At 58.0% G+C, this 113,384-nt stretch carries 119 protein-coding genes and 2 pseudogenes (2 of these 121 cut by a window edge); 51 read left to right on the forward strand and 70 right to left on the reverse strand.

The genetic code is table 11. The features are described 5' to 3' along the window. The 3 genes and pseudogenes from GH975_RS00265 to GH975_RS00275 form a co-directional block, all read right to left on the reverse strand. Positions 1–259: the beginning of an IS3 family transposase gene (locus tag GH975_RS00265; RefSeq protein ID WP_153712576.1), read on the reverse strand. It extends 563 nt beyond the left edge of the window; only the first 259 of its 822 coding nucleotides appear in the window; its start codon is at positions 257–259; the stop codon falls past the left edge of the window. After that, entirely contained in the window at positions 259–567 is a 309-nt protein-coding gene (locus GH975_RS00270; RefSeq protein ID WP_153712577.1) for a transposase, read from the reverse strand. Before GH975_RS00270 ends, GH975_RS00265 begins: the two co-directional genes overlap by 1 nt. A gap of 58 nt (positions 568–625) precedes the next feature. Continuing rightward, positions 626–802 (reverse strand): annotated as a pseudogene (locus GH975_RS00275) (integrase core domain-containing protein); the annotation flags it as partial. Between the two features lie 147 nt (positions 803–949). Between GH975_RS00275 and GH975_RS00280 the strand changes: the two are divergent. From GH975_RS00280 to GH975_RS11985, 3 genes are all read left to right on the forward strand, one after another. Beyond that, entirely contained in the window at positions 950–1,204 is a 255-nt protein-coding gene (locus tag GH975_RS00280; RefSeq protein ID WP_153712578.1) for a type II toxin-antitoxin system Phd/YefM family antitoxin, read from the forward strand. Further along, complete coding sequence (locus tag GH975_RS00285) at positions 1,200–1,466, forward strand: Txe/YoeB family addiction module toxin (protein WP_407657259.1); 267 nt, start codon at positions 1,200–1,202, stop codon at positions 1,464–1,466. Before GH975_RS00280 ends, GH975_RS00285 begins: the two co-directional genes overlap by 5 nt. A 156-nt stretch (positions 1,467–1,622) precedes the next feature. Continuing rightward, a complete protein-coding gene (locus GH975_RS11985; RefSeq protein ID WP_170272491.1) occupies positions 1,623–1,823 on the forward strand; it encodes an integrase core domain-containing protein in 201 nt (66 codons plus the stop codon). 74 nt (positions 1,824–1,897) lie between these two features. On the opposite strand, the gene GH975_RS00295 is transcribed toward GH975_RS11985, so the two are convergent. The 8 genes and pseudogenes from GH975_RS00295 to abiEi all read right to left on the reverse strand — a co-directional run bounded on the left by GH975_RS00295 (position 1,898) and on the right by abiEi (position 7,727). Then, a complete protein-coding gene (locus GH975_RS00295; protein WP_153712581.1) occupies positions 1,898–2,851 on the reverse strand; it encodes a UDP-glucose 4-epimerase family protein in 954 nt (317 codons plus the stop codon). Beyond that, positions 2,851–4,032: a glycosyltransferase family 4 protein gene (locus GH975_RS00300; RefSeq protein WP_153712582.1), complete on the reverse strand. Its 1,182-nt coding sequence runs from the start codon at positions 4,030–4,032 to the stop codon at positions 2,851–2,853. The genes GH975_RS00295 and GH975_RS00300 overlap by 1 nt, the downstream gene beginning before the upstream one ends. Then, positions 4,029–4,343, reverse strand: coding sequence for a heparinase II/III domain-containing protein (locus GH975_RS12310; protein ID WP_170272492.1), 315 nt, complete (start codon positions 4,341–4,343; stop codon positions 4,029–4,031). The genes GH975_RS00300 and GH975_RS12310 overlap by 4 nt, the downstream gene beginning before the upstream one ends. After that, positions 4,315–4,698, reverse strand: coding sequence for a hypothetical protein (locus GH975_RS11990; protein ID WP_170272493.1), 384 nt, complete (start codon positions 4,696–4,698; stop codon positions 4,315–4,317). Before GH975_RS11990 ends, GH975_RS12310 begins: the two co-directional genes overlap by 29 nt. A 146-nt stretch (positions 4,699–4,844) precedes the next feature. Further along, on the reverse strand, positions 4,845–5,408 hold the full coding sequence (locus tag GH975_RS00310) for a Gfo/Idh/MocA family protein (protein ID WP_246164733.1): 564 nt from the start codon (positions 5,406–5,408) through the stop codon (positions 4,845–4,847). A gap of 55 nt (positions 5,409–5,463) precedes the next feature. Then, positions 5,464–5,730, reverse strand: a pseudogene (locus GH975_RS00315) (UDP-N-acetylglucosamine 2-epimerase); the annotation flags it as partial. A 559-nt stretch (positions 5,731–6,289) separates the two neighbouring features. Continuing rightward, positions 6,290–7,216 carry a nucleotidyl transferase AbiEii/AbiGii toxin family protein gene (locus tag GH975_RS00320; protein ID WP_153712584.1) on the reverse strand — a complete coding sequence of 309 codons (927 nt, stop codon included), beginning with the start codon at positions 7,214–7,216 and terminating at the stop codon, positions 6,290–6,292. After that, complete coding sequence (gene abiEi / locus GH975_RS12315) at positions 7,191–7,727, reverse strand: type IV toxin-antitoxin system AbiEi family antitoxin (RefSeq protein WP_407657233.1); 537 nt, start codon at positions 7,725–7,727, stop codon at positions 7,191–7,193. Before abiEi ends, GH975_RS00320 begins: the two co-directional genes overlap by 26 nt. A 314-nt stretch (positions 7,728–8,041) precedes the next feature. Between abiEi and GH975_RS00325 the strand changes: the two genes are divergently transcribed. Further along, a complete protein-coding gene (locus GH975_RS00325; RefSeq protein ID WP_153712585.1) occupies positions 8,042–8,911 on the forward strand; it encodes a tyrosine-type recombinase/integrase in 870 nt (289 codons plus the stop codon). Positions 8,912–8,925: 14 nt separating this feature from the next. On the opposite strand, the gene GH975_RS00330 is transcribed toward GH975_RS00325, so the two are convergent. From GH975_RS00330 to GH975_RS00340, 3 genes are all read right to left on the reverse strand, one after another. Next, positions 8,926–10,245, reverse strand: a complete 1,320-nt coding sequence (locus GH975_RS00330) for a UDP-glucose dehydrogenase family protein (RefSeq protein WP_153712586.1) — start codon at positions 10,243–10,245, stop codon at positions 8,926–8,928. 127 nt (positions 10,246–10,372) lie between these two features. Then, positions 10,373–10,705 (reverse strand): MarR family EPS-associated transcriptional regulator, encoded by a 333-nt coding sequence (locus tag GH975_RS00335; RefSeq protein WP_153712587.1) that lies wholly within the window; start codon positions 10,703–10,705, stop codon positions 10,373–10,375. 232 nt (positions 10,706–10,937) lie between these two features. Continuing rightward, positions 10,938–12,161 (reverse strand): 3-deoxy-D-manno-octulosonic acid transferase, encoded by a 1,224-nt coding sequence (locus tag GH975_RS00340; protein WP_170272494.1) that lies wholly within the window; start codon positions 12,159–12,161, stop codon positions 10,938–10,940. Between the two features lie 13 nt (positions 12,162–12,174). On the opposite strand from GH975_RS00340, the gene GH975_RS00345 reads away from it, so the two are divergent. Genes GH975_RS00345 through GH975_RS00355 form a run of 3 tightly spaced genes read left to right on the forward strand, consistent with a single transcriptional unit; the run spans position 12,175 to position 14,556 of the window. Then, positions 12,175–13,236, forward strand: a complete 1,062-nt coding sequence (locus GH975_RS00345) for an FAD-dependent oxidoreductase (RefSeq protein ID WP_272482796.1) — start codon at positions 12,175–12,177, stop codon at positions 13,234–13,236. Beyond that, the gene (locus tag GH975_RS00350; protein ID WP_153712590.1) at positions 13,233–14,000 is read left to right on the forward strand and encodes an aldo/keto reductase; all 768 of its coding nucleotides are present in this window, start codon (positions 13,233–13,235) and stop codon (positions 13,998–14,000) included. Before GH975_RS00345 ends, GH975_RS00350 begins: the two co-directional genes overlap by 4 nt. Continuing rightward, complete coding sequence (locus tag GH975_RS00355; protein WP_170272496.1) at positions 13,993–14,556, forward strand: D-sedoheptulose-7-phosphate isomerase; 564 nt, start codon at positions 13,993–13,995, stop codon at positions 14,554–14,556. Before GH975_RS00350 ends, GH975_RS00355 begins: the two co-directional genes overlap by 8 nt. Here GH975_RS00355 and hldE read toward each other — a convergent pair. Beyond that, positions 14,553–15,950, reverse strand: coding sequence for a bifunctional D-glycero-beta-D-manno-heptose-7-phosphate kinase/D-glycero-beta-D-manno-heptose 1-phosphate adenylyltransferase HldE (gene hldE, locus GH975_RS00360; RefSeq protein WP_153712591.1), 1,398 nt, complete (start codon positions 15,948–15,950; stop codon positions 14,553–14,555). The genes GH975_RS00355 and hldE overlap by 4 nt on opposite strands. 135 nt (positions 15,951–16,085) lie before the next feature. Here hldE and GH975_RS00365 point away from each other — a divergent pair, with 135 nt between their 5' ends. Beyond that, positions 16,086–16,925 carry a lysophospholipid acyltransferase family protein gene (locus GH975_RS00365; RefSeq protein ID WP_246164734.1) on the forward strand — a complete coding sequence of 280 codons (840 nt, stop codon included), beginning with the start codon at positions 16,086–16,088 and terminating at the stop codon, positions 16,923–16,925. Here the strand turns inward: GH975_RS00365 and GH975_RS00370 are convergent. After that, positions 16,888–18,129: an O-antigen ligase family protein gene (locus tag GH975_RS00370; RefSeq protein ID WP_153712593.1), complete on the reverse strand. Its 1,242-nt coding sequence runs from the start codon at positions 18,127–18,129 to the stop codon at positions 16,888–16,890. The two genes, GH975_RS00365 and GH975_RS00370, sit on opposite strands and share 38 nt — an antisense overlap. Positions 18,130–18,205: 76 nt before the next feature. Between GH975_RS00370 and GH975_RS00375 the strand changes: the two genes are divergently transcribed. After that, positions 18,206–19,165, forward strand: coding sequence for a glycosyltransferase (locus GH975_RS00375; protein ID WP_153712594.1), 960 nt, complete (start codon positions 18,206–18,208; stop codon positions 19,163–19,165). On the opposite strand, the gene GH975_RS00380 is transcribed toward GH975_RS00375, so the two are convergent. From GH975_RS00380 to GH975_RS00420, 9 genes are read right to left on the reverse strand one after another with little or no spacing between them, the layout of a single operon-like run. Then, entirely contained in the window at positions 19,132–20,193 is a 1,062-nt protein-coding gene (locus GH975_RS00380; RefSeq protein ID WP_153712595.1) for a glycosyltransferase family 4 protein, read from the reverse strand. The genes GH975_RS00375 and GH975_RS00380 overlap by 34 nt on opposite strands. Positions 20,194–20,195: 2 nt before the next feature. Continuing rightward, on the reverse strand, positions 20,196–21,071 hold the full coding sequence (locus GH975_RS00385) for a glycosyltransferase family protein (RefSeq protein WP_153712596.1): 876 nt from the start codon (positions 21,069–21,071) through the stop codon (positions 20,196–20,198). Further along, positions 21,071–21,820, reverse strand: coding sequence for a glycosyltransferase family 2 protein (locus tag GH975_RS00390; RefSeq protein WP_153712597.1), 750 nt, complete (start codon positions 21,818–21,820; stop codon positions 21,071–21,073). Before GH975_RS00390 ends, GH975_RS00385 begins: the two co-directional genes overlap by 1 nt. Further along, positions 21,813–22,739 carry a lipopolysaccharide heptosyltransferase I gene (gene waaC, locus GH975_RS00395; protein WP_153712598.1) on the reverse strand — a complete coding sequence of 309 codons (927 nt, stop codon included), beginning with the start codon at positions 22,737–22,739 and terminating at the stop codon, positions 21,813–21,815. The genes GH975_RS00390 and waaC overlap by 8 nt, the downstream gene beginning before the upstream one ends. Then, positions 22,739–23,716 (reverse strand): lipopolysaccharide heptosyltransferase II, encoded by a 978-nt coding sequence (gene waaF, locus GH975_RS00400; protein ID WP_153712599.1) that lies wholly within the window; start codon positions 23,714–23,716, stop codon positions 22,739–22,741. The genes waaC and waaF overlap by 1 nt, the downstream gene beginning before the upstream one ends. A 4-nt stretch (positions 23,717–23,720) precedes the next feature. Continuing rightward, positions 23,721–24,650, reverse strand: coding sequence for a branched-chain amino acid transaminase (locus GH975_RS00405; protein ID WP_153712600.1), 930 nt, complete (start codon positions 24,648–24,650; stop codon positions 23,721–23,723). A gap of 1 nt (position 24,651) precedes the next feature. Next, positions 24,652–27,249, reverse strand: coding sequence for a bifunctional [glutamate--ammonia ligase]-adenylyl-L-tyrosine phosphorylase/[glutamate--ammonia-ligase] adenylyltransferase (glnE, locus tag GH975_RS00410; protein WP_153712601.1), 2,598 nt, complete (start codon positions 27,247–27,249; stop codon positions 24,652–24,654). A 22-nt stretch (positions 27,250–27,271) separates the two neighbouring features. Further along, the gene (locus GH975_RS00415) at positions 27,272–29,005 is read right to left on the reverse strand and encodes a GspE/PulE family protein (protein WP_153712602.1); all 1,734 of its coding nucleotides are present in this window, start codon (positions 29,003–29,005) and stop codon (positions 27,272–27,274) included. Between the two features lie 43 nt (positions 29,006–29,048). Then, the gene (locus GH975_RS00420; RefSeq protein WP_153712603.1) at positions 29,049–29,771 is read right to left on the reverse strand and encodes a CYTH domain-containing protein; all 723 of its coding nucleotides are present in this window, start codon (positions 29,769–29,771) and stop codon (positions 29,049–29,051) included. A gap of 131 nt (positions 29,772–29,902) precedes the next feature. On the opposite strand from GH975_RS00420, the gene argE reads away from it, so the two are divergent. The 4 genes from argE to GH975_RS00440 all read left to right on the forward strand — a co-directional run bounded on the left by argE (position 29,903) and on the right by GH975_RS00440 (position 34,784). Then, on the forward strand, positions 29,903–31,042 hold the full coding sequence (gene argE / locus GH975_RS00425) for an acetylornithine deacetylase (protein WP_153712604.1): 1,140 nt from the start codon (positions 29,903–29,905) through the stop codon (positions 31,040–31,042). Next, positions 31,039–32,319 carry an amino-acid N-acetyltransferase gene (gene argA / locus GH975_RS00430; RefSeq protein ID WP_153712605.1) on the forward strand — a complete coding sequence of 427 codons (1,281 nt, stop codon included), beginning with the start codon at positions 31,039–31,041 and terminating at the stop codon, positions 32,317–32,319. Before argE ends, argA begins: the two co-directional genes overlap by 4 nt. A 7-nt stretch (positions 32,320–32,326) precedes the next feature. Further along, a complete protein-coding gene (ilvD, locus tag GH975_RS00435; protein WP_153712606.1) occupies positions 32,327–33,997 on the forward strand; it encodes a dihydroxy-acid dehydratase in 1,671 nt (556 codons plus the stop codon). Positions 33,998–34,349: 352 nt separating this feature from the next. Then, entirely contained in the window at positions 34,350–34,784 is a 435-nt protein-coding gene (locus GH975_RS00440) for a YccF domain-containing protein (RefSeq protein WP_153712607.1), read from the forward strand. A gap of 249 nt (positions 34,785–35,033) precedes the next feature. Here GH975_RS00440 and GH975_RS00445 read toward each other — a convergent pair whose 3' ends face one another. From GH975_RS00445 to GH975_RS00465, 5 genes are all read right to left on the reverse strand, one after another. Further along, on the reverse strand, positions 35,034–35,531 hold the full coding sequence (locus tag GH975_RS00445) for a dihydrofolate reductase (RefSeq protein ID WP_153712608.1): 498 nt from the start codon (positions 35,529–35,531) through the stop codon (positions 35,034–35,036). After that, positions 35,528–35,974 carry a response regulator gene (locus GH975_RS00450; protein ID WP_153712609.1) on the reverse strand — a complete coding sequence of 149 codons (447 nt, stop codon included), beginning with the start codon at positions 35,972–35,974 and terminating at the stop codon, positions 35,528–35,530. Before GH975_RS00450 ends, GH975_RS00445 begins: the two co-directional genes overlap by 4 nt. A 64-nt stretch (positions 35,975–36,038) precedes the next feature. Further along, entirely contained in the window at positions 36,039–36,935 is an 897-nt protein-coding gene (thyA, locus tag GH975_RS00455) for a thymidylate synthase (RefSeq protein WP_153712610.1), read from the reverse strand. Positions 36,936–36,938: 3 nt separating this feature from the next. Beyond that, entirely contained in the window at positions 36,939–37,745 is an 807-nt protein-coding gene (gene lgt / locus GH975_RS00460; protein WP_153712611.1) for a prolipoprotein diacylglyceryl transferase, read from the reverse strand. Beyond that, complete coding sequence (locus GH975_RS00465) at positions 37,745–38,533, reverse strand: sulfite exporter TauE/SafE family protein (RefSeq protein WP_153712612.1); 789 nt, start codon at positions 38,531–38,533, stop codon at positions 37,745–37,747. Before GH975_RS00465 ends, lgt begins: the two co-directional genes overlap by 1 nt. 34 nt (positions 38,534–38,567) lie before the next feature. Here GH975_RS00465 and GH975_RS00470 point away from each other — a divergent pair, with 34 nt between their 5' ends. Continuing rightward, positions 38,568–39,272, forward strand: coding sequence for an NRDE family protein (locus tag GH975_RS00470; protein ID WP_153712613.1), 705 nt, complete (start codon positions 38,568–38,570; stop codon positions 39,270–39,272). Here GH975_RS00470 and ptsP read toward each other — a convergent pair. Both ptsP and GH975_RS00480 read right to left on the reverse strand, forming a co-directional pair. Further along, complete coding sequence (gene ptsP / locus GH975_RS00475; protein WP_246164735.1) at positions 39,258–41,543, reverse strand: phosphoenolpyruvate--protein phosphotransferase; 2,286 nt, start codon at positions 41,541–41,543, stop codon at positions 39,258–39,260. The two genes, GH975_RS00470 and ptsP, sit on opposite strands and share 15 nt — an antisense overlap. Next, on the reverse strand, positions 41,530–42,018 hold the full coding sequence (locus GH975_RS00480; protein WP_153712614.1) for an RNA pyrophosphohydrolase: 489 nt from the start codon (positions 42,016–42,018) through the stop codon (positions 41,530–41,532). Before GH975_RS00480 ends, ptsP begins: the two co-directional genes overlap by 14 nt. A gap of 63 nt (positions 42,019–42,081) precedes the next feature. On the opposite strand from GH975_RS00480, the gene GH975_RS00485 reads away from it, so the two are divergent. From GH975_RS00485 to GH975_RS00500, 4 genes are read left to right on the forward strand one after another with little or no spacing between them, the layout of a single operon-like run. Further along, on the forward strand, positions 42,082–42,735 hold the full coding sequence (locus GH975_RS00485) for an HAD family hydrolase (RefSeq protein ID WP_153712615.1): 654 nt from the start codon (positions 42,082–42,084) through the stop codon (positions 42,733–42,735). Between the two features lie 18 nt (positions 42,736–42,753). Continuing rightward, positions 42,754–43,956: an acetylornithine/succinyldiaminopimelate transaminase gene (locus GH975_RS00490; protein WP_322788854.1), complete on the forward strand. Its 1,203-nt coding sequence runs from the start codon at positions 42,754–42,756 to the stop codon at positions 43,954–43,956. Beyond that, positions 43,957–44,286 (forward strand): DUF5658 family protein, encoded by a 330-nt coding sequence (locus GH975_RS00495; protein WP_153712617.1) that lies wholly within the window; start codon positions 43,957–43,959, stop codon positions 44,284–44,286. After that, positions 44,283–44,741, forward strand: a complete 459-nt coding sequence (locus GH975_RS00500; RefSeq protein WP_153712618.1) for a hypothetical protein — start codon at positions 44,283–44,285, stop codon at positions 44,739–44,741. The genes GH975_RS00495 and GH975_RS00500 overlap by 4 nt, the downstream gene beginning before the upstream one ends. Positions 44,742–44,745: 4 nt before the next feature. Here the strand turns inward: GH975_RS00500 and GH975_RS00505 are convergent, their stop codons facing one another. After that, positions 44,746–45,342, reverse strand: a complete 597-nt coding sequence (locus tag GH975_RS00505; RefSeq protein WP_153712619.1) for a YhgN family NAAT transporter — start codon at positions 45,340–45,342, stop codon at positions 44,746–44,748. Positions 45,343–45,458: 116 nt separating this feature from the next. Here GH975_RS00505 and GH975_RS00510 point away from each other — a divergent pair, with 116 nt between their 5' ends. Beyond that, entirely contained in the window at positions 45,459–48,101 is a 2,643-nt protein-coding gene (locus tag GH975_RS00510) for a class I adenylate cyclase (protein WP_153712620.1), read from the forward strand. A 225-nt stretch (positions 48,102–48,326) separates the two neighbouring features. Here the strand turns inward: GH975_RS00510 and GH975_RS00515 are convergent, their stop codons facing one another. Continuing rightward, positions 48,327–49,406 carry a TRAP transporter substrate-binding protein gene (locus GH975_RS00515; RefSeq protein ID WP_153712621.1) on the reverse strand — a complete coding sequence of 360 codons (1,080 nt, stop codon included), beginning with the start codon at positions 49,404–49,406 and terminating at the stop codon, positions 48,327–48,329. 308 nt (positions 49,407–49,714) lie between these two features. On the opposite strand from GH975_RS00515, the gene GH975_RS00520 reads away from it, so the two are divergent. The 3 genes from GH975_RS00520 to GH975_RS00530 all read left to right on the forward strand — a co-directional run bounded on the left by GH975_RS00520 (position 49,715) and on the right by GH975_RS00530 (position 52,254). After that, positions 49,715–50,296, forward strand: coding sequence for a TRAP transporter small permease subunit (locus GH975_RS00520; RefSeq protein WP_170272498.1), 582 nt, complete (start codon positions 49,715–49,717; stop codon positions 50,294–50,296). Beyond that, positions 50,296–51,798: a TRAP transporter large permease gene (locus GH975_RS00525; RefSeq protein WP_153712623.1), complete on the forward strand. Its 1,503-nt coding sequence runs from the start codon at positions 50,296–50,298 to the stop codon at positions 51,796–51,798. The genes GH975_RS00520 and GH975_RS00525 overlap by 1 nt, the downstream gene beginning before the upstream one ends. Before the next feature lie 66 nt (positions 51,799–51,864). After that, a complete protein-coding gene (locus GH975_RS00530) occupies positions 51,865–52,254 on the forward strand; it encodes an acyl-CoA thioesterase (protein ID WP_153712624.1) in 390 nt (129 codons plus the stop codon). Here GH975_RS00530 and uvrD read toward each other — a convergent pair. Continuing rightward, the gene (gene uvrD, locus GH975_RS00535) at positions 52,251–54,440 is read right to left on the reverse strand and encodes a DNA helicase II (protein ID WP_153712625.1); all 2,190 of its coding nucleotides are present in this window, start codon (positions 54,438–54,440) and stop codon (positions 52,251–52,253) included. The genes GH975_RS00530 and uvrD overlap by 4 nt on opposite strands. 247 nt (positions 54,441–54,687) lie before the next feature. Here uvrD and GH975_RS00540 point away from each other — a divergent pair, with 247 nt between their 5' ends. After that, positions 54,688–55,143, forward strand: a complete 456-nt coding sequence (locus tag GH975_RS00540) for a hypothetical protein (RefSeq protein WP_153712626.1) — start codon at positions 54,688–54,690, stop codon at positions 55,141–55,143. Here the strand turns inward: GH975_RS00540 and GH975_RS00545 are convergent. Both GH975_RS00545 and GH975_RS00550 read right to left on the reverse strand, forming a co-directional pair. Continuing rightward, positions 55,140–56,273, reverse strand: coding sequence for a benzoate/H(+) symporter BenE family transporter (locus tag GH975_RS00545; protein ID WP_211365820.1), 1,134 nt, complete (start codon positions 56,271–56,273; stop codon positions 55,140–55,142). The genes GH975_RS00540 and GH975_RS00545 overlap by 4 nt on opposite strands. A gap of 11 nt (positions 56,274–56,284) precedes the next feature. Continuing rightward, positions 56,285–56,698, reverse strand: a complete 414-nt coding sequence (locus GH975_RS00550; protein WP_153712628.1) for a GNAT family acetyltransferase — start codon at positions 56,696–56,698, stop codon at positions 56,285–56,287. A gap of 26 nt (positions 56,699–56,724) precedes the next feature. Here GH975_RS00550 and GH975_RS00555 point away from each other — a divergent pair, with 26 nt between their 5' ends. After that, complete coding sequence (locus GH975_RS00555) at positions 56,725–57,060, forward strand: ArsC/Spx/MgsR family protein (RefSeq protein WP_170272499.1); 336 nt, start codon at positions 56,725–56,727, stop codon at positions 57,058–57,060. Between the two features lie 15 nt (positions 57,061–57,075). On the opposite strand, the gene glmS is transcribed toward GH975_RS00555, so the two are convergent. The 16 genes from glmS to mnmG form a co-directional block, all read right to left on the reverse strand. Beyond that, positions 57,076–58,899: a glutamine--fructose-6-phosphate transaminase (isomerizing) gene (gene glmS, locus GH975_RS00560; RefSeq protein WP_153712630.1), complete on the reverse strand. Its 1,824-nt coding sequence runs from the start codon at positions 58,897–58,899 to the stop codon at positions 57,076–57,078. 3 nt (positions 58,900–58,902) lie between these two features. Further along, complete coding sequence (gene glmU / locus GH975_RS00565) at positions 58,903–60,252, reverse strand: bifunctional UDP-N-acetylglucosamine diphosphorylase/glucosamine-1-phosphate N-acetyltransferase GlmU (RefSeq protein WP_153712631.1); 1,350 nt, start codon at positions 60,250–60,252, stop codon at positions 58,903–58,905. Between the two features lie 97 nt (positions 60,253–60,349). Next, a complete protein-coding gene (locus GH975_RS00570) occupies positions 60,350–60,652 on the reverse strand; it encodes a DUF1905 domain-containing protein (protein ID WP_153714747.1) in 303 nt (100 codons plus the stop codon). Between the two features lie 72 nt (positions 60,653–60,724). Continuing rightward, on the reverse strand, positions 60,725–61,147 hold the full coding sequence (locus GH975_RS00575) for a F0F1 ATP synthase subunit epsilon (protein ID WP_153712632.1): 423 nt from the start codon (positions 61,145–61,147) through the stop codon (positions 60,725–60,727). 12 nt (positions 61,148–61,159) lie between these two features. Beyond that, positions 61,160–62,536, reverse strand: a complete 1,377-nt coding sequence (gene atpD / locus GH975_RS00580; RefSeq protein ID WP_153712633.1) for a F0F1 ATP synthase subunit beta — start codon at positions 62,534–62,536, stop codon at positions 61,160–61,162. 27 nt (positions 62,537–62,563) lie between these two features. Next, entirely contained in the window at positions 62,564–63,430 is an 867-nt protein-coding gene (atpG, locus tag GH975_RS00585; RefSeq protein WP_153712634.1) for a F0F1 ATP synthase subunit gamma, read from the reverse strand. A gap of 38 nt (positions 63,431–63,468) precedes the next feature. After that, positions 63,469–65,013 carry a F0F1 ATP synthase subunit alpha gene (gene atpA / locus GH975_RS00590; RefSeq protein WP_153712635.1) on the reverse strand — a complete coding sequence of 515 codons (1,545 nt, stop codon included), beginning with the start codon at positions 65,011–65,013 and terminating at the stop codon, positions 63,469–63,471. Between the two features lie 16 nt (positions 65,014–65,029). After that, a complete protein-coding gene (locus GH975_RS00595) occupies positions 65,030–65,566 on the reverse strand; it encodes a F0F1 ATP synthase subunit delta (RefSeq protein WP_153712636.1) in 537 nt (178 codons plus the stop codon). A 12-nt stretch (positions 65,567–65,578) separates the two neighbouring features. Beyond that, positions 65,579–66,049: a F0F1 ATP synthase subunit B gene (locus GH975_RS00600; RefSeq protein WP_153712637.1), complete on the reverse strand. Its 471-nt coding sequence runs from the start codon at positions 66,047–66,049 to the stop codon at positions 65,579–65,581. A gap of 52 nt (positions 66,050–66,101) precedes the next feature. Next, a complete protein-coding gene (gene atpE / locus GH975_RS00605) occupies positions 66,102–66,356 on the reverse strand; it encodes a F0F1 ATP synthase subunit C (RefSeq protein WP_153712638.1) in 255 nt (84 codons plus the stop codon). A 50-nt stretch (positions 66,357–66,406) separates the two neighbouring features. After that, a complete protein-coding gene (gene atpB / locus GH975_RS00610; protein ID WP_153712639.1) occupies positions 66,407–67,261 on the reverse strand; it encodes a F0F1 ATP synthase subunit A in 855 nt (284 codons plus the stop codon). Beyond that, the gene (locus GH975_RS00615) at positions 67,262–67,639 is read right to left on the reverse strand and encodes an ATP synthase subunit I (RefSeq protein WP_170272500.1); all 378 of its coding nucleotides are present in this window, start codon (positions 67,637–67,639) and stop codon (positions 67,262–67,264) included. 84 nt (positions 67,640–67,723) lie between these two features. Beyond that, positions 67,724–68,587: a ParB/RepB/Spo0J family partition protein gene (locus GH975_RS00620; protein ID WP_153712641.1), complete on the reverse strand. Its 864-nt coding sequence runs from the start codon at positions 68,585–68,587 to the stop codon at positions 67,724–67,726. Next, the gene (locus tag GH975_RS00625; protein WP_153712642.1) at positions 68,584–69,345 is read right to left on the reverse strand and encodes a ParA family protein; all 762 of its coding nucleotides are present in this window, start codon (positions 69,343–69,345) and stop codon (positions 68,584–68,586) included. The genes GH975_RS00620 and GH975_RS00625 overlap by 4 nt, the downstream gene beginning before the upstream one ends. 8 nt (positions 69,346–69,353) lie before the next feature. Next, positions 69,354–69,968, reverse strand: coding sequence for a 16S rRNA (guanine(527)-N(7))-methyltransferase RsmG (gene rsmG / locus GH975_RS00630; protein ID WP_153712643.1), 615 nt, complete (start codon positions 69,966–69,968; stop codon positions 69,354–69,356). Continuing rightward, positions 69,968–71,854 carry a tRNA uridine-5-carboxymethylaminomethyl(34) synthesis enzyme MnmG gene (mnmG, locus tag GH975_RS00635; protein ID WP_153712644.1) on the reverse strand — a complete coding sequence of 629 codons (1,887 nt, stop codon included), beginning with the start codon at positions 71,852–71,854 and terminating at the stop codon, positions 69,968–69,970. The genes rsmG and mnmG overlap by 1 nt, the downstream gene beginning before the upstream one ends. 419 nt (positions 71,855–72,273) lie before the next feature. Here mnmG and GH975_RS00640 point away from each other — a divergent pair, with 419 nt between their 5' ends. Further along, a complete protein-coding gene (locus GH975_RS00640) occupies positions 72,274–72,525 on the forward strand; it encodes a TIGR03643 family protein (protein WP_153712645.1) in 252 nt (83 codons plus the stop codon). A 1-nt stretch (position 72,526) separates the two neighbouring features. On the opposite strand, the gene mnmE is transcribed toward GH975_RS00640, so the two are convergent. The 5 genes from mnmE to rpmH are packed head-to-tail and all read right to left on the reverse strand — an operon-like array spanning position 72,527 to position 76,259. Continuing rightward, complete coding sequence (gene mnmE, locus GH975_RS00645; protein ID WP_153712646.1) at positions 72,527–73,852, reverse strand: tRNA uridine-5-carboxymethylaminomethyl(34) synthesis GTPase MnmE; 1,326 nt, start codon at positions 73,850–73,852, stop codon at positions 72,527–72,529. Beyond that, positions 73,852–75,534, reverse strand: a complete 1,683-nt coding sequence (gene yidC, locus GH975_RS00650) for a membrane protein insertase YidC (RefSeq protein WP_153712647.1) — start codon at positions 75,532–75,534, stop codon at positions 73,852–73,854. The genes mnmE and yidC overlap by 1 nt, the downstream gene beginning before the upstream one ends. 3 nt (positions 75,535–75,537) lie before the next feature. Beyond that, a complete protein-coding gene (yidD, locus tag GH975_RS00655) occupies positions 75,538–75,771 on the reverse strand; it encodes a membrane protein insertion efficiency factor YidD (protein WP_153712648.1) in 234 nt (77 codons plus the stop codon). Beyond that, complete coding sequence (rnpA, locus tag GH975_RS00660; RefSeq protein ID WP_153712649.1) at positions 75,768–76,124, reverse strand: ribonuclease P protein component; 357 nt, start codon at positions 76,122–76,124, stop codon at positions 75,768–75,770. The genes yidD and rnpA overlap by 4 nt, the downstream gene beginning before the upstream one ends. Beyond that, positions 76,125–76,259, reverse strand: coding sequence for a 50S ribosomal protein L34 (gene rpmH, locus GH975_RS00665; RefSeq protein WP_153712650.1), 135 nt, complete (start codon positions 76,257–76,259; stop codon positions 76,125–76,127). A gap of 379 nt (positions 76,260–76,638) precedes the next feature. Here rpmH and dnaA point away from each other — a divergent pair, with 379 nt between their 5' ends. From dnaA to gyrB, 4 genes are read left to right on the forward strand one after another with little or no spacing between them, the layout of a single operon-like run. Next, complete coding sequence (gene dnaA, locus GH975_RS00670; RefSeq protein ID WP_153712651.1) at positions 76,639–77,979, forward strand: chromosomal replication initiator protein DnaA; 1,341 nt, start codon at positions 76,639–76,641, stop codon at positions 77,977–77,979. Between the two features lie 6 nt (positions 77,980–77,985). Further along, entirely contained in the window at positions 77,986–79,092 is a 1,107-nt protein-coding gene (dnaN, locus tag GH975_RS00675; RefSeq protein ID WP_153712652.1) for a DNA polymerase III subunit beta, read from the forward strand. A 7-nt stretch (positions 79,093–79,099) separates the two neighbouring features. After that, positions 79,100–80,191, forward strand: a complete 1,092-nt coding sequence (gene recF, locus GH975_RS00680) for a DNA replication/repair protein RecF (protein WP_153712653.1) — start codon at positions 79,100–79,102, stop codon at positions 80,189–80,191. A gap of 10 nt (positions 80,192–80,201) precedes the next feature. Beyond that, complete coding sequence (gene gyrB / locus GH975_RS00685) at positions 80,202–82,616, forward strand: DNA topoisomerase (ATP-hydrolyzing) subunit B (RefSeq protein WP_153712654.1); 2,415 nt, start codon at positions 80,202–80,204, stop codon at positions 82,614–82,616. 5 nt (positions 82,617–82,621) lie between these two features. Here gyrB and gmhB read toward each other — a convergent pair whose 3' ends face one another. From gmhB to glyQ, 3 genes are read right to left on the reverse strand one after another with little or no spacing between them, the layout of a single operon-like run. Next, positions 82,622–83,158, reverse strand: coding sequence for a D-glycero-beta-D-manno-heptose 1,7-bisphosphate 7-phosphatase (gene gmhB / locus GH975_RS00690; protein WP_153712655.1), 537 nt, complete (start codon positions 83,156–83,158; stop codon positions 82,622–82,624). After that, a complete protein-coding gene (gene glyS, locus GH975_RS00695; protein WP_153712656.1) occupies positions 83,159–85,231 on the reverse strand; it encodes a glycine--tRNA ligase subunit beta in 2,073 nt (690 codons plus the stop codon). Then, a complete protein-coding gene (glyQ, locus tag GH975_RS00700; protein ID WP_153712657.1) occupies positions 85,228–86,151 on the reverse strand; it encodes a glycine--tRNA ligase subunit alpha in 924 nt (307 codons plus the stop codon). The genes glyS and glyQ overlap by 4 nt, the downstream gene beginning before the upstream one ends. Before the next feature lie 82 nt (positions 86,152–86,233). Between glyQ and GH975_RS00705 the strand changes: the two genes are divergently transcribed. Next, positions 86,234–87,100: a lysophospholipid acyltransferase family protein gene (locus GH975_RS00705; protein WP_170272501.1), complete on the forward strand. Its 867-nt coding sequence runs from the start codon at positions 86,234–86,236 to the stop codon at positions 87,098–87,100. Here GH975_RS00705 and GH975_RS00710 read toward each other — a convergent pair. Genes GH975_RS00710 through def form a run of 5 tightly spaced genes read right to left on the reverse strand, consistent with a single transcriptional unit; the run spans position 87,097 to position 92,753 of the window. Further along, complete coding sequence (locus GH975_RS00710) at positions 87,097–88,593, reverse strand: TrkH family potassium uptake protein (RefSeq protein ID WP_153712659.1); 1,497 nt, start codon at positions 88,591–88,593, stop codon at positions 87,097–87,099. The genes GH975_RS00705 and GH975_RS00710 overlap by 4 nt on opposite strands. 2 nt (positions 88,594–88,595) lie before the next feature. After that, entirely contained in the window at positions 88,596–90,020 is a 1,425-nt protein-coding gene (gene trkA, locus GH975_RS00715) for a Trk system potassium transporter TrkA (RefSeq protein WP_153712660.1), read from the reverse strand. Then, on the reverse strand, positions 90,017–91,327 hold the full coding sequence (rsmB, locus tag GH975_RS00720) for a 16S rRNA (cytosine(967)-C(5))-methyltransferase RsmB (RefSeq protein ID WP_153712661.1): 1,311 nt from the start codon (positions 91,325–91,327) through the stop codon (positions 90,017–90,019). Before rsmB ends, trkA begins: the two co-directional genes overlap by 4 nt. Further along, complete coding sequence (fmt, locus tag GH975_RS00725) at positions 91,324–92,241, reverse strand: methionyl-tRNA formyltransferase (protein ID WP_153712662.1); 918 nt, start codon at positions 92,239–92,241, stop codon at positions 91,324–91,326. Before fmt ends, rsmB begins: the two co-directional genes overlap by 4 nt. Further along, positions 92,241–92,753 (reverse strand): peptide deformylase, encoded by a 513-nt coding sequence (gene def, locus GH975_RS00730; RefSeq protein ID WP_153712663.1) that lies wholly within the window; start codon positions 92,751–92,753, stop codon positions 92,241–92,243. Before def ends, fmt begins: the two co-directional genes overlap by 1 nt. A gap of 90 nt (positions 92,754–92,843) precedes the next feature. Between def and GH975_RS00735 the strand changes: the two genes are divergently transcribed. From GH975_RS00735 to GH975_RS00770, 8 genes are read left to right on the forward strand one after another with little or no spacing between them, the layout of a single operon-like run. Beyond that, complete coding sequence (locus GH975_RS00735; protein ID WP_153712664.1) at positions 92,844–93,857, forward strand: LysM peptidoglycan-binding domain-containing protein; 1,014 nt, start codon at positions 92,844–92,846, stop codon at positions 93,855–93,857. Positions 93,858–93,900: 43 nt separating this feature from the next. Further along, entirely contained in the window at positions 93,901–94,962 is a 1,062-nt protein-coding gene (locus tag GH975_RS00740) for a DNA-processing protein DprA (protein WP_153712665.1), read from the forward strand. A gap of 18 nt (positions 94,963–94,980) precedes the next feature. Further along, entirely contained in the window at positions 94,981–95,559 is a 579-nt protein-coding gene (locus tag GH975_RS00745) for an L-threonylcarbamoyladenylate synthase (RefSeq protein WP_153712666.1), read from the forward strand. Further along, a complete protein-coding gene (hemF, locus tag GH975_RS00750; RefSeq protein WP_153712667.1) occupies positions 95,559–96,464 on the forward strand; it encodes an oxygen-dependent coproporphyrinogen oxidase in 906 nt (301 codons plus the stop codon). The genes GH975_RS00745 and hemF overlap by 1 nt, the downstream gene beginning before the upstream one ends. After that, positions 96,461–97,255 carry a shikimate dehydrogenase gene (aroE, locus tag GH975_RS00755; RefSeq protein WP_153712668.1) on the forward strand — a complete coding sequence of 265 codons (795 nt, stop codon included), beginning with the start codon at positions 96,461–96,463 and terminating at the stop codon, positions 97,253–97,255. Before hemF ends, aroE begins: the two co-directional genes overlap by 4 nt. A gap of 54 nt (positions 97,256–97,309) precedes the next feature. Further along, positions 97,310–98,446 carry a 5-(carboxyamino)imidazole ribonucleotide synthase gene (locus tag GH975_RS00760; RefSeq protein WP_153712669.1) on the forward strand — a complete coding sequence of 379 codons (1,137 nt, stop codon included), beginning with the start codon at positions 97,310–97,312 and terminating at the stop codon, positions 98,444–98,446. Beyond that, complete coding sequence (gene purE, locus GH975_RS00765; RefSeq protein WP_153712670.1) at positions 98,443–98,946, forward strand: 5-(carboxyamino)imidazole ribonucleotide mutase; 504 nt, start codon at positions 98,443–98,445, stop codon at positions 98,944–98,946. Before GH975_RS00760 ends, purE begins: the two co-directional genes overlap by 4 nt. Next, complete coding sequence (locus GH975_RS00770) at positions 98,933–99,826, forward strand: ATP-binding protein (protein WP_246164736.1); 894 nt, start codon at positions 98,933–98,935, stop codon at positions 99,824–99,826. The genes purE and GH975_RS00770 overlap by 14 nt, the downstream gene beginning before the upstream one ends. Here the strand turns inward: GH975_RS00770 and GH975_RS00775 are convergent. Continuing rightward, positions 99,823–100,368 carry a gamma carbonic anhydrase family protein gene (locus GH975_RS00775; RefSeq protein WP_153712671.1) on the reverse strand — a complete coding sequence of 182 codons (546 nt, stop codon included), beginning with the start codon at positions 100,366–100,368 and terminating at the stop codon, positions 99,823–99,825. The two genes, GH975_RS00770 and GH975_RS00775, sit on opposite strands and share 4 nt — an antisense overlap. Before the next feature lie 65 nt (positions 100,369–100,433). On the opposite strand from GH975_RS00775, the gene prlC reads away from it, so the two are divergent. The 3 genes from prlC to GH975_RS00790 are packed head-to-tail and all read left to right on the forward strand — an operon-like array spanning position 100,434 to position 102,825. Beyond that, positions 100,434–102,473, forward strand: coding sequence for an oligopeptidase A (gene prlC / locus GH975_RS00780; RefSeq protein ID WP_153712672.1), 2,040 nt, complete (start codon positions 100,434–100,436; stop codon positions 102,471–102,473). Continuing rightward, entirely contained in the window at positions 102,470–102,709 is a 240-nt protein-coding gene (locus tag GH975_RS00785) for a YheV family putative zinc ribbon protein (RefSeq protein ID WP_153712673.1), read from the forward strand. Before prlC ends, GH975_RS00785 begins: the two co-directional genes overlap by 4 nt. Further along, positions 102,706–102,825, forward strand: coding sequence for an entericidin A/B family lipoprotein (locus GH975_RS00790; RefSeq protein WP_153712674.1), 120 nt, complete (start codon positions 102,706–102,708; stop codon positions 102,823–102,825). Before GH975_RS00785 ends, GH975_RS00790 begins: the two co-directional genes overlap by 4 nt. Here GH975_RS00790 and GH975_RS00795 read toward each other — a convergent pair. Next, positions 102,822–104,141 (reverse strand): MATE family efflux transporter, encoded by a 1,320-nt coding sequence (locus tag GH975_RS00795; RefSeq protein WP_170272502.1) that lies wholly within the window; start codon positions 104,139–104,141, stop codon positions 102,822–102,824. The genes GH975_RS00790 and GH975_RS00795 overlap by 4 nt on opposite strands. Before the next feature lie 202 nt (positions 104,142–104,343). On the opposite strand from GH975_RS00795, the gene coxB reads away from it, so the two are divergent. The 4 genes from coxB to GH975_RS00815 are packed head-to-tail and all read left to right on the forward strand — an operon-like array spanning position 104,344 to position 108,218. Then, the gene (gene coxB, locus GH975_RS00800; RefSeq protein WP_322788855.1) at positions 104,344–105,144 is read left to right on the forward strand and encodes a cytochrome c oxidase subunit II; all 801 of its coding nucleotides are present in this window, start codon (positions 104,344–104,346) and stop codon (positions 105,142–105,144) included. Between the two features lie 9 nt (positions 105,145–105,153). After that, positions 105,154–106,734: a cytochrome c oxidase subunit I gene (gene ctaD, locus GH975_RS00805; RefSeq protein ID WP_153712677.1), complete on the forward strand. Its 1,581-nt coding sequence runs from the start codon at positions 105,154–105,156 to the stop codon at positions 106,732–106,734. Continuing rightward, on the forward strand, positions 106,735–107,286 hold the full coding sequence (locus GH975_RS00810; RefSeq protein ID WP_153712678.1) for a cytochrome c oxidase assembly protein: 552 nt from the start codon (positions 106,735–106,737) through the stop codon (positions 107,284–107,286). 17 nt (positions 107,287–107,303) lie between these two features. Beyond that, positions 107,304–108,218: a cytochrome c oxidase subunit 3 gene (locus tag GH975_RS00815; RefSeq protein WP_153712679.1), complete on the forward strand. Its 915-nt coding sequence runs from the start codon at positions 107,304–107,306 to the stop codon at positions 108,216–108,218. 9 nt (positions 108,219–108,227) lie between these two features. On the opposite strand, the gene GH975_RS00820 is transcribed toward GH975_RS00815, so the two are convergent. Then, complete coding sequence (locus GH975_RS00820) at positions 108,228–108,449, reverse strand: DUF2909 domain-containing protein (protein WP_153712680.1); 222 nt, start codon at positions 108,447–108,449, stop codon at positions 108,228–108,230. Between the two features lie 54 nt (positions 108,450–108,503). On the opposite strand from GH975_RS00820, the gene GH975_RS00825 reads away from it, so the two are divergent. The 5 genes from GH975_RS00825 to GH975_RS00845 are packed head-to-tail and all read left to right on the forward strand — an operon-like array spanning position 108,504 to position 112,280. Beyond that, positions 108,504–109,196: an SURF1 family protein gene (locus GH975_RS00825; RefSeq protein WP_153712681.1), complete on the forward strand. Its 693-nt coding sequence runs from the start codon at positions 108,504–108,506 to the stop codon at positions 109,194–109,196. Beyond that, on the forward strand, positions 109,197–109,772 hold the full coding sequence (locus tag GH975_RS00830) for a hypothetical protein (protein ID WP_153712682.1): 576 nt from the start codon (positions 109,197–109,199) through the stop codon (positions 109,770–109,772). A gap of 2 nt (positions 109,773–109,774) precedes the next feature. After that, positions 109,775–110,830, forward strand: coding sequence for a COX15/CtaA family protein (locus tag GH975_RS00835; RefSeq protein WP_153712683.1), 1,056 nt, complete (start codon positions 109,775–109,777; stop codon positions 110,828–110,830). Then, a complete protein-coding gene (gene cyoE, locus GH975_RS00840) occupies positions 110,827–111,717 on the forward strand; it encodes a heme o synthase (RefSeq protein WP_153712684.1) in 891 nt (296 codons plus the stop codon). Before GH975_RS00835 ends, cyoE begins: the two co-directional genes overlap by 4 nt. Continuing rightward, the gene (locus GH975_RS00845; protein WP_153712685.1) at positions 111,714–112,280 is read left to right on the forward strand and encodes a hypothetical protein; all 567 of its coding nucleotides are present in this window, start codon (positions 111,714–111,716) and stop codon (positions 112,278–112,280) included. The genes cyoE and GH975_RS00845 overlap by 4 nt, the downstream gene beginning before the upstream one ends. Here the strand turns inward: GH975_RS00845 and GH975_RS00850 are convergent, their stop codons facing one another. Next, entirely contained in the window at positions 112,281–113,222 is a 942-nt protein-coding gene (locus GH975_RS00850; RefSeq protein WP_153712686.1) for a homoserine kinase, read from the reverse strand. It lies immediately after the preceding gene. Positions 113,223–113,284: 62 nt separating this feature from the next. Here GH975_RS00850 and polA point away from each other — a divergent pair, with 62 nt between their 5' ends. Beyond that, a protein-coding gene (gene polA / locus GH975_RS00855; protein ID WP_153712687.1) for a DNA polymerase I crosses the window boundary here: on the forward strand, positions 113,285–113,384 show its 5' portion. It continues 2,618 nt past the right edge of the window; 100 of the gene's 2,718 nt are visible here — the first part of the coding sequence; it begins with the start codon at positions 113,285–113,287; its stop codon lies off the right edge, out of view.

The following is a 113,384-nucleotide window of genomic DNA, read 5'->3' on the forward strand; positions in this document are numbered from 1 at the left end:
ATTGCCAGCCCTTGATTTGGTTAATACGCTGGACGGTATTGCGGTTCAGCCCCAGCAGAAAAGCGATCGTCCGATAACCCGCGAACGGCAGCTCATCGATCAGGTCTTTAACCTTCTTTGCAAGCACTGGGTTGACCCTGGGCGCCGCCTTGGTGGGCTTGTAATACAAGGTTCGGCGTGGAACGCCGAACCACCGCGAAAGCTGACTAAGACTTACTTTATCGCCGTCATCCGCCATCTCAGCTTGAACCTGGAACACTAGTCCTCGTCCTGGCCGAGATAGCGACTGAGCTTTTTTCTGGCTTTCAACTCCAGCATGGCTTCGCCATACGCCGAAGTGAGTTCGTCGATCTTCTTCTCGTACATTTCGGCGACATCGCGTGGATTGGCTCGCAGGGCGTTCTCCATCCCAGCTTCCGCCTCATCGACCCACTGCTGGACTTCTGATGGCTTAAGATCATGAGCCCTGGCCGCCTCAGAAACGGTCGTTTGGCCGCGGATCAGTTCTTTAACGAGCGCTGCTTTACGCTTGGCTGTCCACCGTTTGATTTCGTTGTTGTCTGTCATAGCGTTGTTCCCTGTTAGGGCCACTATACGCTGTGCAGGAATTCAGTAGGTCATTACATTCGTACCTGGCCGTTCGGTTAAATCGTTCGACGTAGGCATTTTGCGTCGGCTTACCTGGCTGGATGTATAGCATCGTGATTTGATGCTCGTTTGCCCAGTTGATAAGCGACCCAGATAAGAGTTCAAAACCATTGTAACAGCGAATTGCCGCTGGCTTGCCACGCCATTCGATGACCGTCAGGTCTCAGAGGCGCACATTGCAGGCCCTAGCGCGGACGAGGTGTTCGGCAGCTCTCCTGCAAATTCCGCATGTACAGCTTCTTGTACAAGTGAGCGGTTAAAGACTAGACTTGCACCATTCACCGTACATGTGGAGAGTCGAATGAGAATCGTATCTTTTACTGAAGCTAGAAATAGTCTAAAGGCTGTTCTGGACGGTGTAGTTAATGATGCTGATACAACAGTTATTACCCGTCGCGATTCTGAAGATGCTGTGGTGATGTCTTTAGACTACTACAACAGCCTCATGGAGACCGTTCATTTACTTCGTTCGCCGAAAAACGCTGAGCATTTAAACCGCTCCATCGCACAGTATCGTTCTGGCAAAACAACCGAACGACAGTTAGTCGGTGATTAGTCGTCAACGATTACTATCGTGGACTGATGACGCTTGGGATGACTACCTGTATTGGCAAACTCAAGATAGGAAAACGCTCAAGCGCATCAATAAACTCGTCAACGATGTTAAACGTTCACCATTCGAAGGCCTTGGTAAACCAGAACCGCTAAAAGAGAACCTGGCGGGCTTTTGGTCCCGCCGGATTGATGATACCAACAGGCTTGTTTACGCAGTAGATGACACCGCGTTAACGATAATTTCGTGTCGTTACCACTACTAAAATTAAGTTCAGCAAACTGGCGTCCAAAGGGCTGCAATTGGGCCATCCTCAGTTACCGTGGCGAAGTGTAGTCGTTCACTGAATTCGCACCAAGATAGCCAATATGCCTCCCCCCAGTTTCGGCGAATGTTATGGCGGCACCGAACGCTTCAAATTATGAACCCGCGCTGCAACTGCTGGGATAACGCACCGGTGGAGCGGCGGTTCCGCAGCCTGAAAACCGAGTGGATACCGCCGCTGGGGTATAAAAATATCGAGGTCGCCCGTCAGGACATCAACAATTATCGGTTCGGCTACCACAACTGGAAACGGCCACACACGGCCAACTATGGGAGAGCACCTGCGTTGGCCGAATAAAAACCTAAAATGGTGTCCGGATTTTGTTGACCGCTACACCTGAGTTCTTTCCAACCAAAAGTCGATAAGTGCCCTTATCGAGTGGACGGATCCGAAGGTTCGAAACAACGACGCAACCCCTCTTCGACGCTGATGGGCGGTTCCCATCCCAGTAGGTTTCGAGCTTTAGAGATGTCGACTTGTAAGTTTCCGAGCAGACGATTTGCCATGTCTTGTTTACCGACTAGCTTTGCGCTCATTTTAATCCATGAGGCAGGAACGGGAATTAAGCGGGACGGGACGCCAGCGGCCTTGGCGACGCCTTTTAGGAGTTGCGTTGTAGAAAGGTCTTGTCCGTCGCCGACTAGAAAGGTTTGATTGGCTGCGGCTGGATAGTCGATACAGGTGGTGATGAGGTCGACGAGGTTGTCTAGGGCGACGAGGGATCGTTGGTTGTGGATAGCGCCGAGGGGTAATGGTAAGCCGGATTTGACTAACTTGATCATCGACGCAAAGTTGCCTTTGACACCGGCACCGTAAACAAGCGGCGGCCGAATAATCACAACTTCCATATTAGTTTCGGCAGCCAACTGCTGCAGGCCTTGTTCGGCCTCCGATTTAGATATGCCGTAGGGGTCCTCCGGCGCCGGCTTGTCTTCCGAAGTGAACGGTGTTTCCGTTGCCGTCTGCTCGCCGTTTACCTTGATAGAGCTGATAAAGATAAACCGTTTCACGCCCGCTACCGCTGACTGCCGCGCAAGGTTGAGTGTGCCGTCTACATTTACGCGGCGGTATTCAGTAAGAGGGTCCAGCGCTTCCTCTTTCATGATGTGGGCACGGGCCGCGGCGTGGATGACAACTTGTTGATTGGTAAGGGCCAAAGACCAATCTGTATTAGCATCAATGCTTCTCACTTCCGCGATATGCGCTGCAGTTAGATCAACCGGTCTTCGAACTAAAGCAGTGAGATTCACTTCCGGTTTGGCGTTTAACGTAGCTAGCAGTCGCTTACCCAGAAAACCGGTCGCACCGGTCATAGCAATATTCATCACGCCTTCGGGACTATAGTTCGTAGTATGTCGGTAACCATATTTTGCATGATGCTTTCCCTCGAAAATATCTGACTAAATTCAGCGCGCGGCTGAGTTTGTAACTCCAACGTCTCAAACGTTTCGATAGCCCGCTGAACATCACAGGGTGGGAACACGGCAGCATTCGTAACATGCTCATGCAAAAATTCGGCAGCAAAGCCTGAGACACCAGCCCAGATCGGCTTACCAACTGCAGCATACTCAAAAATTTTCGACGGCAAGACTTTGAGAAACGCATCGTAATCGTTCAAATGCAAGAAAAGGACATCAGCCTGTCGGTAAATTTCGATCAGCGCGCTTCTATTTACAGGAGCAAGTAATTCGACGTTTGTCACTTGCTGTGCCCGCAACGCGGCTTCGAGCTGGGATTTACGGCCACCATCGCCCAGCAGTTTGAACTTCAACCTACCATCAAAATGCTTCGCCAAAAAAGGAATGATGGAGTGTAGACCCTGCCCTTCACCAAAATTGCCAGCGTACACGACCTCCGGCAGGTCAGCTTTAGCATTACCGGCAACATCAGAAAGTACCGCAATGAACTCCTGATCAATACCATTGGTGAAAAAGCTAAAGTGTTTACCAGGGTAGCGAGACTCGAAATACTGCCGGAAACCACCTGATACTAGATTTACCTTTTGTGCACGTCGAACCGCCCACTTTTCGAGAACCGAAAACAGCGGCTTTAACGCCCACACAGCCTTACTTGAAAGGACATCTTTTATCGTATCTACAAAAATATCCCGAATATCAAGATATAGAGGTACCCGCTTCTTTCGCGCAATGTAAGCACCTAGTACCGCTGTCATCAAACGTGAGGAACTAGCATACACAAGGTCATATTCTCGTGACTTTGTTAGTCTTACCGCTTCACGCGCGAAAGCAATAAAGGCCCGGGACTGATCGAACATTCCACTTTTATGCCCCGGCAAAGCTATACGCTGAACTGTAACAATGTCGAGCTCCTCATTCTGAGGCGCATCAATGTTGAAGCTCGCATAACGTGAAGGCCGTGTAGTGATTACATCAATCTGGCTACCGGAGGGGAGTTGGTCTGTTAACGCCGCAACCAGAGCCGTGTTGCGGAAAGAGCCGGCAGACAAATCCGGCGCGTAGTAAAAACTTAAAAACAGGATTCTCAACCAGAACTCCATTCAATATGAGTTTCAAGCGTGTATCCAGAAAGCTTAAGTGCCAGTTTGGTGTTAGATACCGACTGTCCAAAACCCGGATGCCAAGTGCTATCGCGAACCTCTACTACAGCGCCAGTTATGTTCAGACGGACTACCTGACCTTGGGGCAGGGTTACTTCGAAACTTGTATCGTTGACCGGTACCAATTGAATGTCCGGATGGAAGTGCCAATAGGCAACGGCATTCGAATACCTTCCCTCAAGCTCATCCGAAATTATAAGGCTCGTAGGCTCAGCCAACCAACGCCGATGGTGTGTCACCTTGCCAGTTAGTCTCCGGTACCTGCAAAGCAAGCGACTCAACCCATTCAAGCTTTACTTCCTTCGGCTCGAGTCGACTCAGCCACTTTACCCAATTAACAACCCTAAGAGAGATACAGTAAGGCTCCCAGCCGTTGCCCTGCAAAGGTCGATTAGCTGCTATCCACCTATCAACCAGTTCGCAGCACAATACGGAACGCTCATTTGCACCTATGGCATTGAGATCCTCTTGATAATGCAGGTTGTACAGCCACAGCTTGGGGAACTCTTCTAAATTCCAATCACCGCCTAGCAATGCCGTCTCACCTAAAAAGGTAAAAGTTCGTCCATCGAAGGTAGATGGCTGTGCAAACATCAGCCCAGGCCAAGCAACAAGAGAACCACGGAGCTCTGGACTACTATGAATCGACAGCTTCGGTTTACGACAACGGTAAAACAGCCTGTAAGCTACTTGCCTAAACTTGAGGTAGCGTAGCGTGCGTACTAACCGATAGAACCTTCTCATCGTGGCTGCGCGCGCAGAATCTCGGCCACTTCAATTGAAACGCGGGCAACTTCGAATATCTCTTCAACAGGTATCGGTGGGATACCATTCTTTATCCCATCTAGGAATGCAGATGCACACTGGCGCTGCCCTTTATCCTGCTTCCACGAGTTCATCTTCTTAAAGCCTTTCCAGTGAAAGCCCCTAAGCTTGCGGAAATTGTCCAATTGCAGAACGCTACCGGATGCAAACACTTCAACTCGCTCTTTGGGAAAGCTGGACGCCCCGTTGGCGAGATAAAAAATCGTGCCGAATGAACCATCTGAAAACCCCAAGGTTATGCTGGCTTTATCCTCAGTAACTGGCACACCGGGATGCTCACCCATACGTCGCGCTTGAATGGACACAATCTCGCTATCGGCCAGATAACGCATCAGGTCGATAAAATGGCAGGCTTCTCCAATAATACGCCCACCACCAACGGCATTATTCTGTGTCCAGTGATCGGCAGGGATAGCACCCGCATTCATGGTCATGATGAATGACTTGGGCTCTTTCACTGCGTCCAGCAGGGCTTTCATTTTCTGAACCTGCGGGGAGAAACGACGGTTAAAGCCGACCATCAACTGAGGACTATAGGGCTGCAGCGAATGTCGTTGCCGTATCACCGTGTACCAAAACGACATCAGGCTGAAAAGATTCTAAAATCGGCTTCAAACCGACAAGAATTGAAGTCGTTACATCGTTTAATGTCTGTCGAGGCTTCATAATATTGAGATCAAAGTCTGGTTCTATCTCAAACAAATCCAAAACCTGATCAAGCATCTGCCGGTGTTGAGCCGTCACACATACCCCGGAAACGAATCGATTGTCGGCATCAAGGGCATGGACCAGGGGTGCCATTTTGATTGCTTCAGGCCGCGTTCCAAATACTGTTAATATTTTTTTCACAATATATCTACATCCAACAAATAAAATATATTTTTTAATTATCACGACAAACCTAATAAGGAAGCTTACACCCCAAATGGAGCGTTTACATTATCGTTGATAGATCTTTTATGGAATCCAGAAATTATCTAAATATATGCTTTTCAATTTTAATATTCGATAAGAGACGTTGTCGAACTTTATAAATCTGCACCCTCGCTACACGGGTTGGCGTATTGTCTTACATTCGTAAGAGGGTTGACGTACCGAAGATTGAAATAATTCGCGTCGGGCATGGAGCGTCGGGCATGGAGCGTGGGGCGTGGGGCGTGGGGCGTGGGGCGTGGGGCGTGGGGCGTGGGGCGTGGGGCGTGGGGCGTGGGGCGTGGGGCGTGGGGCGTGGGGCGTGGGGCGTGGGGCGTGGGGCGTGGGGCGTGAGAAAATATTTTTTGCCGTATCCATGAAATCAGGGCCGCTTAAAAAACTACGTTAACTAAGCGTTTAGAGTCTGATCAACACCCGATAATTGCCATTATCGCTCAGCCAGCGATCCTGCGCGCTTGCCATGGCCATACAGTGCTCGCTCCAACGCCCGGAGTAATTCGACAGTGGTAAGCCCTGCATGAGTCAAAAACTTCGGCTTGCCGAGCGTACGCTCATAGGCTTCGGTCGGAACGAACCGCCGCATCTCCGCTTCGAACTTTCCGTCGGCCACTAGTTGCGGAAGCGTTTCGATGCGAGATGCGAGAAGAGCCTGATAGCTGTCTAAGCCGTAGTCTTTTATCTTCTGGTTTACCAAGTCCGGTGACCAAATAACGTTTTGCCGCCCGAGCCACAGTAGATCCCAGATATCTCGGTATCGGACATATTTTTCCGAGGCAACAAACGACACCAATTTATCGGCCATGATTTCAGCCCGGGACTCGGTCAACACTAACGTGTCTTGGTAGCCGGCGGGCAGGAACGCGTAGTTTTGCGCCAGCGCCCGAGGTTCACGCGAGTAGGCATCGACCGCACCCACTTCTAGCTTTATTTTTTGCTTGGGCAAATCGCGGCGCGCCGGCGACGTCGTGACCGCCACTTGCCACTTATCTACTTTGATCCCTTCATAACCAGGCTCTTGCAGGAGTAACTTCGGCACCTTGACCTCTACCGGCAACCCGTATCGTGGTCCTAAATAATCTTCCACACACTGGCTGATATCTCGGAGGCTTTTTGCATCAAAGCCGCGCCCCCCGGCGAAGTCCAAATCCTCACTCAGGCGCAGACTTCCATAGCAAAGCCTTAACGCGGTCCCGCCTTGGAACGTGAGCTGATCCAGCAATCCCGCTTCGTCCAGACAAAACAAAATGTCATAGTGAAGAATTTCTTTTTCGATAACAGGCCGTTGAGCTTCATCGCCACTCGACTCTAACGCCATTTGAACTAAGTCATCAAAGAGCGGCATCGAAATGTTCATCCACCAAGTGAAGGTTTCGCCCCACGCGCCTCAAATCAGCAAGTGCGGATTTCGCAGTCGCAAGGCGAAGGGGACGCCCTACATTCGCGCTCCGAGTTAGCAAATCAAATGTCGATCGGGCCGAGTGTGTAAACTCTATAACGCCAAAAGGCGTGGCTATTTCAGACGTCCGCCCGTCGGTCATAACCGTGAGTCGATTCACTGGAATTTGAGAGATCAGCCCATGCTCCGCCAACGCCGACTCGAGGCTCACGTAACAAACGTCGCCGCGCCGCACGGTGGCCGCTATCTCTTCCAAGAGGTGTGCACGTTTTGCTCGCCCTTTTCTGAACACATAAACGTCTCGGCAAGCTTGCGTAAGTTTACCGGTGTTCTGAAGACGCTTTAATGTCGACCGAAACCCCGATTGGGTCGAGTCTCTAAACACTTTTTTCAGATCACGACTTCGGTAGACGCAACGCCCTTGCTCCTCGAACGCCTGCAAGATGTCGACCGCTTCGGTTAGTTTCATGCCGTTAAGTCTACATGAATGATTCAAAAAAGCATCACTTTCGTAGACTTAATGGGGCCGGCGCGGAGTGGCACATCACACAAAGCACTTCGGTTGGACTACCGAGGCCTATTCGGCAAACGTAAGCTTCGTCCAACTCACCAATCAAGCGCAGTAGATATTTCGTCCAACGGGGCGGCCATACCCTCGCGGATGGATTCACGCATCCCAGGGACAGACAGTAGAAACAATGTTTCGTTGATCGCGTCCCAAGCTTCCTAGGCCGTACCAAACGCCATCGCCATCACCCACGCTGGGTGTTTGGGGAGTTAACGATGATCGGCGAGCTATTCGAGCGTTTCGACGGCGCCTACGCTGAAAACACTATCCGTGCCTATCGCAGCGACTTTAACGACTACGCCGGGTGGTGCGACAAACAGGGTCTGGCGGCCCTTCCGCCCAATGGCGCACAACTGGCGGACTACGTCACGGACATGGCCAGTCGGCTCTGTATCGCCACCATCCAGCGCCGGTTGGCCAGCTTGGGCAGTCTGTTTCGCCTGCTCGAGCTTAACGACCCGACCAAAGGCGCCGACTGTCAGCTGGCGTTTAAGCGCGCCAGACGCCGATACGGCGCCCCACCCAAACAAGCCACGCCGCTGACGCGCGAGCTTTTAGAGCCCCTATTGGACACCTGCGACAACAGCGTGGTCGGACGGCGCGACCGGATCATGCTGCGGCTGGGTTATCACAGCCTACGCCGACGCTCCGAACTGGTCGCATTTCGGTTTGACGATTTGATTCAAACCCCAGCCGGCACCGTGCGGCTGCACTTGCGCCGCTCCAAAACTGATCAGTTTGGCCAAGGCAAGCAACTGGCCCTGCCGGCGGACCTGATCGACCAGATCAGTCAGTGGCGCCAAACCGTTAACGGACGATCCGACTTCATTGTGTGCACGCTGGTCAACCAACAACCGGTTAATCGGCCGCTGGAACCGGCGCGGGTTAATCAAATATTGCGCCAACGCCAGGCGATGGCGGGGATTGAGCTGGCAAAGCCACTGTCCGGCCATTCATTTCGCGTCGGCGGGGCGCTGGATTTACTGCGCCAAGGCATGTCATTGGAAAAGATTATGCTGAAAGGCGGTTGGAAATCCGAGTCCACCGCCCTTCGCTATCTGCGTGAATGGGTAGACGAGGAATAGCCGTTGCCGGGCGTCTAACGCCCAATCCCCACGTAATGGAAACCACGCCGGCGCAAACGCTCTGGGTTGTACTGATTTCGCCCATCAAAGATCACCGGCGCCGCCATCAGCCGCTTCAGCGCGTCAAAATCGGGCTGGCGGAAGATGTTCCACTCGGTCGCCAAAATCAGCGCATCAACCCCCTTGGCGGCGGCGTATTGGTGCTCCGCCAGCGTCACGGACCCGGCATCCATCAACGGCTGTAAATCTCGCTTGGCTTCACCCATCGCGACCGGATCGTAGGCGTAAACTGTTGCGCCTAACGCTGTTAAGCCCTGAATAATGACGAGCGCCGGCGCTTCGCGCATGTCATCGGTGCCGGGCTTGAACGACAGCCCCCAAACACCGAAGGTCTTGCCGCTCAAATCATCACCGAAGTGTTCGACGATGCGCTCAACTAAACGCTGCTTTTGCAGTTCATTGCGCGCTTCGACTGCATTTAATACATGGGCATCGAAGTCGACGGATTTAGCCGTGCGCACCAAGGCTTTGACGTCTTTGGGGAAGCAACTGCCGCCGTAGCCGATGCCGGGGTAAATAAAGCTATACCCAATACGGCTGTCGCTGCCGATGCCGCGGCGGACCGCTTCAACGTCCGCGCCCAAACGTTCACATAAATTGGCGATTTCGTTCATGAAACTGATCTTGGTCGCCAACATGGCGTTGGCCGCGTACTTGGTCATCTCGGACTCGCGGATGCCCATAAAAATAAGCTTTTCGCGAACATGACTGAAGGGCTCGTACAACTCGCTCATCACGTCGCGCGCGCGCTCACTGTCGGTGCCAACCACAACGCGGTCCGGGCGCATAAAGTCCTCGACCGCGGCGCCTTCTTTAAGGAATTCAGGGTTGCTAACCACGTCAAACGGCACGTCCCGGGTCAAAGCGCCTTGGACGGCCTCGCGGACCTGATCGGCCGTGCCTACCGGCACCGTCGACTTGGTCACGATCACCGCGTAACCCGTCAGCGCGGCGCCAATGGCGCGTGCGACCGCTAAAACCGCGGTTAAATCTGCACTGCCGTCTTCGCCGGGCGGTGTACCGACGGCAATCATGACCACCTGGGCGCCATCCACTGCGGCTGCCACGTCATCGGTAAACTGCAGCAAACCGCTGTCGACGTTGCGGGCGACCATGTGGTCAAGACCCGGTTCGTAAATCGGGACGCCACCGGCACGTAACACGTCCAATTTGGCAGGATCGTTATCGACGCAGGTCACACGGTTACCGCGCTCGGCGAAACAGGCCCCGGTCACAAGCCCGACGTAGCCGGTGCCGATAATGGTCAGATTCATTTATTCCCTTAATCTCAATAAGTAAGCCCGCCGGGGCACTGTCACAGCAATTAACAGCGCCGGCCGTCGACAGCCACCTTAGCTTACTTGCCCATGTGCGGACTCGCGACCGCGGTACAGGGTAACGTCATGAACGGCCATCTCGATCCAGACGCCCTTCCAGCGCACGGATCTCGAGGCTTAACTTGTCGAACTCTTCACGCTTACGCGCCAACAAACGCGCCGCCAGCGACAAACGTTCAGCCACACCCGTTGGTGTCAGCACGTAAATGTAGCCGGACTTATTCTCGGATCGGGCAAACCGCTCGGCTCGTATCCAGCCCGCCTCGACCAACGCCTTTAATGAGTAGTGCGTTTTGCCCAGCGTCAAACCCAGTTTTTGGGCCATCTCGCGTTGCGTCAGGTCGGACTTATCGCGAATCAGCTCGAGCACTTGGTACTGGGAGTCTTCAGGAATCAAAGGCGATCTCGAATTTAACAGGAGGTAGAACGGCTACCGCAGCGCGATGTCGATGACACCCCACGAAGTATGTTCTGTTTTGATACTAAACAGAGTACTCAGGAAGTGTCCGCTCGACAAGGAAAATTGGCAGGCTGCTTTGTGACGCGATGGGTATTTATCGGAATGAAGTCAATGGCCGGTTGTAATAGCGTATTACGTGGTTAAACACAGTCCCACTCCTTAACCCGACTTAGCTGCGCAGTATTTCCGACGTCAGATACGCCAGCGTCCGAGCGGTCGCACCGCGGCTAGCCGATATCAATGCAGCGTTTTTATCACCGTCTTTAGTCAGTGCTTCGTTCAACGCACCCGCCAGCTCAGGCTCATCCGCCACATCGACCAATGATCCACTGGCCAACAACGCATAGGCCTCGGCGAAGTTATAGCGACTGGGGCCCGCCACAATCACCGCACCGCCCAGCGCCGCTTCAATCGGGCTTTGCGATCCACGCCGATTCAGCGTGCCGCCAATGAACGCGACCTCGGCTCCGTTCAACCAGCCGCTTAATTGCCCCATGGCATCACCGACCACAATCGCCGGTGCCCATTGATTCCGCGACGCGCGTCCTACCTCACCGTGTTTTTCAGCCTCGGAAACCACATCGTCAAAACGTTCCGGGTGGCGCGGCACTATGAGCAACTTTAGGTTGGTCTCGGTTTGACTGATTTTCGCAAAGGCCTTGAGGCACGCCGCCTCTTCGCCCGGGTGCGTGCTGGCCGCGACGATCCACCGCCCGGACGGCAAGGTCGATGGCGGCAATTGGGTATCAAACTTGATATTGCCAATGACGAGCGGGTGCGCGCCCAATCGCGTAAACGCCGTGGCATGATCCGCTGACTGGACCAAGCAGCCGTCCAGCGACGCCATCATGTTTCGAGCCAGCGACCCCATGCGCGCGTACCCGCGGGCCGATCGTTTGCTGAGCCGCCCGTTAACAAGCACCGCGGGTATCTCGTGCACTTTGGCCGCGTGAATCAAGTTCGGCCACAACTCGGTTTCGACCAACAACAAACAGCGCGGTTTCAACGCCCGCATCCATGCACCCATCGCCCAGGGTAGGTCGTAGGGCAAAAACGCATGGGTGGTATCCGGGCACAGCTGCACAACCTGGTCACGGCCCGTCGGCGTGGTGGTAGTTATCAGGACCGGGCCCTGTTTAATGAGGTCGTTGGCAATCGGCGCGATGGCACGCACTTCGCCCACGCTGGCGGCGTGGATCCATATTGGACGGTCGATCCGCGGCCGGTTAAAACCCAGTCGTTGACGAACACCCCAATGGAGGCCGCGGTATTTACGGGCGGACCGCACCAGCAAAATCGGAGTCAGTAACAACAATGTCAGGGTATACAGCGCACGCATTCGCGCATGGTAGCATTGTGACAGCGAATTCGAGGACCCGACTATTACGGCCATTCCTAATCTAATCATCGGCGGCGGCGTGGCAGCGCTTTGGTTAAACGCCCAAGCGCACGCCCGCGGACACTCAACCCTGGCGGTCAGCCCATCACTGGGTGCCGGCCAAACGCTGTTATCGCAGGGCATCATCCACGGCGGCACAAAATACGCGTTAAGTGGCGCACTGACCCAAGCCAGCGAAGCCATCAAGGGCATGCCCGCACGATGGTTGGCGGCATTGGCCGGCGACGGCGGTGTTGACCTGTCCGGTGCGCGCATTGCCTGCGATCACCAGTTGATGATTCATGACTCGAGCTTGGGCGGCCGTTTAGTGCAGTTTTTTGCCTCCAAGGCCCTCGCCGGCCGGATGGAATCGGTTGCCCCCCCGTCGTTTTTATCGCCCGACCGGCGCGTCTACCAATTGTCAGAACCCGTGGTGGACACCGATTCGGTGGTCCAGTGTCTGGCGGCCGCCGCCCCGGTGTGGGCCGCGACGGTCAACCAAATAGATATTAAGACCGGCGTGGTGTCATTGGATGACGGACGTACCGTCACCGCCGAACGAATTTTCCTATTAGCCGGGGCCGGTAACGAACTGGTACTCAACAATAGCCGCCTAGCAATGCCGGCCATGCAGCGACGGCCGCTGCAAATGTTAGTCGGGCGCGGTGCATTACCACCGATGTGGGCCCACATTGTTGGCACCGACACCAAACCGTTAGCCACCATCACCACGCACAATGGATTTTGGTACATCGGCGGCGACATTGCCGAACGCGGCGCGACCCAAAGTGAATCCGAGTTTTTGACCACGGCACCGGCGCGATTGGCCCAATTACTGCCAGACATCGATTTATCCGCCGTTGAATGGTCCTGCGTCCGCGTTGATCGCGCGGAACCGGCGACCCAAAACAAAGCCCGACCCGATCACCCCTACTGGCACCAGCAAGGGCGACTGTTCACGGGGTGGCCGACTAAACTGGCGCTGGCCCCGGCGCTGGCGGATGCCTTGATCCCGCACTTTTCGCCCAATCACGCGGACATCGCCACCGAGTCCGTGCCGTTAGCGACGACGCCCTGGAACCAGTCATGAGGGTTTCAACATTGGCCCCGGGCATCGAGGTCAGCCGCATTGGGCTGGGCACCGTCAAACTGGGCCGTAACCAGGGTGTTAAATACCCCCGCGCCTTTGACTTGCCGTCCATGGCGGACGCGCGGGTCTTAATTGCGACCGCCCGCGAAATGGGCATCAATTTAATTGATACCGCGCCGGCCTATGGCTTGGCCGAAGCCCGCGTTGGCGAATTGTTAAAAAACCAACGCCAAGACTGGATCGTCGGCACCAAGGTCGGCGAAGACTTTGACGGCGCCAGCCACTTTGACTTTAGCCTGGCCGGCGCTCAGTCGTCCCTGCACCGCAGCTTTCAGCGCCTGGACACCGACTACCTGGACTATGTATTGCTGCACTCGGACGGCGACGACAGTGCGGTGCTCAATAGCGGCGCCTGCGAGGCCCTAGTTCACGCCCGACGCGAGGGCAGTGTTCGCGCCATCGGCATCAGCTCGAAAACGCTGGGCGGTGCGTTAATGGCGCTGGATATGGGGCTGGATATCGTCATGGTTACACTGAATAGCGACAACACCGGCGAACGGCCGGCCTGTATCCAGGCCGCGGCGCGCGGCCGTGGCGTGTTGATTAAAAAGGCCCTCGGATCGGGTCACCTGAACCCCGCCGACAGTCTGACCTTTGTAGACCAAACCCCTGGGGTGACCAGCATCATCTCGGGTACGCTGAACCCCGATCATTTGCGCGCCAACGTGGCGTTGATTAACCAAAAGGAAGCGCCCCATGCATGACGCCATTATCGCCGGATTGAAACAAAGCCTGGACCACAAACAAGCCATGCTGAACGACCATGGACTGCACGAGTCCATCGCCGCCGCCGCCGCATTGTGCCGTGACGCATTGGCCAATGGCGGCAAATTACTATTGTGCGGTAACGGCGGCAGCGCCGCGGATTGCCAACACATTGCCGCCGAATTGGTCGGGCGCTTTGAAATCGAGCGCGATGCGTTGGCGGCCATTGCCTTAACCACTGACACCTCGGCATTGACCGCCATCGGCAATGACTATGGGTATGAGCAGGTGTTTTCGCGCCAAGTCGCAGGCCTTGGCCAACCGGGCGATGTGCTGATTGGCTTTTCGACCAGCGGCGGAAGCAAAAACGTGGTCAAAGCCTTTGAAGTGGCGGCCAAACGCGGCGTCAAAACCATCGCCATGACCGGCGCCAAAGCCGGCCCGCTAACCGACATGGCGGACGTCTGGGTCGCCTGCCCTAGCACTCGTACTGCCAATATTCAGGAAGGCCATATTACGATTGGGCACTTGTTGTGTGCGTTGATTGAAGGTTAGCGCTGGGCCTTGTCGATAATACCCGTGGTCGACACACCGGCCACGACACCCAGCACCTGAACACGGCCACCGTACCCTTCGACGATTTCATGACCCACCACGTCCGAGACGTTGGCGTAATCCCCGCCCTTGACCAACACGTCCGGTTTAATCAGCCCAAGCAGCGCCTCGGGCGTGGACTCATCAAACTCAATCACGTGATCAACCGCCGCCAAGCCCGCCAACACATCCATGCGTTGTGGCGCATGGTTAACCGGCCGGGTCGGCCCTTTCAGCTCGGTGACACTGCGGTCACTGTTGACCGCGACGATCAATCGATCACCGTGGCTGGCCGCTTCGGTCAAATACGACACGTGGCCGGCGTGCAAAATATCGAAACAGCCGTTGGTGAAAACAATGCGCTCGCCGCGGGCTTGGTAGTCGGCGATTTGCCGGGCCAATTGATTGCGATCCACGGCGACCTTGGGCAGGGCCTGTTGCTTGGCATCGGCCAGTTCACGAGGACTGACCACCGACGTTCCCACCTTACCCACCACAATACCCGCCGCGGTATTGGCAAGCCGGCATGCCGCCTCCCAATCCAAGCCCGCGGCAATGCCCGCCGCCAATGCGGCGACCACGGTGTCACCGGCGCCGGTGACGTCCGCGACCGCGCGGGCCTCGGTCGGGATGTGCACGGGCGCTTGGCCGGCTTGGTACAGACTCATACCCTTTTCGCTGCGGGTGATCAGTAGCGCACTCAACTCCAAGGTGCTAATCCAGTGCTGGGCCTGGGCCGCCAAGGCGTCTTCGTCATGCGAAACACCGGCCACCTCGGTCCATTCGGACCAGTTCGGCGTCAGGATGCTGGCGCCCTGATAGCGCGCCCAATCGGTGCCCTTGGGGTCGACGATAATCGGCAGGCCGTGCGTCCGCGCCGACGCAATCAAATCACGTGGATCCGCCAACGTGCCCTTGGCGTAGTCCGACAGCACCACGGCACCGGCATCCGCAGTCCAAGGCGGCGCGGCAATGGTGTCGGTGAAAGGCTGTTCAAAGTCGACCCGCATGACCTGGTGATTGCCCGCCAGCACGCGCAATTTAAGGATGGTCGGCAGCCCGACAACAGTGCTGAGTTGGGTATCGATGCCGCGGCGCGTGGCTTCATGGCGCAAGGTGCGCCCGGCCTCGTCGTCACCGACCCAGCCGGCCAAGCGTGCATGGCAACCCAGTACCGCCAAATTCAAAGCGACATTGGCGGCGCCGCCCAAGCGATTCTCTTCAAAACCCATTTTGACCACCGGCACCGGGGCTTCCGGGCTGATACGCCGGGCCTCGCCCTGCCAGTAGCGGTCAAGCATCACGTCCCCGGCCACCCAGACCTGGACGTTCGTGAAATCAGGTATTCCGTGCATGCTGTCATCCTTAGTTCGCCCGCGCAGGATACCCGCTTTCGCGCATCCTCGTCAGCGCTGGCCGTGCTACCCTTTACGCCTATGGCGACCGATCACTCCACAACGCGAGATACCCTGGTTAACTTTGGCGTTTGGTTGCTGAAGGGACTGTGTGCGTTGCCGCTGCACACCGGTGCGCGTTTGGGTGCGTGGTTAGGCGCAACGACCTTTTTCTTTTCTAAAAGACGGCGCGGCGTATGCCGGCGCAACATCGAATTGTGTTTCCCCGAACTGAACGTCAAGCAACGCGAGCAATTGGCCTATGACGTGTTTTTAAACAACGGCATCGGCTTGATCGAAACCGGCTGGGCGTGGTGGGCCGATCCGGCCAAGTTTTGGCCCAAGTTAGAGGTCGAGGGCCAAGAGCACCTGGATGCCGCATTGGCCCACGGCAAAGGTGTGTTACTGATTGGCGGGCACTATTCGGCGCTGGATTTAGGCGGCCTATTGTTCGCGAAAATCGCACCGCGTTTTGCCGCGACCTACCGCCCACATAATTTTCAGCGCTTGGAAGACGAATTACTAGTGGGCCGCGGCCGGTTCATGGATTTGATTGATCGCAACGACGTACGCGGCATTTTCAAAGCCTTGGCCGCCAACCAAATCGTATGGTTCGCCCCCGATCAAGACTTGGGCGCCGACCGCAGTGTGTTTGCCCCATTCTTTGGCATTCCGACCGCGACCAATGCGGGTCTGCGTAAGATGGCCAAGCGCGGCGCCCAGCCCTTAGCCATCAGTTTTCACCGCTTGGATCATGGTCACTACCGGGTCTGCTTGCGACCGTGGGGAGTGGATGCGACGGCGCAAACTGATGTTGAGTTTGCGACCCGGATGAACGAAATATTAGAGCAAGAAATACGCCGCGAACCCGCGCAGTACATGTGGGTTCACCGGCGTTTTAAGACGCGGCCGGAGGGTGTGCGGGAGGTTTATTAGCATGGATAGTTAGTAGCGCCAAAACTGCTAAAGTCCAGAAATAAAATACCGTAGACCCACTGTTATGCGCCAAAAACCCTTGCGTCAACATGCATCCGATTAAAGCAAAAACGAGACCTATTAGGGCTCCGTAAAGAGCCACCTCTTCCCGATTACCCTCAAAAAAGGCGCGCCGACCGTAAAAAACGATCACAACAAGAGAGGAGATCAGCGCCAAAATCCCCAGAAGACCGCGCTTAGCTAATGTATCCATAAAATGATTATGCGCATGCCCAAACTGTGCAATCCCAGGATTAAAACCAGCGTCCCGAACCAGTATTGCCTTACTCTCCATGTAACCGTTTTGCCCAACACCAATGATTGGCGCCTCTGCGAACTGAAAGACGCTTGCCCACCATAGCTCCAAGCGGTATCCGACCGAAGTCGCTTTCGTGCCGTCAAAATATGCAAAAAACTCCGTAACTCCAACTTCCACTCGATCACTTGTAACGACAACAAATGACATGGCGACCACCACCGCCATCAAGAGTAAGAAGGTTGTACGACGAGTTAACAAACGGCCAACGTAAAGCGCGTACATAAAACCGCCGATTCCAAAAGCAAAGCCTAACCAGCTGCCACGGCTACCAGTCATTCCAGAGACCGTAAGTCCCATTAAAACGCCGAGAAGACCGAAGGAAACTCCTAGCACTCTGACTCGCCCAGTGAAATTCTGTAGATAAAACACCATCGTCCCAAGGCACGCGATTGCAGTGAACGTTGCTATGCCCCCAGTTTGAATCGGATTATTCCCCAAACCAACACGGCCAACGCCAGTCGACCGTTCAATCAATGCCAACACGAACATCGTCATAGCACCAGACACCGCCCCAACCCAGATAAACTGCTGACTCGGGCGCCCCACAAAGATTACGACCATAGACATTGCAGCTAACATGAAGCGAGACGGACCGTCAGCTTCTCGAAAGCTACCACTAGGAACAACATCCGAAACCAGTGCAGCTAACAAAAATAGGCCTGCTGAAGCCCACAACCCTGCAGGCACATCACGCATATGGCCCTGGCCAAGAAGCACAACGGTAAGTAGCGAGCCGATCAGCAAGATCACCGGGCCCACCGAATAACCAGACGGGAACGCCAAGGCCAACGAGAGACTAAAAAAGACGCCGACGGCGCTTATCCAACATAACAAACGCCGTGACATACTTACTCTGATCCAAAACTTGCGTGCGAACCCAATAGTAGTGCGAAATTAATCAGTTATATAGGCGCCACACAAAGTGAAAGTATGTCTAGTCTCAAACCACACCCATCCGGTTAAGCTATATGGTGGAACAGAGCGCGTAGTCGAATGGCTCGCAGAAAAGCTTTCGTTGTTTGGGCATCACGTAGTTCTGGTTGCCCAACCGGGCTCGGATCTGCCCGGAATAGAAGTTCGACATGCAACTGACTCGAAAACCGCTCAGGCCTTAACGCTAGATGCTGACATTGTGCATTATCATGGCTGGTTGCCAGACGATCTGAACCCGCAAAAACCGTATCTCTATACTCTCCACGGCAACGAGCCAGACATTAGTCTTCTGCCATCAATCACTTGCTGCATAAGTCAAAACCACGCAACACGCCACCAGCGAACTCTTTTCGCCTATAACGGCGTCGACCCAGATGAACTAGATTTTTCATCGCGCCCTGATGACCATCTATTGTTTTTTTCAAAGATCCGTCGCCGGAACAAGGGTGCCCGTTCGGCAGTCGACCTGTGCCACGCCTATAACCAAAAGCTGACCATGGCTGGTGGCTCGCGGCTAGACCTAATAAAAGTGGGCGTATTTTGGCGCTCTATTTTCGACGGGGTAACTATTCGTGGCGAAATAGGCGGCGCACAAAAAGCACAGGAATTTAGAGCCGCTAAAGCCTTATTGTTCCCGATTAATTGGCAAGAACCATTTGGGCTGGTTTTGATCGAAGCAATGATGTCCGGCACGCCAGTCATTGCGTCGCGCTACGGTTCAACACCGGAACTCGTAGCTCGCGAAGCTGGAGCAATCTACGACGACCCGCACGGCTTCGTCGACGCATTAGAACATGCTGTTAATCTGAACCGAATAACCGTCCGAGACTACGCTATTACAAATTTCTCAGCTAGCCTGATGGCTCAAACCTACATCCGCATTTACGAGCAAATCCTTGATGGCACACCGCCTCATCAACTGGTGGGCAGTCGCCTGATTACGCCCTGATACTCTTTAATGCACACGTCTGCCAAGTCGGGCCAAGTAAACGGAGCGGGTTCCAGCTGCTCTGCATCTAAGCCCATATCGATTGCCGTAGCCCAGGTCTCTACTGACGCATCAAGCGGAACGACTCTTACCGATTTAATGTGATCTTTTGCTCCACATTGATCAGACACAACGCAGGCAAGACCTTGCGCAGCAGCCTCGGCTATAGCCATGCCATAGGGCTCGTCTTCGGCCGGGTGCACCAGAACTTTTCCGTAGTCCGATATGCGTAAATCCGATACCCAAGAGATGTTATTAATCCAGCCCCGACCTCTAATCAGCCATTCCAGTCGCGCGTCTTGTTCGGCGCCTACAATTGCCAAAGTCACCTTTCGAGTCTGACGGAGGTGTTCCAGAGCAAGAATCAGGGTTTCCAACCCCTTGCGACGATATTCACGTCCGACAAACACAACATCCGACCCGGGTACGCCCGCCTCAATTCGCGGGCCTTTTGGTACATGGACTCCAGGCCACGCCACATCGCCAAACTTTATATGCGAATAATAGCCAAGCAGTTTGTTCTTAATGAGCAGTGAATTTGGCAAAACGTGCGAATCAGGTCGCAGCAACTCTCGACGCTCCAGAAACAACCAGACGACTAGCCGGGGGGACAGGAACCAGAACGTTTGACGCTCCTTTACACTTGCCATCGGCGGCCCATGAAAGGTTGTCACTTGGTGTACGCCTGTCCGTTCATGGCTGTGTATCACCCAACCATTGTCGGATGTCAGACCATGCGCGTTAACCGCCTGGGTGACCCGCCGGCTGAATCGCAACATGCTAATCCAACGTGGCTTTGGTCGCGTCTCGCCCAAACAAATCACACGAATGGGAAAATTCGGCGCTGGTGACTCATAAGCTTTTTCACACAGGATCACTATTTCGACACCACGCGCTGCCAATTCATGGGACAGCTCCCAGACGTAGCGTTCCATGCCGCCGACGGGGCCAAACCGCTTGACCACCTGAACAACTTTTAGGTTGGGCAACGTCACAGCCCGTAGCGTTTCGACAAATCGGTGTAGTGCTTTTTGGATATCTCAATATCCAGCGCAGCTTCCAGCTTTAACTTTAATCGAACCTTTTTGTCGCGCCGGGACAACCGGTAGCTTGGATCTGGCGTAAACGCGTGTTCGGCTTCGTCGTTAACCCACGCTTGGACCACATCGGGATGAGTTCCAGTAAACGGCCGCAAAACGGCGCTGTCGATCTGCTCGTAGCCCGAAAACTGGGCCTGATCTTCGCCCCAATACTGACCGACATCAGACACCTTACTGGCCATCTTTTGCTTGGGCCGCACATGGCCGTAGTGATACACGTTGGCGCCGGCATGCACCGCGCGGGGATACCGACCTTTTTTGTTCTTGTCCATGACCACAAAGAACAATCCGTCCGGTGCATAGCTGCGCACCGACGACTTAATAATGCGCGGTGCGCGGCGGTAACCCGATATACCTAAGGTGTTGATGTCGCCATAGAAGTGGAAGAAATCAAAGAACATGGCTTCGACTTGATCGTCATCTTTGAACCGCTCCATTCGCCGGCGGATCTCAGGAATTTCGTCCTGGTGAAGGACTTCGTCCCCTTCAATGTACAGACACCAATCGCCGGTGCAGTTGAACTGGGCAATCATTTTTTGTTGGCCGTAGATATAGCCGCGGTCGCGCATTTTGTCGCACCACTGGGTGTGAATAATGCGGATTTTAGGGTCGCCAATGGCACTAATTCGGGCTTCGGTGTCGTCCTCACAGGGACCCAGCGCAATCACAAACTCATCGACCAAGGGCAGCGCGCTTTTGATCGACTCGACGAATGGGTAACCAAGCTTGGTGCCGTTTTTGAGAAAGGTAAAACCACTAATACGCACTAGCCACGTCCTTTTTCCCACAAATACAAATATTTCATCGCCGTCCCAGCGCCATTTAGAACACTCAGCGCTAAACCCGCCGAACCGTCACGAAACCCTTGTTTCAAAATCAGCGTCCGAAATAAAGCGAAGCCGCCTTTTAATAACGCCTTTGATGGACTGGCGGTTAAACCTGCCGCTGCTTTTTGGGCCGCCCAAGCGGACGCGTACATTTCAGCTTTCCTAAAGCCATCCGCCAATGTTCGATAGGTCTCATGCCCCATCACCCCGACCAATCGCACCGGTGCGCCATCCACCAGCACGCGCTCGTGGACCAAATCATCGCTAAACGCCGCGCCGGCTCGCGGGAACAAGCGCAAGACCCAGTCATCGCCCCAACCGGAATGCTTCATAACCCGACCACAAAACGACGACGCCCGCAAAATTTCCGCCGGTTGGTCGGCGCTTAAATGAGCCTTTATCGAGCCGGCTAGTTCAGGCTCGACCCATTCGTCGGCATCAATGCTGAGCACCCACGGCTGGGTCGCCAGCGCCAGCGCCCGGTTCTTTTGTGGGCCAAACCCCGGCCAATCGTCAGTCACGCTGACATCTGCGCCCAAATCACGCGCGATACGAACCGTGTCGTCCGTGCTGCCGGAATCGAGCACAACGATTTGCGCGCAAAAACTGACCGACGCCAGGCAGCGCTCAATATTGTGCGCTTCATTTTTAGTGATGATCACCGCGCTAATCGGCAGTAACTCAGTCATTCAATGCCTCCAGCACCTGCTCTGGCGTGATCTGGTCCATCGATGGCGCTTGTAACAACGTTGAGCTGGCGGCTTTGGGCCCGACCAAGCCTGGATCGGTTGGACCAAACAGCATCACCAGCGGCCGTTGTAAAGCATCGGCCAAATGCGCAAGCCCAGTATCCACCGCCACCACCGCATGGGCCTGGGCCATCGACTGCTTGATCTCGGTCAGGCTGCGGTCACGCCAAATCGTGGCGTCGGTGCCGCTGGCGATACGTTGGGCTCGGGCCGCCTCGACATCGGATCCAGCTGGTAATTGGACCGCAAATCCGTCACTGGAAAGGCGTTGGGCTACCTGACGCCAGTGGGCCTCGGGCCACTCTTTGTCGGCGCGGCTGGTGCCATGGACCAACCAAACATCGCGCGAAACGTCGACCGCGGCCTGCAACCCGGCATCCGCGATACCGTCCAACGGGTAGCCCAGGGCCTGGGCGAACAATGATCGCGTGCGTTCCACCGCGTGCATGTCGGTGGGAACCGGGTATCGATGGTTATAGGTGAACGCGGCTAGGCCCTCTCGGGCACTGTGACGGTCGTAACCGTGGACTTCGCCGTGGGCCAAACGCGCCACCAGCCAGGCGCTTTTCAACAGGCCCTGGGCATCGATCACGGCATCGTATTCGGTGCTGGACAGTGCGGCACGAAACGCCATGTAATCGCGGCTGAACCAACTGGCGATGGGTGACTTTTTCCACTGACGCAGCTGTGAAACGATGACTTGATCAACACTGGGATGCCAATGAGGAATGTCGGCAAATCCACGTTCGGCGACCCAATCAAACTGGATGCCGGGGATCGCGCGGGCGGCATCGGTCAGCGCCGGCAAGGTATGGATCAAATCGCCCATGGAACTCGTCTTGACGATCAATACGCGCATCAACTGACCTGCCTTAACGCATCAACCACCAAACCCGGCGCCAACTCATTCATGCACTGGTGGTGTTTCAGCGGGCACACCCGTTTAAAGCACGGCGCGCACGCCGGTTTTGACCACACCACCTGGGCCTTGGCTGACAGCGGCGGCGTGTGATCGGGTGACGTCGGCCCGAATATTCCCACCAACGGTACGCCCATCGCTGCCGCCACGTGCATCAACCCCGAATCATTGGCGACCACGGCGCCGGCCGCGCCAATCAAGTCCAGCGACTCGCCCAGCGATGCCTGACCGGCCAAGTTGGTAATCCGGTCGCGGTAGGCCGGCGGCTGGGCATTGGCGATTTGGGCGCAGTCGTCCACTTCACCCGGGCCGCCGATTAGCAACACGTGGTTGCCCTGGGCCAACAAGTTCAACGCCACCTGTGCGTACCGGTCCGCAGGCCAACGCTTGGCACTGCCGAATGCGGCACCAGGCGCCAGCACCACGTAGTCGCCAGCGATCGACAGTTGCGCCGTACCGGCCGTCATGCGCGGCTCGGCGAATGTCGGCTGAAAACCCAAAGGGCGCGCCAATTCTAGGTAGCGATCGACCATGCGCGGAAATTCAGCTTTGTTAAGTTTCGGGCGCGCAGTCAATACGCCATAGCGCTGTTCACCCAACCAGCCAACGCGTGTCGGAATCCCGGCCATCCAAGGGATCAAGGCGCTTTTAAAGGAATTGGGCAACACCACGGCCGCATCAAAAGCGGGCAGTGTGCGGGCAAACTGGCGGCGCTTAAGATAGTTCAGGCCACCATGCCCAAAGGGCGAATCGATCACCCGATCAACCGCGTCCAAGCGTTCCAACAATGGCCTGGCAAAGGCCGGACCCAACGCGGTGATTTCGACCGCGGGGGCCTGCGCCTTGATCGACTGGAACAAGGCGGCACTCATAACCATATCGCCCAACCAATTGGGCGTGATGGCAAGTAATCGCAAAACGTTACTTACAAACCGTCAGCCAATCCAAACGATCCGCATCACGACCATGAACAATGTCGAAATACGCCGTCTGCAGGCGCTCGGTGACCGGCCCGCGTGAACCTTCGCCGATTTCGCGGCCGTCCAGTTCACGAATCGGGGTGACTTCGGCGGCGGTGCCCGTGAAAAACGCCTCGTCCGCGACGTAGACTTCGTCGCGCGTGATGCGTTTGGCGACCACGGGGTAGCCCATTTCTTCGGCGACCTGAATGACCGTGGCGCGGGTGATGCCGTCCAAGCAGTTGGTCACTTCGGGGGTGTAAATGGTGCCGTTTTTGACCATGAAGAAGTTCTCACCGCTGCCCTCGGACACGTAGCCTTCGCTGTCCAACAACAACGCCTCGTCGGCGCCGCCGCTGATCGCTTCTTGCAGCGCCAACATCGAGTTGATGTAGTTACCGTTGGCTTTGGCCTTGGTCATGGTGATGTTGACGTGGTGGCGCGTATAGCTGGACGTGCGCACCTTGATGCCGCGCTTCAGGTTTTCCTCGCCCATGTAGGCGCCCCATTCCCAGGCCGCGACGATCAAATGCGTTTTCAGATTGTCCGCACGCAAGCCCATGCCTTCGGCGCCAAAAAACGCCATCGGGCGCAGGTAGGCGCTATTCAAATGGTTGTCACGGACCGACGCGATTTGCGCGGCGTTAACTTCGTCTTTGCTGAACGGGATTTTCATGTTCAGGATCTTGGCCGAATTAAACAGCCGATCCGTGTGCGCCTGCAGGCGGAAAATCGCTGGGCCTTCGCTGGTTTGATACGCACGCACGCCTTCAAACACGCCCAAGCCGTAATGCAGGGTGTGGGTCAGTACGTGAACACGCGCGTCGCGCCACGGAACCATGGTGCCGTCAAACCAAATCAGACCATCACGGTCAGCAAATGAAGGGGTCATGCTATGCCTCGTTAGTGTTGTCATCGCCCAACCAGGCATGCCATGCCGATCGGACGCAGTCTTGTGCTGTTGCCAGCGCAGCCTCTGAATACGGTGCCATCAGCGCTTGACGGTGTTGGGCGGTTCGCAGACTCAGGTAAGCCTCGGTTAACGCGCGGGCTTGCTCGGTTGGCATCGCCTTGTGGGCCGCCAGGGTCTCGAGTAAGCGCAGATTGTCGCTCCATTGTGTCAACGCCGGGCACGATGGGGCATCGCGCAGCGTCAAGTATTGTACGATGAACTCCAGATCAACAACACCACCGCTGGCGTGTTTTATATCGGCTTTTTCAGCATCGCCACCGCTTAGGTGGGCACGCATTTTTTTCCGCATCGCGCGCACTTCGTCGCGCAGCACCGCGCCATCGCGGGGGTGACAGAGCACCGCGGTGCGCACCGCGTCAAAACCGCGGGCAACCCCGGCGTCGCCGGCCACGGCGCGCGCACGCACCAGCGCTTGGCGCTCCCACGTCCAGGCCTCGCCCTGCAAATAGCGTTCGTACCCCGACAACGACACCACCATCAAACCCTTGCTGCCGCTGGGACGCAGTCGTGTATCGATCTCGTACAAGACACCCGCGGTGGTGCGCACGTTCAACATTTGCAGCAACAACCGCACCCAGCGCTGAAGGTACTGTTGACCCGTGGTCGGCTTGGGCCCGTCGGTCATGGCGGCCTCGTCAATCCGGTGCACAAACACCAAATCCAAGTCCGAGCCGTAAGACAGCTCGATCCCGCCTAACTTGCCATACCCAATCACCGCGATGCCCTCGGCGGTGGGCTGACCGTCCAGCGCACGCGGACAACCGTATTTGGCCTGGGTGATGGCATGGGCGCGGGCCACACAGGCGCGCAAGATGCTTTCGGCCACCCAGGTCAGGTGATCGCTGGCGTGATTAATGGCGCGTTCACCGAGCAACTCGGTGGCGGCGGTACGCAGCACATGCGCGGCCTTAAATTCGCGCAGCCGATTAAAAAACACCTCATCGTCGTCGATCCGCGCCAAACGCAGACGTAATTCGGCCTCAATTTCGTCCGGGTCCGGCGCCGCCAGCAAATGGCGCACGTCCAACAACTCATCCAACAGCGCCGGCATCGCCGACAACTGATCGGCCAACCACTGCGATGTCGTCAATAACCGATACAACAGCGCACGGGCATTGGCCGCCTCGTTTAATAACGCCAAGTAAGCGCTGCGCCGGGCGATCGCAACCACCAAGCGCATCAGCCGCGGGGCCAATTCAGCAACGTCGTCACGGGTGGCCATTTCGGCCTCGGCCACGCCCAAAAACGTCGCCAGGCGCTCGCGCCCGCTGTCATCCAAATGGTCTTGATTCAGGTGCGTGTCCAACCACGCCCGCGCATCCGCCCACGGACCTTGGAGTGGCGCGGCGATCGGCGCCGGCGCTGAGTCCGGCTCGACCACGCCCTCAAACGCAGCCTGGATCCGGGCGCGCGCTGACGCCACCGCCAACTCGACATCGGCAAACGGCATGTCCAGCGCCGACGCCAGGGCTGCCTGGGCCGCGGGCTCGGTTGGCATGCGGTGGGTTTGTTCAAGCTCAAAGCACTGAATCGCGTGCTCGACATGGCGCAACCAGCGGTAGTCGGCTTCTAAGGCCGCCGCATCCAAATCAATGTCGTCGCGCATCGCCTTCAGCGCACTAAACCACGACGTCGTTTGCCATTGCGGCCGCCGCCCGCCGTGAATTAGCTGTTCAACCTGAAGCACGAATTCAGCCTCGCGAATGCCGCCGGTGCCGCGCTTGATGTCGGCCTCCCAGTCTTTTTTCGCAGCTTCCGCACGAATCTGCGCCTTCAACCCGCGCAGCGACGCCAGCGCGCCAAAGTCCAGGTAGCGCCGATACACAAAGGGCTTTAGATCGGCCAGTAACTGGACCCCGACCGCGCGGTCCCCGGCCACCGGGCGCGCACGCAGCAGCGCCATGCGCTCCCACGGCCGGCCGTGCTGCTCGTAATAGGCTTCGATACGGTCGCACGACAATGCAATCGCGCCTGAATTGCCCCATGGGCGTAGCCGCAAATCAACCCGAAAAACGCGCCCATCTGCGGTCAAACGGTCCAGCGCCGGGGTGACTTTTTTGCACAATCGATCGAAATATTCTTCGCAGCTGACTTGGGAGCGGCCGTCCGTCATGCCCTCGCTTTGGTACACGAAAATAACGTCAATATCCGACGACAGGTTCAGCTCATACCCGCCCATTTTGCCCATACCCAAGGCGCAAAAACCGACCGGATTGCCATCGCCATCGAGTGGCTGGCCAAAGCGTTCGGACATGCCATGGCGGTAAAAATCGATGGCCTGATCCAGTGCCGCCTCGCCCAGCACCGTCAGCGCGCGGCCAATGACCTCAAGTGGCACCGCCTGCTCGAATTCACTGACAATAATGCGCGCCAGCCATGCGCTGGCGTGAACCCGCAGCGACTTGTAGAGGGCGTCTTCGGTGACGGGACGATCGGCGAAATCCGCGCGAATGCGGGCGTCGGACAAATCCAGGTGGTCAGGGGCTGGCTGGCGCGCCAACCAAGGGCTGTAAGGCATGCGGCATTCCGACGGTTGCGGTTTATAGCGGTGGCGTCACCGTGCCGACTTCCTCCAATGTGGTCAAGCCCTGCGCGACTCGGGCGGCGCCCGCCAACCGCAGCGGCTGCGATCCGTTGGCCCACGCGCGTTTTTTCAGCGCCGCCAAATCCATGTCCGGTTGAATCAGCGCACGCAGCTCGTCGTCCAGCTCCAACACTTCGTAGATGCCCTGGCGGCCCAGAAAACCGGTGTCGCGGCATTTCTCGCAGCCAACCGGCTCGAACACACTGGCCGGGGCGGCGGATTTAAACGGTGCAATAAATTCGTCCCATACGGCCGCATCGGTCGTCGATTCGCGCTTGCAGTGCGGGCACAGCGTGCGCCCCAGGCGCTGGGCCATGACCCCAAGCAAGGTCGCGCGCAGCAAATACGCCGGCACCCCCAACTCCAACAGCCGCGTGATCGCGGAAGGCGCATCGTTGGTGTGCAAGGTCGAGACCACCAAATGGCCGGTCAGCGCGGCCTGGACCGCCATATCCGCAGTTTCACGGTCGCGTATTTCACCGACCATGATGATGTCCGGGTCCTGACGCAGCAGCGACTTCATGCCCGCGGCAAAATCCAACCCAATGTTGTGCTGGGCCTGAACCTGATTAAACGCGGGCTCTATCAGCTCAATCGGGTCCTCGATGGTGCAGACGTTAACCTCGTCCGTAGCCAAATGACGCAAGGTCGAATACAGCGTCGTGGTTTTACCCGACCCCGTCGGCCCGGTGACCAACACAATGCCTTCGCGCTGTCCGGTCATGCGCTGCCAGCACGCTAAATCCGCGTGGTCCAGCCCCAAGTCCGGAAAGTCTTTGAGCAACACATCCGGGTCAAAAATACGCGCCACCAGCTTTTCACCAAAGGCGGTCGGCAGTGTCGACAAGCGCAGTTCAACTTCGCGCCCCTGGGGGCTGCGGGTCTTCAAGCGGCCGTCTTGGGGCTGGCGCTTTTCAGCCACGTCCAGCCGGCCCAATGCTTTGAAGCGACTGACGGTCGCGGCGCCAATTTGCGCCGGGACCTGGGTCACCGTGTGCAACACCCCATCAATGCGCAGTCGCACCCGGGCTTGATCACGACGCGGCTCAATATGAATGTCCGATGCGCGCTGTTCAAAGGCGTAGCGCAGGACCCAATCGACGACCTGGACAATGGATTGATCGTCCGCATCCGGGCGCGCCGAGCCCAAGTCCAGTAGCTGTTCCAAGTCCGTCAGGCGCTGTGCATCGCCACGCTTTTGCGCGTGCCCGATCGATTGCGACAGGCTGTAGCACTCGTGACGGTGACGTAAAATATCCGCAGGCGGCGCAATCACGCGCTCGACCTGGCGCTTGCTGACCTGTTCAAGGCCCATGACCCAGCGCGTATCGCTCGGGTTCGAGACCGCCACCCGAACCCGATCCGGCGTCACCGCCACCGCCAAAATGCCGTGGCTCTGAGCAAAACCGATACTCATGACCGCGGTAATGGCCTGAACGTCCAGCTGTAACGGATCAATCCGCTCAAAGGGCAGTTGCCAAAGCCCCGCCCACCAGCGTGTCAGCATGCTTTCGTCCCACACCTTGCCGCTGCGGCTGGTCAGGGACTGGGCGGCGAGGGCGCTGATGGGATGCAGTTGGCGGTCGGCTTGGGCTTGGCCGGCACGCACCGCTTCGGGATCAAAATCACCGCTGTCGATCAGCGCGTCGGCCAGTTCAATCAGGGTGCTGGGGGCAAGTGTGGTTGTCATGTTGACAGTATGGTTCACATCACGCGGTTTTGCCTGATGCCACCTACAACGCCCCTAAACACAGCAATCCAGTATCGGCGTCTTGGCGGCGCACCCTGGCGGCCACGTCCGGGCTAATCATTTCTGCAGCCGACAACGCGCCGGACCAGTCGGGCCCGGATAAGGGATCCAGCGCCCGACCCAGTGCGTCCAGCGGGGCGCCATTGCTGGCAAAATTACCACCGGCCAACACGCGGCCACGCTCGGCCTTGCTGATGGCACCGATAAAGCACGGAACCGCAGACGCGATGCGCCGCGCCTGCTCCAATACCGCGGGCCAACCGGCGCCCTTATCTTCGATTTCAATTTCCGCAATCGGGCTGACGCGCTCGCCGACCCGCACCTCGCCCTGATCCATGACCACCTCGATACCCGGCAAATCCCAAACTCGGCGCACCACACGGTTCGACGAGGTGGCGATCAAGGCGCCCTCGACCTGGGCCTGGACTGGCAACACCGCCCGATCAATTGAAAACGCATCGCGCGGCCAATTCCATTCCCGGCGCACACGCACCCCATCACGGTCCGGCGCCGGCCCTTTAAGGGTTTGCTCTATGTCATCGCCACAGCGGCGCAACCGAAGCCCGCACAGGCGTGCCGCAAGCGCCCCATCCACGGTGTCGAAGTATTGGTTGTGTAACTGCAGCGTCCGCGACAACGGACCCAGCACCCCCGTCAAATCCGGCGCATCGCCCAACCACACCAGTTTCAGTTCCAATTCCGTCATCGCCAACCCTGCCAAAAATGCGTGCCGATAGTAACGGATAATCTTTGAGCCTAGGGCGCTGAGCCCCCCGCATCGGATGCCATCCTCCAGCGCTTAGGTCATACTGAATTTTTAACCCGCCAAGGATCGCCATGGCCGCGCTACCCAGTTGGATCGACATGCTGACCGAATTGGTCAGTCACCGATCAATTTCGTCCGCCAATCCCGATCTGGACACGTCCAATGAAGCGGTGATTGATGCGCTGGCGACCTGGGCCGAAAGCCTCGGCTTTCGCTGCCAAAAACTGCCGGTCAGCCCGGGTAAATTCAACCTGCTGGCAACCTTGGGCGAGGGCGCAGGCGGCCTAGTGCTGTCCGGCCACACCGACACCGTGCCCTTTGACGCCGACGGCTGGGACAGCGACCCCTTCGTGCTGACCCAGCGCGACAACCGCCTGCATGGGTTGGGCAGCACCGACATGAAAGGCTTTTTGGCCCTGGCCCTAACCGCGGTCAGCGAACTGAACCCTAAACACCTGCGCGAACCGCTCATTTTGCTGGGCACCGCCGACGAAGAATCCAGTATGGACGGCGCCCGAGCGCTGGCCCAAGCCGGCTATCCGCGGGCCCGGTTTGCGGTTATTGGCGAACCTACTGGACTGGTCCCGGTGCGCGCACACAAGGGCATCTTGATGGAGCGCATCCAGATCAACGGCCAATCCGCCCACAGCTCAAACCCTGACTTGGGCGTCAGCGCGCTGGACGCCATGCACCGCGTCATCGGTGAATTGCACGATTACCGCAATGAGCTGAAAGCCGATCAGGTCGACCCCGGCTTCAGCGTACCCTGGCCAACCCTGAACCTGGGCTGCATTCATGGCGGCGACGCGCCCAACCGCGTCTGTTCGGATTGCGCATTGGACTTTGATTTACGCCCGACCCCAGGCCTGGATCCGGACCGATTGCGCGCTCAAATTGACGCCCGCCTGGCCCAGGTTGCCGAACAAACCGGCGCCGACATTCGCCGCACACCGCTGTTTGAAGCCGTCCCGCCCTTTGGCAATCCCGGCGGGGCATTGCTGGATCATTGCGCCGAGTTAACCGGACACGCCCCGATCACGGTTGGCTTTGGTACCGAGGCACCGTTTTTGGCCGCGCTGGACATGGAGGTGGTGGTCATGGGCCCGGGCAGCATCGACGTCGCCCACCAGCCAAATGAATACTTGCCGATCGACCAAGCACAACAGAGTATGGGCATCATTAAGCAACTGATTCAAAAGCACTGCCTATGACGACTGCCAACCAATTCCGGGCCATGGCGCCCTACATCCATGAGCACCGCGACAAGCGCGTGATCATCATGGTGCCCGGCCAAGCCATCCCCGAAGCCTCCAGCCTGATTCACGACATCGCGCTGTTACAAGCGTTGGGCTTGAAGGTCGTGGTCGTACACGGCTACCGCCCGCAATTGGATGCGCTCCTCAGTGCCGCCGGCCACCAACCCGAGTTCCACGATGGCCGCCGCATCACCCCCGCCATTGCCCAAGCCCAGGTACTGGCCGCCGCCGGTGCAACCCGATTACAGCTCGAAGCGGCCTTGTCACAAGGCATGCCCAACAGCCCGATGGCACATGCCCGCGTGCGCGTAGTCGGCGGCAACTTTATCCAGGGCCGGCCACTAGGCGTCATTAATGGCGTCGACATGCAGCACACCGGGTGCGTGCGCTCGATCGACGGCATCGCCATCAACCGCCATTTGGACAACGGCGATTTGGTGCTGGTGTCCTGCCTGGGTCACTCACTGACCGGCGAGACCTTTAACCTGCGCCTGCATGAAGTGGCGCAAAAACTGGCGACCACGCTGAATGCCGACAAGCTCATCGTCTTGGGCAAGCATTGGCCGACCACGGTCGACGATCAGCCTCTGCACGAATTGGCCGCCAGCGATTTGCCCGAGTTGATTGAGCGCATTGATGAGCGCCAACGCGACGCCCTGCGCCTGGCCGCGGACGCCTGCAACCTTGGGGTTGAGCGCGTCCACCTGCTGAACTGGCGCCAGGACGGCGTGTTGCTGGACGAATTATTCACCCGCGACGGCGTCGGCACCTTGGTGTACCGGACCGCGTATGAGCGGCTGCGCCGCGCCGAAGCGCGCGACATTGGCAACCTGATTGAGCTTCTGAAACCGATGGAAGACAGCGGCTTTTTGGTTAAGCGCGAACGCGAGCGCCTGGAGACCGAAGTCGACCGTTTCGTGGTCGTCGAGCGCGACCGCACCCTGATCGGGTGCGCCGCGCTGTACCCATTAGAAGAGCAGCACGCGGAAATTGCCTGCGTCGCCGTGCATCCCGATTACCAAGGTGGCGATCTGGGTGATAATCTTCTGCATCGAATTGAAAAAGAAGCCGCCCACCAGGGCCTTACCCACCTTTGGGTACTGACCACCGTGGCCGAGCACTGGTTTCAAGAAAAAGGCTTTGAAAAAGCGGACGTGGATGCCCTGCCCAGTGCCCGAAAGGCGCTGTATAACTGGCAGCGCGCGTCCAAAGTAATGGTAAAGACTCTGTAGGACTCCCATGAGCGACAAGCGTAAATATTCTTCCGTCATCGTTGACGGTGTTCCCCAAGCACCCAGCCGCGCCATGCTGCGCGCGGTGGGTTTCGAAGACGCCGACTTTAAAAAACCGCAGGTCGGTGTCGCCAGCACATGGAGCATGGTCACGCCGTGCAACATGCACATTAATACGCTGGCCGACGAAGCCATCAAAGGCGTCGACGCCGCCGGCGGCAAAGGCGTGCTGTTTAACACCATTACTGTGTCCGACGGCATCAGCATGGGCACACCGGGCATGCGTTACAGCCTGGTCAGCCGCGAAGTCATCGCCGATTCGATCGAAACCGTCGTCGGCGGCCAGGGCTTTGACGGCGTCGTCACCATCGGCGGCTGTGACAAAAACATGCCCGGCTGTGTCATGGCCATGGCGCGCCTGAATCGCCCCAGCGTGTTCGTCTACGGCGGCACCATCAAACCGGGTGAACAGCGCCGCGACATCGTCAGTGTTTTTGAAGCGGTCGGCGCCTATGCCGGCGGCAAAATCGACGACGCTGAATTGATCGCCGTTGAAAAAACAGCGATCCCCGGTCCCGGTTCGTGCGGTGGCATGTACACCGCCAACACCATGGCCAGCGCGATCGAAGCACTGGGCCTATCAATGCCCAACTCGTCCGCCCAAGAAGCGGTCGGCAGCGACAAGCTCGAAGACTGCCAACGCGCCGGCGAAGCGGTCCTGAACCTGATTGAAAAAGACATCAAGCCGAGCGACATCCTGTGCCGCGAAGCCTTTGAAAACGCCATCACCGTGGTTATCGCCCTGGGCGGCTCGACCAACGCGGTCTTACACCTGTTGGCCATTGCCCACGAAGCGGACGTGCCGTTGTCGCTGGACGACTTCACCCGCATCGGCAAGAAAGTCCCGGTACTGGCGGACGTTAAGCCCTCAGGTCGTTACCTGATGAGCGAGCTGATCGCCATCGGCGGTATCCGCCCGGTCATGAAGACCTTGCTGGATGCCGGCATGCTGCACGGCGACGTCATGACCGTGACCGGCAAAACCATGGCCGAAAACTTGGCCGACGTTCAGCCCTACCCGGCCGAGCAGGACATCATCCGTGCCCTGGACAACCCGATCAAAGCGGACAGTCACCTGCGTGTGCTGTACGGCAACCTGGCACCCGAAGGCGCCATGGCCAAAATCACCGGCAAAGAAGGCACCGACTTTACCGGTACCGCGCGCTGCTTTGATTCCGAGGAAGACTCGTTGAAGGCGATTTTGGACGGCTCCATTGTCGCCGGCGACGTCATCGTGATTCGCTACGAAGGCCCCAAAGGCGGCCCGGGCATGCGTGAAATGTTGTCACCCACCGGCGCCATCATGGGCAAGGGCTTGGGCGACAGCGTGGCACTGATCACCGACGGTCGTTTCAGCGGCGGCTCGCACGGGTTCGTGATTGGGCACATCACCCCGGAAGCGGCGGTGGGCGGACCGATCGGGCTGCTGCGTGACGGCGACAAAGTCACCATCGACGCGGTCGAAAACCGCATCTTTGTTGACCTGTCCGACGCCGAGCTGGCCGAACGCCGCAAGTCATGGCGCATGACCAAGCAAACACCCAAGAAAGGCGTGTTAGCCAAGTTTGCCGCATTGGCAGCGCCGGCGAGTGAAGGGGCGGTGACCACCCCGAAATAACGGGTGTCGCTTTTTTAAAGTGAGGGCGCTTCGCTCCTGAGGCGCCCGTTGGGCGTCCTCAGAGCCTCACTTAAAAAACGCGCCAGCCTTAAGCAGTTAAGATCGAACGCCTGCCAAACACTGCGGTGCTCAATGAGAGTCACCTGCGCATCAGCAAGGCAATGCAAGACCAAATCACCGCAAGGCAAGGTCTGCTCAAACGTGAAAGTCACGAGCACCCAAGCTCGGTTTCAACCTTCAGAAAAACCTACCCCCGCCCAGACCAAGGCACATTGATGTCGGCCTACGTCTGCACGATGATTTCGACCACAAACGGCGCCTTTTTTCTCAGGCAATAAGCGAGCAACTATCCATGCGACTAATCGGCAACATCCTCTGGTTCATCCTGTTCGGCTGGTGGCTCGCGCTGCTGTGGCTACTCGGCGGCTTAGTCTTCGCGCTTTCGATCATTGGGCTACCACTGACGCGCAGTGCACTGGAACTGGCAAAAATGTCAGCCTTTCCGTTTGGCAAAACCGTGGTCTACGTACGCGATCTGGATCACCGTACCGACGGCATGGCGCAATTCACGGGCGTGATTGGCTTTATCTTTAATGTGCTTTGGCTGCTGACGTTTGGGCTGTCACTGTTCATCAGCTTCGTGGTCGCAGGCTTAATCGCCTGCATCACCATCATATTGATTCCGTTTGGCATTCAGGCGTTCAAGCTGGCGATCATTGCGCTCTGGCCGGTTGGACGGCGGGTTAAGTCGACTGACGAACTGTTCGAAAAACCGATGGGCACCTAGGTCGCTGACAGCACCCCGAGGCGTTTATTGCTCGAACTTTTATCCCTAGGCTGGACTCACTCACCGTTGTTCAGCTCGGCACGATCGACACCTGCTGGTCAATCGGCGCCCAAAAGCCGGTCGACGCCAGGGTCGCCCCAACTAAACACCCGCGACGATCTCGACAAACCTCGCGAGGCCGCAAAAAAGGAGAGGGGCTCTGACGCGTCCCAACGGGACCGTTCAGGAGCGAAGCGGCCGCTCTCTTTTTTATCGGCCGAGCGTAATAAACTGATACCCAACCCGCCCATCAACCGGCGCCACTGTGCGCTCATCGATTTGCTGCCAGTCATCACCCTGTTCGGGGAAAAACGCATCACCCGCAGGCGCCGTATCGACCCGCGTCAGGTACAAACGGTCCAACTGAGCCAGGGTTTCCGCATAGATTTGAGCGCCGCCAATGATCATAGCTTCGTCGACTCCGTCCAGCTCGGCCTGGGCTTTGCCCATGCCAATCGCACGCTCGATCGAATTGACCACGCGGGCGCCGGGTGCCGACCAATCGGCGGACCGGGTCACCACAATGTTGGTGCGACCGGGCAACGGCTTGCCGATGCTTTCAAAGGTCTTGCGACCCATGATCACAGGCTTGCCCAGGGTCACGGCTTTAAAATGTTTAAGGTCTTCTGGCAAATACCAGGGCAGCTTGTTGTCGATGCCGATGCATCGGTTGCTGCCCATGGCCACCACGGCCGCCAAGCGAATCATGAATCGGTCGTATCAGGTAGCAGTGCGATTTCGAACCAGTAGTCTTTCAAACGCGACATCGCAGTGACGAACCCATCCAAATCAACCGGCTTTTGAACGTAGCTGTTGGCGCCGGCTTTGTAGCAGCGCTCGATGTCACGCGGGTCATCGGACGTCGTCAGCACAATCACTGGAATACGGCATAACTGGTCATCCGCTTTGATCTGCGCCAACACCTGGTGGCCGTTGGTACCCGGCATGTTCAGGTCCAGCAAAATAATCGACGGACGCTCGGCGTCTTCGAACCCGTTACGACGGAACAAATAGTCCAGCGCCTCGTCACCACCCGAACATCGGTTCAGCGGGTTGGCGAGCTTGGCCTTTTTAAACGCACGCTTAGTGAAAAGATAGTCATCATCACTATCCTCAATAATCAGCAGTGTGCCTTCTGGGTTGCCCGTCATAGTTCGAACCGTCCTTATTCGTTAGGCAATTGATACTGGCTCAAATATCGAAAAATTACCAACGCTAAACGGCCACAGGTGCCGGTATAGCGGGCGCTGGGTCATAATTCAGCAACTCAAAGTGCTCAAGGCCAATCGCTTCCCACGCCAGATCACCACCGCTATACACCAAGCTTGGCCAGGGAGTCGGCGTGCGCGCAATTTGAATCGCGGCCTGCTCAACATGGTTCTGATAAAGGTGAACATCTGCGCCACACCAGACCAATTCGCCCACGTCCAAACCGGCCTTGGCGGCCATCAGATGTAAAAACACCGACGCACCGACACAGTTAAACGGCACGCCCAACAGCACATCCGCGCTGCGCTGGGTCAGCATCAGCGACAACCGGCCCTCGCCCGACACCCAAAACTGGTAGGTCTTGTGACACGGCGGCAATGTCATCTGATCCAATTCGCCGACGTTCCAACCCTCGACAATAATGCGTCGCGAATTCGGATCATGTTTAAGCAAATCCAGCGCCGTTTCGACCTGATCAATTTCGCGCCCGTCACTGGCCAGCCAGCGTCGCCACTGCTTGCCGTAGACCGGGCCCAAATCACCCCAGGCTTGGGCAAAATCATCATCTGTCAAAATCCGCTCTTCGAATTCGCGCATCTCAATGCTGTCGCCGGTTTCGCGGCAATAACGCTGATACGGCCAGTCCGACCAGATGGTCACGCGCGGGCTGCCTTCCAATAGGCTGCGAATGTTGGTGTCGCCACGCAAGAACCACAGCATTTCCTTGGCGGCGTGTTTCCAGGCCACTTTTTTAGTCGTGAATACCGGCGTGCCGCGTGATAAATCAAAGCGCAGGACCTGCCCAAACAAGGACCGCGTGCCGACGCCGGTGCGATCACCGCGCGGGTCACCCTCGTTCAGCAACCGCGCCATCAAATCTAAATACTGTTGTTCAGGATGCATGCCCTAACCCTTTTCCAATTTATTCAATGGCCCCGCCCAGCGTGCGCCGAAGCGCCACAGCACCACGCCGGCCAACGACATCGGCAACGATAGCAGCTGGCCCATAGTGACCCACTCCAGCGCCACCGGCCCAAGGTGGGCATCCGGTTCGCGCGCAAACTCGGCGGCAAAACGAAATACCGCATAGCCAATCAAGAATGCACCCGCAACCCGCCCGGCCGGGCGCGGCGTGCGTGCAAACCACATCAGCAGCACAAACAGCGCGACGCCTTCGCCCGCGGCCTGGTAAAGCTGGGACGGGTGACGCACCAGCGCATCGACATGGGGAAACACCATGCCCCACGGGACATCCGTCGGACGACCCCATAGCTCGCCGCCAATAAAGTTACCGAGCCGGCCAAACGCCAGCCCGACCGGTATCGCCGGGGCGACCAAATCGCCGACCCGAATTAACGACGCACCCTCGCGTTTAGCGAACCAGGCCAGTGCCACGATCACGCCGATCAAACCGCCATGGAACGACATCCCGCCGTCCCAAATCTGAAACACCTTGAGCGGATTCGCCAGCCACGCCGACAGGTCATAAAACACCATGTAACCCAGCCGGCCGCCGCCAATCACACCCATCGCCACCCAATTAATCAGGTCGCTGATACGCCCCGGCGCCAGCGGCAAATCAGTCCGCGCCGCCCGGCGCATCACCAGCACACCACACAGCGCAAACGCCGCCAAATAAGTCAGCCCGTACCAGTGAATCGCAACCGGCCCAAGTTGCAGCGCAACCGGATCAATTTGTGGGTAATTCAACATCAGCCTGTCACCATCAATACCGCACCTACGACCAACAAAAATCCAGCAAAAATACGCTTAATCATGCGCGACGACAGGGCCGACGCGACGTTCGCGCCTAACTGCGCAAACGGGATACTGAGCAACACAATCGACGCAAATGCCGGCAAATAGATGTATCCCCACGACCACTCGGGCAATCCGGGGGTGCCCCAACCGGCGACTAAATAGGTCCCAGCCCCCATCAGCGCAATCGGCAAACCGCCGGCGGCGCTGGTACCGACCGCGCGCTTGGCATCAACATTGTGGTGAATCAGGTAGGGCACACTCATGGCGCCGCCACCGATCCCAAACAACGACGAAATCCAGCCGATCGCCGAACCGGCACCGACCACATAGGGCGCGCGCGGCAAGGCCCGCGTCGCCACCGGCGCCGCCGCCAACAATAGCCGCGCCGCCATCGCCCAGGTAAAGCCGGCAAAGGCCAATTTCAGCCAAGGCCCCGGGGTCAAATCCGCGGTCACGCCGCCGACCACGGCGCCCAGTGCCAGCCCCAGGCCGAACTGTTTGAACACCGCCCAATCGACGTTGCCCTTTTTGTGGTGGGCGCGGATCGAACTCAGCGCCGTCACCACGATCGTGGCCAACGAGGTGCCGATCGCCAAGTGCACCGAAACCGCAGGATCGACCGCCTTGTAGGCAAATAGCGGCAACAGCGCCGGCACGATAATCAAGCCCCCGCCGATCCCGAACAAACCGGCACTGAAGCCTGCAAAGGTGCCGATTAACGCGTATAAAACGAAGATCATTTGGAGTCACTAACGTGGAAAGGCCTAGCTTAACATGTGTCTGATCGCCGTTGCCTGGCAACACCACCCAGGACGGGCGCTGGAATTGGTCGCCAACCGCGATGAATTCACGGCGCGGGCCACCGCCGCCGCCCATCACTGGGACAACGGGCTATTCGGTGGGCGTGACCTTGCCGCCGGCGGCACTTGGCTGGCGATTGCGCCAGGCGGGCGCATGGCCTGCCTGACCAACGTGCGCGACCCTAACGCCGCGCCGGGGGCGCACTCGCGCGGTGAACTAGTCACCAACTTTTTAACGTCGTCTGAATCCGCGCCGGACTACTTGGGCGGACTCGACACCCACCGCTACAGCCCCTTTAACCTGTTGCTACTGGACACGGACAGCCTGTGGTTTTTCAACAGCCAAGCCGCCGACCCGCGCAAACTTGGCCCCGGTGTGTATGGGTTAAGTAACGCCACGCTCGATTCGCCCTGGCCGAAAACCCAAGCGGTGACGGCGGCCATGCGCCAAAGCCCAGCGCACGCACATCGCGCCATGCTCGACACCCGCACCTATCCCGACGCACAGCTGCCCAACACCGGGATCAACCCGGCCTGGGAAACGCGCCTGTCCAGCGCGCGCATTGTTGGCGATGACTACGCCACCTTGTCGACCACCCAAGTCCGCAGCGAAGGCGCACAGTTACGCCTCACGGAAACCACCCACGCCACCGCGAACGCGGTCTCAGCTGCCCTCTAGCCGGCGCAGGCCCTTGGGCGCGATCAGCTGGTCCAGCTCCAAACCGACGAACTGCTCGTTCAAATAACGCCGAATGTCCTCGGGGTTTTCCATCACCAACACCTCGTCCAGCCACAGATGGGCTCGGGCAAAGGTCAGCGCGGTAATGATGCGTTTGACCCGCTTAATTTGGGTCACACTCATGGACAGGCTGTCATAGCCCATCGCCAACAACAGCGGTGCCGCCAGCGGATCGCCGGCCATTTCGCCGCAAATCGACACATGTACACCGCAGGCCTTAGCACCGGCGGCAATCGCCGTCAGCGCACGTATCACCGCCGGGTGAAACCCGTCGTAAAGGTCCGCAACCTGGGCATTGTCGCGATCGACCGCCAACAGGTATTGAGTCAAATCGTTTGAACCGACGCTGACAAAATCCACCCGCCGGGCGATTTCAGGTATCTGGTACACGGTCGCCGGGACCTCGATCATGACCCCAATTTTGGGCAGATCGACGTCGAGCTTTTCGTGGACTAATTCCTCCCACGCCCGGTGAATCATGGCGATGGCCTCGTCCAGTTCGCTGACTTTAGACACCATCGGCAACATGATCTGTAAGTTACCCAGGCCCTCGCTGGCGGCAATCATCGCCCGCACTTGGGCCATAAACAGCTCCGGGTGATCCAGCGACACCCGAATCCCGCGCCAACCCAAAAACGGGTTGGCTTCATGGATCGGAAAGTAAGGCAGGGCCTTGTCGCCGCCAATGTCCAGCGTGCGCATGGTCACCGGCTTGGGCGCAAAGGCCTCCAGTTCCGCCCGGTAAACCGCGCGCTGGGCCGCCTCGGTCGGAAAGCTGGACTCCAACATGAAGGGGATTTCGGTGCGCGACAGCCCGCAGCCTTCGCTGGCCAATGCCAAAGCCGCCAACGAGTCGCCCCCCGCGCCCATGTTGACCAGCAGCGGCAGGTGGTGCTGATCCAAGGTTACCGCCGGCGTCCCCGCCAACTTGCCGAGCTGGCGCTCGATCTGTGATTCCTCGCGTTTGACCAACTGGTACGCGACCCGGGTAAAGCGCCCGGGATTGACCACCGCCAAGTTTCGATAGCCGTCCACGACCACGTCCAGCCCGTGCAAAATGGCACTGGGCAGGTCGCCGGCGCCAACCACGCAGGGCACGCCCATGGAGCGGGCGATAATCGCCACGTGCGAGCTGGCACTGCCGCGCACCGCCAACAGCCCGGCCAACTTGCTGCGCGGCACATCGCCCAGCACCGCCGGGGTCAGTTCATCCGCCACCAAAACCACCTGATCCGGCCACTCGACCTCGGCGGAACTGGCCTGGAGGGCGGCAATGAGGCGGCGGCCTAAATCGCGCACGTCGCTGCCGCGCTCGCGCAAGTAGGCGTCGTCCATGGCGTCAAATCGCTGGCTTAGGGCGTCCGCGATCCGCGCGGTCGCCCCAATCGCCCCCTGGCCGCCGCGGATACGGCCTAAAATCGCCCCGGCCAACGCGTCGTCATCGAGCATGCGGATATAAGCGTCGAACAACGTCCGCTCTTCGACCCCAACGCGATCCGCCAAGCGGTCGCTGGTTTGGTCAAGGCTGGCCTTTAACTCGTCGACCGCGGCCACAAATCGGCCTTCCTCGTCCGCTGGGTGGTCCGCTTGGGTATTAGGAATGGCCGACAACTGCGAGGACTGCATCACATAGGCGGTGCCTACGCCGATACCGGGCGAGGCGCCGATACCGTGGAAACGCCGGTCCTCGGACAGGGTTTGCCACGACCAGGCGCCTTGCTCGCCAATGGCCTGGGCATGGGCCACGACCGACGCCATTTGCGCCGACAGCGTCATCAACATCGACACTTCCGCGTCGTCAAACGCCCGCGGCGTCGACTGCTGGACCACAATCACGCCCAACACCTTGCGTTGATGCACGATCGGCACGCCCAAAAACGAGAAGTAACGGTCCTCGCCGGTTTCATTCAGGTATTGGTAGCTCGGATGCCCGGGCGCATTGTCGGTGTTAACTGGTTCGGCGCGCTCGGCGACCAAGCCGACCAAGCCCTGGCCGTATTCAAGATAGGATTTGCCAACGCTTTGGCGATTTAGACCGTCCGACGCCATCAACAGGAAGCGCTGGAACTGGGGGTCGTTCAAATACACCGAGCACACGCCCACGTTCATGGCGTTTTTGACCTTGACCACCAACAATTCCATGGCCGTGTTCAGGTCACGCGCGTTGGCAACGCCCTGAACGATCCCCCGAAGGGTTTCAATCAATGACATGGCCCAGCGCCGCGTCGCGGATAGGGAGCATTTCGGACAACACACGGCGATAAACGTCGCGCTTAAAGGGCACTACCTGGCCGACGGGGTACCACCAACTGACCCATTCAAAGGACGCGAATTCGGCCTTGGTGCCGGTGTCAAAGTGGATCGCGTCATCGTCGGCGATCACTTCAAGCAAAAACCATTTCTGTTTTTGGCCGACACAGCCAGGGGGTTTACGCCGAAACCGGCGTGGCAGGTGGTAACGGACCCAGTCTTGGGTGCGGCCCAGCACGCGCACGTGCTCAGGGCTGAGGCCGGTTTCTTCGCGCAGTTCGCGAAACATGGCCTGTTCGGCAGACTCGCCATCGTCAACGCCGCCTTGGGGGAATTGCCAGCCGGCATTTCGCGGTCGCTGGCCCCAAAACACTTGGCCGCGCGCGTTCATGAGCACCATGCCCACGTTTAGACGAAATCCGTCGCCGTCTAACACATTGAATCTCCTTGGCTTAGCCGCCATTCTTTCACCCCCGACCGGAACTTGGCAATCGAAACCATGAAGCTCGCAATATTTGACCTAGACCACACCTTGTTGCACGACGACAGCGACCGCGGCTGGAACGACTTTTTGGTCACCCTGGGCGTTGTCGACCCCGAGGAGCACAAGGCCAACAATGCTCGCTGGTACCATGAATACGCCAACGGCACGCTCAACATCCGCGACTACAACCGTTGGGCATTTCGGCTGCACCGTGAATTTGGCACCGCCCAGGTGACCCAGTGGCGCGACCAATATGTCAGCGAAGTGACACCGACCATGGTCGCCAAACAGACCCCGGCGGTACTGGACGGGCACCGCAAAAACGGCGACGAGATCTTGGTCATTACCGCGACCAGTTTGTTTATCGCCGGCCCCATTGTTAAAAGTCTGGGGATCGAACACTGTTTAGGTTTGGACAACGAAGTCATCGACGGCGAGTACACCGGCGAAGTGATCGGCATTCCGACCTTCCAAGGCGGCAAGGTCGACGCGTTAAATGCTTGGCTGAACGACCGACCGGCCTACGAATCGACAACGTTTTACAGCGATTCGCACAACGATTTGCCATTATTGCAGCAAGTCGACCACCCGGTCGTGGTCGACGGTGACGAGCGCCTATTGGCCCATGCCAAACAACACGGCTGGCCCAGCACCAGCTTTCGGGACTGAAAAAACAGGATGAACAGCATGACCACACGCGCCCAATTCGACCAGCACATGGTGCCCAATTACGCCCCATTCCAGCAGGTCCCGGAGCGTGGCGAAGGGCCCTACGTTTACACCGAAGATGGCCAACAGCTGATCGACATGGCAGGCGGCATTGCCGTCAGTGCGCTGGGTCATTGCTACCCGCCGCTGGTCGAGGCATTGACCACTCAGGCGCATAAGCTGTGGCACGTCAGCAACCTGATGGCGAATAAACCGGCCACGGACTTGGCCGCGATGCTGTGCGAATCGACCTTTGCGGAGCGCGTGTTTTTCTGTAATTCCGGAGCCGAAGCCAACGAAGCTGCGCTAAAACTGGCGCGCCGGTATGCCTATGAAACCCGCGGCGCGGCCAAAAATCGCATCGTCGCCTTCGATAACGCCTTTCACGGGCGCACACTGTTTACCGTGTCGGTCGGCGGCCAGCCCAAATATCAAGAAGGCTTTGGGCCGTGCCCTACCGGCATCAGCCACACCCCATATAACGATGTCGCCGCACTACGCGCTAGCATGGACGACGACGTCTGCGCGATTATCCTGGAGCCTTTTCAGGGCGAGGGCGGCATGACACCGGCAACGCCGGAATTCCTGGCCGCGGCGCGCGCGCTGGCTGATCAATACGGTGCTTTGTTAATTTTTGACGAGGTCCAAAGTGGCGTCGGTCGAGCCGGTCAGCTGTATGCCTATCAAGCCGTGGGTGTGACCCCGGACATCTTGTCATCGGCCAAGGCCTTGGGCTGCGGCTTCCCGATCGGCGCCATGCTGACCACGGCCGAAATTGCCCGGGTGCTGACGCCCGGCACCCACGGCACCACCAGCGGTGGTAACCCGCTGGCCTGTGCGGTCGCGCTGGCCGCGGTCGACACCATTCGCCAGCCACAATTCTTGCAAAACGTGCGCGACAACACCGCCTGGATGCACGCCGAATTGGTCGCCATGGGCGAGCGCACCGGCGCATTTCGTGACGTGCGTAACCTCGGGTTGTGGTTCGGTTGTGAACTGAATCCCGTCCTTGAAAACCGTGCCGGCGATATCATGAACCACGGTCTGCAACACGGCGTCATGCTGTTGGTCGCCGGCGCCAACGTGGTTCGACTGGCGCCTGCCCTGAACACCGACCGCGACGTTCTGGCCCTGGGCCTCAGCAAAATGGAGGCAGCCATCACTGATACCCTCGGAGGGTGAATGTCCGCGCAGTCATTACTGCCCCACCAGCGCCGATTCACGGGCCTGGGTATCATCTGCATGAGCATGCTGGACGCGCACTTTACCTTGCGCGTTTTGGCCCTGGGGGCGCGCGAAGCTAACCCCTTAATGGCCTATCTGATTGAAATGGGTGACCTATGGTTCGTGAGTGGTAAACTGACACTCACCGCCGGTGGCGTTGCCTTGCTGATGTTCGCATCCGTTCGGCCCAACCGCGGTCCGTCGCCGCTGGTTATTTTGCGGCTGTGTTTTTTTAGCTACGCCGGCTTGATGGCGTGGCACTTGATACTTCTTGGTCGGTTAAGTTGAAAGCAATTTGGTTTTTCGGGCTGTTCGCCCTCAGCATCAACGCATTCGCACGCGCGCCGGCATTGACCGACGACGTCGCCGGTATTCGCCTAGGTGACACCCGAGCCGCTGAAGCCAGCGTGCCCAAGCGCGCCAAACCTTGGCTGCGGGTGTATTACGACGACCAGGACCGGGTCCAAGCCGTGCGCTATACCCAACCCGGCCTTAGCAACGAGGTCAGCAACCAGCGCGCACTGGTTAACCGGGTGTGCACCAAATATGGCACCAATACGTTTTGTGACAACGCCCGGCGGACCATTGCCGACAGCGCCAAAAAGTTTGTCGGCTTCACCGCGCTGTACACCGTCGAGGGCGGTTTTTTGACCGCTCGCGTCGGCCGCGAGGACACCTTTTCATTGTTCCCGCGCCTGATGGTCGACATTGAACTGCGCCGCGACGGCTTCGAATTTCCCTAAGCCGTCAGACGTGTGACATGAAGCTCTGGATCCCGTTCAGGAACATCTGAACGGAGATCGACACCAAGATCATGCCCATCAGTCGCTCGATCGCTTTCAAGCCACGTGTGCCCAGCACCCGATACAACACCTGCGAGCTCATCAAAATCACCGCCACGGCCAGCCACGCCGACCCCAGCGCAATCATCCAGTCAATGTTGCGATCCGGGTCCGTTTCGGTCACCAACACCAGTGTCGCCAACACCGACGGCCCCGCAATCATCGGCACCGCCAAGGGCACCACCAGCGGCTCGCCATCGTCATCTTCGGATGTGCCCATGACCCCACCGCGGGACGGGAAAATCATCCGCACCGCAATAATCAGCAACACCAGCGCGCCACCAATCGACACCGCTTCGCGCGATAAACTCAGGGTTTTCAAAAGTGCAGGCCCGATAAACAAGAACACCACCATGATCGCCAGCGCAATCACCAGCTCACGCGCCAGCACCCAGCGCCGGCGCTCCGGCGCCACTTGTTTCAAGATCGACAGAAACACCGGAATATTGCCCAGCGGATCCATAATCAAAAATAGCGTAATCGCGACGCTCCAGGTTTCCATGCCGACTCCTCTTGTTGAGCCGGCAGACTAGCCCCGGCCAGCGCGCCCTGCAAACCTGAAATAACCGACTACCCTTAACAGCAGATGGGAAAACCCTAACCAGTGCGAGCCCGCGATTGACCGCGGTATCCGATGTCCCGGCTCAACTGGCGTTTTGCGAAAGTATCAATGACCAACGACTGACCCGCGCACTGTCTCAAATGCGCAAGGGCCAGCGCCGCTTCGTGCGCCTGTTACCGACCCTGTTGTCGATTAACCATGCACGCGTGCCTGGCTATGTCAGTGCCGACGCCTGTGGCGGCATCCAAGGCTTTATCCCCGACAAAGCCAGCCTGGACAGCCTGAATCTGCGCTTTGACGCCGTTATCAAGCCTGCCCATCAACTGGCACGCCACGTCATCAGCTCACTCGCCCTGATGGGCTCGGCCGGCTCCGTGGCGCACGGCCCTAACAGCGACTTGGACTTGTGGATCGTCCACCGACCGGGCCTAAATGACAACGACCGGACCAGCCTAAAGCGGCGCCTGGCCGGCATCGGATTGTGGGCCGAGTTGAGCGGGTTAAAGTTGCAGTGCTTTTTGGTCGACCCCGAGGATTTCGCCCGTCAAACCAGCGAGCCCGGGATGCCAAAGCCTTTGTTGCTGGACGAGTTTTATCGCACCGCAATTGTCTTGGCCGGGGGCATGCCCGCCGGCTGGCTGATCGAGCCGGACCAGGACGCGCGCCACGCCACACTGACCCGCGCGCTGAATCGGCAGCTGCCCGGCGCAAAGGCACTGGTGGACTTTGGTGAACTGGCAACCCCGACACCGGCGCAACTGGCAGATTTCGCCATGGGTCAGTTATCCCGCGCCATTAACCAGCCGTGGAAGGCGCTGTTAAAGCTGAACCTGGCGGACTACTACAGCCGCCACCCCCACGCGCTGCTGAGCCGGCAAACTCGCCTGGACTTGTACAACGGCATGCCGCCGCCGGACTCCTATCAAGCCCTGTACGAAGCCATTTCAACCGACCAACCGACCCCGCCCTGGCTGGGGCTGATGCAGCGCGCGTTTTATTTCAAAACCTCGGCCATGCTGTCCGCGGCCAGCCCGCTGCTGCCGCCGTGGCAAGCCATGGAGATGCGCGCACTGGTCAAGCGCTGGGGCTGGGATGGCAGGCGATTGCGCGGCGCCGACAACACCCAAGGTCGCGACGTGCGCAGCCTGCTGGGTGACTACCGCGCCCTAGTGGATGAGTTGACCGCGCGCTTTCAGTCGATCTTGCTGTATTGCCGCGGCCAAGCCGTCATGACCACCGGCCATTTGCGCGCCGACGTGGTCGCCCGCCAACTGTTTGCCAGGTTTGAACCCAAGCCCGGCAAGGTTGAGCGCATCAACACCGGGCTGGCGGTCGCGGTCCATCAGCCCAATCTGACGATCAGCCGAGCTCAATTTGGCTGGGCCGCGCTGGTCGATGGGGATGCGGTGGCGCGCTTTGAGTCGCTCACCCAGCTGGTGGTGTGGCTGCACATCAATCAAATCATTGGCGACAACACCCACCTAGTAATCGACGGTCCCGACGCCGTTACCGAACAAGTCGAGCGCTTGGAGTATGAGCTGTTGCGGTTGCTGCATGACCCCGAGCCGACGCCCGAGGCCTTTCAGTTGCCGGCATTTAGCGACCGCCAGCTGTATTTACTGCAGGCCCAGGATCTGCGCACACCGCTGGGCCTACCGGCGCTGGCGCACTTGGAAGTGGTCTCGCAAAACTCATGGGGCGAGGTTTTCGTGACTCGCTTCGACGGCAAGGCCGGCTTCTACGAGGCGTTTTTGGAGGGGCTGACTAATCTGCTGAGCGCGCGCGTCGGGGATGGGTTTGACGCCATCATCCGCGTGCGTGACCAAGACCACCGGATCCAGCCTGCCTTGGACGGTTACTTACGCTTGCTGGAAGACTGTGCCGACTTTTTTGCGCGCCCCGACTACCGTGCCGGGACCTATGTGTTTCGCGTCGCCGGGGCGTTCTATGCGCTGGCCTTTGATGAAAACGAACCCAGTATCGTGGCGCTGCCGAGCATGGCCGCGCTGATGCACCACCTGCAACAGCCGCGGCGCTTATTTGGCCGCGTCCAGTTGGACCCCAGCACAGGAATTACCGGCGATCTGTTGCAGGCCTGTGCCATGGCCGCCCCCGGGCGGGTAACCTATTTAATCCGCTTCGCCCAGGCCCGTGCGACTATTTGGTGCATCGACGAAATGGGGTCTATCTATCGCTTTACCCGGCCCTGGCACGCCCGCGCCAGCCTGGCCGGGCAACTGACCCGGTTCACCCAGCGCAGCCAGTGGCGCCAACGGGCATCATTGGTGATGCCGGAACCGGGCGACTGGGACGCGGATGTGGAATGCATCGAACTACTCGGCCAATACCCACAGGTCCAGTTCCAGCCGATTGAGGTCACCACCGGCGACGCCGTCGATCGCTTGGCCGTTCAAGCGGTCGGTCATTGGCGGGCCGACCGCACCTTGGCATTCGAGTGGCGGGTCGGGCCACAGGCATTCAGCGCCCTGTCACACGGTCCGAACCTGATCGGCGATGTGGCCCGGGCCATTCGTAACGCGCGCCCATCCGGCACCGGTTATCACGCCTATATTTCGGATTTGGAATTGCCGCGGCGTCACGAAGGGGACCGCAACCGGCCGATGCAGGCGTCCCAGTATTTGATGCACAAGCACACACTGGAAGCGGCCTTGGCCGAGGCGCTGGAGCTGTGCCGGTAAAAAAAAGGCGCCACAAGGGCGCCCAAAAAAGATCATCTAATGAAGAAGCATCAGTCACAACATTAAACACGGGGCCGATGGCCGCGCCGTGCTCAACAACTGATAGGACTAATGTATAACGGCAATGCCGCAGCGCACAAGTGGTTTTATTACGAGTTTTGTAACGCTTTGTTGCAGACACAAAAAAGGCGCCGTTAAGGCGCCTTTTTCGATTATGCGGTGTGCTTAGCGAGAAATGCTCTGCATGAACGCATCCTGACGGCCTTCGGCAACGCCGGCCCACAGGTTCTGGTCTTTTTGGAACTTGACCATGTCGTCGTAGATCAACTTGAAGTCAGGGTTAGACTCGCGCAGTTCAGCGTAAGTTTCCTGAGCCGCTGCGTATGCAGCTTCCAGCACATCACGCGGGAAAGCGCGCAGCTTGGTGCCAGTCGAGATCAGCTTCTTCAGTGCAACGGGGTTCTTAGCGTCGTACGAAGACATCATGTCGACGTTAGCGCGTGTTGCCGCGGCTTCAACGATTGCCTGGTATTCAACAGGCAGTGCGTCAAACTTCTCTTTGTTGATGTAAACCGACAGGTTAGGACCTGCTTCCCACCAGCCCGGCGTGTAGTAGTACGACGCCACTTGGTTGAAGCCCAGCTTCATGTCGTCGTGAGGACCGATCCACTCAGCAGCGTCGATGGTGCCTTTTTCCAGCGAGGGGTAGATGTCCGCGCCCGGTACTGACTGAGGAACCACACCCAACTTCTGGATGATCTTGCCGCCCATGCCGCCGATACGCATTTTCAGACCGTCCAGGTCCGCAACGCTTTTAACTTCTTTGTTAAACCAACCGCCCATCTGAACGCCGGTGTTGCCCGCGGGGAAAGGTACGATGTTGGCTTTCGCGAACAAGTCTTGGATCAACGTCTTACCGTTGCCGTAGTTCCACCATGCTTGGAACTGACGGTAGTTCATGCCGAACGGTACAGTCGTGTCCAGCGCGTAGGCTTCGTTCTTACCGAAGTAGTAGTACGACGCGGTGTGGCCCATTTCAACAGTGCCGTCGCTAACTGCGTCGAATACACCGAATGCGGGGACCAATTCGCCACCTGCGAATACGCGGATTTTGAATTTGCCGTCAGTCATACGCTCGACTTCTTCGGCGAAAGTAACAGCGCCTTCGTAGAATTCGATCGTCGGCGGTACTGAGGTGGCCAAACGCCAGTTCAGTTCGGGAAGTGCGTGGCTAGCAGCCATCGCCGGTACTGCCATTGCGCCTGCGAGGGCAGCAACAGCCAAAAGATCACGTCGTTGAGTCATGATTCAGTCCTATTTATTTTAACTGTAATTTCGGAAATCCGCGGGACACAGCACATTATCCCCACGGCAGTCTCGCCTATGCCGAACCGGTTTTGCAATCCCCGTGTGTTCTAGCTGTTATCCACTCTACCAAAGAATTGGTCTGACCATATTACCAAATAGTTGCAAAGCGCCCACCCAGACGGCACTCTTCGACCCGAATTTGACCCGTGCGCCTTATTGCACGGTAATTGTTAGAGTCACGGCGCCGCCTGTGTAAGACTGCGGCCACCACCCCTCTAATAACGATAACCGTACCGGAGATGCTCATGTTTCAGGCACTGCTGGCCTACTCGAAGGTGGTCGACGCGATCAACGAACGCGTTGGCACCACTGTTAAATGGCTGATTCTAGGCTCGGTCCTAGTCAGCGCAGGCAACGCCACCTCACGTTATGCCCTGGGCATGGCGTCCAACGCCTGGCTGGAACTGCAATGGTATTTTTTTGCCGCCGTTTACATGCTGGGCGCCGCCTACACCTTGAAGCGCAACGAGCACGTGCGTATTGACCTGGTCAGCTCGCGCCTGACGGCCCGCACCCGTAACTGGATCGACGCCGGCGGCATGCTGATTTTCGTGATGCCAACCACGCTCTACATCTGCCTGGAGTCGATCCCTAACTTTTGGGAATCCGTGTTGAACCAAGAAGTCAGCCAAAACGCAGGCGGCTTGATCCGCTGGCCGCTGCGCATCCTGGTGCCAATTGGCTTTGGCTTGCTGTTCCTGCAGGCCGGTAGCGAATTCATCAAACGCGTTGCATTCCTGCGCGGCGAGGGAGAGGACGTGCTGGAAAGCGGCGGACATCCGGATATGGACATGGACGACGACGAAATCTCTGAGGAGACGAAATAATGGAAGCCTTTTTGCAGGCCAACCTGGCGCCGGTCATGTTCGGCACCCTGATTTTCTTTTTACTGTCCGGTTTCCCAGTCGCATTTAGCCTGGCCGCCAACGGCATTCTATTTGGCTTAATCGGGATCGAATTGGGCCTATTGGATTTTGTTCTGCTGCAAGCGCTGCCGGAACGTGTGTATGGGCTGCTGCAAAACGACACCCTGTTGGCCATTCCATTCTTCACCTTTATGGGCATTTTGCTGCAACGATCCGGCATGGCCGAGGATCTGCTCGAGTCCGCCGGCCAACTGTTTGGCCCGCTGCCGGGTGGCTTGGGCTACGCCGTCATTTTGGTCGGTGCATTGCTGGCCGCAACCACCGGTGTGGTCGCCGCATCGGTCATCTCGATGGGCTTGATTAGCTTGCCGGTGATGATGCGTTACGGCTTTAACAACGGTGTCGCCGCGGGCCTGCTGACGTCCGCAGGTTCCCTAGCCCAGGTCATTCCGCCGTCGCTGGTACTGATCGTACTGGCCGACGTGTTGGGTGTGTCGGTCGGTGACGCCTACCGCGGCGCACTGGTGCCGTCGTTCCTGATGGTCGGTTTACTGTTGGCCTATGTCGCCTTTTTGTCGATCACCAAACCGCACCTGGTTCCGGCGCTGCCACCCGAAGCCCGCACCATGCGTGGCTGGACTCTGGTCAAGTCGATCCTGGTCTCGATGGTGCCGCCGGTACTGCTAATTTTCTTGGTCCTGGGCACCATCTTTATCGGCTGGGCAACCCCGACTGAAGGTGGCGCGATGGGTGCCATGGGTGCGCTGATCTTGGCATTTGTACGCCGTCGTCTGAGCAAAGAAACCCTGCGCGGGGCGCTCGACACCACGACCAAATTGGCCACCTTTGTGATGTTCATTTTGGTCGGTTCAACGATCTTTGCGCTGACCTTCCGCGCCATCAACGGCGATATCTGGATCGAACACCTGTTCAGTCTGGTGCCCGGCGGCGAAACCGGCTTCATGATCTTTGTCAGCGTGCTGGTATTCGTGCTTGGCTTCTTTATCGACTTCTTCGAGATCGCCTTTATCTTGATGCCGTTGATTGGCCCGGTGGCCGAGAACATGGGCATTAACATGGTCTGGTTCCTGGTCTTGGTCGGTATGAACATGGCCATCAGCTTCCTGACACCGCCCTTTGGATTCGCCCTGTTCTACCTGCGCAGCGTGGCCCCGAAAAAAGGCTACGTGGACAAGATCACCGGGCGCAAAGTCCCCGGCATGAGCACCACCCAAATTTACAAAGGGGTGCTGCCGTTCATCTGTATTCAGGTGTTGAGCATGATTTTGATCTTTATCTTCCCCGAGTGGGTCACCGGCCCCGAGGTCGTGATCAATGAAGCGGACTTGGAAAACATCAGCTTCGACATGGGCCCCGATGACGACGGTGGACTGGGCGGCTTTGGATTGCCCGGTGACGCCGGCGACAGTGGCGGCGAGATCAAGCTACCCGGTTTTGAATAACCGCTAAGCACGTTTATAGTCAAAGGGCCCAATAACTGGGCCCTTTTTTATTCAGGCAAAACAATAATGCTAGAAGAACTCGAAGCGGACCCCAAGCCGCAAGGCGACTCGGTCCTGCAACTGATTGCGCGGCCACGCGATACCAATGCCTTTGGCGACATTTACGCCGGCTGGCTGGTCGACCAAATGGATCAGGCCGCCGAAGTGGTCGCCACCACGGTCGCCAAAGGCCGCTGTGCAACGGTGTCGATTGATTCACTGGATTTCATGTCACCGATCCCGGTCGGCGCCAAGATCGAGATCTTTGCCGGCCAGCCGACCCTAGGTCGCAGCAGCATTACGGTGCCGATCGAAGCCTGGATTACGGTCCCGGGCGAGGGTGAGCTGATCAAGGTCACCGCCGGCGATTGGGTCATGGTTGCAATCACCAAAGCCGGGCATATCCGCGCGCTTTAAAGCCCGGTTAAATTGGCGTACGCCGCGATCAACGTCTTGGTGCCTTTGCCGGCAAAATTGACCGTGACCTTGGTCTGTGGCCCGCTGCCCTCGAACTTCAAAATAACGCCCTCGCCGAACAAGCGGTGCTCGACGCGTTGACCCAAACTCAAACCAATATCGACCCCCGCATCCAGGCTGATCCAAGGCGCATCGTTGCGCTTGGCACCGCGGTGCAGTCGTCCATCGCTGGCACTGAGTGGACGCGTTATTTTTGCGTTCATACGAATTTCTTCGACCAGCTCCGGCGGGATTTCACGCAAGAAGCGCGAACGCGGTGACATGCTGTCCATGCCGTACAGGCGGCGCGTTTCGGCATGCGTCAGGTACAACTTTTTTTCAGCCCGAGTGATACCGACATACGCCAGTCGTCGCTCTTCCTCGAGGCCGTCCGGATCGTCCATCGACATTTTGTGCGGAAACAAGCCTTCCTCACAGCCGGCCAAGAACACCACGGGAAACTCCAGGCCCTTGGCACTGTGCAGCGTCATCATTTGGACCGCGTCATCGTGCTCATCGGCTTGACGATCACCGGCATCCAACGACGCCTGAGCCAAGAACGCCGCCAGGGCGTTTTCATCTTCCTCGGGCACGAAATCCGCCATCGCCGAGGCCAATTCCTTCAAGTTCTCGACCCGCGTGCGGGCTTTTTCACCCTTTTCCGCGCCGTGGTATTCAATCAGTTGCGCCGCACCCAGCACCTCGCGGGTAACGTCGCCCAACTCCAAACCCTCGGTGCCACTGTCGAGCTGGTCGATCAGGGCCAAAAATGCGCCCAGTTGGGTCCGTGCGCGTGCCGGCAGTGCGGCACTTTCGATACAGAACTTAGCCGCTTGCCACAGCGCCATGCCCTGGTCACGGGCGGCGTGGCGCACGGTTTCCAGGGTTTTCTCACCGATCCCGCGCGGCGGGATGTTGACCACGCGATCAAAGGCGACGTCGTCAAATCGGTTCAGAATCAAGCGCAAATAGCACAGCGCATTTTTGATCTCCAAGCGTTCATAGAAACGCTGGCCACCATAGATCCGGTAAGGCACGCCGCTGCGCAAGAAGGCTTCTTCGAGGGCTCGCGACTGGGCATTGGAGCGGTACAGAACGGCCACATCGGAGCGCAAATTGCCGTCATCAACATGGCGCTGGACAGTGTCGGCGATAAAGCGCGCTTCGTCCTGTTCATTAAATGCGCTGTACAGTTTAAGCGGCTCGCCGTCGTTGTCCTCGGTCCACAGTTCTTTGCCCATGCGCCCGGTGTTGTTATCAATCACCGCGTTGGCCGCATTCAATATATTCGCGGTCGAGCGGTAGTTGCGGGTCAGGCGAACCGTGGCGACATCGGCAAAATCCTGGACGAAGCTGCGGATGTTTTCGACCTGCGCCCCACGCCATCCGTAAATCGACTGGTCGTCGTCACCGACCGCCATAATATGCCCGCTAGTGCCGGTTAACAGGCGCAGCCACGCGTACTGAACTTTGTTGGTGTCTTGGAACTCGTCAACTAAAATGTGCTGAAAGCGGGCCCGGTAATGGTTCAGCAACTCAACATTGTCACGCAAGGTTTCGTGGGCACGTAACAGCAACTCGCCAAAGTCGACCAGACCCTTGGCTTCGCACTCTTCTTCATAGGTCGCGTAGATATCGATCAAGCGATCGTTGAAATAGTCGCCGCGGGCTTGAACGTGGGCAGCACGGCAGCCTTCGTCTTTTTGGCTGTTGATAAAGTTGACTGCGGTCCGCGGTGGGAACTTTTTGTCGTCCAAGTTCAGGCGTTGGATGATGCGCTTGACCACTTTTTGCTGGTCATCGCTGTCGAGCACTTGAAAATTTTGGTCCAAGCCGGCTTCTTGCCAGTGCGATCGCAGCCACCGATGGCACAGTCCATGAAAGGTACCCACCCACATCGCCCGCAGCGGCTGTTGGGTCAGTTGCTGCAGGCGGCCCTGCATTTCCTTGGCGGCTTTATTGGTAAAGGTCACGGCCATGATCGAATACGGCGAGACTTCGTAGACGTCCATCAACCAGGCGACCCGGTGGACCAGCACCCGGGTTTTCCCGGAGCCGGCGCCGGCCAATACCAACAAGTTAGATTCAGGGGCCGAAACGGCGTCGGATTGGCCAGGGTTGAGGCCTTCTATCAGTGGGTGCGTCATACCGCTAGTTTAGCCTGAAATGGTGGGGATTTATCCAGTAAAGGGCCGCGAGCTACTGAAATTTAGTGATCCCATTCAGATGGTAACTGGTTCTCATTTTCAGTAGTCTCGGATGATGAAAAAGCTCCACTTGTTACCGTATTGGTTACCTGGTGTTTTGTATTTGTGCGTATTTGCACTGCACACCTGGATAGTACTGCCCCTAGAAATAGCCATCCGCGGTCCCGCGGCCGGCTACGCGAGCCTGATGTTTTTACCCGCCGGGGTCAAACTGCTGAGCTATTACCTGTGTCGTGAGAAAAGTCTGGTCAGCCTGTTCATTGGGATCTTTGTGGCGCATGCCTGGCTTTACCAGTCCGGAACTGGCGCCATTGAGGGTGCACTGATTGGCGCCGCCGTCAGCGCGCTGTCACTGCCGATTATCTATCACGCCGCACGCTCTCTGGGTCTGGACGTTTTTCGTGACTACCGAATCCAGCCCGCGCATTGGCTACACTTATTGATTGTCGCGTTGATGGCGGCGCTGATTAACGGGGTCGGACTGATCGCCAGCTGGTGGATTATCGACGGCCAACCGATGCAATTGTCAGCACTGCCCAATTTTGCCCTGGGTGACACCCTCGGGGCGTTTGTGTTTTTGCTGCTGGCGATGTTCGCCTTTCGCTGGACCCGGGCGATCAAGCGCATGCGCATCAAGCCCTAATCGCGCTTTAACCGATACACCAGACCGCCCAGCACCAGCCCCCAAAACGCACTGCCAATGCCGCCCACGGCAATCCCCGACGCGGTAATCACAAAGCACACCAACGCCCCTTCACGGCCGCGCTCGGGGCTGTAGGCCTGGACCAAGGACCCGGACAAAGCGCCCAATAGCGCCAACCCCGCGATCGATTCGATCAATCGCGCCGGGGCCGCCGCGGCGACCTGCATCATGACCTCGGCCGACAACCCCATGGCAATAAACACGATGCCCGCGGCGACCACCGCGATATAACGCCGTGACGGATCCGCCGCCGCATCCGGGTTGGCACACATGGCCGCGGTCAGCGACGCCAAGTTGACGTGGTGGCCGCCACCAAATCCATTAAGTACCGATGCCGCACCCGTTACCCGCAGCGCGGCCGACAGGTCAGGGGCATAACCAAAGGCTTTAAGCACCGCCATCCCCGCCAAGTTTTGGCTGGTCATGGTGACCAAAAATAGTGGGATTGCGATGCTGATGCTGGCCGCCCAGCTAAATTGCGGCGTGACCCAGACGAAATGGGTCAACTGAAACGACAAATCCGCCGGCCAATAGCCGCCCCACACCATGACCACCGCTGCGGTTGCGACCGCACCCGGCACGGCCCACAGCGCGCTTTTTAGGCTGATCAAAAACCACACCACAATGACCGGCCCGACAATCAATGGGTTGGCCGCGGTGCTGGTCACCGGGATCAGGCAAATGTTCAGTAGCACACCAGCCAGCATGGCGCTGGACAGTGACATCGGGATGGCTTGGATCCAACGCCGAAAGGCCGGCACCATGCCGGTGGCGACAATTAACACCGACGACGTAATAAATGCGCCAACCGCCACCCCATATCCGCCATCGGGAACCGCCAAGGACGCCAATAGCGCGGCCCCCGGGGTCGACCAGGCGACCGCAATCGGCATCCGAAAGCGCAGCGCCAAGTACAGCGAACACAGCCCAGTAGTCAGGTTCAATATGCCCAAGCCCGAGGCTGCCTGGGCGGGGTTCGCTCCGACCGCAATCAACCCGGTCAAGACAATCGCAAAGGACGCCGCAAAACCGATAAAGGCGGCCAGGGCGCCGGCGACAACGGGCTGCATCAAGTCCTGTCTCATGGGTCCGCGATCAGACGTGTTGACAACACTACGACCTCGTCTAACTGATAGCCCAGAGCCTGATAAAAGCCACGAATTTCGGCATTGCTAGTCCGCACCATTAAATTCAATTTAGGGCAGCCACGGGCCTTCAGATAACCCTCGGCGCGACTCATTAACAGCCGACCCAGCCCCTGACCTCGGTGCTCGGGTGAGACCGCCAAGTAGTTAACGCTGCCGCGATGACCGTCATAGCCAACCATCAGAGTGGCGATGACTCGACCACCGTTTTCAATCACCCAAAACGGATGGCCGTCGGTCAATTTACGATCGATGTCCAGGTCCGGATCGTTCCACTCGCGAGTCAGCCCACAGGCCCGCCATAGATCAATAACACCGGCACGGTGCGCGTCACAAAATTCAATTATCATTACAGTCTTAGTTGAAGGAGTTCACCTTGATTACCTTGTACCACAATCCACGCTGTAGCAAATCCCGCCAGGCCAAGGCGCTGTTGGACGAAGCCGGGGTCGACTACCAAACGCGCTTGTACCTGAAAGAGAACTTGAGTGTGGCGGACTTTGAAGGTTTGCTAAGGGCCTTAGGCGGCAAACCGATGGACCACCTGCGCCGCGGTGAAGATGCCTTTGCGCGGTTGCCCGCCGATGCCGGCATTGAACAAATCGCCCAGGCACTGCACGCCGATCCGATTTTATTGGAACGGCCGGTACTGGTGACCGCCAAGGGCGCCGCAGTATGCCGGCCACCGGAGCGCGTACTGACGTTACTCTAGCGGTGATTAAACGCGTTACTCCACCGTGACCGACTTGGCCAAATTACGCGGCTGATCAACATCGGTGCCTTTCAACAGCGCCACGTAATAGCTCAGCAGTTGTAGCGGCACGGTGTAATAGATCGCACTCCACTGAGCCGGCACCGCCGGCAGTTGGATCGACATGATCGCCGGGTCGCTGGGCAACGCCACACTTTCGTCGGCAAATACATATAAGCGCCCACCGCGCGCCTTAACTTCTTCCAAGTTCGATAGCAGTTTTTCCACCATGTCGTCGTTGGGGGCCACCACCACCACCGGCATTTCTTCGTCGACCAAGGCCAAAGGACCGTGTTTAAGCTCGCCGGCGGCATAGGCTTCGGCATGGATGTAGCTAATTTCTTTAAGCTTCAGCGCGCCTTCCATGGCCACCGGGTAATTGGCACCACGGCCCAAGAACAGGGCGTGTTGACGATCGGCAAAGGCCTCGGCCATTTTCTCGATCTGGCCGGAGTAGCCACTGATTAGATCATCGACCTGTTTCGGCAGTGCACGCAGCCCAGCCACCAATTCGGCTTCGGCGGCGGCGTCCGGGCGGTGAATGCGTTTCAACGTCAGTGCCAGCCACGACAAGGCAATCAACTGGGTGGTGAAGGCCTTGGTGCTGGCGACGCCGATTTCCGGACCGGCCTGGGTCATCAACACCAAATCCGATTCACGCGTCAGGCTCGAGCCGGGCACGTTGCACACCGCCAGTTTACCCAGGTAGTCCGGCCCCAAATTGCGCAGCGCAGCCAAGGTGTCCGCGGTTTCACCGGACTGGGAGATCGACAAGAACAACGAGTTTTTGACCGGCGCCACATCGCGGTAGCGAAACTCGCTGGCAATTTCGACCTGGCACGGCAAACCGGACAGGCTCTCTATCCAATAGCGGGCGACTAAACCTGCGTGGTAGCTGGTACCGCAGGCGACGATTTGAATCGACTCGATCCGTTTCAGTAAATCCAGTGTGCCCGGGCCAAGAATTTCAGGCAGGACGCCGTCTTGCGTGACCCGACCTTCCAGGGTCGCGGCCAAGACCTTGGGCTGCTCGTGAATTTCCTTGAGCATGAAGTGTCGGTAGCCTGCTTTGTCGGTGGCATCGGCGCCGTGCTCGTACTGCTGAATGTGCGTCGCGCGGGGCAGATCGTCCGCCCCATAGACGCGCACTTGGGCCGCCGTCATTGCCAGCGTTTCGTTTTCTTCGACGAAGATAAAGCGGTCGGTGACGTGCAACAGCGCCAACTGGTCCGAGCCCAAAAAGTGCTCACCAATACCGACCCCAATGACCAGCGGGCTGCCCTTGCGCGCACCGACCACTAGGTCGGGTTCATCAACACAGGTGACCGCCAGCGCATAAGCACCGCGCAACGTTTTGACCGCGGCCTGAACCGCGGCCAACAACGAACCCTGGTACAACGAATGCACCAGGTGAGCCACCACTTCGGTGTCGGTGTCACTGTCAAAACGGTAGCCGCGGGCAATTAGGTCAGCGCGAATGTCGGCGTGGTTTTCAATAATGCCGTTGTGAACCACACCGATGGTTTCGGTTGAAAAGTGCGGATGCGCATTGGCTTCGTTGGGCACGCCGTGGGTCGCCCAGCGCGTATGAGCGATGCCGACCTGGCCCTTGAGCGGCGCAGTATCGAGCTTGGCTTGCAGCTGGGCGACCTTGCCGGTGGCCCGTGTCCGCACCAAACCGTCGGCGGTGTGTACCGCGACCCCGGCGCTATCGTAGCCGCGGTACTCAAGGCGTCGTAGACCCTCGACCAAAATTTCCTGTACGCCCCGCTCCGCGGTGGCCGCAACAATTCCGCACATGATTCAGTCCTTGGTCGGGCGCTTGAAGCCCGGTATGTGTTTTTGAGTGGCGCGGGTCAGTGCCAATCCCGCGTCGACGTCCCGGGTAATGGTGCTGCCGGCGCCGATGGTGACACCCGCACCAATAGTGACCGGCGCCACCAAGGCCGAATTGCTGCCGATAAAGGCGCCGGCTCCGATTTCGGTCAGGTGCTTATAGGCGCCGTCGTAGTTACAGGTGATGGTGCCGGCGCCCAAGTTGGCGCCTTCGCCGACCATGGCGTCGCCGACGTAGGTCAAATGGTTGGCCTTGGCGCCGGCTTTGAGCGTGGCATTTTTGATTTCGACAAAATTACCGGCCTTGGAGTGGGCTTCCATCACCGCCCCCGGCCGCAACCGCGCAAAGGGTCCGATGTCCGCGCCGGATTCGACGCGGGCGCCGTCCATGACGCTGTAGGGCTGGACCTCGGTGTCGGAGGCGATGGTGCTGTCTTTGACGATCACGCCCTGGCCTAGGGTGACCCGGTCGCCTAAGCGAACCGTGCCAATAAACTGAACGCCCGGATGCACAATGCAATCGCGTCCGGTGATGACACGGCCTTGGATGCTGACTCGCGCGGGATCAATCAAGGTCGCGCCGTCGCGCATTAACCGCGTCCGCTCGCGGTGCTGATAGATGCGCTCTAACTCGGCCAATTGAATTCGATCGTTAGCACCCAGCACGCTGTCGACGTCGGACGTCACCACCGCTTCGGTCGGTTGGCCGGCGGCCACCGCCATCGCCAAGCAATCCGTCACGTAGTATTCGCCCTGGGCGTTGTTGGACGACAGCTGGGGTAGGTAGCTGGCAAACGATGCCACAGGCGCGCACAGCAGCCCGGTATTAACCTCGCCGATGGCCAACTGTTCGGTGTTGGCGTCTTTTTGTTCGACAATCGCCACCGGCTGGCCGGCGCGTCGAATGATGCGGCCGTAGCCATGCGGGTTTGGCAGCTGTGCGCTCAACAAGGCATAGCGGCCGGCACGCGCAGCGGCGACCAGCGCATCAATGTCCGCACGCAGTATCAGCGGGCCGTCGCCGTACAACATCAAACACAGGTTGCCCGGGTTAAGACTCGGCAATGCCTGGGCCAACGCGTGGCCGGTGCCGAGCTGCTCGGTTTGCTCGACAAAGGTTACCGCCTGGCCGGCCAAGGCTGCGCGCACCTGGGCCTGGCCATGACCGACCACGACAATAATCTGATCGGCGATGTCCGCGACCGTATCAATCACGTGCTGGAGCATGGGGATACCGCCAACGCCATGTAACACCTTGGGTTGGTCGGACTTCATACGGCTGCCTTGACCGGCAGCGAGGATGACAACGTCGAGCATGCAATTCCTTATCGATCAGGGTCGAAATTGTACTGGGTTTTGGGCGGGCAATGCAGGGACCCAGGGTCGAATAGGGCAGAGATACCTACCCCAACGATCAAATGTCGACCAAGGTCAGCGCGACACGCGCACGGTCACCGACCGCCAGCGACTCGCCGACACGCACCGACTTTTTAATCGGCAATAGGTAACTGCCTGACGCTTTGTCCGGAAACAGCGAGGTGCGCCAGGTCTGGCGGCCGATACGGACGGTGACCTTGATCGAACCGAAACCGGCGCGCGGCCGCCCGGCGCTGGCAAACCGGATATCACTGGCAACGTCGGCCGGTAGCGACACGAAAAACCAGCTGGCCTTGCCACCGTGCCATTCCCACAGGGGGGCTTCAAATTCAATGTCCATGCCCGGACTATGACCAAATGCCAGCCACAAAAAAAGGCGCCATAAGGCGCCTTTCTTCGGTTCGTCCGTCGATTACCGACTGCGACGACGCAGCTGTTGCAGTACCCGCAAACGGCCGGCCGCTTCGGCCAATTCCATTTGCGCTCGACCGTAGTCGAATTCGGCCGCATTTTCAGCCATTTCTTTGCGAACGCGCTCTTGGGATTCCAAAGCCGCCGCCTCGTCAAGGTCGTGCGCGCGCAGGGCAGTATCGGCCAACACCGTTACCACACCGGGCACCACTTCCAAAAAGCCACCGGAGACGTAAAACACGTCCTCGTCACCGTTGTCCATAACGACACGGATCGGACCCGGCTGAAGGCCTGTAATCAGGGGAGCGTGACCGGGTGTAATACCCAGGTCACCCTCGGTGCCCGCTGCGATCAGCATAGACACCGAACCCTCGAAGATCGACTCCTCGGCACTGACGACATTGCATTGCATAGTCTTGGCCATGGTGGACCTCCTTTACATGCCCTTCGCTTTTTCAAGCGCTTCGTCGATGGTACCGACCATGTAGAACGCTTGCTCGGGCAAGTGATCGTATTCGCCGGCCAAAATACCTTTAAAGCCAGTGATGGTGTCGGCCAACGAGCAGTACTTACCGGGCGAACCGGTGAAGACTTCTGCTACGAAGAACGGCTGTGACAAGAAACGCTGAATCTTACGTGCGCGGTTTACGGTCTGTTTGTCTTCTTCAGACAATTCGTCCATACCCAAGATCGCGATGATGTCTTTCAATTCTTTGTAACGCTGCAGAACAGTCTGCACGCCACGCGCAATTGAGTAGTGCTCTTCACCGATGATCAAGGGGTCCAGCTGACGCGAGGTCGAATCCAAGGGATCAACCGCAGGGTAAATACCCAGCTCGGCAATCGAACGGCTCAATACAACGGTCGCGTCCAAGTGGGCGAACGTGGTCGCCGGTGACGGATCAGTCAAGTCATCCGCAGGCACGTATACCGCTTGGATTGAGGTGATTGAACCGGTCTTGGTTGAGGTGATGCGCTCCTGAAGAACACCCATCTCTTCGGCCAATGTCGGCTGGTATCCTACCGCTGAAGGCATACGGCCCAGCAGTGCAGATACTTCGGTACCGGCCAAGGTGTAACGGTAGATGTTGTCAACAAACAACAGTACGTCACGGCCTTCGTCACGGAACTGCTCAGCCATGGTCAGGCCAGTCAGTGCCACACGCAAACGGTTACCAGGCGGCTCGTTCATCTGACCGTAAACCAAGGACACCTTGTCGATTACGTTCGAGTCGGTCATCTCGTGATAGAAGTCGTTACCTTCACGAGTACGCTCGCCAACACCGGCGAACACTGAGTAGCCCGAGTGCTCGATCGCGATGTTACGGATCAGTTCCATCATGTTGACGGTTTTACCAACACCGGCACCACCGAACAAACCGACTTTACCGCCCTTAGCGAAGGGTGCGACCAGGTCGATTACCTTGATGCCTGTTTCCAGGATCTCGGCGCTTGCAGCCTGTTCAGCAAAGCTCGGTGCTTTACGGTGAATCGGCATACGAATTTCTTCGCCGATGTCGCCTTTCTCGTCGATCGGCTCGCCCAATACGTCCATGATTCGACCCAGTGTCTGAGTGCCGACGGGAACGAGAATAGGACCGCCTGTGTTCGCGGCTTCAGCGCCACGCGTCAGACCTTCGGTTGAACCCATGGCGATCGCGCGAACGATGCCGTCGCCCAGCTGTTGCTGGACTTCTAGTGTCAGGCCGACGCTTGCGACGTTTAGGGCGTCGTAAACCTTCGGCACGGCGCTGCGGGGGAACTCAACGTCCACTACCGCGCCGATGATCTGAACAATTTTACCACTGCTCATTATGTTTCTCCTTTACGACGACTGGGCCTACAAGGCCGCAGCACCGCCGACAATTTCCGAAATCTCTTGGGTGATCGCTGCTTGACGTGCTTTGTTGTAAACCAGGTTCAGGTCACGAATCAGATCGCCAGCGTTATCGGTCGCGGACTTCATCGCGATCATACGGGCGGCCTGTTCGCAGGCGTTGTTTTCAACAACACCCTGATAGACCTGTGACTCGAGGTAGCGCGTCATCAGTCCGTTCAAAACGGCCTCTGCGTCAGGCTCGTACAGGTAATCCCATGTACTGCCCAGCGTTGCACCTTCCAGTTCCCCTTTGGCGACCGGCAAAAGCTGGCGCACGCTAGGTTCCTGAGTCATGGTGTTCACAAAGCGGTTGTACACAACATACAACCGGTCAATGCGTCCTTCTTCGTAGCCGTCGATCATGGTTTTGACCGCGCCGATCAAGTCAGCCAACTCAGGCTTGTCGCCCATGTGGGTACTTGAGGCGACGACATTACCGCCGAAGCTCTTGAAGAATGACGCTGCCTTCTGGCCCAACACGGCGACGTCAATTTCAACGTCCTTGCCATGCCATGCGCCCATTTCCGAGACTGTTTTCTTAAACAAGTTGGCGTTCAAACCGCCACACAGTCCGCGGTCCGAGCTGATCACAATGTACCCGACACGCTTCACTTCGCGCTCTTTAAGGTACATGTGATCGTACTCGGGGTTGGCGTGAGCCAAATGGCCAATCACTTCGAAAATACGGTCAGCGTAAGGACGTGACGACGCCATACGATCCTGCGCTTTACGCATTTTCGATGCCGCCACCATTTCCATAGCACTGGTGATTTTCTGTGTGTTTTGGATGCTCCCAATTTGGGTGCGAATCTCTTTTCCGACTGCCATTTACCAGCTCCTCAAGCGGGCCGTAACCCGCTCTAGGTTTACCAAGTCTGTGAAGACTTGAAGTTGGTGACCGCAGCTTCCAGGCTCTTGGCGATATCATCACCGTAAGCACCAGCTTCGTCGATCTTGGCCTTGAGGTCGCCGTGGTTAGCACGGAAGTAAGCGATCAACGCTTCTTCGAAATCCACAACCTTGTTGGCCGGCACGTCGTCCAAGTGACCTTCGTTAGCCACAAACAAGGACAATGCCATTTCACCAACGCTCAAGGGCGAGTACTGCTTTTGCTTCATCAGCTCAGTCACACGCTGACCATGCTCCAGCTGCTTACGTGTCGCGTCGTCCAAGTCCGATGCGAACTGGGCGAATGCCGCCAATTCACGGTACTGGGCCAATGCCAAACGCACGCCGCCACCCAATTTCTTGACCGCTTTGGTCTGGGCAGCACCACCAACTCGAGAAACCGACAGACCGGCGTTAATCGCAGGACGGATGCCTGAGTTAAACAGGTTGGTTTCCAAGAAGATTTGGCCGTCGGTGATCGAGATCACGTTGGTCGGTACGAATGCTGATACGTCACCCGCTTGGGTTTCGATGATCGGCAATGCAGTCAACGAACCGGTTTTGCCTTTAACAGCGCCACCCGTCAACTTTTCGACGTGGTCCGCGTTTACACGGGCCGCTCGCTCAAGCAAACGTGAGTGCAAATAGAAGACGTCGCCGGGGTAGGCTTCACGTCCCGGGGGACGCTTCAGCAACAGCGAGATCTGACGGTATGCAACGGCCTGCTTTGACAGATCATCGTATACGATCAAGGCGTCTTCGCCGATGTCACGGAAGTATTCACCCATGGCGCAACCTGAGAAGGGCGCCAAGAACTGCATCGCTGCAGATTCAGCCGCGCCGGCTGCGACCACAATGGTGTGATCCATCGCGCCGTGCTCTTCGAGCTTACGTACCACAGCAGCAATTGACGACTGCTTCTGGCCGATAGCGACGTAGATACACTTAACGCCGGTGCCTTTCTGGTTGATGATCGCGTCCAGTGCAACGGCAGTTTTGCCGGTCTGACGGTCACCAATGATCAGTTCACGCTGGCCACGGCCAACTGGAACCATGGCGTCAATCGCCTTGATACCGGTTTGCATGGGCTGGTCAACTGACTGACGGGCGATAACGCCGGGCGCTACCTTTTCAACCGGGCTTGAGCCTTCGGCTGCAATCGGGCCTTTGCCATCGATCGGAGAACCCAGGGCGTCAACGACACGACCCATCATTGAAGGGCCAACCGGCACTTCCAAGATGCGTCCTGTGCACTTAGCCACTTGGCCTTCCGCCAGTCCTTGGTATTCACCCAAGACCACGGTGCCGACTGAGTCGCGCTCCAGGTTCAAAGCCAGACCAAACTGGCCGCCTTCGAATTCGACCATCTCGCCGTACATGACGTCGTTTAGGCCATGAATGCGCACAATACCGTCAGACACGGAAACAATCGTGCCCTGGTTCTGCGCTTCGCTTTTAACATCGAGGTTCTCGATGCGCGATTTGATCAGATCACTGATCTCGCTTGGATTGAGTTGTTGCATGCTATTCCTCAGCCTCTTATGGCTTCAGCTGCTCGGCCAGCTTCGCGAGCTTGCCGCTAACAGAGCCGTCAATTACTAGGTCGTCCGCGCGAATAACTACGCCACCCACCAAGTCAGCATTAATGCTGACATCCAGACTTACTTGCTTGTTCAAGCGACGAGACAAGGCCTCGCTCAAGGTGGCTTGCTGTGCATCGGTCAGATCGAACGCCGATTCCACATGGGCCACTGCGCTGGCATCCAACTGGCGCCGTAAGGCGTCAAATTGGTCGTTGATTTCACTCAACAATTCCAGCCGGCTGTTATCAGCCAACACTTGAATAAAACGCGCCGCTGCGTCGAAGTTGGCGTCACCCGCCAGCTCGTTCAGCCACTTCGCCTTTTGCTCAGCAGTCAGGGTCGGATGTGCGAGTGCGCGACGGCCTTCGCTGTCCGTCGTTACCTGGGCCACGAATGACAACAGGTCAGCCCATGCCGAAACGGCATCCGCTGCTTGTGCTGTTGCAAACGCCGCTTTGGCGTAAGGACGAGCTAATGTGGAAATTTCCGCCATTTCGCCCTCCTATTAGAGCTCTTTCGCCAATTGATCGATCAGGTCACCGTGAGCCTTGGCATCAACTGCCGTGCCCAGGATCTTGGCCGCACCGGCCACTGCCAGTGTGCTCACTTGAGCACGCAGTGCTTCGCGTGCCGCGTTAACTTCCTGTTCGATGTCAGCTTTCGCCTGCTCGATAAGCTTCTCGCCTTCGGCACGGGCTTTACCCTGTGCGTCTTCGACGGTTTGAGCCGCTTGCTTGCGCGCTTGCTCTAGGATACGTGAAGCGTCTTCTTTGGCTTCACGAACCTGCTCTTCGATACGTGCTTGGGCGACGTCCAGCTCTTTGGCCGCTTTATCCGCATCAGCCAAACCTTGGGCGATTCGTTCCTGACGTTCGTTCAAGGCTGCCATCACCGGCGGCCAAACGAACTTCATGCAGAACCACACAAAGATGGCGAAGGAAATCAGCTGACCGAGTAAGGTCAAATTAAGATTCACTGTCGCTTCCTCGCGTTAGTTGGGGTTAAAAAATGAAGCAATGAGCTTCCGATTAGCCAACCAGCGCAACGAAGGGGTTTGCGAAGGTGAAGAACAACGCAATACCAACACCGATCATAGTTACCGCGTCCAACAGACCTGCAACGATGAACATTTTAACCTGCAACATGGGCACCATTTCCGGCTGACGCGCTGCGCCTTCCAAGAACTTACCGCCCAAAATACCAAATCCAATTGCAGTACCCAGGGCACCGAAACCGATCAGCAAAGCAACTGCTACTGCAGTAAGGCCAACAACCATTTCCATTTGTTTTCTCCAGTTTTTAACGATTTAAAAAATTAAGGGTTACTTCTTTCTCAGTGATGCTCGTGCGCCATCGCGAGGTACACGATAGTCAACATCATGAAAATAAACGCCTGCAATACGATCACCAAAATGTGGAAGATCGCCCAGGGCACCGACAACGCGAACTGAATCCAAAACGGCATAAGCGCGATCAGGATAAAGATCAATTCACCGGCGTATAAGTTACCGAACAGTCGCAACGACAATGAGATCGGCTTTGCCAGCAAACCGACACCTTCGAGCAGCAAGTTGAACGGAATCATCCATTTACCGAAGGGCTGCAGGGTCAGTTCGCCGACGAACCCGCCAAGACCTTTCTGACGGATCGAGTAGAAGATAATCAAGCAGAACACACCCAGCGCCATGCCCAGGGTGGCATTGACGTCAGTGGTCGGAACCACCTTCATGTAATGCACGCCAAACAACTCGAAAATACGTGGCAACAAATCAACCGGCACCAAGTCCATGGTGTTCATCAACAGCACCCAGACAAAGATGGTCAATGACAGCGGCCCGATCAGCGTGCTTTTGCCGCTGAAGGTGTCTTTGATGTTGGTGTCGACAAATTCACACACCAATTCAACCAAGTTTTGAAGCGTACCCGGAACGCCCGAGGTGGCGTATTTCGCCGCCTTGGCAAAGAAAAAGCAAAACAATGCGCCCAAACCTATGGACCACAACATGGTATCAACGTGAATGGCCATAAAGCCCATTTCCGATGCCATCTGGCCCGTCGCCTGGTATTGGTTTTGTCCTGCTTCCATAAACCGGCTGTCCGCAAAGGTCCAGCCAGCGTCGGGGTGCTTGCCGAACGTTAGGTTCGTCAAGTGGTGGAGGATATATTCTCCAGCGTTTGCAGCTGCCATCTAAAATCTCCGAGTAGGTAATCTGGTTTTTAAGCGAGTCGCAGTCACACCACAGGCGACCATCATGACCAGCATCCCCGCGAACAAGGCCCCTGGCTTTAACGACTCACTCGTTAAAAATATTGCGACTAACAAGGTCGCCATCAGCACAAGCTTCAATGCTTCGCCTAAATAAAACGAACGCACAATGTTGCGAGCATTGCCCGCGCCGCCGTGGCGAAAAGCCAATCCAGCGAACACCGCGTTCGGTATTAGCACTGCAATACCGCCCTCAACCATGGATATCCCGTGGGAGCCACTCAATAGGGCTGCGACCAGGGCGCTCAGCAGGGTCAGTAACACGCTAGGCCAAGCGGTGATGGTAATGATCGCGGACACACCTTCCCCAAGCGGTTTTAAGCGCGAAAAAGTATAAGGACAGTGGATTTAACTATCAATCAATTATAAGAACGACTTTGGTCTTTAGTTTTGGATACCGCTCTTCAGTCGTTCGACCAGCGCAGTTAAATCGCTCAAGTCTTTGTAATTTATTGTTATTTTACCATTGCCTTTGGTTGACTGCTGGATGCTAACTGGAGCACCGACCAGGTCAGCAAAACGCTGTTGCAGTGCGGTAACTTGCTCACTCGGTGCAGTTTTCGATGGTTTTGGGCGGTTTAGTCCCGCGATTAAGCTCTCGGTTTGGCGAACGTTGAGGCCGGATGCAATAACCTTGGCGGCCAATGTGCGTTGTTGATCGGCCGGCGCCCCGAGCAAGGCGCGAGCGTGGCCCATGTCAATTTTTGCGTCGCCTAGCCATTCTTTAACTTGCGAGTCCAATTGATCCAGACGCATCAAGTTGGAGACGTGCGGACGTGATAATCCAACCAATTCAGCCAGCGCCTGCTGATCCAAACCAAAGGCCTGGCGCAACTTAACCAGTGCTTGACCTTGCTCCAATGGATTGAGGTCTTCGCGTTGCAAGTTTTCAACCAATGCCAAGGTCGCCGCAACCCGGTCGTCAACGGCTTGGATCAGCACAGGCACTTGTTTTAGACCGGCGATTTGGGCCGCGCGCCAACGACGTTCGCCCGCAATCAATTCAAAGCGATGATTAACACGGCGCACAACCAGCGGCTGCATTACGCCATAGGTGGTCAGGCTGTGGGCCAATTCGTTCAACGCATCTTGTTGAAATACGATGCGTGGCTGCCAAGGTGAACGATCTATCTCGTGGACACCGACCAAGATCAGGCCGTCACTGGGTTGGCTCAGCGAGACTTCAGCTGATTTGCCCAGGGTGTCGAGCAAAATGTTCCGGCCCAACGCACCTTTACGATTTTTCATACCGCTACCTTACGAAAATATTCCCCAGCCAAAGCCAAGTAGGAAATCGCACCACGGCTTTTGCGGTCGTACTGAATCGCCGGCAATCCATGACTGGGGGCTTCGGCTAAACGCACATTGCGTGGGATCACTGTGGTGAACATTTTTTTGTCAAAGTAAGTTCGTATTTGGCGGCTGACTTCGCTGGTCAACGACGAGCGTGGGTCGTACATCGTGCGCAAGACGCCGTCGATGGCCAAACTGGGGTTGAAGGTTTCGCGAACGTCATCAATGGTTTCTAGCAAATCCGCCAGACCTTCTAAAGCAAAAAATTCGCATTGGACCGGGATCACGACCCCGTGTGAGGCCACCAACGCATTGATCGTCATCATATTTAATGACGGCGGACAATCTATAACGATCATTTCGTAGGGGTGATCAACCAAGGCTTTTTTCAGCTGGTGTTGGCGATCCGGCTCGCTTAACAACTGGATTTCAGCCGCCGTTGTATCGCCATTCCCAGGTATCAATTCATACCCGCACGCGTCGGGTTTAAGCACGCAGCTGGCAAGCGGCACGTGATTGATGATCAGATCGTACAAACCGTACGCCACATCATTTTTTGAAATTCCCGAACCGGTGGTGGCATTGCCCTGGGGATCCAAGTCAATCAGCAAGGTGCGTCGACCGGTCGCGGCAAATGCCGACGCCATGTTGACCGCGGTGGTGGTCTTACCGACACCGCCTTTTTGATTCGTGACAGAGATAATCCGGGGCACTAGGGGTCCTAAAATTGCACTTCGATCAAATGACGTTGTGCCTCAACACCCGGCACATCCAATTCATGTGAGTCTACCTGAGCGTCAGGGAAGAGCGCACAGGTTTGTTCGATCTCGTCGTGTGGATATTGGCCCTTAAGCGCGAGCACTTTCGCCCCCGGCGCAAGTAAAGGCTGAACCCAGGTACACAGATCTTGGAGCGGCGCAAAGGCCCGCGCCGTCACTTGGCTGTAGAGGTGGTCGGCGTCGTAAGACTCGACACGCGCGGTCACCACTGACAAATTTGAAAGTTGCAATTCGCCTTTCATTTGAATCGCGAAACGTGTCCGTTTTTGAGCGGAATCGAGCACTGTGATGTCCTGAAACGGACGCGCTATCGCCAGTGGAATCCCGGGAAAACCGGCGCCCGAACCCACATCAAGCAATGGCTCGTCACTTAAGTAGTCGGCCAGGCTTAGTGAATCGAGTAGGTGGTGAGTCACCATCTGCGAGCGGTTAGTGATGCGGGTCAAATTGTAAACTCGACTCCATTTTTCAACGCCGTTTAAAAACGCCTCCAACTGAGCCAATTGTTGGGGGTCCAGGGTTAATCCCAGTTGTAGGGTACCGTCGAGTAAGTTCATTAGCTGGCTTGATCCACCGCAACACCGGATTTTTTTAAACGAACCAGTAGCAAGCTGATCGCAGCCGGCGTAACGCCTGGGATTCGAGCTGCTTGAGCTAAGGTTTCGGGACGAGTGTCAGACAATTTTTGGCACACCTCGTTACTTAGCCCTTTTATCGCGCTGTAGTCCAGATCCAAAGGCAAGGCGACCGATTCATTGCGTTTGAGCTTGGCAATTTCAGCGGTTTGACGTTCGATATAGCCGGCGTACTTAATTTCAATTTCCGCTTGTAACGCTATTTCCGGATCAATGGTGTCGGTGTCAGGTATGCCGGCCAACAGCGTACGGTCAACTTCGGGGCGCCGTAATAAATCAGCCAAGCTGGCTTCTCGTGTCATCGGTGTTTTCAATTGTGGGTTGAGCCACTGGGCTTGGACCGAATCAGCTTGAACCCAGGTTTGTTCCAAACGTCGCTTTTCGCCAGCCAAAGCATCCATTTTACAGTTGAACCGGGCCCAGCGCGCATCACCGACCAAGCCCAGCGCACGGGCTTGGCTGGTTAATCGCTGATCGGCGTTGTCTTCGCGCAGTAACAATCGGTGTTCGGCACGCGAGGTAAACATCCGATAGGGTTCGGCCGTACCCAGGGTCACCAAATCGTCAACTAAGACGCCGATATAGGCTTGGTCGCGGCCAAGAACCCAGCCGTCCTTGCCCATGGCTTCAAGCGCGGCATTGGTGCCGGCCAATAATCCTTGGGCGGCGGCCTCTTCGTAGCCAGTGGTGCCGTTGATCTGACCGGCGCAATAGAGCCCGGCGACATGTTTGGAGCCCAAGCGGTGATTCAGATCACGCGGATCCAGGTAGTCATATTCGATCGCGTAACCCGGGCGCGTGATGTGCGCGTGTTCGAAGCCTGCGATCGAATGGATAAATTCCAATTGGGTGTCAAACGGCAGACTGGTCGATATGCCATTGGGGTATAGCTCGTGAGTCGTTAAGCCCTCGGGTTCGACGAATATTTGATGCGACTCTTTGTCGGCAAACCGCGTGACTTTGTCTTCGATCGATGGGCAATAACGCGGTCCAACGCCATCGATAACGCCCGAGAACATGGGTGACCGGTCTAAGTTCGCTCGAATGATGTCGTGTGTTTTGGCATTGGTTTGGGTGATGTAACAGGGCACCTGACGAGGATGATCGTCCCGGGATCCCATAAATGACATGACCGGGGTTGGGGTATCGCCGTGCTGTACGTCCATTTTCGAAAAGTCGACGCTGCGTGCATCAATGCGCGCTGGCGTGCCGGTTTTTAAACGACCCACTCGAAAGCCACGTTCGCGAATGGTATGAGCCAAACTGTTGGCGGGCATATCGCCGGCACGGCCGCCTTGCAAGTTGTTCAAACCGATGTGGATGACGCCCGCCAAAAACGTGCCGGTGGTCAGGACCACTGTTTTAGCGCGTAACGTTAAGCCCATGGCCAAGCGAACACCGGTGACTCGGTCATTTTCAATAACTAATTCATCGACCGGTTGCTGAAACAATGTCAGGTTCGGTTGGTTTTCAAGCACGCTGCGAATAGCGGCTCGGTATAAAATGCGGTCAGCTTGGGCGCGAGTCGCTCGAACGGCTGGGCCTTTGCGTGAATTGAGTACCCGAAATTGGATTCCAGCCTGATCAGCGGCTTTGGCCATGACGCCATCACAGGCATCGACTTCACGAACCAGGTGACTTTTGCCGATGCCGCCAATAGCGGGGTTACATGACATTTGACCTAAGGTTTCGATGCTGTGGGTGACCAGCAAGGTGTCAGCACCCATTCGGGCCGACGCCAATGCTGCATCCGTGCCGGCATGTCCGCCGCCGACGACGATGACATCGTACAGATGGTTTGGGTTCATTGGGTGGCCTCGTGGTAATGGGGTTGCCGGGCGAGTTTAGCTCAAATATGAAGCGCGCTCTCTAATGGTTAAAAAATGATTTGGATATATATAAAGACATATTGTTATTACTACTAAGCGCGTATGCAAATGTGAATAATTCAAAATAGTCTATTAAAAACAATGTTTTGTGTCGTTTTTTAGACTGTATATCTGACCCTGTAAGTGGGCTTAAGGGCACTGAACAAGCGGTGGACGGTTGTGGACAACTCTACTCATGCTTTTGTCCACAGGGTTGTACGCGGGCCTATACCGGCTTGATACCGAGGTTTCTAAGCAGTGCCAAATCGGTGTGGATAAAAATGTGAGCAAAGTTTTATCGAAACCCTGCAAGGCCTGATTAGCTTGCTTTTCAGGCATGCGTGCCCATTGTGGATAATATGAAAGAGTACACAGAATCAGAGTTATCGCGGATTGTGGAGATGGCATGGGAAGATCGCACCCCATTCGAGGCAATTGAGACCCTGTACGGGCTCAAAGAGACGGGTGTGCGGCGACTGATGCGACGTCATTTGAAAGCGAGTTCGTTTCGACTGTGGCGTGCGCGGGTCAGTGGACGGGTCACCAAACACGCTAAATTACGGCCGGCTGGCGTTAGCCGCGGCTACTGCCCGACCCAGTACAAACGCTGAGTTATTTGCCAATACAAAACGAGGAGAAAATCTCGCCGAGTAGATCGTCAGCGGACATCTTGCCGGTGATCTCGCCTAAGCAGTCGTGGGCCCACTTTAGGTCTTCGGCGAGCAGTTCCCCCGCCATCGCACCGTCCAGTTGGGCACGACCCGCCTGGAGCGCTGTGGCGCACCGATCCAATGCATCGACGTGGCGGGCTCGGGCGAGGAAGCCCGATTCGTGTGGGGTGATGCCCGCGCGCTCTTTAATCGCGTCAATCAAACCGTCCAAACCGGCCCCAGTCGAAGCGCTGATAGATAACTCGTTGGCGCCGAGTTGAAGCGGCTCGGCAATCAGGTCGGATTTGTTCCAGACGATAAAGTCAGGTCGCACCTGATCGGGCAGCAGCGCAGTCAAATCGTCGTTAAGTTGGGCGCGACCGTCGCTGGCATCGGTTAAAAACAACACCAAGTCGGCGCGTTTTAATGCTGCCAGAGCGCGGCGCACGCCTTCGGCCTCGATCGGATCCAGCGTTTCGCGTAGGCCAGCGGTGTCGACGATCTCGGTCGGTAGCCCATCCAGGTTGATCTGTTCGGTCAGTACGTCGCGGGTGGTCCCGGCAATCGGCGTGACGATGGCGCTGTCGCGACCGCTTAGGGCATTCAATAACGACGATTTTCCCGCGTTGGGCTTGCCGACCAAGACGATTTGAATGCCTTCGTTAAAGCGCTGACCGGCGCGGGCGTTGGCGCGTAGATCCGCCAGATCCCGATCAATATCGTCGAATAGGGCGGCGACTTTGCCGTCGGCCAAAAAATCAATTTCCTCTTCGGGGAAATCGATCGCCGCTTCAACGTAAATTCGAAGGTGGACAATGGCGTCGAATAACGCCTGTACGCGTTTTGAAAACTCGCCCTGCAGTGAGCGCATGGCGCGCTTGGCTGCTTCGGCGCTGGAGGCGGTGATCAAGTCGGCGACGGCTTCGGCCTGGGCCAGATCAAGCTTGTCGTTGAGGAAGGCTCGCTCGCTGAACTCGCCCGGCCGCGCCATACGCGCGCCCAGTGCTAAGAAGCGCTGCAAGACTTGATTGAGCACGACCGGACCGCCGTGGCCTTGGAATTCCAAGGTATCATCGCCGGTATAGCTGTTGGGGCCGGGGAAATAAATCAGCAAGCCTGAGTCAATGGTGTCGCCGTTATCGGCGTTCAGGGTCACGAGGGTGGCTTGGCGCGGTCGCAATGGCCAGTTAAGCGATTGGATAATGCTGCGGGCAGCGGGGCCCGCAACTTTGACTACACCCACCGCACCCAGACCGGGTGCAGTGGCAATGGCCGCAATGCTGTCCATTAGCTGGCTTTGTCGCCGGCCTCAATGCGCTTGGTGATCACGTACTGCTGGCTGATCGAGAGCACGTTGTTGGATACCCAGTACAGAACCAGTCCGGCGGGGAACCACAGGAAGAAAAAGGTAAAGGCAATCGGCATGATGCGCATGATCTTGGCTTGCATCGGGTCCGGAGGTGTCGGGTTCAGCATTTGCTGAATGAACATACTGGCGCCCATCAGCAGCGGCAACACGAAGTAGGGGTCTTTGACCGACAGGTCAGTAATCCACAGAAAGAACGGCGCCTGACGCAGTTCGACCGATTCGAGCAGTACCCAGTACAGCGCCAAGAACACTGGCATTTGAACCAAAATTGGCAAGCAGCCGCCCAGCGGATTGATCTTTTCTTTCTTGTATAGATCCATCATTTCTTTGGACAGGCGCGCTTTGTCGTCGGCATACAGTTCGCGCAGGCGGGTCATTTCCGGCGTGAATTTGCGCATCCGCGCCATCGAGCCATAGGCGGCGGCGGACAGCTTAAAGAAGGCCAACTTGACCAGCAAGGTGACGCCAATGATCGACAGACCCCAGTTGTTCAAGAACCCGTTCAAGAATTCCAACAACATAAAGATCGGCTGTGAAATGAACCACAACCAGCCGTAGTCGACGGTCAGGTGCAAGCCGTCGGACAGCTGTTCCAAGGTGTTTTGGTCTTTAGGTCCGGTGTACAGCTGGGCTGAAAATTCAGCAGTGGCACCGGGCGCAATGGCGGTTTTGTCGCCAACGATGCTGCCGACGCTTTGACCGTTAGCCAAGGCGCGCAGCTGGTAGTCCGCGCCCAAGTCCGATTGCGGAACCCAGGCCGAAACAAAGTAGTGTTGAACCAAGGCGAGGTAAGCACCTGGGGTCTTGGTCGCAGCCAGTTCGCTGTTGATGGTGGCCAGATCGCCGCTGTCTTCAAGCTCGGACAGCTTAACTTTGTAGTAACGCTCTTCGGTGGTGCGCAGTGCAAAGCCCAAGAAGGCCTGGACACCCATAGAGGTCTGGGTACTCGGGTCACCTGATTTGTCGCGTTTAAGCTGGTGAAATGGCGACATCACCAAGGTGTCGCTGGTTTTGTTCGTGACCTGGTGGGTCACGCCGACGACGTGGGACCCGCGTTTCAGCGTCACCGTCTTGGTGACTTTGACTTGGTCGTTTTCAAACACCAGCGGCACAGTCAGTGTGTCGCCTGAACCCATTTCAGTGGCGCCTTGGACTTGGTACAGCGGCCGTCCGGATTGGTTGTCCAGTCCATTCGGGCCAACCAGCCCTGACATCGCGGTGTAGGTGCGGGCTTGGTCGTCGAGCAACACGAATGGAATGTCGGGGCGCTGCAGAATTTCGGGGTAGTTGAGCAGTTCAGAGCGAACGATATCGCCGCCTCGCAGATCCACCGTGATGCGCAGCGTGTCAGAGGCAATGACCGCACGCTCGCCACTATTTTCAGTGACCACAGCGGTGCCAGGTAACGCGGCTTGGGGATCGGCGGTGGCCGCACGGGTGGTGGCACTGGGCAGTGCGTCGGTGCTGACGTTCGCCGCTTGGGCTGAAACATTGGTGTCGGCGTTGACCGCGGGCTGACCGTAATCGTCGTTCCACTGCAAGATCAGCAGGTAACTGACGATGGCCAATGAGCCGCCTAACAAAATTCGTTGAATATCCATTTTCTACTCTTTTGGTGATGCGTCTTTGCTGGGAACGGGATCGTAGCCGCCCGGGCAACCGGGGTGGCATCGCAGTATGCGCCGCAGCGATAATCTAACGCCGTGCAGTATGCCGTGTATTTGAACGGCTTCAAGGGCGTATTGACTGCAGGTGGGCAGATAGCGGCAGCGAGGCCCAATCAGCGGCGAAATGACGAGCTGATAGCCGCGAATCGCGCCCAGCACAACCCGTTTCACGACGCGGCGCGGTTGGCCTTGCGAACGAGGCGTTCGAGCAGCTGATTTAAGCGTTCGCTTAGATCGCTGCTGTGCAGGTCCGGCGGCATCCGCTTAACCAGGGCAACAACGTCGTAACAGGTATCCTGGGGCAGCTGTGCCACGCAGGCCCGTGCCACGCGCCGAAAACGGTTGCGATCGACCGCCCGCTTGAGCTGGCGTTTAGGCGTAATTAGCCCAATGCGGTGCGAGCTTTCGCTGTTGCGCTTCAACAACAAAAACAGGTCACCCGAATGCTGTTTTGAGTCAGCAGACGAGAAGACCTGTTCGAATTGATTGTTGCCGCACAAAGGTGCGAGGCGGCGACGGCTCAATTAAGCGCTTAAAACCTTACGGCCTTTAGCGCGACGGCGCTTAAGTACCAGACGGCCATTCTTAGTCGCCATGCGAGCACGGAAGCCATGCGTGCGCTTGCGCTTGATAACGCTGGGTTGGAATGTACGTTTCACTGTTAAATCCTCAATGCTGCGCAAGTCGCGCAAAAGTGGACGCGGATCTTACGGCTTGACGCTAGGCAGCGCAAGGGGTTCGGGAAATTAGCAGGGAAAAGATATATTTTATAAGTTATCCACAGATTGACGGGCGTACCGCCGGCCTGTGTTTACGGGAGGTGCCTGAATTACCCCTAAGTTATCCACAGACTTTTACATGACCTTAGCTCTATTTTAATTAAAATCAATGAGTTAGCGATTAATGTCGCGCGGGCATCAAAAGGGCTTTCGCGCTGTGCATAACTTTGGCAGACTCTGCCTCCTGCATTGGGGTTCGGCTTGCGAATTGCCGCCCCTACGTTGCCACTACTCTTTACATCGTTAACAGGAAGCTGCCATGTGGAATGACTGTCTATCGTCGCTAGAACAAGAAATGCCCGCGGATCAGTTCAATACTTGGATCCGCCCGCTACAGACGCAGACAGACGCTGGCCTTCTGAAAATCTTGGCGCCCAACCGTTTCGTAAAGGACTGGGTGCGCGATCGTTACCTGACTCGAATCGAGGAGTTGATTGGCCACGCCAATCCTCAGACTCGTGTTCAAATTGACGTTGGCAGTGCGCCCAAGGCCAAAACGTTGGACCCGGCGACGCCGGTGGTGGTCAAGCCGCTAGCGCCGGCGCCCCGTCAGGCCGTGGTCGAGGGCTCAATTAAACATACGCCGCGGTTAAACCGGACCTTCACCTTTGACAACTTTGTTGAGGGCAAATCAAACCAGTTGGCACGAGCGGCCGCCCAGCGTGTTGCCGAAAACCCTGGTGGTGAATACAACCCGTTATTTTTGTACGGCGATACTGGCTTGGGTAAGACGCACCTGATGCACGCAGTCGGCAACGAAATTATGGCCAAGAACCCGGATGCCAAGGTGATCTACGTGCATTCGGAACGCTTCGTCGCGGACATGGTTAAGGCGCTGCAGTTAAATGCGATCAATGACTTTAAGCGGGTGTACCGCAATGTAGATGCTCTGTTGATCGATGACATCCAGTTCTTTGCAGGCAAAGACAAAAGCCAGGAAGAGTTCTTTCATACCTTTAACACCCTGCTGGAAGGTAACCAGCAAATTATCCTGACGTCGGACCGTTACCCTAAAGAAATCGATAAGATGGAAGACCGATTAAAGAGTCGGTTTGGATGGGGTTTGACCGTGCGCCTTGAGCCGCCCGAGTTGGAAACGCGTGTCGCCATTTTGATCAACAAGGCGATCAGCTCGGGGATCGACTTGCAGAGAGAATGCGCATTCTTCATTGCCCAAAAGGTGCGTGGAAACGTGCGTGACTTGGAGGGCTCGCTGAAGCGTGTGATCGCCAACTCGAAGTTTTTGAACCAGCCGATCACGGTGCCTTTTATCAGTGAAACGCTGAAAGACATGATCGCGGTGCACGACCGCCAGGTCAGTCTGGACAACATTCAAAAAGTGGTCGCTGACTACTACAAGATGAAGCTGAGCGACTTGTTATCCAAGCGCCGCAACCGCTCGATTGCGCGGCCACGCCAGGTCGCCATGTCGTTGGCGAAAGAATTGACCAGTCATAGCTTGCCGGAAATCGGTGAGGCTTTTGGCGGTCGCGACCACACGACAGTGCTGCATGCCTGCCGTAAAATTAAAGAACTGCTGGTCACGGATGCCGTGATCAAAGCAGACTACGACAACCTGTATAAATCGCTAGCCGGATAGGATTCGATGGACTTTACAATTTCGCGCGAACATTTCCTTGAGAAAGCAACCACCGCCGCCGCGGTCGTTGAACGCAAACACACCTTGCCGATCTTGGCCAATGTGCTGTTGGTCGTCGATGCCGAGGGCAGCGTCCTAACCGGTACTGACCTGGACACCGAGATCAGCATTGAGCTGCAAGTGGATCAGGTTCGGGAGGGGGGAGAGATCACGCTGCCGGGGCGCAAGTTGGTCGATATTCTGAAGGCTTTGCCGGCGGACGCTTTAATTGAGTGCCGCATGGACGGTGCGCACATACTGATGCGCAGTGGCCGCAGTCGTTTCAAGTTGGCGACCTTGCCGGCCGCGGATTTTCCGCGTGTCGAAATGCAGGGTGACACCACTGCGGTGGCGGTGCCGGCGGTGCCCCTATCGCAAGCGGTCGCCAAGGTTCAATTCGCGATGGCACAGCAAGACGTGCGCTATTACCTGAACGGGATGCACTTGGCGGTGGGTAATAGCCTGCTGCGTTGTGTAGCCACCGATGGCCACCGATTGGCCTTGAGTGACGTGGCGATCGAAGACGAGAACGCCCAGGCGTCGTTGATTTTGCCGCGTAAAGCGGTGCTGGAGCTGGCTAAACTGTTGGGCAATGGCGGCGATAAGCCCGTGTCTTTGCGCTTCAGTGCGTCGCACCTGCAAGTGGAAATTAGCGGGCTAACCTTTACCAGTGTGCTGATTGAAGGGCGCTTCCCGGACTACGAGCGCGTAATGCCCAAGGGTCGTCAGAACGCCCTAGTGGTTGATCGTCGTTTATTCAAAGAGGTGCTGGGTCGAGCGGCGATCTTGTCGAACGAGCAGTTCCGTGGCGTTCGGCTTGGGCTCGAAGGGTCCGCTTTGACTGTTGCGACCAATAATACCGAGCAAGAAGAAGCGGAAGAAACCATTGAAGCTGAGTTCGACGGACCGGAAAGCTATGAAATTGGCTTTAATGTCGGCTACCTCCAGGACGTCCTCAATGTGATCGAGGCCGAGCAGGTCGAATTTCATCTGGGCGACCCCAATGGCAGTGCGCTGTTGATGGGTAAGGGCGACGCATTGTCCCAATACGTGGTCATGCCGATGCGGCTCTGATCCGCGGTTGTTTCTTTCCAGCCTCCACATTGAGCGCCTGCGGGCGCTGGATGCGGTCGACCTAGAGCTGTCGGCGGCGTTGAACGTATTTGTTGGGCCCAACGGTGCCGGCAAAACCTCCGTGCTCGAAGCGGTTAGCTTTCTGGCCACCGGGCGCAGTTTTCTGGGTCCGCGCAGTCATCATTTAATTCAAGACGCCTGCGACGACGTGATTGTCGCGGGGCGTTTGTGCGTGGGCGACGAACAGCTGCAGTTGGGGGTCCGCCGCGAGCGCGGCGGTGGCGTCGATGCACGCATTAATGGCGAAGGCCAAGACGCCCTGTCGGCAATGGCCCGAGCGCTGCCATTTTTGGTGGTTGGTGCGGAGGGATTGGGCTGGGTGGCGGGTACGCCGGGCCGGCGACGCTCGTTGCTGGACTGGGGTGTTTTCCATGTGCTTGGCCAGCCCAGCTTGGTATACACCCGATACCGAAAGGCGCTTGAACAGCGTAACAAAGCGCTAAAAAATGCTAGACTATCGGATGCCGAGATTTCGTTATGGGACCCGGTTTTAGACGAGTCGGGTCTCCAGATCCATCGTCACCGGTTGCAGTACTTTGACCAGCTGTGCGTCAGCTTTAGTCGAGTGCTGAGCCAGGTCGATGGGGTGCCACCGATTGAGCTGAGTTACCGCGCCGGATTTAGTGAGCACAAAGGGTCGTTGGCCGATGCTCTGGGTCGCGGATTGAGCCGTGATCGAGTGTTGGGCAGTACCCAGTCCGGCCCACATCGGGGTGACTTGAGCATGAGTTGTCGCGGGGTTGGTTTGACCGATGCGCTGTCACGTGGACAGCAAAAGGTCGTGGTGGCGGCGCTGGTATTGGCGCAACAGGAATTATTGAAGGAGCACCAAGGGCGGCGTGTCGTGCTGTTGGTGGATGATTTGGCTGCAGAGTTGGACGACGATCGACAACGGTCGTTGTTTGCTCTTATGACCCAGACAGGCGCTCAGGTGTTGCTGACCGCCGTTGAACCGCAGCGGGTGGGCCCGCTGATTAAAGACGCCAGTGATGTGCGTATGTTTCACGTGAAACAGGGCGCCATTGCACAGGGCGAATAAGGAAAAAGGCATGAGTGATCAAGAATACGGTAGTGACTCGATTAAGGTGTTGAAGGGCCTCGAAGCCGTTCAGAAGCGACCGGGCATGTACATCGGCAACACCGATGACGGCACCGGTTTGCACCACATGGTATTCGAAGTTGTCGACAACTCGGTGGACGAGGCCTTAGCCGGGCACTGCTCGACCATCGAGGTGACCATTCACAGTGACGAGTCCATTTCGGTTCAGGACGACGGCCGTGGAATTCCCGTCGACATGCATGCCGAGGAAGGTCGCTCCAGCGCCGAGGTTATTATGACCGTGCTGCACGCGGGCGGTAAATTCGACGATAACAGCTACAAGGTGTCGGGCGGTTTGCACGGGGTCGGTGTATCGGTGGTCAACGCCCTTTCGAAAAAACTGGTGTTAACGATCAAGCGTGACGGCGGTGTGTGGGAACAAACCTACGAACACGGCGCGCCGGTCGCACCGATCGAAAAAATCGGTGTGACTGAGGGCTCCGGCACGGCCGTGCGTTTTCACGCCGCCGAATCAACATTTGGCCTGGTCGAGTTCCACTACGACGTCTTGGCGAAGCGACTGCGGGAACTGAGCTTTCTGAATAGCGGTATCTGTATCCGCTTGACCGATGAGCGTACCGGCAAGAGCGAGGCCTTCGAATACGAGGGTGGCCTGCGCTCGTTCGTCGAGTACCTAAATAAGTCTAAAACGGCTATCTGCGAAGTGTTCCACTTTTCTAGCCAGCGCGACGACGGTATGGGCGTCGAGGTGTCGCTGCAGTGGAATGACGGTTACCAAGAAAACGTCTACTGCTTTACTAACAACATTCCTCAGCGAGACGGCGGGACACACTTGTCCGGCTTCCGGCGCGCGCTGACGGCAGTCTTGAACAAGTATATCGAAAGCGAACAGCTCAATAAAAAGACCAAGATTGGCACTTCTGGCGATGACGCGCGCGAGGGCTTGACCGCGATTGTGTCGGTCAAAGTGCCGGATCCGAAGTTTTCCAGCCAAACCAAAGACAAGCTGGTCTCGCAAGAAGTTCAGACCGCGGTCGAACAAGATATGCGCGACGCCTTTCAAACCTACCTGGAAGAGAACCCAGGTGCCGGCAAAATTATTGCTGGGAAGATGATTGATGCGGCCCGAGCCCGTGATGCCGCGCGTAAAGCCCGAGAAATGACACGGCGCAAAGGCGCGCTGGATATCGCGGGGTTGCCCGGCAAGTTGGCCGATTGCCAGGAAAAAGACCCGGCACTTAGCGAGCTATTTTTGGTGGAAGGGGACTCGGCGGGCGGTAGTGCCAAGCAGGGCCGTGATCGCCGAGCACAAGCGATTTTACCCCTGCGCGGTAAGATCCTGAACGTCGAGAAAGCCCGTTTTGACAAGATGCTGAGCTCGCAAGAGGTCGGCACGCTGATTACCGCGTTGGGTACGGGTATTGGGCGCGACGATTTCAACATCGACAAGCTGCGCTACCACAAGATCATTATTATGACGGATGCGGACGTTGACGGATCGCACATCCGCACCCTGCTGTTGACCTTCTTTTATCGTCAAATGGCCGAGGTGGTCGCGGCTGGCCACATCTATATTGCCCAGCCGCCGCTGTACAAGGTCAAAAAGGGTAAGAACGAGCAGTACCTAAAGGACGAGCCGGCCTTGCAAGATTGGTTGGTCCAGGTCGCGTTAGAAGGCGCTCAGTTGATTCCTGGGCCCGGTGCACCGCCCGTCATGGGCGAGGGCCTCGAGCGCTTGATCCGCGACTACTTAGAAGTTAACCGCCGTGTCGAACGTTTGGCTCGACGTTTCCCGGATGTGATTGCACGTGCCTTGCCTTATTTGCCGCCGATCACGCGTGAGCACCTGTCGGACGAAGCCTACCTACAGACCTGGTGCCAACAGATGCAGACCTGGTTGCCGGACGATCCGTCCAGTGGGTTTATTGTTGACGTCACCGTCCAGCAAGACCTGGAACACTCGGTGTATCGCCCGGTGGTGTCGCTGACCTGGCGCGGTACCAATAGTGAGCATCCACTGGGATTGGAGTTGACTGAAAACACTGACTACTCGCGAATGATCGAACTGGGGCAAGTGTTGGCTGCATCGCTGGATGCCGGTGCCGAGATCCGCCGGTCAGATAAAGAGCGACGCGTGCGTACGGTCGGTGATGTGTTTGACTTCCTGATGGCTGAAGCGCGCCGCGGTCCGATGATCCAGCGTTACAAAGGTCTGGGTGAAATGAACCCAGATCAGTTGTGGGAAACTACGATGGATGCGGGTAATCGCCGGCTTTTGCAGGTCACTATCGAGGACGCGATCAAGGCGGATGAAATGTTCGCGACCTTGATGGGCGACGAGGTAGAGCCGCGGCGAGAGTTTATCGAGCGTAATGCCTTGAACGTGGCGAACCTGGACGTCTGATGACGTTAGGCGAGTGAATCAACCCAGTGTTTGAGTGAATCGAACACTGGGTTTTTTATTGCCTGATGCTTTTCGGTCAAGCGCCCTTTGCCAGTTCGAACCAGCACGGCAGGTATGCCAAAGGCCGCGGCGGCCAGCAAGTCTTTATGGCTGTCGCCGACCATGCATGTTTCACGTGAAACAAAACTCTTGCCATAGGCGGTCTGAAGTTGATGGAGCAGTCCAGTTTCAGGCTTGCGGCACAGACAACCCGCGTCCGGTAGGTGAAAGCAGTGCGCAATGGCATTGATTTCATGGCCGTGCGCGCGAACCAGGCCGCGCAGTTTTTGATGCATCGCATCCAAATCGGCGCTGCTAAACAGGCCGCGGGCTAAGCCGCTTTGATTGGTTGCGATTCCGACCCAGCAACCGAGCGCACGCAACTTCGCAATGGCCTCAATCGCGCCCTTCTCAGGCTCCCACTGTGCCGCTGACTTGACGTAGTCGTCGCGATCACGATTGATCACGCCGTCTCGGTCCAAGATCACGACACGCGGCAGCACCTAGGCCGAGACCTGTGACAGATCGGCGACCTGGGCGAATAGCCCTTGCAATTGACCGAGCGCGGCCAGTCGATTGGCTTTGACTGCATTGTCGTCGGCGTTAACCATCACGCAATCAAAGTACGCGTCGATCGGTCCGCGCAACGCGGCCAGCGCGCTGAGTGCGGCGCCGAAATCGCCATCATTGAGTGCGCCCTTAACCGCCGTGCCAGCCTGTTCCGTGGCCCTGTTCAGGTCAATCTCGGCGGGTTCGGCGAACAGTGCTGGGTCGATCGGCGTACCCTGGTCGGCGGCCGCTTTGTCCAACAGGTTAGCGATGCGTTTGCTGCCCGCCGCGACCTGAACCAGGTCGTCACTGCCCAAGCTAGCGGACAGCACGCGGACGCGGGCGCTGATGGTGACGGGGTCCAGTGACGGATGCGCGGCCATGACCGCCTCGAATACCTCGGCTTTATAGCCGGCACCCGTTAGCATGACTTTCAAGCGATCGCGAAAGAACTGGCGCACCTGGGCGGGTGCTTCGGAGTTAGTGGCCAAGCTGCCCTGGGCTTGGTAGGCGCGGTCAATCCATTGGCCTAGGTCCACGGCTTGGCCGTGATCCGCTACGATCCGCAGGATGCCGAGTGCGGCGCGGCGCAGTGCGAAGGGATCTTTGCTGCCCGTGGGTGGCTGGCCGACCGCGAACAAACCGACCAGTGTGTCCAGTTTGTCAGCGAGTGCTATGACCTGGCCGGTGGCGGTTGCTGGGGTGTCGTCGTTCGCCCCGGCGGGTTTGTAGACCTCGTGCAGGGCCTCGGCGATATCGCTAGCGATTCCCTCGCGGCGGGCATAGTAGGTGCCCATTAGCCCTTGCAAGTCAGCAAACTCAAGCACCATCTCGCTGAGCAGGTCGCACTTAGCCAGCAATGAAGCCTGCTTGGCTTGCTCAGGTTTCACGTGAAACATCGGGGCGATACCGGCGGCAATGGAGCCTGCGCGGCGGCACTTGTCACCGAGGGTACCGAGCGCTTCGTGGAACACGATCTTATCCATTTGCGCGGCGCGGCTGGCCAAGGGCGTTTTAAGGTCAGTGTCCCAAAAAAACTTGGCGTCACTCAGACGAGCCCGTAATACGGTTTCGTTGCCTTGAATGACCAGTGCCGGGTCCTTGCTTTCAAGGTTAGCCATGGTCACAAAGCGGTGTGTTAATGCGCCTTCAGGGTCCACCACGTGGAAATACTTCTGGTGCTCTTTCATTGAGCTGATTAGCGCTTCGCTGGGGACGTCCAAAAACGATGGATCAAACTGGCCCATCAGCGGCACCGGCCATTCCACCAATGCGCAGACCTCGTCGACCAAACTGTCGTCCGTGACCACGGTAAACTGCCCAGCCAGGGACTGGGATTCGGCCAACGCCTTAACCCGGTCACGGCGCTCGTCAAAGGCTGCGATAACGCGCTGGGCACGCAAGGTGTCGAAGTAAGCCCCGGCGGTCTCGATGGTGATGGTCCCTGGGCTGTGAACGCGGTGACCACGACTTTGGTTGCCACTTTGGCGATCAAACAGTGTCGCCGGCAGGACATCCTCGCCCAGCATCATGACCAACCACAGTACCGGGCGCGTGAATTCTTGGCGGGTACTACCCCAGCGCATGCGCTTGGGCAGCGGCAAGGCGTCGATAGCTTCGCAGCACAGGGCAGGCATTACCGCCGCTGCCGCCGCGCCGGGCTGGGTGCCCTGATACTCGAGCCAAACACCCTTGGGCGTCTCGATCTCGCTAAGGTCGCCGGGCTGAATTCCGTTTTTATTGCAGAAGCCCAGCAGGGCGCGACTGGGTTGGCCCTGTTCATCAAAGCCGACGGCTTTGGACGGGCCGCGCAATACAATGCGCTGATCGGGCTGTTGCAGCTCAAGGTCGCGGACTAAAACTCCCAAGCGACGCGGCGCGGCAATGCCTTCGATGCGGCTGAAATTGAGCCCAGATTTGTCCAGGCGGCTGCGAATGGCCGTGACTAAATCCGTGCCGGCTTTTTTAAGGGCGCTGGTCGGGAGCTCTTCGCAACCCAGTTCAAATAGGAAGTCTTGGGTGCTCATGAGCGGGCCTCCTTGGCCAGCAACTCGTCTCGGATCGCCGGATCCGCCAGCGGGAAGCCGGCAGCCTTGCGAGAGTCGTAGTAACAGAGGGCGACCGCGCGGGCCAGGCTGCGAACCCGTAAAATGTAACGCTGGCGCTCGGTCACGCTGATCGCATGACGCGCATCTAGCAGGTTAAAGGTATGCGAGGCCTTGAGGACCATTTCGTACGCCGGCAGCGGCAGGTTCGCTTCGACCAACTTAGTGCAGTCTGTCTCGTAGCCGTCGAAATTTAGAAACAAGCGTTCAACGTCCGCGTGTTCAAAGTTATAGGCGCTCATTTCGCGTTCGTTTTGCAGGAACACGTCGCCATAGGTGACACCCTCGGTCCACAGCAGGTCGTACATGCTATCGACGCCTTGCAAGTACATCGCGATGCGCTCCAGCCCGTAGGTGATCTCCCCGGTGACCGGGTAGCACTCGATCCCGCCGGCCTGTTGGAAGTAGGTGAATTGCGAGACTTCCATGCCGTTCAGCCAGACCTCCCAGCCCAGGCCCCAGGCCCCCAGCGTCGGGCTTTCCCAGTTGTCCTCGACCAGTCGGATGTCATGAACTTCCGGGTCAATGCCCAGGTTACGCAGGCTCTCCATGTACAACTCGACGATGTTGTCGGGCGAGGGTTTCATGACGACCTGGAATTGGTAGTAGTGTTGACCGCGGTTGGGGTTGTCGCCGTAGCGGCCATCGGTTGGGCGGCGCGACGGCTGCACGTAGGCGCTGTTCCAACGTTCCGGTCCAATCGAGCGCAGGAAGGTGGCAGGGTGGAATGTTCCGGCTCCCACTTCCATATCCAGCGGTTGCATGATGACGCAGCCTTGCTTGGACCAAAAGGTCTGCAGCGACTGGATCATTTCTTGAAAAGTCAGAGCGTTGGGTTTCATGTCATTTCAGCTTTGATGAAGGCGGCGGTAGTATATCGGCTGTCCTAAGGCTTGTCTTTTATCCCTACGAGAGAGGATCTTTTTGAAATCATTTTTTGCGGTGTGGCTGCTAAAACTTTTGGCGTACTTACCGGCCGACTGGGCCGATCGGACCGGGCGTACCCTGGGCCGCCGCCTGGACGCGGGTAATAGCCGCGCTGCGCGCACTACGCGGGCCAATGTCGCGCTGGCGTTTCCTGAACTGGATCACGCGGCGCAGCGCTGGCTGGTGCGTGCCAGCCTGAAAGACATGGGCGAGAAAGCTGCGCGCATGGCGCGGGTTTGGGTGCGTCGTGAAAATAATCCGGATAAAATACAAGACCCTGAAAATTATCATCTTTTTACCGATGCGTTGGCGGCTGGCGAGGGTGTGATCCTGCTGGTTCCGCACCTGGGTAACTGGGAGTTACTGGGTCAGTGGGTATCCGAGCACGGCCCGCTGAATGCTATGTATCGGCCGGCTAAGCTGGAAGGCATCGATGCGCTGGTGTTGGCCGGCCGCCAGTCCCAGGGGTACCAGGTGCACCCAACCAACATGCAGGGGGTCGCCGGGTTGCTAAAGGCGCTCAAGCGTGGCGAGATGGTCGCGGTGTTGCCGGACCAAGAGCCGGACGCCGCAGGCGGCGCCTGGGCGACGTTTTTCGGCCAGCAAGCCTTTACTATGACCCTGGCCCAAAAAATCGCACAGAAGCGCTCTCAGGCGCGGGTTATTTTGGCTAGCGCGGTCAAAAAAGAGCGCCGGCGGTATCAGGTGGTGCTGCGAGCTGTTGATCCGGCGTTTTCCGAAGACGGTGGCCTGCAGCACATGAACGACGCCATCGAAGCGTTGGTCCGCGAATACCCTGCGCAGTACCAGTGGGAATACAAACGTTTTTCGACCCAGCCTGACGGCCGTCAGCTTTACCCTTAGGCGCGCCAGAATTCAGGTGTCAGTACCACTAAAAGGGTGAACAGTTCGAGCCGGCCCAGCAGCATGGCCAGGCACAGTATCCACTTTTCAAAGCCACCCAGGCTGCCGTAGGTCAAGGCGACCTCGCCCAAGCCCGGGCCGAGGTTATTGATACACGCGCCGACCGCCGAGTAGGCCGTAATAGGGTCGGTGCCGGCGGCCATCATCAGCAGCATCAACAGTGCAAACAAAAAGATATAGGCGGCAAGAAAGCCCCAAATACTGCTGACGACGCTTTCCGGTACTGACTTGCCGCCCAGCTTGACCGCAATGACGGCGTTGGGGTGAATCAGCTGGCGGATTTCGCGGGCGCCCTGCTTGAACAGCAAAATCATTCGGATTTGCTTAATGCCGCCGCCGGTCGAGCCTGCACAGGCGCCCGCAAACGCACTCATTAACAACAGGAAGGGTAAGAATGTCGGCCAGCTCGAGTAGTCGGCGGTCGCAAATCCAGTCGTGGTTGCGATAGAGACGGTTTCAAAGACCCCCTTGCGGATCGCCTCGGCCGGTTCATACGTGCCCGAGCCCATCAACATGCCGACCACCACTACAGACAGCAACCCAAGAAAAATAAGGTAACCACGGGACTCACTGTCGCGCAGGTAGTGCATCAAGCTGGGCACCATGCGTCGCCGACTGCGAGCCGGCGCCAGAGCATTTTTCAGGTTCTTGTAGGAGGTGAAGTGGAGCGCAAAGTTGATCCCCGCGAGGATCATAAACACGATCGCGACGATTTCGATGGCGGCGCTGTCGTAATAGCCCAGGCTGGCGTCCTTGGTCGAAAAGCCGCCGATGGCGATGGTTGAAAAAGCGTGGGAAACGGCGTCAAAGGCATTCATGCCGGCCCAGTAATAGGCGATAGCGCAGGCCACAGTCAGCCCGGAATACAAAGACGCCAAGACCACGGCGGTGGTGACGATGCGCGGTGCCAGTTTCGCGTCTTTCATCGGTCCGGGGGTTTCGGCGCGATACATTTGCATGCCGCCGACGCCCAAAAATGGCAACACCGCCATGGCCAATACGATGATGCCGATGCCGCCCATCCACTGCAGCAGCTGGCGGTAGAACAGCAGCGAACGCGGCAGGTCGTCAAGCCCCGAGATTACGGTGGCGCCAGTCGTGGTCAGGCCCGAGAGTGACTCAAAGACCGCGTCGGTGAAGCTCAGATCGACCGTGGCATCCAGCCACAGCGGTATTGAGCCGGTCAGTCCCAGCACGGTCCAAAACAGCACTGTGATCAGGAAACCGTCGCGGTTGCGCAATTCGGCACGTGCATCGCGGCAGGCGAACCACAGTGCGCTGCCGATACAGAACATGATGGCGGTCGATACGATAAAATCGAACAGCGTGTCCTCGCCGTAAATGACCGCCACGATCATGGGTGGCACTGTCGAAATAAGCGAGAACGCGGCGATCAATAGACCCAGGATTTTGCCGATAATCAGATAGCGCATGGTTACAGTAAGAAGTCCGTTGAGGGCTGAAACATGCGCTCGATGTCATTCAATTTACGCTGGCTTTTTTCAGCCAAAAACACGATCACGTGATCATTCGGCTCAATCACGATGTAGTTGTGTCCCATCAATACTTGCTCGCCGCGCACGATCGCGCCAATGGTGGCGCCGTCGGGCAGGTTGATGTTGTCGATGGTTTTGCCGATGACTTTGGAGCTTTTGGCGTCACCGACCGCGACCAGCTCCAGTGCTTCGGCTGCGCCGCGACGGAGGCTAAAGGCCTGTAGGATTTCGCCGCGCCGGACGTGGCGCAAAATACTGCCGATGGTGGCTTGTTCGGGTGACACCGCAATGTCGATCAGACCGCCCTGAACCAGGTCAACGTAAGCGGCATTATTAATCAGCGTCATGACTTTGCGCGCGCCCATTTTTTTGGCCAGCATCGAGGCCATGATATTGGCTTCGTCGGAGTTGGTCACCGCGACGAACACGTCGGTGTCTTGAATGCCGCACTCTTCCAGTAGTTTAGGGCTGGACGCGTCACCGGTGTTGACCACGGTTTTGTTCAGCCGCTCGCTCAATTCACGGTTTTTATTGGCGTCGCGCTCGATCAATTGAACGCGGTACTTACCTTCCAAGCGCGAGGCCAGGCGCGATCCGATGTTGCCGCCGCCGGCAATGACGATACGCCGGTAGGGCTTGTCGGTTTCCATCAACTCAGCCGTGACCGCGCTGATGTCTTTGCGGTGGGCGATGAAGAATACCTCATCGTCGTGCTCGATGATGGTGTTGCCTTCCGGAATAATAGGTCGGTCGCGCCGGTAGATGGCGGCCACGCGGGTATCAATGTCCGGCAGGTGATCGGTCAGGTCAACTAGGCGGTGGCCCACCAACGGGCCGCCCGAGACCGCTTTGACGCAAACCATTTGGGCGCGACCGCCGGCAAAGTCACTGACCTGCAGCGTGCCCGGCTGGCCCAGCAGCTTAACGATATAGTCCGTCACCTCAGCCTCGGGGCTGATGCGCTCTTGGACCCACAATCGGCCAAGCTTGGCGTGGGAGGTGTCGCTCCAGGCCTCGTCTGGCTGGAATACACGGGCCTCAATGTCGGCCGCTAAGTATTCCGAATTGCGCACCCGGGCGATCAGGCTGGGAGTGCGAAACATGGCGCGGGCTAATTGGCACGCGATCAAGTTGACCTCGTCGGAATTGGTCACGGCAATCACCAGCTCGGCATCATCAACGCCGGCGGCTTCGAGCGTCGAGGGGCTGGAGGCGTGTCCAACCACCGTGCGCACGTCCAAATCCGGCAGCGACTTGAAGCGCAGTCGGCTTTTGTCGACCAGCGTGATGTCGTGCTGCTCAAAGGCCAGGCGATCGGCGAGGGTGGCGCCGACTTGGCCGGCTCCCAAAATGACGATTTTCATTCGGTCTGCTCTAAATGTTCAGGCGATTTCAACAAAACCGCGTAGTAGAAGCCATCGACATCATCATCGCCGGGCAGGATTTGGCTGCCGCAGGACTGTGGGATGCCACCGGGGATGGCGCAGTCGCCGACCTGTGCGTCGACGGTGTTTTTGACGAAGCGGGCGACCAGCGTGTCATTCTCATCCGGCAGAATGCTGCAGGTTGCGTAAACCAGGCGACCGCCGGGTTTCAGGTTGGTCCACAGGTTGTTCAAAATACGCAGCGACAGGGCGCTGTTGTCGGCGACTTGTTGGGGGTCGCGGGCCAGTCGAATGTCCGGGTGGCGGCGAATCACGCCGGTGCCCGAGCACGGCGCGTCGACCAAAATACGGTCAAACTGGCCATCAATCGGTTCGGCTGCATCGTGGCACTCGACCTGGGCATTCAGTCCCAGGCGCGCTAGGTTTTCATGGACACGGCCCAAGCGTGACTCGACCAAATCAATCGCCAGGCAATCCAGATCCTGGCGTTCTAGCAAATGGCAGGTCTTGCCCCCGGGCGCGGCGCAGGCGTCAAGAACGTGCTGGCCGGGTTTCAGGTCCATGAGCCCGGCGGCCCATTGCGCCGAGGTGTCTTGGAGGCTGACGGCGCCGTCGGCGAACTGCGGCAGTTGATGCACGTTGATCGGCTCGTCCAACACGATCGCGTCCGGGGCAATGCCGCGCTGGGCCGGCAGTTGACTGGCCGCCAGCAGGTCCAGGTAGTCATCGCGGCTGAAGCGACGTTGATTGACTCGTAACACCATGGCGGCGCGGCGGTTATTGGCGGCGAAAATATCGGTGCGCTGCGCGGGCCAGGCTGCGCGGACGGCGTCGATTAACCATTGCGGGTGGTTGTAGTAGGCCACTGCGTCGGGGTGATGAGCGTCCCAGCGAGGTCGCTCGCGCAGGTAGTTGCGCAGCACACCATTGACCAACCCGCGCGCCCAGGGGCGCTTCAAGCGCTTGGTCAGGGCGACGGTTTCGGTGACCACGGCGTACTCGGCTTGGCGGCTGTGTGCCAATTGCCCCAGTCCGGTCAGCACCAAGGTCCGAATGATCTGGTCTTTTTCACGCAGTGCCTTGGGCATCAGACCGGTCAGTACCGCGTCCAACTGAAACCAATGGCGCGCGGTCACCGAGGCAATCATGCGGGCCAGCGAGCGCTCCGCGGGTGCCAGGTCATCGGCGGCCATTTTGGCCAAATTGGCGTCCAGCGACCCGCTGCCGTTGACGACCGCATCCAGTGCATTCAGCGCCAGCCAGCGCGCGGCTTGGGTGTTGCTCATAGGGGCTGTACGTTAAGGCCGGGGGTTAGTCGGTTGGCGTTGATCAGGTCCGCTACTGGCTGGGCCTTGGCGCCGGCGAATTGCCAGGTGGTGACGCGGATGCTGCCATCAGCACAGCCGATGACGCCGTCCGTGCCAAGTTGACCGGGCGCCAGGCCGGTGTCCGTCGCCGGCTGAGCGCTGAGCAACTTAATACGCCCAAGCGGCCCCTCGACCCAGGCGCCGGGCCAGGGGTTAAAGGCGTGGATGTTGCGAATGAGTTGCTCGGCCGGCAGCGCAAAGTCCAGACGCGCCTCGGCCTTGCTGATCTTGGTTGCGTAGGCGACGTGTTGATCGGATTGCGCGATCCCGGGGGCGTCGCCGGCCAGGTCATCCCAGTGCCGCTGAAGCAGTGGCCAGCCCATCGCCGCCAAGCGGTCGTGGACGTTGGCGGTGGTGTCGTCAGCGCTGATCGGGGTGCGCATTTCGCCGATCACGGGGCCGGTATCGAGGCCGATTTCCATGCGCATCAGACCGACGCCGGTTTCACGGTCGCCGGCCTGAATAGCGCGCTGGATGGGCGCCGCGCCGCGCCAGCGCGGCAACAGCGAGCCGTGTAAATTGACGCACCCGTGCGCAAAACCGTCAATGATGGGCTGGGGCAACAGTAGACCGTAGGCGGCGACGATAAATAGGTCCGCACCGCAGTTCAGTAGGTCGTCGCGGTCGGCTTGGGCTTTGAAATTGTGTGGCTGATGCACGGCCACACCGCGCTCCAGCGCGACCTGCTTAACCGGACTTGGGGTGAGCTTGCGCCCACGCCCGGCCGGCCGGTCCGGCTGGGTCCAGACACCGACCACATCGATGCCATGATCGAGCAGACCGCGCAGTGCGGGGACCGCAAACGCTGGGGTCCCTGCGTAGGCCACTCGCATCAGGCGCGTTGCTCCAAGCGGTGCTGTTTTTCAAGTTTGCGGCGGATGCGATCGCGTTTGAGGCTGGATAGGTAGTCGACAAATAGTTTGCCGGCCAGGTGGTCGCACTCGTGCTGGATGCACACGGCCAACAGCCCATCGGCGTCCATTTCAAAGGCGTTGCCGTCGCGATCCAGCGCTTTGACATTGACTTGTGCGGGGCGCGTCACATCTTCGAAGTAACCTGGGACGGATAGGCAGCCTTCTTTATAGGACTCCAGGGTATCGGTCAGTGGTGTCAATTCCGGGTTGATAAACACCAGCGGCTGGTCGCGCTCGTCGCTGACGTCAATCACGACCACACGCACGTGGTGGTCCACCTGGGACGCCGCCAGGCCAATGCCCTCGGCTTCGTACATGGTTTCAGTCATGTTATCGACCAGCGCCTGAATGTCCGCGTCGACGTGGCTAACGGGCTTGGCGACCGTGCGCAATCGTTTGTCAGGGAACTCGAGAATATTCAGTAGTGCCATCAGTACTATGCCTCGGAAACGGTACTTTCAAAATCTTGGACTAATCTTATCACGTAGTCCGCCAGAGTTAGGCGCCAGAAGGATAGTCACATGAGTTTTAAAGGTTGGGCCCTCGGGTGTTTGCTGGCCGTTACCGGATCAGCCGTCGCCGAGTCGGTCATGCGTTCGGATCACCCGGATTCGTATCGAGTCGTTAAAGGCGACACGCTTTGGGATATTTCGGCGCGCTTTTTGCGCTCGCCGTGGCTGTGGCCGGAAATCTGGCAGGCCAACCCAGACATCGCCAATCCCCATTTGATCTACCCGGGCGATCTGGTGCGGTTGGTCTATATCGATGGTGTCGCGCGTTTGGTAGTCGATCGCAATCAGATCATTAAGTTGTCGCCCAAGGCGCGGCCAGAACCCCTCGCCGGCGCGATTCCGACCTTGCCGCTAAGTGTCATTGGGCCGTATTTAAGCGGCAACCAAATGGTCGCAGAGGGCGAACTGGATGCGTCACCCTACCTAGTCGCCCAGCGCGACGGCAAAATATTGTCGACCGATAACGATTTGGTCTATGCCCGCGGCGAGAGCATTGTCGGTTTATCGAACTACGGGGTTTACCGTCAGGGGCGGACCTTTGTCGATACCGATACCCAGGCGGTGTTGGGCGTTGAAGCGGTCGCGGTCGGGCGTGCCGATGTGATTAATCGTGACCAGGGCTTAACCCGGGTCCGGTTGTCCGAAGCGACCCGCGAAATCCGCGCCGGCGACCGCTTGTTGCCGCTGCCGCAAGGTTTGGACAGCGATTTCGTGCCGTCCGCGCCGCCGCTCGACATTGACGGTCAAATTTTATCGGTTATTGATGGTGTTCAGCAGGTCGGCCAGTACGACGTCGTCATTATCGACCGCGGTTCGGTCGCCGGATTGAGCGCAGGCAACGTGCTGTCGATCATGCGCGAGGGCGCCTTGGTCGCCGATCCGGTCAGCGGTGATTCGATCCAGCTACCGGACGAACGCAGCGGTTTGATGATGGTGTTTCGGGTCTTTGACCAATTGAGTTACGGCTTGGTGGTTCAGGCTGACCGCGCCATGAAGGTCGGTGATCCCGTCGCCGCCCCCTAGTTTTCGCTCCTAAGTCAGCCGAGGCTGACTTTATGGCCGGTGGATGCCTATTTGGCTGTCCCCGGCCTTTTTTCTGTCTGGCATTGACCAACAATGCGCCATGGACAATCAATTGTGGTGGCGCATCAGCCGTGTGCGAGGGCTCAATGCCCACGTTATTTATCAGTTGTACGCAATCGAGCCGGACCCGACGCGCTGGGTCGACGGGGTCGGTGGCCGGATCGACGGCGCTGTCCGGGCGCGGCTGTCGGCGGCACTGTCCGGGGCGGTGGTGGCCCCGGACAATCCGCAACATGATCGGCTTATTCGCTGCATTGATGCGGCGTATCCGGCGCCGCTGTGGGCCTTGCCGGACCCGCCCAAACAGTTGTGGGTGCGCGGTAATGCGGCGCTGCTATCGCGCCCGATGAGTGCCATCGTCGGGTCACGCGATGCCAGCGTTGATGGCCGTTATCTGGCGTATGCGGCGGCCGAGGCGGCGCGCGTGGATGGCCACTGTGTGATCAGTGGCGGTGCCCGGGGTATTGACGCGGCGGCGCATGCCGGCGCGTTGGATTGCACCGTGGCGGTGATGGGTGGCGGGCTGTCGCGCCAACATCCACGCGAATGTTGGTCCTTGTTCGAACGCATCTTGGCGCGTGGCGCACTGATCAGTGAAGTGGCGGCGGATACACCGCCCAGGGCCGGCCTGTTTCCCCGGCGCAATCGAATTATCGCGGCGTTGTGCCAGCGCCTGCTGGTCGTTCAGGGCGGGGTCGATAGCGGTTCGTTGATCACCGCGCGGATTGCGCTGGCGATGGACCGGGACATCTGGGCGGTACCGGGTAGTCCGCTGTTGCTCAATGCCGCCGGGCCAAATGGGCTAATTCGCGATGGCGCACAGGTCTGGTTAGCCGATTCAAACTGGGGCCGGATCGAGTTGCACTCGCGCCAGCCCAGTTGTGAGTTGGGGCACGCCCTGGGCGAGAAGGCCCACAGCGTACCGGAGCTGGCGCGCGCTCTGGGCTGGCCCCAGGCGCGTGTGCTGGCGGGACTGACCGCGTTAAAACTCGAGGGCTGTATTGCGGTCGCGGCCGGCCGTTACCGATGGAAATATCACGCCTGACAATCGTATGATCCGCGCATGAAACGATTACGATTCCAGCCGCGCTTCGATGCGCGCGAATGCGCGGACGCCTTTGCTGACGGCGCTATCTTGGGTTACCCAACGGAAGGTGTCTGGGGTATTGGCTGTCGCGCCGACCGGTCGGACCGGGTCGCCGAGGTGATCGCATTAAAGCGTCGCGCGCCAAACAAAGGGTTAATTCTATTGGCGTCGGAGCCGGCCCAGGTGGCCGACTTTGTCCTAGATCAAAGCCAGTTGGAACGGGCCCGAGCGCGCTGGCCCGGTGTGTATACTTGGATCGTTCGCTGCTCAACGCAGGCGCCGGCGGTATTGACCGGTGGTCGCGACACGGTCGCTGTGCGCATTACCGAGCATGCGCCCATGCGCCAGGTCTTGGATCACCTGGGCACTGCAATTGTCAGCACCTCGGCCAATTTGTCCGGGCGTGGCATGCGCGAACGAACCTGGTTGACGCCATGGGGCGCTAAGCTCGATGGCTGGTACCGGGCACCACTGGGGGGGCTTGGCCACTCCACTCCAATTCGACAAGCATGGGACGGCGCGTTTTTACGCGGCGGCCCCGATAAGGACGACTGATGGACCGGATGACTGAACGCGTGGAAACCTACCTGCGTGACTTGCAGGACCGTATTTGCGCGGGGTTGGCGGCGGCGGATGGCGGCGGCAACTTTGCCGAACAAACTTGGCAACGGCCAGAAGGTGGCGGCGGCCGCAGCCGGGTCATTGCCGAGGGCGCGTTGATTGAAAAGGGCGGCGTCGGCTTTTCGCATGTTGAGGGTGCCACCTTGCCGCCGTCGGCAACCGCCGCGCGTCCCGAATTAGCCGGGCGCAGCTGGCGTGCCATGGGGGTGTCCTTGGTGATTCATCCACGCAACCCGCACGTGCCAACCAGCCATGCCAATGTACGCTTTTTTGTCGCCGAAAAAGACGGCGAAGCACCGGTCTGGTGGTTCGGCGGCGGTTACGACTTGACGCCCTATTACGGCGTCGAGTCGGACTGTGTGCACTGGCACCGGACCGCTAAAAACGCGCTGGACGAACTGGATGCTCAGTTGTACCCGCGCTTCAAGGGCTGGTGTGACGACTACTTCTTTTTGAAGCACCGGGATGAAGCACGCGGCGTCGGCGGGGTCTTTTTCGACGACTTTAACGAAGGCGGTTTTGAGCACGCGTTCGCGGTTATGCAGGCGGTCGGCAACACCTATTTAGACGCCTATTTGCCGATTATTGAAGCCCGCAAGGACACGCCATACAGCGAGGCCCAGCGCGACTTCCAAGCCTTTCGGCGCGGGCGCTACGTGGAATTTAATCTGGTCTGGGACCGGGGCACGCTGTTTGGGCTGCAGTCCGGCGGCCGCACCGAATCGATTTTGATGTCGATGCCGCCGATGGCCAAATGGGGCTATGAGTGGGCGGCCGAACCGGGCTCGCCCGAAGCCGATCTGACGACGCGGTTTTTACCCTTTAGGGAGTGGGTGTGACGGCACGCCTAGGGGTCATCGGTGACCCGATCGAGCATTCCAAAAGCCCCGATATCCACGCCGCTTTCGGGCGCCAGTTGGGGATCGAACTGGACTACCAAAAATTCCGTGTAACGGCACCGGAGTTGACGCGTTTTTTAAGCGAGTTTTTTGCCGGCGGCGGTCGCGGGCTCAATGTCACGGTGCCGCATAAAGAATCGGTTTATGAGTGGGTCGGGGCACACAGTGATGCAGCCCGCGTCGCGGGTGCCTGTAACACCTTGATTGCCGAGTCCGGCGGCGTTAGCGGCGACAACACCGACGGCGCCGGGTTGGTGCTGGATTTGCGTCGGCTCGGGACGACACTCAGTGGCGCGCGTGTGCTGGTGCTGGGCGCCGGCGGCGCGGCACGCGGTGCAATGGGGCCCTTGCTGGCCGAAAATCCTGCCTGTTTACAGGTCTGTAACCGCACCCAAGCGCGCGCCGAAACCTTAATTGCCCAGTGCGGTGGTCAGCTGTGGCAACCGGGCGAGGCGGCGTTTGATCTGGTGATTGGGGCGTCCAGTGCCGGCTTATCGGCGCAGTCCGTGACCTTGCCGGCGGGTGCCGTTGACTCAAATACGCTGGTCTACGACATGATCTATGGCGCCGAACCAACCGCACTGATGCGTGCCGGTGTTGATGCCGGTGCCGGTGCGGTCGCGGATGGGCTGGGCATGCTGGTTGGCCAGGCCGCCGAGGCGTTCGAGCGCTGGTTTGGTCAGTTGCCGGACGCCGGCCCAGTACTTGAGCAATTGAGAAGGTCGCTGTGAAGCCCTAAACTGTTGGCCTTTTGTGCTTACGCTTGAGTAAGCCAAGGACAGATAATGACCAAGCGAATTGGCGTCATTGGCGCGGGCCAGCTGGCCCGCATGCTTCAGCCCGAAGTCACCGCATTGGGGGGCACCCTGACGGTACTGGACCCGGATGCCCGCGCGCCGGCAAGCGCCAATGCCGATGCCCAGGTGATGGGCGGCTATCACGACGCCGAGGCCATCGCGGCGTTGGCTGCACAGGTCGACGTCATTACGGTTGAGCTGGAAGACGTCGGGGTCGACGCCCTGGCACGCGTGCGCGACGCCGGCACGCCGGTCTATCCGGCGCCGGAACTGATTGCCCTGATCCGCGACAAACTGACCCAAAAACAAGCCTACCGGCGCCTGGGTATCCCGACCTCGCCGTTTGTTGAGGTCAACCCGGACAATGCCGCCGCCTTTGCCGACTTTGGCTACCCGCTGGTTCAAAAAACACGCACCGGTGGCTATGACGGCCGCGGTGTTGTGGTGATGGACAGCGAAGCGGACTACCCCGAACGCTTGACGAGTCCGTCCTTTATCGAGAAAAAAGTCGACGCACGCATGGAGCTGGCGGTCATGGTCGCGCGCACGCCGGATGGCCAGTGTGCGGTGTTCGAGCCGGTCGAAATGGTCGTCGACCCCGACTTGAACCTGTTGGATCTGTTGCTGACGCCGGCGCGCATTGACGGCGAACTGCGCACCCAGGCTCAGTCCTTGGCCGAGACCGTGGTCACTCAGTTGCAGGGCGTTGGTTTGTTCGGGGTCGAATTGTTCGTGACCCATGACGACCAATTGCTGGTCAATGAAATCGCGCCACGCGCACACAACTCCGGTCATCACAGCATCGAAGCCTGCCAGACCAGCCAATTTGGGCAACAGGCGCGATTGCTGTTGGGCTTGCCGCTGGGCAGCACCGAACAGCCCAAGCCGGCAGCGCTGGTTAACTTGATCGGGGCCCAAGGTTGGCAGGGCCCAACCGAGGTCGAGGGCTTGTCAGCGGCACTGGCTATTCCCGGCGTCAGCGTTCATCTTTACGGTAAGGCGGAATGCCGCCCCGGTCGCAAGATGGGCCACTTTAGTGTGGTGGCCGACAGCGTCGATCAGGTTCTGGCAAACGCCAGGGCGGCTAAGGCGATATTGGTTATCAAAGGACACAACGCACAATGAAACAAGTTGGCATCATCATGGGCAGCGACAGTGACCTGAACGTCATGCGCGCGGCCGCGGATACCCTGGCCGAATTCGGGGTCGAATTTGAGCTGACCATCGTGTCGGCGCATCGTACGCCGGATCGCATGGTTCGCTACGCGCGCTCGGCCGCAGAACGCGGCCTCAAAGCGATCATCGCCGGCGCCGGCGGTGCCGCACACTTGCCTGGCATGGTCGCGGCCATGACCACCGTGCCGGTCATTGGTGTGCCGGTGAACATTACCGCGATGCAAGGCCAGGACAGCCTGATGAGCATTGTTCAAATGCCCAAGGGGATTCCGGTGGCGACCGTGGCCATTGATAACTCGGCGAATGCTGCGTTGTTGGCGCTGCGCATTATTGGCACCGGCGACGCCCGGATCCAGGCCCAGTTGGCCCAGCACCTGGTCGACATGGAGCACCAAGTATTGGCCAAAGCCGACACCGTGGCAGGGGAGTACGGCGATGTTGTCGTCTGAATTAAACGCGCGCTTGCTGGCGCTGCTGGATCGGCTGGAGCCGGCGTTACCACCACGTTTCGACCCGGTTGATTTTGAAGACGTGTTGGCCGTGGGTTACCAGTCCGCAGGTGTAGGCGGCGGTTTGGTACCCATGCAGGCAGCATTGGATCAACGGTTCAGCGACCTGTTGGCGATGGACCGCCAGCAACAGCAGTTCCGCGCCAATGCCGAGCTATTTTTGAAGGGCTGGCCGTGTAATCACGTGCTGTTGTGGGGGGCTCGCGGTACCGGCAAAAGCTCCTTGGTGCGGGCTTTGCTGACCGACTATCACGACCGAGGATTGCGCCTGATCGAATTTGCCAAGGCGGATTTGGGGCGACTGCCGCAGGTACTGGCGCAATTGGCTGACCTGCCGTATCACTTTGTAGTGTTTTGTGACGACCTGTCATTTGAGTCCGGCGACACCGGCTACCAAGCGCTTAAGACCGTGCTCGAAGGGTCGATTGCCAGCGTGCCGTCAAATCTGATGGTGGTGGCGACGTCCAATCGCAAGCACTTGGTGCCAGAACTGGCCGCTGATAACCTAGCTTCGACGGGGGATGTGCGTGACGGTGGCGAAGTGCACCTGGCGGACAGCATCAATGAGCGCATTTCGTTGGCTGATCGCTTTGGTCTCAGCCTCAGCTTTTACCAATACGCCCAGGCCGACTACCTAGATATTTGCCGTCACGCCTACGGCCAAATGGCCGCGCAGGTGGACATCGCACTGCCAAAGTTCGACGACCAGATGGCCATCGAAGCGAGCCGGTTTGCGATTGAGCGCGGCGGTCGTGGCGGCCGCGTGGCGCACCAGTTTGTGCGCGATTGGGTGGCGCGCTGGCTGATGGCGCAGTCTTAGTCGCCAGCCCAGTCGCAGGCGCGGTGCGTGGCTTGCAACTTGACGTAGTGGTTAGTGGTGTACTCGAAAAACGCTAACTCGTTGTCAGTCAGTGGGCGTGCTGCTTTGGCCGGCACGCCGACATACATGTAGCCGGATTCCAAGCGCTTGCGCGGTGGCACTAAAGCGCCCGCGGCGATGACTACATTGTCCTCGACCACGGCGCCGTCAAGCACGGTCGCGCCAATCCCGATCAGTACATTGTTACCAATGGTGCAGCCGTGCAGACAGGCTTGATGGCCGACGGTGACACGGGTGCCCAGGACGGTTGGAAAGCCGGCGGGGTTGGCCTCGCTTTTGTGGCTGCAGTGAACGATGGCGCCGTCCTGAACGTTGGAATAGTCGCCAATGTGAATGTGGTTAACGTCGCCACGCAATACCGCGCCGGGCCAGATCGAGACATGATCGCCGAGTTTTACCTCACCTAATACGCACGCCATTGGGTCGACAAATACATCGGTTCCAAGCTCGGGCTGGTGCCCATTCCATGTCCTGACAGCCATTCGGTCTCCTTGAAAAATGGGGGGTGGCAACCCAGTATGACATCAGTCAAATGAAGGATCGATAGATGACCAATCCGTTACTCCAAGACCACGCGCTGCCTGCTTTTAGTGCGATCGAGCCTGAACACATTCAGCCGGCCATTGAAGCCTTGATTGCGAATGCCAAACAGACCATTGATCGGGTCACCGCGGTGGACGCGCTGACGCCGACCTGGGCAGGTTTAATTGCGCCGATCGATGCCGCTAGCGAACGTTTAAGCCAGGCGTTCTCGCCGGTTGGCCACATCAAGGCGGTGATTGATACGCCGGCGCTGCGAGACGCTTACAATCAGTGCTTGCCGTTGTTGTCGGAGTTCGCCACCTGGGTGGGCCAGCACACGGCGCTGTACAACGCTTATAAAGCGCTGCGCGCCTCGCCTGAATATTCCGCTCTGGACGATGCACGGCGCAAGGTTATTGATGACGGTGTGCGCGATTTTGAGTTGGCCGGTGTCGGGCTCAGTGGCGATGCAAAAAAACGCTATGGCGACATCAAGGCGCGCTTGTCGGACCTGTCGTCGGCGTTTTCCGATGCGGTGTTGGACGCGTCCCAGGCCTGGACTTTACATCTGGCCGACGACAGCCGCCTTGACGGTGTTCCGGACAGCATTCGCGGGATGATGGCGCAGCTGGCGGCGGCGCGTGAATTGGATGGTTTTTTGGTGACTTTGGATGCGCCGGTGGTGATGACGGTGCTGTCGTTTGCCCGCGACCGAGCGCTGCGTGAAACCGTCTATACGGCCTGGACTACGCGCGCCAGCGACCAGGGCCCGAATGCCGGTCAATACGACAACAGCGAGCGGATCAATGAAATCTTGGCACTGCGTCACGAGTTGTCGCAGTTGCTGGGGTTTGCTAACTACGCCGAGCGTTCGTTGGCGACTAAAATGGCCAGCAATAGCGACCAAGTGATCGACTTTTTGAGCGACCTGGCGGACAAGGCACGGCCCTTTGCCGAGGCCGAAGTGGCCAGCGTTCGGGCCTTTGCCAAAGACGCCGGGGTCGACCCGATGGAGCCGTGGGACACGGGCTTTTACAGCGAACGCTTGAAAGAGCGAGACTTTGATCTGGACCAGGAGGCGCTGCGTCCGTGGTTCCCGCTGCCGCAAGTGCTGAACGGGCTGTTTAGCATCACCGGCGAGCTGTTTGATTTTCGTGTCGAGCAGGAAAAAGACGTTGATCTGTGGCATGACGAAGCCAGCTTTTGGCGCATTCTGCGCGGCGAGGAAACCCTCGGCTTTTTCTACCTGGATGTGTACGCCCGCGAAGGCAAGCGCGGCGGCGCGTGGATGGATGTGTGTCGCTCGCGCTGGCGCGAGCCGGACAGCATATTGCAGCTGCCGGTGGCCTATTTGACCTGTAACTTCACTCGTCCCGTGGGCGATCAGCCAGCGCTGTTGACCCACGATGAGGCGGTCACGCTGTTCCATGAGTTTGGCCACGGTTTGCACCATATGTTGACCCAACAAGAGGCGCTCGGGGTGTCGGGCATTGCCGGTGTGCCCTGGGACGCGGTCGAGTTGCCGAGCCAGTTCCTGGAAAATTGGTGCTACCTGCCCGAGGGTTTGGCGCGCATGTCTGGGCATGTTGACAGTGGCGAGCCGTTGCCGCGAGCCGAATTGGACAAGCTGATTGCCGCGCGCGGGTTCCAGGCCGGCATGCAGACCCTGCGTCAGGTCGAGTTCGCGCTGTTTGATTTTGAATTGCACGCCCACTACGACCCCGAAGCGCCGATGCCCTTTATGGACGTGTTGGCGGGGGTGCGTGATCGCGTCGCGGTCATGCCCGCGCCCGCGTTTGGCCGATTCCCCTGTGCGTTTAGCCACATTTTTGCCGGCGGCTACGCGGCCGGCTATTACAGTTACAAGTGGGCCGAGGTGTTAAGCGCCGATGCCTTCAGCCGTTTCGAAGAAGAGGGCGTGATGAGTGCCGAGGTCGGGCGCAGCTTTGCCGAAAACATATTAGAACGCGGCGGCAGTGCCGACCCGATGGCGCTGTTTATCGCCTTTCGTGGGCGTCAGCCCAGCGTTGATGCACTGCTTCGGCATAATGGGTTGGCGGCATGATTAAGCGTTTTATTGCCGGTGCCGTGTGCCCGAAGTGCAGTGGTCGCGACAAAATTCGCGCCTGGAGCAACGACGCCGGAACCCAGCTGCGCGAGTGTGTGGCCTGTGGTTTTGAGGATGCGATTTACGCCGATGCACCGAGCGAGCTGGTGACGCGTGTCAACCAGGACCGCGCGGGTCCAAAAACGACCGACGACATTGCACCGATTCGGTTTGTCCCGGAGGTTAAAAAATGAAGCGACTGATTGGCCTATGTGTGGTCCTGATGATGGCCGGCTGCGCCACCGTTGAGGGCCTGGGCAAAGACATTCAAAAGGCCGGTGAGCGCCTTGAAGAAGCCGCCCAACGCTAGCCCAGTGACGGCCACAGCCGCCATTTGAAAAAGCACGCCATGGCGCCCGCGCGGGCCAGCTGCCAGCCCCAAAACGCGATCCATAGCCCGGCCAAGCCGGCGCCTTGGGTGGCGTACCACAGCGGAAAATACACCAGCCCAGTGCTGGCAAGCATAATCCACGCCATCGGTTTGAAGCGATTGGCGCCGATGAACACGCCGTCGAAAAAATAACTGATCCAGGCCACCAGCGGCAGCGGTGCCAGCCACCAAAAGACAGCCAAGGCTTGGTCGCTGATCGCGGCTTGGTTCGACAGCAGCCCAACCCACCAGGGCGCCCCCAGCCACAGCAGCAACGACGCCAGCGCCGCGCTGGTCAGTGAACACACCGCGCCCGCCCACAGCGCCAAGCGCAATGCGCTGGGATCGCGGCGACCGATGGCATGACCGGTTTGAATTTCAGCGGCGTCGGCAAACCCATCCAATGAATAGGCGGCGACCGCCAAAAGGGTCAGTAAGATCGCATTGACGGCGGCATCCATGGCGCTTAACAGGGCGGACTGGGTGTTAAACCAGGTGAACACCGCCAACAGCGCCAGTGCGCGCACAAACACCAGGGCGTTGGCACTGAACAGCTGGCGCGCGCCGGCCCAGTTTGGCCATCCCATCCACAGGCTGCCCAGTTGCCGGTGCACCAGCCACACGGCCATGGCGACCCCGGCCAGCTGGCTGAGTACGGTTGCCAGCGCGATGCCGGCGACCCCCTGTCCGGCCCACAGCCCCAACCCTGCGCTGAGTGCCATGTTGATCAGGTTGGTGGCGACCAGCACCACGGCTAAGGCCCGGGTGTTGCCCTGACCCATTAACCAGCCGTGCAGCGCGTAGTACGCCAGTGCCAATATCGCACCGCCCCAGCGCACGCCAGTATAGGCCAGGGTTTGCTGGCCCAGTCCTGGTTCCAGCGCCAGCCTGGCCAGCACCGGGTCAATCAGCCACCAGCCGGCGACGCTGAGTGCAGCGCCGATGGCGACCGCAATCACCAGCCCCTGGGCCAGTAAATTCCAGCTGTCGTGACGATCGCCACGCCCAAAAGCCTGTGCCGCCAGTCCGCCCATGGCAATGCGTAAAAAACCAAAGGCCCAAAACACCAAGGTCACCCACGCGCCGCCCAGGGCAATGGCGGCCAGGGGTTGCGGACCGTCCAGGCGCCCGGCCACGGCGGTATCAACGGCCGCCATCAGTGGCAGTGAGGCATTCGCGACAATCAACGGCCACGCCAGTTTCCAGGCCGCGAGTAGGGCTTGAGCCTTTGAATTGTTTGGGGTTGTGGCGATCATGAGGTCCTTAGGGGGTTGCACTTTGGCTGGCGTTTGACAATAGTTACCGGGCCTGAAAAGGCCAGCGCTAAATAATAAAGCTAAGATCTGCGACTGAAACATCCTTTTCCATGCCAGCAATAGCAGGCTAGGAGGGGCGCGGATGCTTGGCCTTGCGGAATACACGCAACGCGGAGGCACTATGCGTTTTTGGATTGTACTAATGAGCTTGCTCACCACACCAGCGGCTTGGGCTGCCTGGGACCTGAATATGCGTCAGGGGGTGACGGAAATATCGCAAGCGGTGTACGGCTTGCACATGACCATTTTCTGGGTCTGTGTGGGCATCGGCGTCGTCGTCTTCGGCGTCATGTTCTATTCGATCTACTACCATCGCAAAAGTCGCGGTGCAGTCTCCGATACCTTCCATGAATCGACCAAGCTGGAAATAGTGTGGACCGCGATTCCGTTTATTATTTTGGTGGCCATGTGCGTGCCGGCGACCAAGGTACTGATTCAAATGTACGATGCCAGCGACTCGGACATCGACATCAAGGTCATGGGCTACCAGTGGAAGTGGAGCTACGAGTACCTGGGCGAGGATTTGGGCAACGGCGACAACATGGCGTTCTTTTCGAACCTGTCGACGCCGCGCGCCGAGGTCTATAACGAAGCGCCAAAGAACCCCAACTACCTGTTGGAAGTCGACCAGCCGCTGGTCATTCCGGCCAACAAGAAAGTACGTTTCCTAATTACCGCCAACGACGTGATTCACGCCTTTTGGGTGCCTGACTTTGCGGTCAAGAAGGACGCGATACCGGGCTTCATTAACGAATCCTGGACGATCGTACCTGAGCCGGGTATCTATCGCGGCCAGTGCGCTGAGCTGTGCGGCGAAGCCCACGGTTACATGCCGATTGTGGTCAAAGTGGTGCCCGAGGACGAGTATTACGCTTGGGTCGACAATAAGAAGCAACAAATTGCTCAGGCTCGCGGCATCACGCCCGCGGTCGCCAATCGCTAGGAGTTTGTGATGAGTGCTGTCATTGATAATCACGCCCACGACGACCATGGCCCGAAAAAAGGCTTTATGCGTTGGGTGTTCACCACGAACCACAAAGACATCGGTGCGATGTATCTGTGGTTTTCATTCGCCATGTTTTTTGTCGGCGGTGCCTTTGCGCTGGTGATCCGCTCGGAGCTGTTCCAGCCCGGCCTGCAGATCGTCGAGCCGGAATTTTTTAACCAGATGACCACGATGCACGGCCTGATCATGGTGTTTGGGGCGGTCATGCCGGCCTTTGTGGGCCTGGCTAACTGGCTGATCCCGGTCATGATTGGCGCGCCGGACATGGCCTTGCCGCGCTTGAACAACTGGTCGTTTTGGCTGTTGCCCTTTAGCTTCACGATTTTGTTGTCGACGCTATTCATGGAAGGGGGTGGTGCAAACTATGGTTGGACGTTCTATGCGCCGCTGTCGACCACCTATGCGCCGCCGAGTGTGACCTTTTTCATCTTTGCCATGCACCTAATGGGCGTGTCCTCGATTATGGGTTCGATCAACATCATCGCGACTATTTTCAACATGCGCGCTCCCGGTATGACGCTAATGAAAATGCCGATGTTTGTATGGTCGTGGCTGATCACATCGTATCTGCTGGTGGCGGTTATACCGGTACTGGCGGGCGTCATTACCATGATGTTGATGGACATTAACTTCGGCACCAGCTTCTTCGACGCCGCCGGTGGTGGCGACCCGGTCTTGTTCCAGCACGTGTTCTGGTTCTTTGGCCACCCCGAGGTCTACATCATGATTTTGCCGGCGTTCGGCATCGTCAGCCACATCATTCCGGCCTTCGCGCGCAAGACCCTGTTCGGCTACAGCTCGATGGTCTACGCGACCTCATCGATTGCATTCCTGTCGTTCATCGTATGGGCGCACCACATGTTCACGGTGGGTATACCGCTGGTCGGCGAGCTGTTCTTTATGTACGCGACCATGCTGATTGCAGTGCCGACCGGCGTCAAAGTCTTCAACTGGGTCACCACCATGTTCCGCGGTTCGATGACCTTTGAAACGCCGATGCTGTTCTCGATTGCCTTTGTCGTGCTGTTCACCATCGGTGGATTTTCCGGCTTGATGTTGGCGATCGCGCCGGCGGACTTCCAATACCACGACACCTACTTTGTGGTCGCGCACTTCCACTACGTGTTGGTGCCGGGGGCTATCTTTGCGATCTTCGCGGCGATGTATTACTGGCTGCCGAAAATGACCGGCAACATGTACCCGGAATGGTTGGGCAAGCTGCACTTCTGGCTGTCTTTCGTCGGCATGAACCTGACGTTTTTCCCGATGCACTTTATCGGCTTGGCCGGCATGCCGCGTCGAATTCCGGACTACAACATGCAGTTCGCGGACTTCAACATGGTCGCCAGTGTGGGTGCTTTTGCCTTTGGCATCACCCAGCTGATTTTCTTGGCGGTCGTGGTGATCACGATCCGCGGCGGTAAAAAAGCCGAGGCCAAAAGCTGGGAAGGAGCCGACGGGTTGGAATGGTCGTTGCCGTCGCCGGCGCCTTACCACTCGTTCTCGACACCTCCCGAGATCAAGTAAATGTCGAATGAAGCCGGCATCCAGCGCACCTTACGCCGAGGCCTATTGGTTGGCGCGCTGATGTTTGGCTTTGGTTTCGCCTTGGTGCCGCTGTACGACATTATTTGTGAAATTGCTGGCATCAACGGCAAGACCGCGACCAGCGCCTACACCGGTGTGACCACGGAGATTGATGACAGCCGCGAGGTCCGCGTGATCTTTATGAGCGTTAACGGCGGTTCGATGCCGTGGCGCTTTCGGCCCGAAACGACCGAAATGACGGTCACCCCGGGGCGGGTTTACGAAACGGCTTACTTGGCCGAGAACATGACCAGTCGCGACTTGGTGGCCCAGGCAGTGCCGAGCGTCAGCCCGGGCTACGCGGCGTCACACATGAACAAGATCGAGTGCTTTTGTTTCGAGCAGCAGCCCCTGGCCGGTGGCCAGGACACCCGTATGCCGTTGCGTTTTATGGTCGATGCGGATCTGCCGGACAGCGTGCGCGCGATTACTTTGAATTACACCCTGTTTGATATTACTGACAAAGTCGCCGGCGCTACTGCGGCGCGATAATAATTTAAGGAGTGACCATGGCAGGTAGTTATTACGTTCCCGAACAGAGCAAGTTGCCGATCGCGGCGACCATTGCAGCCTCGGCGATGATGCTGGGAGCGGGCGTCTGGGTTGTCGATTCAAACGCAGGCAACGTCTACAGCAACGGCTCCAGCCTATTTGCGGTCGGCTTGTTGGCGGTGTTGGCGGTGATGTGGTTTTGGTTCACGACCGTGATCAAAGAGCACCAAGCCGGGATGAACTCCGCCCAGCTGCAAAAGTCCTACGTCTGGGGCATGGGCTGGTTTATTTTCTCGGAAGTGATGTTCTTTGCGGCCTTCTTTGGTGCGCTGTTTTACATTCGAAACTTCAGCGTTCCATGGCTGGCTGGCGAGGGTGAAAAAGGCGTCGCCAACATGCTGTGGACGGGATTCGAGAACGTTTGGCCGCTGATGCAAACGCCGGCACAGGCACTGGCCGATTCCACCGGCATTGTGACCACGGATCAAGTTAAGGGCCCCGATGAAATTATCCCCTGGACTGGGCTACCGCTGATCAACACCTTGTTGCTGTTGAGTTCGTCAGTGACGGTGCATTTCGCCCACGTTGGCCTGAAAAACGGCAACGACAAAGCGATGAGTCGTTGGTTGGCAGCGACGGTAATCTTGGGCTTTGTGTTTGTCGGCTTTCAAGCCGAGGAATACGTGCTGGCGTACACCGAGCTGGGCCTGACCCTGCAGTCTGGCGTGTACGGCGCGACCTTCTTTATGTTGACCGGTTTCCACGGCCTTCACGTGTGCATTGGCGCGATCATGCTGGGCATCATGTGGATCCGCCATCGCCGCGGTCATTTCAAGCCGCACGACCATTTTGGCTTCGAAGCGGCCAGCTGGTACTGGCACTTCGTTGATGTGGTGTGGGTCGGTTTGTTCTTGTTCGTCTACATCCTGTAGTCGAAATCGTCACCCGTTCCACGGGGCTTGGATGGCCAATGTGCCACTCAAGACCCCGTAGGCGACGGCAATTACCAGCAACGCCGCCAGCGTGATTCGGACCCCCAGCGCATACAGCGTTCGCTTGCTATCTTGTTGATCATTCAGTAGAAACCAAAGACCGGAACTCAAGCTGGCGACGACTGCGGCGAACAACAGGACAATAATGATTTTCAATGCAAATGCGGACACATTCGGCCCCTTGTACAACGGTGTGCGTCGAGCATACGCGCTTGGGTGTGACGCTTGAAGGGGTTCCGTCCAGGCGTACGCACCACTTTGTTTGTGATGTTGTTTTTGCCGGTGTTTGTGGCCCTGGGCTTTTGGCAGCTGGATCGTGCTGAACAAAAGCGCGCGATTGAACGCGAATTTGGCGCCAAAAAAGACCTAGCCCCAGTGACGCTGGAACAGGCCTTGGTTCAGCCGGATCCCAACTACACCCGGGTCGCCTTACGTGGACAACTATTAAGCCATCAGCCGGTGCTGCTGGACAATCGGCTGCGTGACGGCACGCCCGGGATCGAGGTATTGGTGCCGCTTGTTGCGGGCGCCCAAACGGTGTTGGTTAATCTGGGTTTCCTTGCCAAGGCAACCGACATGTCGGTACCGCCACTGCCAGTACTGCCCAGTGGCAATCTGAACGTGACCGGGTATTTGTATCGCCCCGATAAAGACCGGTTCGTATTGGGCGAATCGATCGACACGGGCTTTCCGCTGCTGTTGCAGCGTATGGATTGGGGCCGTGTGTCCGGTGGCTTGGGGCGTGAGCTGTTGCCGTGGCAATTGCGGGTGGGTCCTGAACAGCCGGGTAGCTTTGACACCGCCTGGACCATCGCGGTCGGGTCGCCCAGCAAACACCAAGGCTATGCATTTCAATGGTTTGCCATGGCCTTTGCGCTGTTGGCTTTATACGGTTATAGCGGATTCAAGAGGCGTTAAATGGCACGTGGACGAATAACAGCAACGGCACTCATCGTCATCGCAGCGGCGCCGCTGGTGGTCGCCAGTTGGTTGTATTACAGCGGTTTTCGCCCCAGCGGCCAAACCAACGAGGGGGTGTTGCTGAACCCCATTGTCACCGACGCCAGTTTGAATTGGACGGTGCCGGTGCGCGACCCGCGTTTAGACGACGGCCGTTTCAATAGTTGGGTGCTGGTGGTCTTGGACGGCGAGGCGGCAACTGAAAATTTGGTGCTGTCCCGCCAGGTGGTGACGGCCCTGGGGCGTGAGTCGGAGCGCATGAGCCGGCTGTATCTGGTTGATGTGCAGCCTAACTCGAGTGCCCAACAAGCGCTGGATTTGGATCACCCCAACTTGGCGGTCGGCACGGCGGATGTGGCCAGTTTGATTGCCACCTTGATTGCCAACGGTGCCCCCGACACCTTGCGCCGCAATGGGGGCTTGGTGTTGGCCGATCCATTGGGTAACTTAGTGTTGGTTTACGATAATAACGATGCAGGCAAGGCCTTGCTGAAAGACTTCAAGCGCCTACTTAAAGCCTCAAAAATAGGCTAGCTATGACAGACACCCAACGTGCAAATACACTCACGAAATTGGCCGTGATTGCTGTGTTTTTCGCCCTGATTGTAATCGGTAAGGGCGCCTATACTCGCCTGGCGGACGCCGGGCTGGGATGCCCCGATTGGCCGGGCTGCTACGGCCATCTAACCGTGCCCAGCGGCGACAAGGTCGTGGCCGCTGAGCTGGCCTTCCCGGATGCCCCGGTTGAAAGCTATAAAGCCTGGGTGGAAATGATTCACCGCTATTTAGCGACCGCTCTGGGCTTGCTGATCATCGTGATCACCGCACTGGGCCTGAAGTGGGCGCCGGCTGGAAAATCGAGCGGCTGGCCGCGCAAGCACCTGATCTTTTTGCTGCTGTTTGTGTGCCTGCAGGGCGCTTTTGGGGCCTGGACGGTGACGTTGAAGCTGTGGCCGAAAATTGTCACCTTACATCTGCTGGGCGGCTTCACCGTGTTGACCTTGTTGTCCTTGGCGGCGATACGCTTTTCGCGCTGGCGGCCGGACGCGGGTGTGGATGGTGATCGAGCGCACGGCCTGAGGGCGCTGTTGCCGATGGGCTGGGTGGCGATGGCGGTGTTGTGCACCCAGATCTTTTTGGGCGGCTGGACCAGCACCAACTATGCTGCGCTGGCGTGCCCGGACTTGCCGACCTGTCAGGGCGAGATGTGGCCCGAGACGGACTTCCAAAGCGGCTTTAATTTGCTCCAGGAAATCGGTCCGAACTATTTGGGTGGCAAGCTGGATAACGCTTCGCGCATTGCGATTCATCAATCCCACCGGATCGGCGCGATTGTCGCAACCCTGGTCATTTCAGGGTTGGCGCTGGCGCTCATTCGGCGGGGTCGCGGCACCGTCTATGGCCGGCTCGGTCAACTGATGCTGGTGGCGTTGTCGGTACAGATCGCATTGGGGTTGTCGAACATCTGGTTTCAGTTGCCGATTGCGGTGGCCACCGCACATAACTTGGGCGCGGCTATTTTGCTCCAGGTCTTGGTATTTACTTTGTACGCCCTGCGCAAGCTCGGCCCTAATGGCTGGAGTGAGCTATGAGTGCAGTCATCAGTCAACGGGCCCATTGGCGCGACTATTTAGAACTGACTAAACCCAAGGTCGTGGCCTTGATGCTGATCACTTCGGTGGTGGGTATGTGCTTGGCAACGCCGGGCTGGGTTGGCTTGGATGTGTTGGTGTTTGGCAACTTGGGGATCGCGCTCTGTGCGGGCTCCGCGGCCTGTATTAACCATCTGGTGGACCAGGGCATCGACGCCAAAATGTCGCGCACCTCGGGGCGCCCCGTGGCCACCGGCAAGGTCGCCCGCGTCAACGCGCTGTCCTTTGCTGCGGCATTGGGTGTCGGCGGCACGGCACTGTTACTGTTGACCATTAACGCCATTACCGCCTGGCTGACCGTGGCCAGCCTGGTCGGATACGCCTTTGTTTACACGCTGTATTTGAAGCGCGCGACCCCGCAAAACATCGTCATCGGTGGTTTGGCCGGCGCCGCGCCGCCGCTGTTGGGGTGGACCGCGGTAACCGGCTCGGTCGACCCGGAGGCGCTGTTGTTGGTGCTGATTATTTTTGCCTGGACGCCGCCGCACTTTTGGGCGCTGGCGATTCACCGCAAGGACGAGTACGCCAAGGTCGACGTGCCGATGCTGCCAGTTACCCATGGCGATCGCTTCACGCGCCTGCACATTGCCCTGTACACCATCATTTTGGCCCTGATCACGACCATGCCGTACCTGATCGGCATGAGCGGCATCATCTATGCCGTCGGCGCCGCTGCACTGAACATTGGCTATCTGTATTGGGCGGTCCGCTTGTTCGTCAGCCGTGACCCCAAGGACCCCATGCGTTCGTTCGGCTACAGCATCTGGTATTTGTTTGGGATGTTTATTGTGCTGTTGGTCGATCATTACCTGAGTGTCTTGCTATGAGTGATGCCGTGCCTAAAACCGGCGCCCAGCGCCGGGGTATTCGCAACACCCTGATTCAACTGGGGCTGATCATGACGGCGGTACTGGCGCTGTTTTTTTGGAAGCTTAATCGCGAGGCGGTGGTCAAGCCCCAAGGCGCGCCACCGGGCTTTGTCAAACTCGAAGCACCCAAAGCCTTGGCCGATTGGCCGCTGGTGGGTCAGTGGTCACTGGGCTTGATGGATGATCCCTCGTGCGCCCCAAACCAATGCAACAGTGCCCGTGTGACCTTGCAACGCTTGTGGCAGAGCAATCAGCGGTTACCGCGTGACGAGGTCGGTCTGGTCTGGTTCAGTCCGTCGCCGAGCGAGCGTAGCGAGCCCTTTCAGTTGTCTCAGGTCGAGCCGGATTTTGCCGGTTTGCCGGATGCCGGCTGGTTTATCGAGCGAGAGGGTGACGCTTGGCAGCGCTGGAGCCACAGCCTGTTGATCGTCAATCCGGCCGGCGAGTTGGTGGCCTGGGTACGGCCGCCGTTTAACGCCGGCCAAATTGTGCGTTCGATGTCCCTGGCTGGAATTTTATAGCTAGCGCCCGGCGCGGCGCGCCCGCAAGATCAGCTCAAAGGCCTTAGGGTCTTTAACGTGGGGTGGCGCATCCGGGCCGCCCTCGGCACGCCGTGCCAGGGCCACCAACCGCAACATCCAAAAGCGCAGCGCCGCCGTTTGCAGGATTAAATCCCAGCACGCCAGCTCGGCCGGGGTCAGCGGTCGAATGGCTTGGTAGGCGTCCATCATGGCGTCACGCGCGCCGGCTATCAGCTCGCCCTCGGCGTTGGAGCACCAATCGTTCAGCGTGACCGCCAAATCAAACGCAAAATAGCCGGTGCAGGCGTTGTAAAAGTCGATGATGCCGGCGATTTCATCGCCGTCAAAGAGCGAGTTGTCGCGGAATAAATCGCCGTGGATGATGCCGCTGGGCAGGTCGCCGGCGCTGTCCAGCCAGGCCGCGGTGTCAGCAATTTGTTGGTCCAACAAGGCGCGACCAGCGTCGTCTAAAAACGGTTGCACGCGGTCGCGGTTGCCTTCCCACCACTGGCGCCAGCGGTGATTGTCCTTGGTCATGTCGGGCATGCTTTGGCTGGCGTTGTGCATTTGCCCAACCGCGGTGCCCAGTGCTGCGCGCTGTCGGTCATTCGGGGTCATAGGCGCACGCCCCACCAGTTTTGGAAACAACACGGCGGGCTTGTTTTTAAGCAGGTGCAGGCGCTTGCCGGTGCGATCCGCGACCGGAATGGCCACCGGCACGCTGGCGTCACCCAGGCGTTTATTCAGCTCAACGAAAAACGGCACTTCGTCAAAGCCCTGCTCTTCAAAGATTTGCAGCACCCATTCACGACCCGCGGTCAAAAAATAGGTGGTGTTTTCAACGCCGGCCTCGACGCCTTCGAAGTGGGTGAGTGGCGGCAAATCGAATCCATTCAGGAAACCTTGCAGTTCGTCGGCGGTAATCGGGGTGTAAACGCTCATCCTGTGCCCAAACAAAAAAGGGTAGTATCCCTTTATCTACCTACATAAGTCACTGACGTTTTATGACCCAACGCCCTGATATCGTGCTCGTTGATGGTTCGAGCTACCTGTACCGCGCTTTCCACGCGATGCCGCCGTTGACCAATTCCCAAGGCCAGCCGG

Origin of the sequence: Litorivicinus lipolyticus (assembly GCF_009650135.1) — a bacterium.
Lineage (GTDB): Bacteria > Pseudomonadota > Gammaproteobacteria > Pseudomonadales > Litorivicinaceae > Litorivicinus > Litorivicinus lipolyticus.

Excerpts from the sequence above, each read along its gene's own strand:
- GH975_RS00270 (WP_153712577.1), bottom strand. The coding sequence starts at position 567 with ATGACAGACAACAACGAAATCAAACGGTGGACAGCCAAGCGTAAAGCA.
- GH975_RS00280 (WP_153712578.1), top strand. The coding sequence starts at position 950 with ATGAGAATCGTATCTTTTACTGAAGCTAGAAATAGTCTAAAGGCTGTT.
- GH975_RS11985 (WP_170272491.1), top strand. The coding sequence starts at position 1,623 with ATGAACCCGCGCTGCAACTGCTGGGATAACGCACCGGTGGAGCGGCGG.
- GH975_RS00295 (WP_153712581.1), bottom strand. The coding sequence starts at position 2,851 with ATGAATATTGCTATGACCGGTGCGACCGGTTTTCTGGGTAAGCGACTG.
- GH975_RS11990 (WP_170272493.1), bottom strand. The coding sequence starts at position 4,698 with ATGTTTGCACAGCCATCTACCTTCGATGGACGAACTTTTACCTTTTTA.
- GH975_RS00310 (WP_246164733.1), bottom strand. The coding sequence starts at position 5,408 with ATGAAAGCCCTGCTGGACGCAGTGAAAGAGCCCAAGTCATTCATCATG.
- GH975_RS00320 (WP_153712584.1), bottom strand. The coding sequence starts at position 7,216 with ATGAACATTTCGATGCCGCTCTTTGATGACTTAGTTCAAATGGCGTTA.
- abiEi (WP_407657233.1), bottom strand. The coding sequence starts at position 7,727 with ATGAAACTAACCGAAGCGGTCGACATCTTGCAGGCGTTCGAGGAGCAA.
- GH975_RS00325 (WP_153712585.1), top strand. The coding sequence starts at position 8,042 with ATGATCGGCGAGCTATTCGAGCGTTTCGACGGCGCCTACGCTGAAAAC.
- GH975_RS00330 (WP_153712586.1), bottom strand. The coding sequence starts at position 10,245 with ATGAATCTGACCATTATCGGCACCGGCTACGTCGGGCTTGTGACCGGG.
- GH975_RS00340 (WP_170272494.1), bottom strand. The coding sequence starts at position 12,161 with ATGGCCGTAATAGTCGGGTCCTCGAATTCGCTGTCACAATGCTACCAT.
- GH975_RS00350 (WP_153712590.1), top strand. The coding sequence starts at position 13,233 with ATGAGGGTTTCAACATTGGCCCCGGGCATCGAGGTCAGCCGCATTGGG.
- GH975_RS00355 (WP_170272496.1), top strand. The coding sequence starts at position 13,993 with ATGCATGACGCCATTATCGCCGGATTGAAACAAAGCCTGGACCACAAA.
- hldE (WP_153712591.1), bottom strand. The coding sequence starts at position 15,950 with ATGCACGGAATACCTGATTTCACGAACGTCCAGGTCTGGGTGGCCGGG.
- GH975_RS00370 (WP_153712593.1), bottom strand. The coding sequence starts at position 18,129 with ATGTCACGGCGTTTGTTATGTTGGATAAGCGCCGTCGGCGTCTTTTTT.
- GH975_RS00390 (WP_153712597.1), bottom strand. The coding sequence starts at position 21,820 with ATGACTGAGTTACTGCCGATTAGCGCGGTGATCATCACTAAAAATGAA.
- waaC (WP_153712598.1), bottom strand. The coding sequence starts at position 22,739 with ATGCGCGTATTGATCGTCAAGACGAGTTCCATGGGCGATTTGATCCAT.
- GH975_RS00405 (WP_153712600.1), bottom strand. The coding sequence starts at position 24,650 with ATGACCCCTTCATTTGCTGACCGTGATGGTCTGATTTGGTTTGACGGC.
- glnE (WP_153712601.1), bottom strand. The coding sequence starts at position 27,249 with ATGCCTTACAGCCCTTGGTTGGCGCGCCAGCCAGCCCCTGACCACCTG.
- GH975_RS00415 (WP_153712602.1), bottom strand. The coding sequence starts at position 29,005 with ATGACAACCACACTTGCCCCCAGCACCCTGATTGAACTGGCCGACGCG.
- GH975_RS00420 (WP_153712603.1), bottom strand. The coding sequence starts at position 29,771 with ATGACGGAATTGGAACTGAAACTGGTGTGGTTGGGCGATGCGCCGGAT.
- argE (WP_153712604.1), top strand. The coding sequence starts at position 29,903 with ATGGCCGCGCTACCCAGTTGGATCGACATGCTGACCGAATTGGTCAGT.
- argA (WP_153712605.1), top strand. The coding sequence starts at position 31,039 with ATGACGACTGCCAACCAATTCCGGGCCATGGCGCCCTACATCCATGAG.
- ilvD (WP_153712606.1), top strand. The coding sequence starts at position 32,327 with ATGAGCGACAAGCGTAAATATTCTTCCGTCATCGTTGACGGTGTTCCC.
- GH975_RS00440 (WP_153712607.1), top strand. The coding sequence starts at position 34,350 with ATGCGACTAATCGGCAACATCCTCTGGTTCATCCTGTTCGGCTGGTGG.
- GH975_RS00445 (WP_153712608.1), bottom strand. The coding sequence starts at position 35,531 with ATGATTCGCTTGGCGGCCGTGGTGGCCATGGGCAGCAACCGATGCATC.
- GH975_RS00450 (WP_153712609.1), bottom strand. The coding sequence starts at position 35,974 with ATGACGGGCAACCCAGAAGGCACACTGCTGATTATTGAGGATAGTGAT.
- thyA (WP_153712610.1), bottom strand. The coding sequence starts at position 36,935 with ATGCATCCTGAACAACAGTATTTAGATTTGATGGCGCGGTTGCTGAAC.
- lgt (WP_153712611.1), bottom strand. The coding sequence starts at position 37,745 with ATGTTGAATTACCCACAAATTGATCCGGTTGCGCTGCAACTTGGGCCG.
- GH975_RS00465 (WP_153712612.1), bottom strand. The coding sequence starts at position 38,533 with ATGATCTTCGTTTTATACGCGTTAATCGGCACCTTTGCAGGCTTCAGT.
- GH975_RS00470 (WP_153712613.1), top strand. The coding sequence starts at position 38,568 with ATGTGTCTGATCGCCGTTGCCTGGCAACACCACCCAGGACGGGCGCTG.
- ptsP (WP_246164735.1), bottom strand. The coding sequence starts at position 41,543 with ATGTCATTGATTGAAACCCTTCGGGGGATCGTTCAGGGCGTTGCCAAC.
- GH975_RS00485 (WP_153712615.1), top strand. The coding sequence starts at position 42,082 with ATGAAGCTCGCAATATTTGACCTAGACCACACCTTGTTGCACGACGAC.
- GH975_RS00490 (WP_322788854.1), top strand. The coding sequence starts at position 42,754 with ATGACCACACGCGCCCAATTCGACCAGCACATGGTGCCCAATTACGCC.
- GH975_RS00495 (WP_153712617.1), top strand. The coding sequence starts at position 43,957 with ATGTCCGCGCAGTCATTACTGCCCCACCAGCGCCGATTCACGGGCCTG.
- GH975_RS00505 (WP_153712619.1), bottom strand. The coding sequence starts at position 45,342 with ATGGAAACCTGGAGCGTCGCGATTACGCTATTTTTGATTATGGATCCG.
- GH975_RS00515 (WP_153712621.1), bottom strand. The coding sequence starts at position 49,406 with ATGACTCAACGACGTGATCTTTTGGCTGTTGCTGCCCTCGCAGGCGCA.
- GH975_RS00520 (WP_170272498.1), top strand. The coding sequence starts at position 49,715 with ATGTTTCAGGCACTGCTGGCCTACTCGAAGGTGGTCGACGCGATCAAC.
- GH975_RS00525 (WP_153712623.1), top strand. The coding sequence starts at position 50,296 with ATGGAAGCCTTTTTGCAGGCCAACCTGGCGCCGGTCATGTTCGGCACC.
- GH975_RS00530 (WP_153712624.1), top strand. The coding sequence starts at position 51,865 with ATGCTAGAAGAACTCGAAGCGGACCCCAAGCCGCAAGGCGACTCGGTC.
- uvrD (WP_153712625.1), bottom strand. The coding sequence starts at position 54,440 with ATGACGCACCCACTGATAGAAGGCCTCAACCCTGGCCAATCCGACGCC.
- GH975_RS00540 (WP_153712626.1), top strand. The coding sequence starts at position 54,688 with ATGTTTTTACCCGCCGGGGTCAAACTGCTGAGCTATTACCTGTGTCGT.
- GH975_RS00545 (WP_211365820.1), bottom strand. The coding sequence starts at position 56,273 with ATGCAGCCCGTTGTCGCCGGCGCCCTGGCCGCCTTTATCGGTTTTGCG.
- GH975_RS00550 (WP_153712628.1), bottom strand. The coding sequence starts at position 56,698 with ATGATAATTGAATTTTGTGACGCGCACCGTGCCGGTGTTATTGATCTA.
- glmS (WP_153712630.1), bottom strand. The coding sequence starts at position 58,899 with ATGTGCGGAATTGTTGCGGCCACCGCGGAGCGGGGCGTACAGGAAATT.
- glmU (WP_153712631.1), bottom strand. The coding sequence starts at position 60,252 with ATGCTCGACGTTGTCATCCTCGCTGCCGGTCAAGGCAGCCGTATGAAG.
- GH975_RS00570 (WP_153714747.1), bottom strand. The coding sequence starts at position 60,652 with ATGGACATTGAATTTGAAGCCCCCCTGTGGGAATGGCACGGTGGCAAG.
- GH975_RS00575 (WP_153712632.1), bottom strand. The coding sequence starts at position 61,147 with ATGGCCAAGACTATGCAATGCAATGTCGTCAGTGCCGAGGAGTCGATC.
- atpD (WP_153712633.1), bottom strand. The coding sequence starts at position 62,536 with ATGAGCAGTGGTAAAATTGTTCAGATCATCGGCGCGGTAGTGGACGTT.
- atpG (WP_153712634.1), bottom strand. The coding sequence starts at position 63,430 with ATGGCAGTCGGAAAAGAGATTCGCACCCAAATTGGGAGCATCCAAAAC.
- atpA (WP_153712635.1), bottom strand. The coding sequence starts at position 65,013 with ATGCAACAACTCAATCCAAGCGAGATCAGTGATCTGATCAAATCGCGC.
- GH975_RS00595 (WP_153712636.1), bottom strand. The coding sequence starts at position 65,566 with ATGGCGGAAATTTCCACATTAGCTCGTCCTTACGCCAAAGCGGCGTTT.
- atpE (WP_153712638.1), bottom strand. The coding sequence starts at position 66,356 with ATGGAAATGGTTGTTGGCCTTACTGCAGTAGCAGTTGCTTTGCTGATC.
- atpB (WP_153712639.1), bottom strand. The coding sequence starts at position 67,261 with ATGGCAGCTGCAAACGCTGGAGAATATATCCTCCACCACTTGACGAAC.
- GH975_RS00620 (WP_153712641.1), bottom strand. The coding sequence starts at position 68,587 with ATGAAAAATCGTAAAGGTGCGTTGGGCCGGAACATTTTGCTCGACACC.
- rsmG (WP_153712643.1), bottom strand. The coding sequence starts at position 69,968 with ATGAACTTACTCGACGGTACCCTACAACTGGGATTAACCCTGGACCCC.
- mnmG (WP_153712644.1), bottom strand. The coding sequence starts at position 71,854 with ATGAACCCAAACCATCTGTACGATGTCATCGTCGTCGGCGGCGGACAT.
- GH975_RS00640 (WP_153712645.1), top strand. The coding sequence starts at position 72,274 with ATGAAAGAGTACACAGAATCAGAGTTATCGCGGATTGTGGAGATGGCA.
- mnmE (WP_153712646.1), bottom strand. The coding sequence starts at position 73,852 with ATGGACAGCATTGCGGCCATTGCCACTGCACCCGGTCTGGGTGCGGTG.
- yidC (WP_153712647.1), bottom strand. The coding sequence starts at position 75,534 with ATGGATATTCAACGAATTTTGTTAGGCGGCTCATTGGCCATCGTCAGT.
- dnaA (WP_153712651.1), top strand. The coding sequence starts at position 76,639 with ATGTGGAATGACTGTCTATCGTCGCTAGAACAAGAAATGCCCGCGGAT.
- dnaN (WP_153712652.1), top strand. The coding sequence starts at position 77,986 with ATGGACTTTACAATTTCGCGCGAACATTTCCTTGAGAAAGCAACCACC.
- gyrB (WP_153712654.1), top strand. The coding sequence starts at position 80,202 with ATGAGTGATCAAGAATACGGTAGTGACTCGATTAAGGTGTTGAAGGGC.
- glyS (WP_153712656.1), bottom strand. The coding sequence starts at position 85,231 with ATGAGCACCCAAGACTTCCTATTTGAACTGGGTTGCGAAGAGCTCCCG.
- glyQ (WP_153712657.1), bottom strand. The coding sequence starts at position 86,151 with ATGAAACCCAACGCTCTGACTTTTCAAGAAATGATCCAGTCGCTGCAG.
- GH975_RS00710 (WP_153712659.1), bottom strand. The coding sequence starts at position 88,593 with ATGCGCTATCTGATTATCGGCAAAATCCTGGGTCTATTGATCGCCGCG.
- trkA (WP_153712660.1), bottom strand. The coding sequence starts at position 90,020 with ATGAAAATCGTCATTTTGGGAGCCGGCCAAGTCGGCGCCACCCTCGCC.
- rsmB (WP_153712661.1), bottom strand. The coding sequence starts at position 91,327 with ATGAGCAACACCCAAGCCGCGCGCTGGCTGGCGCTGAATGCACTGGAT.
- fmt (WP_153712662.1), bottom strand. The coding sequence starts at position 92,241 with ATGCGAGTGGCCTACGCAGGGACCCCAGCGTTTGCGGTCCCCGCACTG.
- def (WP_153712663.1), bottom strand. The coding sequence starts at position 92,753 with ATGGCACTACTGAATATTCTCGAGTTCCCTGACAAACGATTGCGCACG.
- GH975_RS00735 (WP_153712664.1), top strand. The coding sequence starts at position 92,844 with ATGAGTTTTAAAGGTTGGGCCCTCGGGTGTTTGCTGGCCGTTACCGGA.
- GH975_RS00740 (WP_153712665.1), top strand. The coding sequence starts at position 93,901 with ATGCCTATTTGGCTGTCCCCGGCCTTTTTTCTGTCTGGCATTGACCAA.
- GH975_RS00745 (WP_153712666.1), top strand. The coding sequence starts at position 94,981 with ATGAAACGATTACGATTCCAGCCGCGCTTCGATGCGCGCGAATGCGCG.
- hemF (WP_153712667.1), top strand. The coding sequence starts at position 95,559 with ATGGACCGGATGACTGAACGCGTGGAAACCTACCTGCGTGACTTGCAG.
- GH975_RS00760 (WP_153712669.1), top strand. The coding sequence starts at position 97,310 with ATGACCAAGCGAATTGGCGTCATTGGCGCGGGCCAGCTGGCCCGCATG.
- purE (WP_153712670.1), top strand. The coding sequence starts at position 98,443 with ATGAAACAAGTTGGCATCATCATGGGCAGCGACAGTGACCTGAACGTC.
- GH975_RS00770 (WP_246164736.1), top strand. The coding sequence starts at position 98,933 with ATGTTGTCGTCTGAATTAAACGCGCGCTTGCTGGCGCTGCTGGATCGG.
- GH975_RS00775 (WP_153712671.1), bottom strand. The coding sequence starts at position 100,368 with ATGGCTGTCAGGACATGGAATGGGCACCAGCCCGAGCTTGGAACCGAT.
- prlC (WP_153712672.1), top strand. The coding sequence starts at position 100,434 with ATGACCAATCCGTTACTCCAAGACCACGCGCTGCCTGCTTTTAGTGCG.
- GH975_RS00785 (WP_153712673.1), top strand. The coding sequence starts at position 102,470 with ATGATTAAGCGTTTTATTGCCGGTGCCGTGTGCCCGAAGTGCAGTGGT.
- GH975_RS00790 (WP_153712674.1), top strand. The coding sequence starts at position 102,706 with ATGAAGCGACTGATTGGCCTATGTGTGGTCCTGATGATGGCCGGCTGC.
- GH975_RS00795 (WP_170272502.1), bottom strand. The coding sequence starts at position 104,141 with ATGATCGCCACAACCCCAAACAATTCAAAGGCTCAAGCCCTACTCGCG.
- coxB (WP_322788855.1), top strand. The coding sequence starts at position 104,344 with ATGAGCTTGCTCACCACACCAGCGGCTTGGGCTGCCTGGGACCTGAAT.
- ctaD (WP_153712677.1), top strand. The coding sequence starts at position 105,154 with ATGAGTGCTGTCATTGATAATCACGCCCACGACGACCATGGCCCGAAA.
- GH975_RS00810 (WP_153712678.1), top strand. The coding sequence starts at position 106,735 with ATGTCGAATGAAGCCGGCATCCAGCGCACCTTACGCCGAGGCCTATTG.
- GH975_RS00815 (WP_153712679.1), top strand. The coding sequence starts at position 107,304 with ATGGCAGGTAGTTATTACGTTCCCGAACAGAGCAAGTTGCCGATCGCG.
- GH975_RS00830 (WP_153712682.1), top strand. The coding sequence starts at position 109,197 with ATGGCACGTGGACGAATAACAGCAACGGCACTCATCGTCATCGCAGCG.
- GH975_RS00835 (WP_153712683.1), top strand. The coding sequence starts at position 109,775 with ATGACAGACACCCAACGTGCAAATACACTCACGAAATTGGCCGTGATT.
- cyoE (WP_153712684.1), top strand. The coding sequence starts at position 110,827 with ATGAGTGCAGTCATCAGTCAACGGGCCCATTGGCGCGACTATTTAGAA.
- GH975_RS00845 (WP_153712685.1), top strand. The coding sequence starts at position 111,714 with ATGAGTGATGCCGTGCCTAAAACCGGCGCCCAGCGCCGGGGTATTCGC.
- GH975_RS00850 (WP_153712686.1), bottom strand. The coding sequence starts at position 113,222 with ATGAGCGTTTACACCCCGATTACCGCCGACGAACTGCAAGGTTTCCTG.